Raw genomic sequence first — 115343 nt, 5'->3', positions numbered from 1 at the left:
CTTCGGCATCTGCCAAACGCCCGGCCATGTTTGATGTATAGGCCAGTTGGCCCAATGCTTTTGTACTGTTTACTGGTTCGGTGTACGTTTTCTTCAGGTAGTCTGCAGCCTCGGCAAAGCGTTGGTTTTGATAATAATCTAATAGCAAGGCATCATCAGGCTTAGTTGTTTGCTGCGCAAAACACGCTGTGGAAACGGCAAAAGTGAGTATAAGGGAGAAGATAGATTTCATATAACTAAGTTATTAGTTATAATCGATAAATCCAAAATAAATATACTTTGGCACTGTTATGGCTATGTACAGTTTATATAAATAAAGATACCTATGGATAAGATCAGAAAATTTGAATTGATGGAAAAAATCGTCCATGAATTAGAAGACTTAAAAAACAGTAACCAGGCGTTGATACAAAAGATTGCCAAAATAGAGGTAGACAATATTGACCTTGGCAACAAACGCATAGAAAAAGACCTGCCCGATATGCACCAGCGTATTGCGGATAACCTTGACACTATTGCAAGCATCCTTGAAGATTTTGCAAACCAAACCGACGAGTATAGCGATAAAAACAACATAACTGCCCTAAAAGAGCAGGAAGAGATAGACAACCTGTAATAGGTTTGTTTAAATAAAAAAAAGCCTCGAAATCGGGGCTTTTTTTATGCTTTTTTCTTCGTTAGCCAAATGGAGTCTAAAAGTATTAGCTATCTAGTTCAAACTGTTCTTAAAAAACTTAGCAGCTATCCCTCCAACCTGCTCATGTATAGCATGGCGGTCAACATCCGAGCCATCGTTAAATATCATCCCGCCGTTTTTTTTTAGGTCGCCAAGGGCTTCGTTCAGGAATACGTAGTGCGCCGCCCTGCCAGGTACTATATATAATTTTGATCTTGGCATCAGTTTATGATAATGCATGGCATTGGTTTTAACAGGCGCTATGCTGTCGCTTTGCGCGCCAACAATATATAGGGGAATGCCTACATCCCTAAACTGACTTGCTTTTGTAAACCCCTGCCCAACGGCCGGGCACATAGCAAATACCGCCTTTATGCGTTTGTCTTTTAATGGCGGGCTGTTATCAAACGATCTTTGAATAGCGGCATCGTCCAATGTATTGATCAGATTAGGGAATTCGGGGATGGTGATCTCTTTAGCACCATCCGTGGTTTGGGTAAAATCTTCCATTGCCTTTAAGTCTATTTTTGCACCGGCCAAAGCAATAACCGTATAGCCGCCGATAGAAAAGCCCGCCGCGCCTATACGTTGCTTGTCTATCACTTTATTCAGCACGGGGTTTGCTAATAGTTGGGTTAGCACAAAAGATATATCCTGCGCACGTTGCCAGGGCGTAACAAACTCAATGGCAATTTTGTTATCGTGGGTATTGCCCCAGTGGTCTACAGCCGCTACAACAAAGCCTTGCTTCACCAATATATCTGCCAGCCATTCCATAGTGAGGCGGCCACCACCTGTGCCATGCGAGATCATGATGAGCGGGTGTTTGGCAACAGGCAATTTTGCATCCCTAACGGTAGGATCGTGGACAAATGGAAAACCCTCTTTTAATTTGGCTGCTTTACTTTTATCGGTGGTAGGGTACCAAATTTCGGTGGTTAGCGGCCGCTTGCGTGCAGTATCGTTATATTTAAAGGTTTGCTCGCCTATTATAATTTGGCCGAAGGCTGTTATAGGTAACAGGACTATGAGGAATAAGATGTGCTTTAGCTTCATGTGTTTGGTTTGATATACAAAGCAACCTATTTAAAACCTGACGCTTATTGACAAATGTCAATAATTCACTTTTTTGATTTTAAGCGGCTCAGCGTTTCCTGCGAAACGCCGAGGTAGTCTGCAATAATTTTTGATGGCAGCCTTTGAATAAGCGTAGGGTTGGTTTGCAATAATAACTTGTATCGTTGTGTGGCATCCATAGTTATCAGGCTCTCTATCCGTTTGATGGAGGCGATATAATCCTTTTCGAGGCCTAAACGGTATACATGCTCCCAGCCGGGAAAGTTATCCAGCAGATCGTTAAAATCACGATGGCTGATATATAGCACCTCGCCTGGTTCGGTGCTTTGTATGGCTGCCAGCGAAGGTTCCTGCAAATTAAAACTCGGAAACGCGGTACCAAACCTGCCTTCGGTAACCAGGAATCGGGTAGATTCTTTGCCGTTCACATCCAGCATAAAAACCCGCAGGCAACCCGAATTTACGAAGTACAAGTAAGGGTTAACATCACCAGCATGCAGTAAAATCTCGTTCCTTTTTGTTCTCTTCTGCCTAAACTTGCTGCAAAACGTAGCCAGTTGCTCATTGCTTACCTGCATGTTGCCGGTAACATATTGTTTAAGCAGCTGGTATGGCGATAAAGCAGGTGGCATAAGCCAAATATAAAAAATCTATTGGTACTGGATATAAATAGGAGCGGGCTTTAAGCTAAGCACCTCTTTAGGCGTCATCATTCGTTTTGGGGCGTTCTTAATATCGTTCTTGTAAAATAATTTAAATCCGGTAAACTGCACAGGTTCGCCTGCTACGAAATATTTGTAGGTGCCTTTTTTTAGGTCGGGGCCTCCCCAGCCATCCATATCCATCACAAACTGTACGTTTTGGTTCAGCTTGATGTCCTGATAATTGGTTACCATGCGCTTTGTAAAGCGGTGTACCACAAACATCTTTGGCGGCAGGTTATATTTTTTACAAAGACCGCTCAGGTAATTGGTAACGTAGTTAATGTCTTTAGCATCAAACGTGCCGATGCGTTTGCCGGGTACGCTACCTTCCTTCATAGAAAATTCAGGGTCGATGCCGAAGTGTACGTTAGGCATCTTCAGGTATTTCTCTAACTTAGGCAACTCGGTTTCTACCGTGCTAAAGCCAACCTGGATATCCAGAAAAACAAGCGCGTTGATAGGTTTTGCCATTTCGATAGCCTTATCTATCTGACTAAAGGGCATTCGCAGGTTATGTAAACCATCGCGTCCTGCATCCGCCTGTGCCGTAACACATATATAATGCAGTGCGGGTTTTACAGGTGTTTTTGGGTCGGCGGCTTCCCAGGCTTTCACTTCGGCCAATAATTTGCTGCGCATCACCGATGGCTCATACTCGCCAAGTACACCCATCTTTTTCGAGTACATGTTGCCATAGTAAGCCACCACACGGTAGAAAGGCAATATTGCCCCTGCCTTAGGATATGGCGATTTTTTGACAGGCCATTTACCTGTTTTATCGCCATTGGCTAAACGGGCGACCAACGAATCGTAACGGGCACTATCCAGTGTGGCCGGTTTTAAAGTACTATCCTGTTGGGTGGTTTGTGCTGATGCGGAGAAAGTTGATGCTGCCATTGTAAGGCAAACCGCTATGCGTAGAATATTTTTCAAGTGCTGATTATTAGATTGCACAAATAACGCATTTTATGGCAATGAGTTTGGAATAATCTGAGGAATAAAAATACGTGTCATTGCCAAGCTATCGCAGCAATGACACGTATATGATCTACTCTATACTTTTTCCCTTCATCGCGGTGGCGATGGCAACATCCATTACGCGTTCGGCAAAGGGGCGGGTAAAGTTGTTTAAAGTGTCAATTTTGGTGTGTATATGGTCTTTATCGCCCGTGCTTAAGGCGGCTTTAACGGCTTCTAACTGGATGTGTGTTTCAGTTACTTCCTCAGTATTTAAAAGTTGCCCGTTCTTTTTAAGGAAATTCTCTACCACGTACACTATTTGTTCCGCTTCGGTTTTGGCTTCTATCAGCATACGGGCGCTTACGTCGTCTTTGGCATGGGTGATGCTGTCCATCAGCATTTGCTCAACCAGGTCATCGGTAACGCCGTAGGCCGGTTTTACTTCTACTTCTTGTTTTACACCACTGCGCAATTCAATAGCCTGGATCTTGAGGATGCCGTCTGCATTTAGTATAAAGTTGATATCAACCTTAGGGAAACCAGCCGGCATCGATGGGATGCCCTTCAGTTCAAACTCGGCCAGTTTGCGGTTCTCGCTGATCAGGTCGCGCTCGCCCTGATAAACAGCGATCTTCATATTCACCTGGCCATCTTTGGATGTAGTGTATTGCCGGCCTGCTTTGGTCGGGATCTTAGAGTTGCGGGGGATAATGGTATCCATCAAGCCACCCATAGTTTCGATACCAAGCGATAGCGGGGTAACATCCAGCAGTAAAATATCGCTGCGGTTACCGGCTAAAACATCGGCCTGTATGGCGGCACCAAGGGCAACCACCTCATCGGGGTTAATGCCATCGTGCACCGGACGACCAAAAAAATCAGCTACCATCTTTTTAACTAAGGCGGTGCGGGTGCTGCCGCCAACCATCACCACTTCATCAATATCAGCCGTGGTTAGTTTAGCGTCTTTCAACGCGTTTTGGCAGGCGGTAATGGTCTGCTGTACTTTAGGTAATATCAGTTCCTCAAAGGTATTACGGTCAATAGTGCACCAGATGTCACCTATCTTTTCATTGAAAATGCTTTGGTGGGCAAATGCCTTTTTAGCTTCCTCGGCTTTAAGGCGAAGCTCTTGCGTAAGTTCGCGGTTATTGGCCAGTTCGTTTTTATCTATGTTATTTTTTTCTATCCAGTAATCGGCAATGGCGCGGTCAAAATCATCACCACCCAAAAAGGTATCTCCATTGGTAGCCAGCACCTCAAAGATGCCGTTTTGAATTTGCAGGATAGATACGTCAAATGTTCCGCCGCCCAAATCATACACTGCAATGGTTTTGGTTTCTTCAGGATCAAGCCCAATGCCGTAAGCCAGGCTCGCGGCGGTGGGCTCGTTCACAATACGTAACACGTCCAGCCCGGCAAGTTTACCTGCATCCCGGGTTGCCTGGCGCTGCGAATCGTTAAAATAGGCAGGCACCGTTATCACCGCGCGGGTTACCGGGGTTTTAAGCGCATGCTCAGCACGTTCTTTAAGTTCTTTCAATATCAGGCCCGATAGCTCGATAGGGTTGTAAAATTTTTCGCCAACCTTAATTTTTACCAGGTTCTCGCTATCATCGTCGATGATCTTGTAGGAGAAAAAGTCCTGGTAGTTTTTTACATCAGCATAAGAGCGGCCCAGCAAACGCTTAACCGAAAAGACGGTGTTCTGCGGGTCGGTTATCAAATATTCTTTGGCTTCGTTACCAACGGTGATATCGCCCGCGGTACCAAAATGGACAACAGAAGGCACTAAAACACCCTTGCCGGTATCATTAATAACCTTTGGGTTTTTGTCGGGATCTATAAAGGCCACCAAGGAATTGGTTGTACCCAGGTCGATACCTACAATAATATCTTCTTTTTGTATGGAACCCGTTGCCAGGTTGATAGAAACTTTAGCCATGGTAATATATCACAAAGCGCAAATGTACTCAGTTTTAGGGGATGGAGTGTCATTTGGATTTCGGATTTACAATTGTCTTATCCCGAATTATAATAATTAACGAATTTGCCGAACTAAAGGGCTTCAAATTCTGTTAATTCACCAAATTCGTTTAATTCGAGTTTCAGACAAAATCGCTATTTTCATGCCCAATGTTTAAACACCTGCTTCTTCCCCTGTTATTATTCACCGCCACACTTGCAAAAGCTCAGCAATTTGGTGGTAACCCGCCGTCAACCAACTGGAAACAGGTGGAATCCCCGGTGGCGCGGGTAATTTATTCGCAGGGAATGGATTCGGTAGCGCAGCGTGTGGCACAAACCATTGCACAAATGAACCGCAGTATACAACCAACCATTGGCTTTAAGCAAAGGCAGGTAAGCATTGTTCTGCAAAACCAAACTACTATATCAAATGCTTATGTGGGTTTAGCGCCGTTCCGCAGCGAGTTTTACCTAACGCCCGGGCAAAACAGTTTTGATGTAGGCAGCCTGCCATGGCCCGAGCAATTGGCTATTCACGAGTTTAGGCACGTGCAGCAATACAATAATTTTAATGTAGGCCTGTCAAAAGGCCTGAGCATCCTGTTTGGTGAAGGCGGGCAGGCGTTAGGCAACGCTTTATCAGTTCCCGATTGGTTTTTTGAAGGCGACGCCGTTTATAACGAAACGCTGGTGAGCCGACAGGGCAGGGGGCGGTTGCCTTACTTTTTTAACGGCTTCCGCGCCTTATGGGCTGCCGGTAAAGATTATAGCTGGATGAAACTCCGGAACGGTTCTTACCTGGATTATACCCCCAACCATTACCCGCTTGGTTATATGATTGTTGCCTATGGCCGCGAGAAATACGGAAACGATTTTTGGCGCGGTGTAACGCACGATGCGGCTGCATTTAATACGGGTTTTTACCCATTGCAAGGCGCGATTAAAAAGCATGCGGGTGTCGATTATAAAACTTTCAGGAATGCGGCCTTTAACCATTTTAAACAGGTTTATAAAAACGATGTAAAGGATAACGATCCCAAAGCAAAACGCCAACATTTTATAGCCGACGAGGAATTTCCGGCGTATGTGAACGATAGTACCATTATTTATCTGCGGACCACCTATAACCACATCCCTAAGTTTGTTATCCGCACGGGTAACCGGGAAAAGGTGATTGCCACGCAAAGCATCAACACCGATAATTTTTTTAGTTACCACGATGGCAAGGTTATCTACGCCGCATACCGCCCGGATCTGCGCTGGGGCTATCGCAATTATAACGAGTTAATGGTGCTTGATGTGCAAACCGGAAGGGAGCACCGCATTACCCGTAAAACAAAATACTTTTCGCCCGCATACAGTGCAGATGGTAAAATGATTGTAGCTGTTGATGTGGCGTCGACGGGAAGGAGTACGTTGCATTTGTTAAAAGAGAATGGTAAATTAATTTCCGAATTGCCAAACACGGCTGGCCTATTTTACACCTATCCCAAATTTTATGGTGATGACAAACTGATCTCGGCTGTGCGCAATTTCAAGGGCGAAATGTCGCTTGCGCTGATTGATATAAAGTCGGATTCTACGACATATTTACTACCCTTTAGTTTCGAGCCGATAGCTTTTCCGCAAGTGCAGGGCGATGTGGTGTACTTCACCAAAACATCGGGCGTTAATGATAAACTGTTCGCGCTCAACATCAAGACTAATCAATTGGCCGAAGTAAATGCCCCTGTTCAAGGCGGTTCTATAGGTTATTACCAATCTGCCGTCAGCCAAAATAAAATAGCTTGGACTGGCTTTACCGCTTCGGGTTATCATTTGCAGCAAGCTAACCGTGCCGATGTAGGGCTATCACCTGTAAATAATGCCCAGGCGTTTTCGGCCTTGCCGGATATGAATATCAGCGCACTAAAAAACGATAGCGCGGCTAATTTTGTAGCTTCTATTAAGCCCGATTTGCTACCCGTGAGTAATTACAGCAAATTGCACGGGCTGTTCAATTTCCATAGCATCTTCCCAAGTTTTGATGACCCTAATTACTCCATCCAATTGGTGGGTAATAATGTGCTTAACACGTTTGATTCGCAGTTGACCTTTAGTTATAACCGCGATGAGGGCTACAAACGGATAGGCTATGATGCAGCGTATGGCGCATTTTTCCCTTACCTGCTTGCCGGTGCCGACTACACCTTTGATCGCCGCGGGTTTTACAAAGGCAACAGCATTTACTACAACGAAACGGACATTCACGGTGGCCTACAGGTACCGCTGAATTTCTCGGCAGGTAAAAACTCAACTTCGCTATCGGTTAGCAGCAGTTTTTATTATAGCCGCAACACTTTCCAGGAGGCCTTCCGTAGTTTGTTTAAGGATAGTTACTACACCTACCTGAGCAATACGCTGCGCTTCAGCAACCAAACCCAAAGGGCGAAGCAAAATATCAACCCACGTTTTGCGCAAAACATCAACATCAGCTATAAAAAATCACTTACCGGCAGGGAATCAAACCAGATATTGACAACGGGTGCACTTTATTTTCCGGGGTTGGCCCCTAACCACAGTTTGGTTCTAACCGGGGCGTACCAGCACCGCGGGCAAAATAACGGTATTGGTTTTTCTAATGATTTCCCTTTCGCGTACGGTTACAGTACCGAGAACCTCGATAACATGAACAAGTTTGGTGCAAGCTACCATTTCCCAATAGCTTACCCGGATGGTGGCGTTGCTAACCTGCTTTATATTCTGCGCCTGCGCGGCAATATATTTTACGATCATATGCACGCAACGGATTCTAATTTTTTATTAGAAGGCAAGCCTTTCAATACAAACTTCAGATCGGCAGGTGGGGCAATTTTCTTCGATACCAAGTGGTTTAACCAGGCGGACATAACGTTTGGCATACGATACAGTTACTTATTAGACCCCGACCTATTTGGCGGCAGCGGCCATAATAGAATAGAATTGGTGTTGCCGGTGGCGGTCTTTTAATTTGTTTGATTACACCGATTTGCCAATTAATACTGAATTTAATGAGGTATATATTAGCTGATAAGCATGATGTAAATTAGATCCTTCGCTATCGCTCGGGATGACAAATAGTGATTCACTAAATCACTAAATTATTTACCCATTCGCCGCTTCCAATATCGCTTTAACCTTATCGGCACTCGTAACATCTAAACTATATTCATCGGTGATGCCGCCGGTGAGGAGGATATGGTCGTTTTTGTATTGCATGCCACCTTCATAATTGATACGGGCAGATGAATGCACCTCAGTTGCACCAGTAAAATGTACCAGGTCGGCAACATTGTTTTCGGTAATGCCGCTGCCGGGCATAATGGTGATACGGCCTGTAGCTTTTTCTATCAGGTGCAATATTATATTAGAGCCTTCCATAGCAGTACTTTTGCCGCCCGAAGTAAGGATACGTTCGCAACCCATCTCGATGATCTGCTCAAGGGCCACATACTGGTCTGCGCACATATCAAAAGCACGGTGAAAAGTAACCCCCAGGCCCCATTGGCGGGCAAGGCGCACCAGTTCGGTACAGCGTTCTACATCAATGCTTCCATCGGCCCTAAGCATGCCAATCACCACGCCATCGCAACCAGCTTCTATGCAGTTGCGGATATCGGCCTGCATCACTTCAAATTCCAGATCAGTGTAGAGGAAGTCGCCCCGGCGCGGCCGGATGAGTACGTAAAGTTTTATATGCAGGTGTTTACGGGCAAGTAGCATTTGGCCGTATGACGGCGTGGTACCGCCTTCGCCAAGGTTCTCGCAAAGCTCAACCCTTATGGCGCCACCTTGCTGCGCGGCAATAGCCGAGGTTACCGAATTGGCGCAAACTTCAAGTGTTACAGGTGAAGGCTTATGGCTCATATAGCGGAGTAGGTTGTATTTACAGAAACCACGTATTATTTAAATATGTTTTATATATATTATAGTTTATTTTTTATCGTCTTTATAAAAGCTTTTGCCGGGTATCAGCAAGTCTTGTTTGTTGGCATCACACACTGCAAAGCTAAAGCCCTCTTGTATTGCGTAAGCACCGTATTCGCCTTTTTTGTTGATAGCCAGGAAGCCCACCTGAATCTCTTTAGCGGTCTCCGGTTTCTTTTTGATGATGCGGTGCACAGCCTCTTTACAGGCATCCTCGGGCGAGTACCCTTGGCGCATCAGTTCGACCACCAAAAAGCTGCCCACGTTACGGATCACCTCTTCGCCAACCCCCGTAGATGTAGCGCCGCCAACTTCATTATCAACAAATAAACCGGCACCAATTATCGGGCTATCACCTACACGTCCGTGTAGTTTAAACGCCATACCGCTTGTGGTACAAGCACCGCTGATGTTGCCTTTAGCATCAATAGCCAGCATACCAATGGTATCGTGGTTGTATTTGCCACCGGGGCGGTGCTGCTCATTCTCTATAGTCATCTTAGGCGAGTATTTAGCCGTTACCAGCCATTTTTTCCAAGCCTTTTCAGATTCGGGGGTTAAGAGTTTTTCTTTTTTGATGCCCTGCTCAACCGCAAATTGGGTAGCGCCATCGCCAACCAGCATTACATGCGGGGTTTTTTCCATCACCAAACGGGCAACGGCAATAGGGTGGGCGATGTGTTCCATAGCTGCAACCGAGCCGCAGTTGCCAAACTCATCCATAATGCAGGCATCCAGCGTAACCCGTCCGTCGCGATCCGGATAACCTGCACGGCCTACGGTATGGTTTTTCATATCCGCTTCGGGGATCTTTACACCGGCCTCGACAGCATCAAGCGCACGGCCACCTTTCTCAAGTGTTTTCCATGCTTCTTTATTGGCTGCAATACCAAAATCCCAGGTAGATATCACAATTGGCAACCTGTCGCCGGGCACTGCAACTACAGCGTTTGCCCTGGTGTATTTTGATAAGGTTGCTAACGAAGCCGTTACAGCGGTTAACTTGATAAAGTTGCGACGATTGTACATGACGATAAATATAATGATAGGGTAATAATAAGTACAATTGTATCAGCTTTGATACAATTGTACTTACATAATTGTATTCCCGAATGCTCTATTCAAAATCCCTTTGGCAATTGAAGCAATGCCATGCCCTGCGGGAACAAAATGGCAGCACCGCCAATAGGGCCGATACCAAAGCCACCAGCCAGTGTGCCTTACGCTCGGTAGCCGGGCCGAAGCGCACGTTGTTCGATCCGCAATAGGGGCAAATAACGGGGGAGTGTGTTTCATCGTCTATCTCAAAATGGTCTTGGTCGTGCAGGTCGCTACCTTGAGCTAAAATTTCCCGGCTGCGTTCCAGGTCGCGTTCAAATATTTTTAGTTTGATGCCACCCACGGCGTTGTTAAAAACCGGGTTGGCCGATATGATATTGTCATCGGCAATAAAACACTGGATGCCGTTATCTTCCAGTTTGGTACGCATAATGTGCGCCAGCATAGGGTCGTAATACTGCTCCAGGGTGATGATCTTATCTTCGGATTCTGCTGCCATATTTAACTAACATTTATGCTAAGGTACTTTGTTTTTGCTTATTTTGTGGTTATGAACCGCATCGACCGTATCTCTGCCATATTAATACAACTGCAAACCCGCCGTATTGTTAAAGCCAGCGATATCGCGGCGCGGTTTGATATCAGTCTACGCACGGTTTACCGCGATGTGCGGTCATTGGAAGAAGCCGGCGTACCTATCATTGGCGAGGCTGGTGTGGGATACTCGTTGGTAGATGGTTACCGCCTGCCACCCATTATGTTTACCAAGGAAGAAGCCACCGCTTTTTTAACTGCCGAAAAGTTTGTAGAGAAAATGACTGATGCATCAACCACTGCCCAGCACCGTTCTGCAATGGATAAGATACGGGCCATACTTAAAACAACCGAAAAGGACCTGTTGGAAAGTATGGATGGCAGCATAGAGGTGCTTAAAAGCCAAACCCAGCGCAGGGTAAATAATAATAACCATATCCAAACCATTTTAAATGGTATCGCCGCTAAAAAGGTGCTTTGTATCGATTATACAGCAGGTTACACCCAAATAAAAACTAACCGGCATATCGAGCCCATCGGAATCTTTTACCTGGATAGCTACTGGCACCTGATAGCCTACTGCCGCATGCGTAACGATTACCGGGATTTCAGGCTCGACAGAATACAAGAGATCCAGGAAACCGACACTACCTTTAAAGGCAGCCACCCAAAACTCAAAGATTACCTTGCCCAAACCGCATCAGAACATCACCTGGAAACCATCGTAATTAAGGTTAACAGCAGCATTACCAATTTTATAAACGAGCAGCGTTTTTACCATGGCTTTGTTTCTGAAAAACATACCACTAACTACACCGAAATGACCTTCCTTACCACCTCGGTAGAAGGGTTTGTACGTTGGTTTATGATGTTTGGCGACCATGCCGAGATCATCAGTCCGCAGAAGATAAAGGATAAGGTTGTTGAAGTGGCCGAAGGAATTATGAAGCGGAATGCGGTGCCTATGTCGATGTAACCCTGTTAAGCTGTCTATTTACTCACCGGTCATTGCTTCGCTCGACCAACCTCTCTTTGCTACGCGGAAAGAGGGGTAAGCGCCATTTTTCTTTTCACCCTCTTTGCGCATCAGAGAGGGTCGACCAGCGAAGCGGTGTCGGGGTGAGTAAAATAATGAATTTTCTTCCCCTGCTGACATACTGTTGTCAATCTCCCGCGTTTCTTTGCGGCAAAATAATTGTAATTATAAGTAGATAGCCATCACGTTATGCCACAAAAATATTGGATAGCCGTTGCTTCAAAAGATCATGTAGCCAGCGGTGTCGAAGGCGGGTTTATGCAGGCCAATCACGGTAAAGAAGCTCCGCTCAAAAAAATAACCCCCGATGACTGGGTGATATTTTATTCGCCGAAGCAAACCTATAGCGGTAAAGAGCCGCTGCAGGCTTTTACAGCAATAGGGCAGGTGAAAAATGTCGAGATCTATCAGCATAAAATGAGTGAAGATTTTGTGCCCTACCGCCGCGATGTGCATTTTTATAAATGCACCGAAGCATCTATCAATCCGTTGATACCCGACTTACAATTTATAGAAAATAAGAAGGCATGGGGCTTTAAATTCAGATTCGGCTTTTTTGAGATACCGGGGCACGATTTTGAACTAATAAAATCGGCAATGATCCGCGGAGAATTAACACACACTACACACATCTAAATTTACATATCATGAGCAAACTAAAATTAACAACCAAAATTGAGTTTAAAGCCCCTGCTGCTGAGGTTTGGAAAGGCTTGACAGACCCCGAATTGGTAAAGCAATACTTTTTCGGCACAGTACAAAAATCCGACTGGCAGGAGGGCAGCCCGATAACCTGGAGTGGCGAGTGGGATGGCAAAAGTTACGAAGATAAGGGCGTTATTAAAGAGATAGTCGCCGGTAAATATGTAAGGTACAGCTACTGGAGCAGCATGGCCGGTACCGAAGACAAACCCGAAAATTATGCCGATGTTAGCTACGAACTGGATGAAAAAGGCGATATTACCATCCTCACCATCACCCAGGATAATATTAAAGACGAGGCATCAAAAGAGCACTCAGAAAACAACTGGCGAATGATGTTTGATGGTTTGAAGAAGTTGATAGAGAAATAAATTATAACACCTACCCATGAATTACGAAACTACAAACCTGGCCATGTTTTACGTTGCGGGCATCAGCATCCGTACTATTAATAAGGACGGCCAAGCCGGACAGGACATTGGCGCCCTTTGGCAACAATTTACCCAGGGTAACTTTGCCGATAAGCTGGAAGACAAAGAAGGCAGCGAATTGTACTGTGTTTACACCGATTACGAAAGCGACCATAATGATTACTATACTGCTATTTTAGGTTGTAAGGTTACGTCGATAGAATACCTTCCCGAAGGGTTTGTAGGTAAGGCGATCCCCGCGGCGAAATATGCTGTTTTTACCCCTGCAGGTAAGTTCCCGGCAAATATTGGTGAGACCTGGCAGTATATCTGGCAATCGGACCTGCAACGAACCTACACTGTGGATTTTGATGTATACCATACTGCTGATAAAGCTTTTGAAGATATTGAAGCTAAGGTTTATGTGGCGATAGATTAAACAGAACGGTTTAAATATTAGCGGGTAAAGGTCATTTTTTGCCCGCTTTTTTTTCACTACCATCATGGTTGGTGTCTTCCAGTGTCCAATCAATCATTACTTCTTGCACCCATTCCATAAAGTTATCATTTGTGATTTCGGCTTCCTCTAACAAGGAGTAATTAAAGTCCCATTGCCAAAAAACAACCGGACAAAGACCTTCTGCTATTTTTGACAAATCTAAACAATAATGATTACCCCCTCCATCGGGAGAAAACGGAAAAAAATGGGAAGGCATTTTATTATCCACTTCAAAGTGTTCGAAATGGTATATCTTATTTAGCGAAGTTTCTTTGAAACTCCCATCAAGCCCGTAAACTTCAGTTCCAATTAATGAAATTCCATTATGAATGGATAATATATATTTAAAATCTAATGGTAATAAAAAGCCAATATTTTTTTCTACCAATCTAATTCTGTCATCATTTATTGAATTGCCCAAATCAACAAGGCTACTATCGAATCTTAATAATTCAGCAAGTATTTCCTCGCATTGCTTATATATAAGTGAGTTTTCCATTAGCGGGTAAAGGTCATTCTTTGCCCGCTTTTCTCGTTTACAAGGTTGCCGTTCTCGTAAACTAAATTACCGGATACTATTGTGCTCACCACTTTGGCCTTAAACGTACTCCCCTCAAACGGCGACCAGCCACATTTGTACAAGATGTTGCTTTTATTCACCTGCCATGGGCTGTTCAGGTTTACCAGTGCCAGATCGGCCCAGTAGCCTTCGCGGATAAAACCACGTTTCTCTATCTGGAAGATGGTTGCCACGTTATGCGCCATTTTCTCGGCTATTTGCGCTAAAGATATTTTACCGTGGTGATAAAGCTCCAGCATGGCGGGTAGGGCATGCTGTACCAAAGGGCCGCCACTTGGCGCTTGCAGGTAAACTTGCGATTTTTCTTCGATGGTATGCGGGGCGTGGTCAGTTGCGATAACATCTATGCGGCCATCTAAAACAGCTTTCAAAATTTCGTCGCGGTCTGCCTCTGTTTTAACAGCCGGATTCCATTTAATTAGCTTGCCTTTTGTTTCGTAATCCGCATCGGTAAACCATAAATGGTGGATGCACGCTTCAGCGGTTATGCGCTTATCAACCAGTGGGATATCGTTACTAAACAGATGTGTCTCTTTAGCGGTAGAGATATGCAGTATATGCAGGCGGGTATTGTGTTTTTTAGCGAGTTCCACCGCCATAGATGAGGACAGGTAACAAGCCTCGGCACTGCGGATCTTGGGGTGCAGCCTCACCGGGATATTCTCGCCAAGCAATTGTTTGTAATGCTCCAGGTTGCTTTTGATGGTGGCTTCGTCCTCGCAGTGGGTAGCTATCAGCATGGGCGACTGCGCGAAAAGGTGCTCCAGCGTGGTGGGGTTATCTACCAGCATGTTCCCGGTTGATGATCCCATAAAAACCTTTACACCACAAACGTTTTTGGCATCGGTACGCAAAACTTCGTCGAGGTTGTCGTTTGATGCGCCCATAAAAAATGAGTAATTGGCCGGTGACGATTTGGCCGCCATATCGTACTTGTCTTGCAGTAATTGTTGGTTAAGCGTATTGGGCACGGTGTTGGGCATCTCCATAAAAGAAGTTATGCCACCCGCTACCGCCGCGCGAGATTCTGACGCGATATTGCCTTTTTGCGTTAGCCCCGGCTCGCGGAAGTGTACCTGGTCGTCAATACAACCCGGGAAAAGGTGGAGGCCTTCGGCGTTGATCTCTTTATCCGCTGGCGAATTGATCTGCCCGTCTATCTTTTCAATAAAACCGTCTTTAATGAGAAGGTCGGCCTGGGTTTGCTTTCCTTCGTTTACTATCGTCGCGTTTTTAATGAGGATTGTAGCCATAAAGGCAAATATAGTTTTTTTAAAGAAACAGGAGTTAGGATGTTAGAATCAAGAGGCAAGAAACAAGACAAGATCAGGTTGTAGAAATCAAGAGTCAAGCCCTATGAGTCAAGACAAGATTAATCAAAAAGTCAGAATCAAGATGAAATTATGTCTTGATTCTTGACTCTTATTTCTTGATTCTCCCTAATGTCCGAAGTAATAATTTACCCCAAAGTTGAAGTTGTTGTTTAAGCTGGCGTTTAAGAAACTGCCATGGCTTAAATAATTGTACTGGTAGCTGATGTTACCGAAACCCATGTTTAAACCAACTTTTGGTGACGGGAAAAAAACCACGTTAGGGCCGGCGTATGCGGCAAAGTGCCCGTTATTAAAATCGTTTGCCACGTGTGATGTGCTCACGCCCATTTGCGGATAGAAGCCAACTTTTTCGCTAATCATGCAGTAGTAACGCAGGTTAACGGCCAAGCCAACAATATCAGTATGGTACTTACTGGTGTAGCTGTAATTGCTGGCAGGTGTGGTAGCCGAGTAAAAATTTGAAGTTTCGGTGCCTGATACCCTTGAGTAGCCTGGCTGGATGCCGATAGCCCATTTATCACCGATAAAAAAGCCGAACTCGGGGCTGATGTTAAAGTTGGTGATCTTGTAGTTGTAGTACTGGGTAACACCACTGTCGAAGTTGTAATTCTGCGAGGTGCCATCTTCGTCATAACTAAAGTTAAAGCTGCCACCAATAAATTTGTGGCCTTTGCCAATTTGCGCGTTTACAGTGCCGAAAAAAAGAACTGAAATAATAGCAGTAAGTAAGAGTTTTTTCATGTTGTACAGTTAATAGTGTGCGAAGATATACCTCCGGCACTTTATACGCAGGAATGGGTGCGGATGATACAGGTAAATGTATCGATGAATGCTTTTGTGGATAAAGCAGGCTTTCTTCCTGACTTTCGGACTTCCGACCCCCGACTAATTTGAAAACCTTATCTTTGCGGCTATGGCTGTAACTTTTGAAGATTTTAAATTTAACCGGCAGATACTGAATGCTGTTGCCGATGCCGGTTATACCGAAGCTACGCCTATCCAACAAAAGGCCATCCCGCCAATAATGAACGGGCAGGATGTTATGGGTATCGCTCAAACGGGTACGGGTAAAACCGCGGCTTATGTGCTGCCTATTTTAATGAAGCTTAAATACGCCCAGGGCGAAAGCCCGCGCGCGTTAATTGTATCGCCAACCCGCGAGTTGGCTATGCAGATAGAAGAGAACATCCGTGCATTTGCAGCAAATACCGACCTCAGGGTTGTGGTGCTTTACGGAGGCATCGGCCCAAAAACACAGATTGAGAACCTTAAAAAAGGTGTTGATATTATTGTGGCAACTCCCGGCCGTTTTCTGGACACCTATATAGCGGGTCACATCGTTACCAAAACCATTAATACTTTGGTGTTGGACGAGGCCGATAAAATGATGGATATGGGCTTTATGCCGCAGATAAACCGTATTTTAGAGGTAGTACCCGTTAAACGCCAAAACCTGCTTTTCTCGGCCACCATGTCTGAGAAGATTCAGGAGCTTTCGCATAACTTCCTGGAGTTCCCTACCGTGATCGAGGTTACCCCGCAGGCTACCACAGCCGAAACGGTAGATCAGCAACTGTACCACGTACCAAATGTTAAAACTAAAATAAACCTGCTTAAAACCCTGTTAGATAAAGAGGGCGATATTAAAAAGCTGATGATATTTTGTAAAACCCGCGTAGCTGCCGAGGATGTTTTCAAATTCCTGCTCCGCAAGTTTGGCGAAAAGGAAGTAAAAGTGCTGCATGCCAACAAAGGGCAAAATACAAGGATCAACTCTATCAATTCGTTCAAGAATGATGAGGTGAAGATACTGGTTGCTACCGATGTGGCATCGCGCGGTATTGACGTGAGCGATGTAAGCCACGTTATAAACTTTGATGTACCCGTAGTGATTGAAGATTATGTACACCGCATTGGCCGTACAGGCAGGGCGTATAACTCGGGTGTGGCAATTACGTTTGCTGTACCGTCAGAGGAGTATTACGTTACTAAAATTCAGCAGCTAATCCGCCAAACTATCCCAGTGCATAAGATTCCTGAAGGTGTTTTTATAGAGGAAACCCCTTACGCGGAGCGCCAGGACCAGGCCCGCGAGATTGATATGCAAAAGCGTAAGGAAGACCCAGATTTTAAAGGTGCTTTCCACGAGAAAAAAACGCTGAACCAGCATAAGAAATTTGACGCTGAAAAAGCGAAACGACAACCTAACAGTGCTAACAAGAAACCAGCAAAAACATATGGCGGAGTTCAACGATCTGCAAAAAAGAAACGATACTAACCGGGCAAAATTCAGGATCAGTCCGCTAAATTTTGCTACTGCGGCCTTATTCATCTTGTCGGGATATATTTTTATTAATGGCGCTAAAATTACCGGCAGCCCTTACGGGCACTGGAGCGGCACCATCGGCCTTATATTTATCCTGTTTGGCATAGTTGTGTCATTGTTAGATATAATTTTCCGTAATTTCTTCTCAGAGACCAAAAAACTATGGATTGTAGAGCTAAGCTTTATAACTTTGGTGCTCATTATATTTTTCCTTGTTAAATAATACTTTTAAATGAAGACTGCCGAAATAAAGCTAACCATACAGCTCGACGATAATAATATCCCCGAAACCATATTGTGGGAATCTACCGATTCTAAAACCAAAGAGGCCCTGCCTGTACAAGCCATGATGCTTTCCCTATGGGACAAAAGCTACCAAAACACCTTGAAGATAGACCTTTGGACTAAGGATATGCCTGTAGATGAGATGAAAAGATACTTCTACGAAACCCTGCAAACCATGGGCGATACCTTTCTACGCGCCACCGGCGAAAAAAACATTGTAGAAGACCTGCGCGATTACTGCGCCCACTTTGCCGATAAAATGGAGATCAAAAAACAATAACGTACTATGCGCCCCGCGTCACTAATCACCTTATTAGGGTTTGTTATACTAATTGCGGCAACCTTTTGCCCTATGCTGCGCCCGTTTCACCTGTTTAATATGAATGTTTACAAGCTAAACCAACCCTACGGTATGGTGATTATGCTGGTAGGCGTTATCGGCATGTTGTGTACGGTGCTAATTCAAACTAAGGTTACCCGTATTGCCGCCTGGGCATCCTTAATATTAGTAGCATTATTATATGTTGCCGCTTTGCTTAAGGTTAAAGCAAGTTTTAACTTTATCCCGTTTAAAGGGATCGAGGGTTTCTTTAACAGGCAAATTGCTTTTAAATGGGGTTGGTACGTATTGTTTGCCGGCCCGGTGTTATCTGTTTTAGGGGTTTTTGCCTCTAAAAAACGTGTTTACAACCAAGGGAAATAAGCGCGTTACTACCTGCATGTTTATTAGTTTATAGTATTTTACCTGCAAATATTTTTAAACATATTTGTATCACAAAAAATCTTATCTCACGCTATGTTTAAGTTTTCATTTCGTAACCAGGTATTAGCAGGTTTTGCTTTTTCTATAATACTTGTTATAGTGGTTGGTGTACTTTCTTTCACCAGTATAAAGCAGTTGGAAGATGATACCGTTTGGGTTAATCATACCCAGAAAGTGATCAAAACTACCAATAACTTATTGCAATACTTAGTTGACGGCGAAACAGGGATGCGCGGTTACGGTGCAACCGCAAACAAAGCTTTCCTTGATCCTTACAACGATGCGATACCCAAAATAACCGAATCATTAAGTCAGCTATCAGCCCTCATTGTTGATAATCCTACGCAGGTTAGACGTATAGACTCCCTTAAAACGATTGTCAACCGCCAACTAATTATCCTTAAAACCAATGTGGCGACCCGAGAAGCAAAAGGGCTGGATTACATGGTTGCCAACCATATGTTTTTGAATGGTAAAGGCAACATGGATAGCATCAGGGATTTAAATAAAAAGGTTGTAGAAACAGAAACATCATTACTTGAACAGCGTAAGGCTGATTCAGACAGAGCATCAGAGCGAGCCATTATTGTTATTGTTATTGGCTGTATGGTATTCATACTCATCGTAGTGGTCATGTTTTACTACATCCAGTCTACCTTTGCCCGTCAGAAAAAGGTGGAGGAAGAAGTACGTGTAGCCAATATCGAACTGGGGAAAGTACTTACCGAAAACGAGATCAAAAATTGGCTGCTTACCGGTAGTGGTGCCATAAACGAGAAGATGCAGGGCCAGCAAAGCGAGAAAGAACTGTCAGAAAATATATTGACGGAACTTAGTAAATACGCTAAAGCCCTTACAGGTACCGTTTACCTGTTTGATGATAACCAAGAGAAACTTGAATTGTATGCCTCATACGCGTTCAGCGACCCATCAGCGTTAAAACAATCTATCCGCATTTCCGAAGGTTGGATAGGCCAGGCCGCTAAGGAGGGTAAATCGGCATTGGTGAAAGGTAAGCTAAATGATAAGTTGCAATTAGGCACATCTATTTTGCAGGACGAATTGATTGAAACGTTTATCGTTCCGTTCTTCTTCGATAAAAAATTAAAGGGCGTGCTCGAGCTTGGTTTCCGTGACCAGGTGCCGGAGCAGGTTAAGGATTATATTTTACTTGTTGCAAACGATATTGGTATTGCTGTTAACACCTCACAGGCGCGCACCATTATGCATGACTTGTTCGAGGAAACCCAGCAGCAAGCCGAAGAACTGGAAGCACAGCAAGAAGAAATGCGCGTTACTAATGAAGAACTGATGAATAAAACAGAAATGTTGCAGGCATCAGAAGAAGAACTTCGCGTACAGCAGGAAGAACTGCGCACCATTAACGCCGAATTGGAAGAAAAAGCCAGTTTGCTGGAAGAGAAGAACCAGGCTATTGAAGAGGCCCGCCAGTCTATAACCATTAAAGCCAGCGAGTTGGAAACTACCGGCAGGTACAAATCTGAGTTTTTGGCCAACATGAGCCACGAACTGCGCACCCCGCTAAACAGTATTTTGGTGTTGGCCAGAATTTTGAAAGATAACAAACCACTAACCCTGTCAGAAGATCAGATAAAATACGCCAGCGTAATTTTCAACGCCGGTAACGACTTGCTTACGCTAATCAATGATATCCTGGACCTTTCTAAAATAGAATCGGGCAAGCTGGATATGCAGAATGAGAATATTAAGATCTCTGATATCCTAAGCGATGTGCAATCGTTATTTGCAGAGGTGGCAAGCAATAAAAAGATAAACTTTACAACCAACTTAACAGGTGTACCACCAACTATCTATACGGATAAAGTAAGAGCAGAACAGGTGATAAAAAACCTGTTATCAAACGCGTTTAAATTTACGCCCGAGCATGGTACTATCAGCATAAACGCTGTTGCCGGCCCGCGCGAAAACACCATCGGTTTTGTAATTAAAGATTCGGGCATTGGTATCCCTGCCGATAAGCAGAAAATCATCTTCGAAGCGTTCCAACAGGCCGATGGCTCAACAAGTCGTAAATATGGTGGTACAGGTTTAGGCCTTTCTATCAGCCGCGAACTGGCAAGCTTGTTGGGTGGTAACATTACCCTGAGCAGCACGCCGGGTGAGGGTAGCGAGTTTACGCTGATCCTTCCGTTTGAGGCAAAGCATGTAGAAAATGCAGAGGCGGCGCTGCCAACAGTAGAAAGCTACAGCCCAACCAAAAACTTTTTTGATACCGTAGTTACAAAATCAGCCGACCCGAACCACGAGCCGTTTGTGGTGATAGTGGAGGATGATAAAAACTTCGCGATCATCCTGCAGGATTACGCCCGCGACCATGGCTTTAAATCGGTAATGGTAAGCGAGGGTACAAACGCCGTCGAGATCATTAAAGAACAACAGCCGGATGCGGTAATATTGGATATTATGCTGCCGGGTAAAGATGGCTGGCAGATCTTAAAAGAATTGAAACAGGACGAAGCAACGCTGCACATCCCGGTGCACCTGATGAGTGCCGGCGAAGCCGCTGCCAATCGCGTGCGTAAAGAAGGCGCCATCAGCTTCCTTAAAAAACCGGTAAATACAGAAACATTGGATAAACTGTTTGGCGATATTATGGCTAATAGCGGTACCAAGTTCACCCAGATATTATTGGTGGAAGATCACAAGGCGCAAAGCCAGGCGCTTAAAGATCTGATGCAAAGCCAGGGCATCACTGTAGACCAGGCCTTCGATGGCGAATCGGCCTTTAGAATGTTGCATGAAAACGAGTACCAGTGTGTGATACTCGACCTTAACCTGCCGGATATATCAGGGCTTGACCTTTTAGATAAGATCAAAGAGATAGACAAATTTGCCGCCCTGCCGGTAATCATTAACACCGCTATGGAGCTTGATAAAAACTCGGTAAACAGGTTGATGCAGTATGCTAACGCGATGGTGGTTAAAACCAGCAAATCTTCAGACAGGCTGATAGACGAGGTAAACCTGTTCCTGAACAAGATAAGCGAGAGCGGTAACGCCGCGCCAAATCTAAGCATGGGCAAGGCAAAAACCACCACCGCTAACGGTAAAGACAGTATAAAAGGCAAAAAGGTATTGGTTGTTGATGATGATATGCGAAATATTTTTGCTTTAAGCAGCGCCTTAGAAAGTTACGACCTTAATGTTGTAATAGCCAACGATGGGGAAGAAGCCATAGCTAAACTGGAAGAAGATGCCGGCATCGATATAGTATTGATGGACATCATGATGCCAAAAATGGATGGTTACGAAGCTACGAGGCATATACGCAAGCAAAACAAATGGGCAAAACTCCCTGTTATAGCCCTAACCGCAAAAGCGATGAAAGATGACCGCGAAAAATGTATAGCGGCCGGTGCTAATGATTACATTACAAAACCGGTTGACATTGACAGGTTAATTGCATTAATGCAGATGTGGCTTGACAACTAATTATGAAGGGACTGGTTACTAAAGACGCGATTACCGGAGAACAGCTAAACGAACTGATAGATATTGTAAAAAAGATCCACGGGTTTGATTTTAGCGATTATACCGAGGCGTCTTTTAAGCGCCGCCTGGGACGGATAATGATGCTTAAAAAGCTCGATTTTTACGACCTGAAGCATGTACTTATAAACGACCATAGCTTTTTCCAGCAATTTTTAGAAGAAATTACGGTTAACGTTACCGAGATGTTTCGCGACCCTGCTTTCTACAAGGCGCTTAAAACCCAGGTGATGCCATACCTGTCAACCTATCAGCATGTAAAGGTATGGTGCGCGGGTTGTTCATCCGGCGAAGAGGTTTATTCACTGGCCATTTTGTTGAACGAGGAAAAGCTGGCTAAAAAATCATTCATTTACGGTACAGATATTAATACCGAAGTTTTAAACGAAGCACGCAAAGGTATTTACAGCCTGCGTAAAATAAAAAGCTATTCAGAAAATTACCTGTTTACAGGCCTGCCGGGTTCTCTTACAGATCATTTTACGATTATGTATGATGCTGCCGCTATCCACAGCGAGTTAAAGCAGAATACGCTATTCTCCGTACACAACTTAATATCAGATACCGGTTTTAACGAGTTCCAGATGATATCGTGCCGTAACGTATTCATTTACTTCGAAACCGAGCTTCAGTATAAAATATTAGACCTGTTTTACAAAAGCCTTTGCCCTTTAGGTTACCTTTGTCTGGGCAATAAAGAAACTATCCGATCTGATGTTTTCCGAAAAAAATTCAAGGTGATCAACCAAAAAGAAAATATATACCAAAAAATTGGCTCTTGACTATAATATAAAACAACGTTGGGCGCAATCCAAAATACTGCTTTTGGGTGGCTCGGCGGGTTCGTTTAAGTTGCTGTTTAAATTGGTGAAATTACTGCCCGAAAATTTTGATAAAACGGTTATCATCATCATCCACAGGAAAAAGAATTTTTTTAGTGAAATAGAAAAACTATTCGCAGAAAATAGCCGTATGTTGTTGAGGGAAATTAGTGACAAGGAGCCAATACAGGGGAATACGATATATATCGCCCCGGCAAATTACCACTCCCTGGTAGAATATGGGGGCTTTTTTAGCCTTGATGTATCTGAAGCTGTATGGTACTCAAAGCCATCAATCGACGTAACTTTTGAGAGTGTTGCCGAGGTTTATAAAGAGCGCGTTACTGCTGTTTTATTTTCAGGAGCTAACCAGGATGGGGCAGAAGGACTTTTAAAATTGCGCCAGAACGGTGCGTTAACAATAGCCCAAAACCCGCAGGAAGCAGAAATGGCAGAAATGCCGCAGTCGGCAATTGATATAAACGCCGCGGAATATATTTTACGTACAGAAGAGATTTTTGAACTGCTCGAAAATATAAATTGACCTCACTTATTGATAATTAGATGACCCCTATTAATATCCTTATTGTTGATGACATAGAGGAAAATATCATTGCCCTTGAAGCGTTGCTGACACGTACCGATATCCGGTTATTTAGCACAACTTCACCCAATGAGGCCCTCAAAATTGCATGGGATAATAATATTTCCATAGCACTCGTTGACGTTCAAATGCCCGAAATGGATGGCTTTGAACTGGTAGAGATGCTAAAATCAAACCCTCGTACTAAAGATATCATGGTGATTTTTGTTACCGCCATATCTAAAGAGGCCAAATATGCTGTTAAAGGATTTGGCGCCGGTGCGGTAGATTACTTGTTTAAACCGCTTGACCCGTACATTACATCAGCTAAGGTTGATGCTTTTGTAACCCTTGCCCGCCAGCAGGAAGAGATCAAACAAAAAAATGACGAACTGCAGAATTTTGCCCTTGTGGTGAAAAACAGCGCCGACATCATTTGTTCTGTTGATGCCGATAGCTTACGAATTAAAACTATTAACCCCGCTGTCGAAGCTATATTAGGCTTCAAACAAACCGAGGTGTTTGGTACCAGCATTGTTGACCTTGCGGTGGAAGCCGACCGCGCCGACCTGCGAAAAAAACTGGGCGATATAATTAAGGATAACCTCAGTTTCTCTGTATTTGAGTTTCAATTTAACACGTTTGATAAAAGGGTGATCTGGGTGGAGTGCCGCGCATCTTTCCGTGGTAAAACTATTTTCATTAATATTAGCGATAGCTCACCTCAAAAGAGTTACCAGCAGCAGCTGATCAAATCTAAAGAACTTGCCGAGTACGGTAAAAAAGTGAAAGAAACATTTTTGGCTAATATGAGCCATGAATTGCGCACACCGGTTAATGGCATTATAGGCCTTAGCAACCTGATGCGTAAAACGACTATAAACGAACAACAGGGCAACCTGTTAGATATGCTGGATACATCATCGCGCTCATTATTGGGGGTGATAAACGATGTGTTGGATATTTCTAAAATAGAGGCCGGTAAGTTTAGTATTGTGCGCACACCAAATAACTTGCGTGGCATTGTAAACTCGGTATTTGGCTTGTTAAAATTTAATGCCGACGAAAAAGATATTGAGTTTTTACTGGAGATAGATAACGATGTGCCCGAGAGTTTACAGGTAGATTCGTTACGTATTAACCAGATCCTGATGAACTTACTGAGCAACGCTATTAAGTTTACCAATCATGGGCACGTAAAGCTAACGGTATCTGTAATGCAAAAACTGAATGATAAGGTTAAGCTGAAGTTTAGCGTGGAAGATACAGGTATAGGAATCGCTACAGACAGGCTATCAAAAATATTTGAATCGTTTGAGCAGGCAGAAGAGGATACCGCCGTTAAATATGGCGGAACAGGCCTTGGCTTAACCATCGTTAAAAAACTGGTAGAACTAAAAGGCGGCGACCTTACCGTAAGCAGCAAAGTTGGCGAGGGTACTATATTTAACTTTACCAATTGGTTTGGCGTATCAAAAACAAAAATCAAAACCGAAGAAAAAACGCCTAAGACCGATAAAAAACTTGCCCCCTTTGTAAACGTACGCGTTTTAGTTGCCGAGGATAACATGATTAACCAGTTTATGGTTACCAAAATGCTAAAGGACTGGAATGTGACGGTAGAAGTTGCCGAGAGCGGTAATAAAGCCGTAGAGATGCTAAAGAATAACGAATATAACCTGGTATTGATGGATACCCACATGCCGGGCTTAAATGGTTATCAGGCAGCCCGCATCATCCGTACCGAGTTTGAGGAACCCATGAGGAGTGTGCCTATCATATCCCTTTCTGCATCAGCGTTTGAGCATGAGCAGTTAGAAGCATTATCTGCAGGGATGAACGATGTATTGACGAAACCATTTGCGGCCTATGAGCTACATGCCAAAATGTTAAAGCTTTTAAAAGGTAAAAAAGAGGTTAAAAAGCCAGCTTAGTTTGGCCGGTGCCCATTACACGGGCTTCGTGCTCTAATAGCCATTGCTTGCGCCACAGGCCGCCTGCATAACCTGTCAAACTTCCATTACTGCCAATAACACGGTGGCAGGGCACAACAACCCATAAATTATTTTTTCCATTTGCTGCCGCTATCGCGCGGATAGCCAGCGGATTTTTCATTTTATGCGATTGCTGGTTATAGGTGATGGTAGCCCCGTACGGGATTCGCGATAGTTCCTGCCAAACCGTCTGCTGAAAATCTGACCCCGGCTGTTTAAGCGGCAGGTCAAAATGCTTGCGGTCGCCGGCAAAGTATTCGTCCAGTTGTTTGATGGTTTCCAGCAGGATAGGGGAGATGGTCGTGGTTTGCTCCACTTCTTCATCAAGGATAGATACTTTTATTAAATGCGTATTATCCGCAACCAATAAGGCCACGCCAACGGGTGTACGGTGATAAGCTTCATGCATTATGATCCCTGCTGCGCTTTATTAAGCGATCTTAAATAAACCTTGCTCATTTTGCCACCAATAAATTTGCTTGGCAAAAAGTTCATGACCACGTTGCCCAGGCGGTTAAGCAAGCCCGGTATATAATTATATTTGCGGGTTACAAGCGCGTGGATGGCTTCTTTAGCCGCTTGTTTAACGGGCATCAGCCATGCTTGCAATTCATTGAATTCTGCGCCGTGGGTCATTTCGGTAGCTATGCCGCCGGGCGCGAACACAGTTATCGAAAATTCGGGGTTGGTCAATTCGTTATGCAGGGCATTGCCAAACGCGGTAATAAATGCCTTTGTTGCCGAGTACGCCGCCTGGTAGGGCACCGGGAAAAAACCCGCCATGCTGGAAACCAGCATCACGCCACCCGGTTTGCCGGGTTTGTCAAAGTACTGCACCAAGCTGTTTGTCATGCGTACCACGCCAATAACGTTTGTTTTAAGGATGTTTTCAAAATTACCCCAAGCCAGGTCGGTGTGGCGTCCAAAATAGGTTACGCCCGCGTTTAGGATGGCCGCATGAAGGTTGCCATTGGCAATGCTCTCGGCTATTACGCGGTCGGCCTCTTCGGGAATGGACAGATCTGCAACAATAACTTTTACCTGTATGCCTGCTGCTTTTTCCAGTTCGGCCTTTAGTTCGTTCAGTTTATCGGCACGGCGGGCGGCTATAATCAGGTTGGCTTTATGCACGGTAGCCAGTTGGCGGGCCATCTCCTCCCCAAGGCCGCTGGATGCGCCGGTTACCAATACCCATTTATTATTTAGCTGCAGGTTTTTCATGCTGCTAAGGTAAGTTTTTAGACGGAAAAGTCGGAAAGTCTGAAGTAAAACGTCAGTCCGAGCTTCTCGTAGACTTGTGTGCCCGGCTAATGTTTCGACACGCTCACCAAGTCATGTTTTATACTTTTTCAGACGTACTGTCTTTTCCGACTTCCCAACTTTTTAGCTTACTTTGCAGTATGAAACTTGCGGGGCAAACTATTGAACTTTTAAAGAAGGAAATCATCCTGGAATGGCGCTCCAAATACGCCTTCAACGGGATCCTGCTTTACATTGTTTCTACCGTGTTTGTGTGCTATATTTCTTTTAACCTTAACCCGGGGTTTAAAGGGAGTGAGGGTTACCCCATCGTTTGGAACATCCTGTTTTGGATCATCATGCTGTTTGCATCGGTGAATGCCATTGCCAAAAGCTTTTTGCAGGAGAGTAAGGCAAGGCTGCTTTATTACTATTCCATCGCGCATCCGCAGGCAATCATCTTATCAAAAACTATTTATAATACATTGCTGATGTCGTTGCTAAGCGTATTGGCTTTGCTGGTTTACAAACTGTTTTTTCCCAACCCCGTTGGCGACGCGCTATTTTACTTTATAACCGTGCTGCTGGGTGCCATGAGTTTTTCGACGGTGTTTACCATGATCTCCGCCATCGCATCTAAGGCGGGCAATAACGGCACGTTAATGGCTATTCTGAGCTTCCCGGTCATTATTCCGGTAATATTATTATTGGTTAAAGTTAGCAAAGCAGCCATGGATGGCATAGACCGCAGCCTTAGCTTTGGTAACATTGGTGTGTTATTAGCAATAAATGTGATCGTTATTGCGTCATCATTAATACTTTTCCCATACTTGTGGCGCGATTAATGTCTTCACCGTCTAAATATAAATTTACTATGCGCCGCTGGTGCTTTTTATTCGTTTGCATAACCCTAAGTTTTACGGCAACCGCGCAAAGCGTTATTAGTGGTAAAGTGGTAGCATCGGGCAGTAACAGCCCGGTAGCCAAGGCCAGCGTGTTTTTAAATAATGCCACATTTGGTACCGCCACAAATGACGACGGTACGTTTAGCCTGCGCGGTGTAAAGCCCGGCCAGTACGACCTGATCGTTTCTGTACTTGGCTTTGAAGAATACACCCAAAAAGTAATGGTCGGCACCGCAGCAACAAACGTTAGTATAGCCCTTACGCCAAAAGTGCTGATGATGCGCGAGGTAATTATTACCAGCAACGCCGACTGGAAGAAGAACTTTGAACAGTTTAAGAAAGATTTTATAGGTGTTACCGAGAACGCCAAGTTTTGCAAGATCGATAACCCGCGCATTCTGAACCTATCATACAGCCGCAAAAAACTTGAATTGGAAGCATCCACCGATGAATTTTTGGTGATGGAGAACGATGCCCTTGGCTACAGGGTTAAGTTTTTGCTAAAGGAGTTTTTAAGCAGCAGCATGAACAATACCACCAGCTACAGCGGCCGCGCCCTTTTCGAGGAACTGCCCGGCACCGCCACGCAAAAAGCCAAATGGAAACAAAAGCGCGATGAGGCCTACTATGGTTCAGCGAGGCATTTTTACAGGTCGTTGTACAAAAACCGGTTAAAGCAGGAGGGGTTCGAGATCTACGATTTTAGCCGCACTATTGACCCTAACCGCGCGCCCGACCTGCTGATACAACGAAAGCTAAAGATGTTCCAGATGGTTAACCGCGATTCTACAAGGTATTGGTTAGGTCAGCAGGCAATGCCCCGCTGGTATAAGGAAAAGCTGACCAAGCCTGCATTAACCGCTTACCAGATCATCCGTAAACCACCGCAAGAAGGGCTTTTTGTGATGACTTTCCCTAATTACCTGTATGTAGTTTACAACAAACGTCGCGAAACCCAGGATTTTAAAGACCTGTACCGCCCGCTGGATATGGAAAATTTTGAAACCAGTGTAATAACCCTGCTTAGCCCTGCCGTATATTTCGACCTGAATGGTACGGTAGTAGCCGATAGTCCGTTGTATGAAGGTACATGGAGTAAAGCCAAATTAGCTAACCTGCTGCCGGTTGATTATGAGCCGTCAGAGCAAATGGTAAATTAAGGGTGGTTTATTGGTTCATTAATTCAAATGTTCATTGGTGCTTGTCCAACGCGCGTCATTGCGAGGTACGAAGCAATCTCTTTAGGATAATTATGCTCCTTACATGACCGATATGCTTAAAGAGATTGCCACGTCGCTATCGCTCCTTGCAATAACGCGAGGAAAAAAACCTATCAATCTTTCAATTCAACTTAGTTATGAAAATAACAATCATAATTGATATGCATGCATAATGAAACATTGCTAATAATAACGTGCGGTGCATAAATCAAATCATCTAATTAGTACATTTGCGGCATAATTTATATATGAAATTCATTTATCAAACCTGGTGGAAAGTATTAGCGGTTGTAATGGTATTTTACACGCTTGTTGCCGGTTTCCTGCTTGGCGTGCCAAGGTTAGAAATATTGCACGAAACCATTCGTAATACTTACTTCCACGTGCCTATGTGGATAGCCATGTTCACGGTGTTCACCATATCGGTAATTTATAGCATAAAATATTTACAAACGGGTAAAGAGGAGTATGATCTCATTGCTGTAGAGGCGGCTAATACGGGTATTTTCTTTTTTGTTTTAGGGCTGATAACCGGTATGCTTTGGGCGCGCTATACCTGGGGCGAATACTGGAGCAACGACCCTAAACAAAACAGCGCAGCCATTGCCTTTTTGCTTTATTGCGCCTACCTGGTGCTGCGCAATTCTATGGACGAGGAACAGAAACGCGCCAAGATCTCGGCCATCTACAACATCTTCGCCTTCCCGGTTATGGTGGTACTGATCATGGTGTTGCCACGCTTAACCGACTCTTTGCACCCCGGCAACGGTGGTAACCCCGCCTTTGGCAAACTGGATATGGATAACCGCATGCGCGCCGTATTATACCCCGCGTTTATTGCCTGGGCATTAATGGCGGTATGGATAGCAACTATCCGCTACCGTATCCGTTTAATTGAATATAAAAAGAACGCTATCAACTAAGATGAAGAAACTAAGTTCCCTGATATTAATGCTGTTTTGTTTCGTGGCTGTAAAAGCACAAGATGTAGAGATGGCCGACAAAATGCGCAGCGAAGGCAAAATTTATGTGGTGATAGGCACCATTGTAATAGTGTTTGCAGGCCTGGCTATTTACCTGTTCTCAATTGACAGGAGATTAAAAAAAATCGAGAAAGAAAATTAAATCAAAAGCTTGGCCGATACTGTTTAAACGCAGATTAGGGTGAGGTTTTATAATAGGTGTAACGGATACACTAACTTTTTAAAATTGCATTATTGATAAAAAATATACGAAATTTGTGCACTTTTTTAAGGAATTAATTATTTATCCAATTCTAAATTATGAATATCAATAATCCGACTGCAGATCAGGATACTCACTTTTTTGGTGATGTTTGTAAAAACTTCGATCATGCGGCGCAGTTCACCCAGCATGATGCCGGTTTGTTAGACCAGATCAAATCATGCAATAGTGTTTACCGTTTCCGTTTCCCGATACGCAAAGGCAATGGCTTTGAAGTTATAGATGCCTGGCGTGTAGAGCACTCGCACCACCAATCGCCAACAAAGGGCGGTATCCGCTACAGCGAAATGGTGAACGAGGATGAGGTTATGGCCCTTGCTGCCCTGATGACCTACAAATGTGCCATCGTTAACGTACCATTTGGTGGCGCTAAAGGTGGTATCAAGATCAACCCAAAAAACTATACCGTTAGCGAGCTGGAGAACATAACCCGCCGTTACACGGTAGAGCTTATCAAGAAAAACTTTATAGGCCCCAGCATTGACGTACCTGCCCCGGATTATGGATCAGGCGAGCGCGAAATGGGTTGGATAGCCGATACATATGCCACTATGAACCCGGGCCAGCTTGACGCTTTAGGCGCTGTTACAGGTAAGCCGATCTCTCTACATGGTATTGCAGGCCGCCGCGAGGCTACCGGCCGTGGTGTGGCTATTGCCGTGCGCGAGTGCGTTAGTTTTGGCGAGGATATGCAAAAAATTGGTTTAACCACCGGTTTATCGGGCAAAAAAATAATTGTACAGGGCTTGGGTAACGTGGGTTACTACTCTGCAAAATTCCTGGCCGAATTTGGTGCTATCATCGTTGGGCTTTGCGAGTTTGAGGGCGCTATTTATAACGAGGATGGCCTTGATGTAGAAGCTGTGTTTCAGCACCGTAAGTCAACCGGGTCTATCTTAGGATATGCTGGTGCTAAAAAGGAATTTAAAAATACCATGGACGGCCTGGAGCAGCCATGTGATATTTTAGTACCTGCCGCTTTAGAGAACCAGATAACAGCGCAAAACATTGGCAGCATTAAAGCAAAAATTATTGCTGAAGGCGCAAACGGCCCGACTTCGCCGGAGGCTGAGGAAGCATTTTACAAAGCAGGTGGTATGATCATCCCGGATATGTATGCTAACGCCGGTGGTGTTACCGTATCCTATTTTGAGTGGTTGAAAAACCTGAGCCACGTAGCATTTGGCCGTATTAACCGCAGGTTCGAAGAAAACTCGAACCTGAACCTGGTTAACATGGTAGAAGGTATTACCGGTGTGCCATTGACGCCGATTCAGCGTTCAACAATAGTAAAAGGTGCAACCGAGTTAGAATTAGTGAACTCCGGTTTGGAAGATACCATGATCCGCTCGTACCACGAGATCCGCGAGATCTATAAAAGCAACCCTGCCATTGGTACCCTGCGTAATGCAGCTATGATAGGCGCTATCAACAAAATAGCGGTATCATACCAAAACCTTGGTGTTTGGCCGTGATATATTGGGGATAGTATCTCCATTAATAATATTAAAAAGGGCGCCCGAAAGGCGCTCTTTTTTTGTTAAATTCTCTTGGGCTAAGGATTAATTGAGGTCGCATTATGTTATCTTAAAGCAAAATTATATCGCATGCCTAAAACCTTTTTTCTTCTTCTTTTAGTGGTGTTATTTTCTTGTAAGCAAAACTACAAGAAAGATAAAATTGTTGTAACAATCAAACAGTTTAAGCATAGCAAAGCAATTTCCAAAAAAGACCCTGAGCCAACGCCTGTCGATACTGTCCTTGAAACAACAAATAGCTTTGTAGACCATCAGAATTTTAGCGTCCAGAGAACCATACAGGGGAGATCGTTGGTTTTTAATGCAAAAAAGGACACGATTTTTAATGAATTGGGTTCAGAGTATGATTATGCGAGCAGTGTAAAATTCAAGGATTTTAATACCGACGGCTATAAAGATATCATCATAACTTATCCGCAAAATACACCGGGCATAATAGGATTATTGCTCTATAATAAAACTAACAAAACCTACAAAAAGGTTAGTGGTTTTGATGCCTTTCCAGCGCCTGAAATGATACCTAATACCAAATATTATTATTCCTACCACCACAGTGGTTGTGCCGACATGGACTGGACGAGCGATTTGTTTTGCATCGAAAATTATAAAGCTGTAAAATTGGGTACGATCAATGGAAACGAATGTGGCGATAGTGGAATAAAAGATGGCATATATATCTATAAGATTGTTGGGGGTAAAGAGATCAAAATAAAGCAGCTAAGTATAAAAACCATTTATAGTTACAAAGAGTACAAATGGGGTTTTATAAAAAGTTACTGGTATAAAAATTATAGGCTTTTCAAATAACAACAGAGCGCTTAAAGGGCGCCCTGTTGGCAATAGAATTACTTATCGGCAATAAAAGGTGCCTGATTTACAAACTCTTTACTCCTCATCTGCGCTATTATAAACAACCCCAAGTTAGTTGCACTAATGCCGTTGCCGGGGCAATCAACCAAACTGACGTTAATCTCGCTTATATCATCCGTGTGGCCGATGAGGGGGAGGCGCACCATGGTCCAGTCAATTCCGCTATCTGCTAACAGCTGGTATTCTACCTGACGGTCTTGGGTTGTAGTCGGGAAATTCTCGTACATCCATTTTGTACCGAACCGGGTAGGTTCGCTTTTTTGGTCGGCAGGGGTATCTACATTTAATCCCGCCGTGGTAATGTACCTGCTGATATGATGGGCTTTCATCGCTTGCAGGATATTGTGGGTGGCATCGCTGAAAATGGTGGGCTCGCCAACGGGCTGACTCAAGCAGCTTAACACTGCATCGCACCCTTGTAGCAGGGTATAGATGGCGTTATAATCGCGGGCGTCTCCTTTGATGATCTCGATAAGCGAATTATTTAAGTATAGTGTTTCGGGCTTGCGGTGCAGCAATTTGATTCGGAAGTTTTGAAGTAATAGTTGCTTTAGCAGGTATTTACCCGCCTTGCCGGTGCCGCCAATAAGGGCGACGGTATGAATGGGTTTCATGTGTTCTCTTTATAAATTGTAAATAGTAATTGATGGTTCGTGCCCGATATGGGTTGGCACAAAAGGTACATTGCTTTTAACAGCACTGTATGTGTGGGTATTTTATAAATAGATTTTAATAGGGCTAAGGTAGGATTATTTAGAGATTAAAGTATGAGAAATCTATAACCCCGTCATTGGTACGAAGCAATCTCTTTGCTGTACAGAGCCGTAAATCACTTCTTAGTTAGGTGCGGCAGTGAGTTATTGCTAAGCCTGTGGATCTTCATTTCTTTTTTGTCGCAAAAAAGAAACGAACCAAAGAAAAAACACGCGGCTGTACCGCGTCGCTGTTAAAGGGCGTGGTGAGGCAGTGCCTGTGCTATCCGCAACGCGCTAAGGCCGCATTTAGGAGAGTTAACGTTAGGCTCATCAGGCTCAAATAAATCGTAATAATCCTATAAATACCCGGTTCAGACAATTTTGCGTTAGGGATAAAAGCGGATACCGGCCTCAAGCGTAATGCCTGCAGGCGTATGAGCGGATAGCCCGGGCCATAGGCAACGCCATTATTAGTAATTAGTGAATAGTGAATAGAGACTGGTCAGATTAAATCAAAACAAACAATCATATTAAGCATTCCACTTTAACCTTTAACCTGATATTATCAATAATAATTCTAAATAACATATATCCCCTGTAATAAACTTATTTAGCTTTGCGTTTTGTATTTTTGTAATCTGTAATACAGGAAAATATCAGTTAATGAAGAAAAGCTCAATTATAGGTATCGTTGTTATTGCTATCGCTATCGCGGTTATTATCAGCACCTATTCAAATACAAGTACTTACGGGTCTTTTAACGATGCAAAAACCACTAAAAGTGAATTGCATGTGGTTGGACGTTTAAACAAAACTAAAGAATTGTTTTACGATGCAACCAAGGATGCCAACTACTTCTCTTTTTACATGAAAGATAACAAAGGCGAGGAATGCAAGGTAGTGTATAGCGGTACCAAGCCTGAAGATTTTGAGCGTTCGGAGCAGATTGTACTTACCGGTAAAATGACCGGCAGCGAGTTTCATGCTTCTAAAATTTTGATGAAGTGCCCGTCTAAATACAAAGACAATAAACTGAATGTTACCGAAGTGAGCGCCAAAAAGAGCGCCAATATATAATTAGAATTTTTTAATGGATATAGTTTTTAAAGGCGAGCACCTGTTACCCGGGCAGCTGGGCCAGTTTTTTGTCGTACTTGCATTCGGGGCAGCCCTTTTTTCTTTTATCTGTTATTTTTTCGCCACGCAAGAGAAAGTTGCTAATAGTGATAACTCCTGGTTGCGACTTGGCCGCATGGGCTACCTGTTAAATACCGTAGCCATTGTAGGGATGGGCATTTGCCTGTTCTATATCCTTTACCATCACTATTTTGAATATCACTACGCATGGTCATACACCTCTAAAGAGTTGCCTGTTTACTACCTTATTTCGGGTTTTTGGAACGGACAAGAGGGTGGCTTTTTACTATGGATGTTTTGGGAAGCCGTATTGGGTAATATCCTGATCTGGAAAGCAAAATCATGGGAGAAACCGGTGATGACTACACTTGCCTTATCGCAGGTGGTGTTGGGCACTATGATACTGGGCCTGCAAATTGGCAGCGCGCATATTGGCAGCTCGCCGTTTATGTTGCTGCGCAGCTCGGGCATCGAAGGGCCTATCTTTCAAAATCCGAATTACCTTAGCTTTATAAAAGACGGCAAGGGAATGAACCCTTCGCTGCAAAATTACTGGATGATCATCCACCCGCCAACGCTGTTCTTAGGTTCGGCATCATTGGTTGTTCCATTCGCTTACGCGGTGGCCGGGTTATGGACAAGGCGCTTTAAAGAGTGGGTGCAACCCGCTATTCCTTACGCTTTGTTTTCGTGTATGGTATTGGGCACCGGTGTTATTATGGGCTCGTTTTGGGCGTATGAATCATTAAACTTTGGTGGCTTTTGGGCATGGGACCCGGTAGAGAACGCTTCTATCTTCCCCTGGTTGATATTGGTTGCTGCGGTGCACGTCATGATCGTTTATAAAAATACAGGCCATTCGTACTTTACCGCCACGTTTTTAACGCTGGTAGCATTTGTAATGGTTTGGTATTCGTCGTTCCTGGCAAGGAGCGGGGTACTGGGCGAATCATCTGTACACGCCTTTACCGATCTTGGCCTGTTCTGGCAGTTGGTTATCGGTATATTTGTGTTTTTGGGTATCACCATTTACCTGCTGGTTAGCCGCTTTAAGGCAATGCCGATCACCAAGAAGGACGAAGAAACCTACTCGCGCGAATTTTGGATGTTCGTTGGTGCTATCTTCCTTGGCTTGTCGTGTTTCCACCTCGTGATCGTAACCTCCGTTCCGGTTTGGAACCTGATGTTCGGCACCAAGCTTGCCCCACCTACAGATCCTGTTAAACATTACAACGTTATCCAGGCATCGTTCGCGGTCATCATCGCTTTACTAAGCGGTTTCGCACAATTCCTGAAATATAAAAAGACCGATACTACCCGTTTCTTCATTACCACGTTGGTGTACTTCGGTTTTGCCGCGCTGATCACCGCTTTGATCGTATATGCAACCGGCTTTTACAAGTTGCATTTCGTATTCATTATTGTGATGTTTTGCTCGGTTTATACCATTGTAGGTAACGGTAAGATCCTGGCTGATGCTGTTAAAGGCAAATTTAAACTGGCCGGTTCGGCAGTTGCGCATATTGGTTTCGGCCTGTTATTGGTGGGCGCTTTGATATCCGCAGGTACTAAAAGTGTTGTATCAGAAAACCTTACCGGCGAGCAATACAGCGCGGATTTTGCTAAAGACGAAAACCCTAAAGAAAATATCCTGCTCTACAAGAACGAGCCCCTTAAAATGGGCGAATATATGGTAACTTTTACCAGCGATACCGTTGAAGGAGCAAGCCATTTCTTTAATATCGATTACAAGCGCCTTAAAGATGGCAAGCAAACCGAAGCTTTTACGCTTAGGCCTAACGTGATCCAGGCGCAGGGCGGCATGTCGTCAACGCCGGATACCAAGCATTACCTGTTTCATGACCTGTACACCCACATTACCATGACAAACGTGATCACCACCGGGCCAAAAGAGGAAGAAGGACAGCATGGCGATGAAAACGACGATAAGAAATATGACGCGCCTGTAGCCCACGAAATAGCCGTTGGCGACACCATGGCTTACCGCGACGGTATCATTGTGCTGAAAGGCTTAAACAAGAACGTTAAACTGCAAAATATCCCAATTACAGATAAAGACATAGCCGTAGGCGCGCAATTGGAAATTACTACACACGGTAAAAAATACCAAAGCGAACCCGTTTATATGATAAAAGGCCGCGCCGTGTTTGATTTTGGTAAAAAACTGGAAGATGCAGGCTTAAAACTGCGTTTCACCAAGATTATCCCGGGCAAAACCATGGCCGATGGTAAGGTAGAAATAACCGTTTACCAGCAACCCGAAAGCAAAAAGAAATTCATCGTATTGAAAGCCATCGAATTCCCATACATAAACTTACTGTGGTCAGGTACTATCATCATGGTTATCGGTTTCTTCATGTCGATATTACGCAGAAGCAAAGAGGTTAAGGTGGTGTAATTTTATAACGAAGGACAAAATATTTTCACAAAGGGCACGGAGCAAATACTTCGTGCCCTTTGTGCTTACTGCAAACTATCAACGGCTAACCGAACCTGGGCGTTGCCGCTGATAGAAGCGGCCAGGCTATCCGTTGCAACTCCTCATTCTGGCCTGCCGATAGGGGCAGTCCTCCATTCCGGGGTTTCCACTGCTATCCTTAACGCAAATTTCACTTTGCCCAAGTATCAATTCGGTCTGACCCCTTATGAATGTTAATGATATTGGCAATGCCACTGCCTTCCCCTTAAAAGGGGAAAACTACTGCTTGTGCAACTTTCGCTGCCTTTGATAACGTGTGAAAACTTTAACTGATATCCTTAAAGCGAGGTCTGAACCGGGATTAAGCGGAAAAACATGGCCCAAACGTCAAAGCGGGCGGGCATGGTGTATGGCGGAATAACAGTTTAGCCTTCGGACTCGCACATGCGGGATAAAGCGTTAAGAACTGACAGGTCGGGCGGAAGCTTCGCTTTGACGTGGCGTTTTCTTTGGTCGTTTTCTTTGCGCCAAACAGCCGGAGGGAATAAATTGGTCGGAGAGCGTGGGGCTTGTAACTGTCGCGTCAATTGCTTAAACTGCGTCAAATTACCGAACCTTATGAACTATAACCAAACGTCACAAAACAACTTAAAACCAAGTTTTAAAATAGCCAGGCTTGTTCATATGGCATTGCTTGCCGGCCAGGTGTTGTTTGCCGGGGTAACCCTTTTCATTAATAAAAATATTAAGGTAGATACATCCAGGGATAACCAGTTCCTTATCATCGCGCTGATATTGGCTATAATGGGTTTCTTTGTCGGCAACCTGATCTATAAACAGGTGGTAAACGTTGCTGCCAAAAAGGAAACCTTTGTCGAAAAAATGATGGCTTACCAATCGGCATTGATCATACGGTACGCGTTGTTAGAAGGTGCATCTCTCTTTTGCATCGTAAGCTATTTCTTGACGTCCAATTTTATATTCTTGTTGATATCGGGTGCAATCATCGTATATTTTATAATACTTAGGCCAAAGGTTGATACCATAGCCGAGGAACTAAACCTTACCTATGAAGAAAAGGCGGAACTGGAGAATAGCTAACGGAGAGTTAGATTTTAGGTATTTACGGAGCCCTTGTTGGTGTTGTCACCAACAAGCCGCCATGCATGTGTAAGGCTCGTCCTTAGTTTTTTGGTGAGAATACCTATGGGCGCAGAGACGAGTGGTCTTTGTATAAAATAAAAAAACTGTTAATTATGATTGAAGGTGTAACTTATATTAATGACTTTATATTTGCCGACCAAGAATTGTTTGTTTATTTAGAACAACACGAGGAGTGGGATATAAGAGTGAAAGCGAGGAAAACGGCAAGTTATGGCGTAGCTTACAATTATTCTCAAATGAATTATCCTTATCGGAAAATGTTACCTGAGTTAACGAAAATTTGCGACAGTGTGAATATGGTAATTGGCTTTGAGCCGAATAACTGCCTGATAAATTATTATCCGAACGGGGAATCGAAAATGGGGTTCCATGCTGACCAGACCGATATTTTGGAAGACGGAACAGGCGTTGTAATCGTATCGTTAGGCGCAACCCGGACGTTAAGGTTTAGAAACATACAAGATAACGAAACATTAATTGATTATAGCTTAGCTACAGGGTCGCTCCTATATATGAAACAAAGCGTACAAAGGGTATGGCAGCACGCAATTCCTAAATCAAATAACAATGAAGCGAGAATAAGCTTAACATTGCGGAGGATATTGGAGAGTAAATAATATGCAGTTATTCAATTTGATACTTAATAAATACTCAAATTTCACCCTTTTTATGCTGCATCATTTTAGATGCCTTTGTTGGTGTCGTTACTAAAAAGCCGCCATGCATGCATTAGGCTTATCCTAAATGGTCGTGGGTTAAGGCTGTAATTTGAGGGTGTCTCACGGTGTTCCACACTGTACCATTTTTTTGAAAACAAGACATGCTATACATTTCATTTAAATATTTGATTATAAATATTTTAACTATATTAATATAAACTTGTACTTTAACTAAGTGCTAAATTTGATATTTCGTAACGCATTGATTTTTAGCACAATAAACTACTGTCCCACTTGCCTGTCATAAAAAGTGGGACAGTACATAAAATGAAATAACGACTTGCAAATTTTACTTTCGACTTTTAACTTTTTACTTTCAACTTCTTCTCTCCACATCCCTTTAACTTTTCCACAATCCCGGTATTACGAGGGCAATGAATTAAATTAGCAGATTATTAAAAAGCACACACCCTTGGCCAAGAGCGAAACCAAAGAAACCCCCTTAATGCAGCAATACAACGCCATAAAGGCTAAGTACCCCGGTGCTCTGTTGCTGTTCCGCGTGGGCGATTTTTACGAAACCTTTGGTGCCGATGCCATAAAAGCTTCGGGTATTTTGGGCATTACGCTTACCCGCCGTGCCAATGGCGCAGCAACGCATATCGAACTGGCAGGGTTTCCGCACCATTCGCTGGATACCTATTTGTCAAAATTGGTACGTGCCGGCCAGCGTGTCGCCATTTGCGACCAGTTGGAAGATCCTAAAACGACCAAGACCATTGTAAAACGTGGCGTAACCGAACTGGTTACCCCCGGCGTTGCCACCAGCGATAACATCCTGCAACAAAAGAGCAACAATTACCTGGCTTCGCTGTACTTTGAGAAAAACAGCGTCGGCATCGCCCTGATAGATATTTCTACAGGCGAGTTCCTGGCGGCACAGGGTAGTACAAGTTATATTGATAAATTGCTGCAAAGCTACGTCCCCAGCGAGATCATCTTCCCAAAAAGCCGCCAGCACGACTTTAAGGATACTTACGGCGACCGTTTCTATACTTACACCCTGGACGAATGGCCTTACAGCGGCGATTACGCTCACGAGACGTTGCTAAAGCACTTCGGTGTAAAATCGCTGAAAGGTTTTGGTATCGATAAACTGAATTTAGGCATCGTGGCTGCCGGTGTTGCGCTGCATTACCTGAACGAGACCGAGCACCGCAACCTGCAACATATCTCGGCCATTGGCCGGATAGAGGAAGACCGCTACCTGTGGTTGGATAGGTTCAGCATCCGCAACCTGGAGTTGGTGGGCTCGAGCAATGAGAACGCGTTGACTTTGGTTGATGTGCTAGACCATACCTGTTCGCCGATGGGCGCAAGGATGCTCCGCCGCTGGATAGTGATGCCGCTCAAAGAAATTAAGCCCATACAAGACCGCCTTGGCGTAGTGGAATATCTGATAGCACAGGAAGAACTGCGCGAAGACCTGCAAAACCAGATTCGCCAGATTGGTGACCTGGAAAGGCTGATCTCTAAAATAGGCCTGCAAAAAGCTAACCCTCGCGAAGTCTGCCAGCTAAAAAAAGCATTGATCGCTATCGAGAGCATTAAGAAACTCACGATGGAATCGGCAAGCGAGCCGATGCGGGCGATAGGCGAGCAGCTAAACCCGTGTGTTTCCATATCTGAAAAGATAGCCCGCGAACTGCACCCCGAGCCACCTGTAATGATGGTAAAAGGTTCGGTAATGAACGAGGGCATTAATGAGGAACTGGACCGCTTGCGCAAGATCGCCTTCGGTGGTAAAGGTTATTTGCTGGAGATCCAGAAACGCGAGGCAGAGGCTACAGGCATTCCTTCGCTTAAAGTTTCGTTCAATAATGTGTTTGGATATTATCTGGAGGTAACGCACATTCACCGCGAAAAGGTGCCTACAGAATGGATCCGAAAGCAAACCTTGGTAAATGCCGAACGTTATATTACCCCCGAACTGAAAGAATACGAGGAGCAGATTTTAGGTGCCGAAGAAAAGATCCTGGTGCTGGAAACCAAGCTTTACAACGACCTGCTGTATGCTCTTGCAGAATATATTAAACCCATTCAGCTGAACGCTATCCTGATAGCCCGTTTGGATGTACTGCTAAATTTTGCCACCATATCCATCAAAAACTATTACGTTAAACCGGATGTGAACGAGAGCCGCGTGCTGGATATAAAAGGTGGCCGCCACCCCGTGATTGAAAAAAACCTGCCGTTGGGCGAGGAATATATCACTAATGATGTTTTCCTGGATTCAGATTCGCAGCAGATCATCATTATTACCGGGCCCAACATGGCGGGTAAGTCGGCTTTGCTAAGGCAGACAGGCCTTATTGTACTCATGGCGCAGATGGGCTGTTTCGTGCCTGCCAAGGCCGCGTCGGTTGGTTTGGTAGATAAGATCTTTACAAGGGTAGGGGCATCGGACAATGTATCGTCGGGCGAATCTACCTTTATGGTGGAGATGAACGAGACCGCCAGCATCCTCAATAACCTTAGCGACCGCAGTTTGATACTGCTGGATGAGATAGGCCGCGGCACCTCAACATATGATGGGATCTCCATCGCATGGTCCATAGGTGAATACCTGCATAACCACCCGACAGCGAAGGCAAAAACACTGTTTGCAACCCACTATCACGAGTTGAATGAACTAAGCAACAGTTTCAACCGCATCAAAAACTTCAATGTATCGGTTAAAGAAGTTGGGCAGCAGATCATCTTCTTACGCAAACTGGTACCCGGAGGCAGCGAGCATAGCTTCGGGATCCATGTTGCTAAGCTGGCCGGGATGCCGCAAAAAGTATTGAGCCGCGCCAACGAGATCTTGAAAAAACTCGAAAATGAACGCACCGGCGGCGAGCATATCAAAGAAAGCATCCGCAAAGTGCAGAAACAAGCTGTGCAAATGCAAATGTTCTCGATAGATGACCCGGTATTGGTAAAGATCCGCGATACGCTGAACAACCTTGATGTAAATACCCTAACCCCGGTTGAAGCCCTGATGAAACTGGATGAGATACAAAGGGTGATAAAGGGATAGGTTAGATGTGCGGATTTTAGATGTGCAGATATGCAGATAAAGCTCATTTGCATATCTGCATATTTGCACATCCGCACATTCACCTGTTAATATGTTTATAACATCCGCTTGTAACGTGTAAGTGTTTACTAATATCTTTAGGCTATGCTGAAACCACGCCATTCGCGCTTCTTGCTATTTTTTGTCGCTGCTATCATTTTATCGGCCTGTCACTCCAAAAAATTAACGGTTAGGAATACCGCCGACCTTGCCCAAAACGGCCCCTATGTAATGGTGAAGCCTGATAAGGAAATAGCGGAGAAGTATTCGGAATTAATGGGGGTAAAGCGCAACGAGATCCAGAATGGCCGCCTATATAGCTTTATAGAAGAATGGTTTGGCGTCCCTTACCGTTTTGGCGGTATGGGTAAGGATGGTGTGGATTGCTCGGGCCTGGTATCGCTGCTTCAATTACAGGTTTACGACCAGCCCTTGCCACGTACATGCGCCATGCAGGTAAATGTTATCAAACGTAAATTTGAAGAAGAATTAAAAGAAGGCGACCTTGTTTTCTTTGATTTTGACGGCAAGCAGTTTAGCCACGTTGGGGTGTACTTGCAAAACGGTTATTTTGTGCACGCCAGTACCCGCAAGGGCGTTTTGGTAGCCCGCCTGCATGATAATGGCATCTATAAATTCTTTTCGCGGGGTGGGTCTATCAGCCATACAACTACGGCGCAGGTAGATGAATAGCCATTGCTTAAATTATAATTGATATTTTTGTGCCAATGGCAGAGCCTAAAAACGATTACTCTTTCTGGACTAAATATAAGCGTTACGCCGGTAACGAGATCCTATTATATGTGATTATGATAGTGGGTATAATCTTGGGTATCATTATATTCAGTTAATTGCTTTTCACCAGCACCATGTTGTAATTGTCGGTATCGGCAATCTCCTGGTAAAAAGTTACCAGGTCGGGATAGGTTTCTTTAGTATAGGTTCCATCAATCAGTTCCACACGGCGCTTAAAGGTTAGCTTGCCATCCGCAAATACAGTGCTCATCTTGAATTTACCGAATGCTTTACTCATGCTTACATTAAGCGGCTCCATGTCGGGTTTGTAACCTGCGGGCAGGGTGTAAACTATTTCATCCTCATCTACATAACCACGATTAATATAAACAGGATTGGTACGGTTGCGCACATCGCGGATACTGCCGCTGCGGTTTACCGGGTTAAGCGAAAAGTAAAGCTTCCCGTTATCTGCCGATGCAAAATCGCGGGCGCTTAGTTGAATTGTTTCCATAGCTACGGGCATTTCTTTTTTATCCTCCTTAATGTCCAGCTTTTCTACATTAAGGTTGCTGATATGCGGGTACATCTTTTGCAGTGCCTTTACTTGTTCTTTCGCCGTTTCGTCAACTAAACTTTCGGGATTATTGTATTGCGTGCCTTTATATATGGTAACCATGTTGCCGCTAAGTTCGCCATCTGCTGCAATTACAAGGTTGGCTTTGCGGGTTTGCAAGTTCTCAGCCGCGGTATATTTGGGTGTATGTATCAGTTTGCCGCCTTCGGGTGTGCAGGCCAACACAGTGCGGTCATCGGTAAAGTCGCCCAAAAAACCAAAGGGGATCTTTTGATTGGTGCACTCCAAAAATGTGGTGTCGTTTTTTAAAGGAATGCATAGTATCACATGGTTACCCTGGCCCATGCTTGCAAAATCATCAAGCATACTTATTTTGGCGTTATCGCCCTCTACAACGCAATACCAGGATGGAATATCCGCCGCTTTTAGTAGTGCCTGCGTATAATTCACCAGGGCTTTACAATCTCCATAGCTAAGCCTGTCTACATCGCCGGCTAAAAATGGTTGGTAGCCGCCGATGCCCACCTGTACACTTATGTAGCGGGTTTTACCCTGCATGTATTCGTAGATCTTTTTTGCCTTTTGCTTAACATCGGTAATGCCTTTGGTAAGTTCTTTTACCTGTGCAATGGTAGCGGGGGGAAGTGCCTGCCTGTTGGCTAATAGCTTCTCATAATTCCAGCGGCCAAGTTGCTCCCAGTTGATGAAACTGCCGCTGATGCCTGCGTAAACAAAGTTTTTTGGGGCTATCTTTACGGTGCTCAGGTAGGTGTCTTTGATAGGGCTATAGGGTTCGTTACGTCCAGCTTTAAGATTGTTTAGCTGCCAGGTGTAGGTTTTAATTCCATCTTTGGTATAGCCGGCTACCATTTTTGCAGGCATGTTAATTTCTTTATACCTGATTGTAAAATCGGGCTTGCAAGCAAATGTGTACGAGCTTTTTTCTACCGCCAAACCCGGGTATGGGTTAGGCTTCCAATCCCTGATGTTTAAAGTTTGTTTTGATTTAAGGTCATACTCATACTCAATGGTGTAAGGATATGAGCCAATAGACGGGATATAATGCTTTACCCGCGAGTCTTCAAATAACGAGAAATCGTTAGAGGCGTCCTGGTCTTCGAAGTTCTTTTCAGAGAATTTGCTGCTAAGCTTGCCAAACTCATCATAAACAGTGCCTTTAATGCCTTTTATCACGTTGCTTTTATCGTACCAAACTACAATATGTGCAAGGTCGTCGCCATTTTTGTTTAATACAGTAATGGCTTTTTTAATATGGTACAGTGTGTTGCCGCCATCAACCTGGGTATAAATATTTTCATCGCGGATAATGGCGCTTGCATAGGGCAGCAGCTCTTTCGGGATTTTGCTTACTTCATAACTTGACTGTGCACTCGACCCAATGGCACAACCTAATAAAAACAGTACGGTTAAAACCTTTTTCATCACTTTTTCCTGATCACTATCTCGGCCTTTTCAGACGATATTATTTTATTATATAATTCCTTCAGATAAGGGTATTCTTCGGGCGTATAAACAGATTTGGTGAACTGTATAACATTAGAATAAGTGAATACATTATCGGCGCCGCTAAACTCCGTTAAAAATTTACCGCCGTTATTAGGAAGTGCTACACCTGCAGGTTGCGGCGAACTTTCAATTGCATAGCCGGCGGGTAGTGCCATGGTTAGGGTGTACCTGTCGTTTGATGATACGCCCCAATCTACCGGGTATGTGCGCTCCTGCAATTTAAAAGGATTGGTGGTATGCCTGTCAAACAAAACCGGGTTAAACGCCAGGCGGTTATGGTTAAGGTTGTCAAATACGTCAATCTCTACCTCGTAGATCTCGCCAAGTGGTTTATCAAGGCTGTCTACATTGGTCAGGGTCGATTTCAGGATCTTCGTCCGCACCAGTTTTTCGTCGAGGTTTTCTACATATTCGTCGGTGGTGTTGAATTTTTTGATCTCTTTCCGTTTGTTGTAAGCAGCGTAACCCATAGAATAGGTGGTGATAGTACCTTTAAGTTTACCGTTGGCTTGCAAGGTAAGGTTTAAATTACTTGTGGTGTTTTGAACTTGTTTTGCAACCAGGTCTATCCAGTACGATGGCTTATCAAGGCTCATTACACGGCCCTTATCATTAAGGCATTTCACCGGCAGCATCCCAAACGGAAGCAGGGGGTCGGTAGCATCAAGCAGGTAAGTTTCGGTACCTATGGTGGTTTTGGCAATCACATAGTTAAACTCATTCTCTACCGGGTAAAGCGTGTTTAGCAAACCGTTGCCACGGGTGGACAGTAAAACCGCATCCGTTTTTATCCCCGCCGAATTTAGCGCGGCTACCAGCGCTAAGTTTATATCGGCTACATCGCCGGTGTGCTTATCAAGGGCTTTTTTCACACCATCGCTGCCGCGCGAATAAATGTCGTTCCACTTTATGTTTTTTTGGATGTATCGATAAATGGCTACGGCTTTATCCATCTCGGTGGTTTTGCCTGCTATTACCGGGCCTATGTAAGGATTTAGGAGATTCTTTTTTATCTGCGAGCCAAAGTAATCGCCGTGTTTGAAATTGTAATCGATGTCCTTCCATTCCTTGGTTTCTTTAATTTTTACCCCGCTGTAAGGGTTTGTCCATTCCTCCAGGTTAAAATATACGGCCGACAAAAAGTTTTTTGACGAGGTCATAAAATCTTCTTCGATAAATGCCGGGATATCGGCCATGCCATAAGTTAAATACGAACAATCGCATTTAGAACCGTGGCTGCTAAAGCATTCCTTTTCAATATCGGCCTTGCTTTTGGTGAGTTTTAGAGGGCCGCGGATCATGGCGTTAAAGGTCCAAAAAGCTGGGATATGCACTTCGTACTCAGAATATGCTTTTGGGATATCATCCTGGAAATCCCATGACGGCAGCCTTCCAAAACCTTGTATCAATTTTGTGTAAGTATATTCAACTATACAGCCGGGGCGTAGGTTTGGCATGGCAAACTTCATGGTTTTCCAATACTTATTATCGGTAGTGGTGTATATTTTAGAATGCTCCAGTTCGGCGATTTGCACTGCGCCGTTTTCATCTGTGTAAGTAGTTACGCCCTTAATGTCAATAACTTCATCGTGTGTATCATCACTATCATAAAACGAGATAGCTACGTTGCCCTTATTAAAACCCTTGGTATCCAGTATTTTGATTTTGGTGTGATACTTAAAAAAAATCTTAAGGTGATCATCGGCAGCAATATCAATGCGCGATGAGCCGAACTCGTTTAGTACAAAAGCATGGGCTGATGTATCATTTTTGTAATTTTTCAGGTGCATTTCCTCGATGGTGAATTTACCATAAGAGAAGTCTTGAGCGGATGCCAGTGTTGCAAATGAAATGAATACCAGCAGGTTAAGTAAAAATTTGTTCATGTAGTTCAGGTTGTATTCTCTTGACCTGAAAATAAGAAATTATCCCGACATATTACACCAAAAATAGTGTGCCGATAATTTTAAGAGTTTTACCACCTTTGTACTACTGATAAGCAAAAATGAAATTACAATTAAAACGGCCCCTGGCCTTTTTCGACCTGGAAACTACCGGTACCAATATTGGCGCCGACCGTATAGTAGAGATCTCTGTTATTAAACTTAACCCCGATGGCAGCGAGGATGTACTAACCTTGCGTGTACACCCGGGTATCCCCATCCCTTTAGAATCATCGTTAGTACATGGTATTTATGATGAGCACATTAAAGAGGAAAAACAGTTTCATGAACTTGGCCAGCAAATAGCCGATTTTATACAGGATAGCGACCTCGCTGGATACAATTCTAACAAGTTTGATATACCCATGCTGATGGAAGAATTTTTACGCGCAGGCGTACAGTTCGACCTTGATAACCGCCATTTTGTGGATGTGCAAAATATTTTCCACCAGATGGAGCAGCGTACCCTAAGGGCTGCTTATCAGTTTTATTGCGATAAGCAGATCATCAACGCGCACTCGGCCGAGGCTGATACCCGCGCAACAATGGAAGTTTTGCTTGCGCAGATAGAGCGTTACGAGAACCACGAGTGGGAAGATAAAAAGGGCAACAAAAGCACACCTGTAGTAGGTGATGTGGAGGCGTTACACAAATTTACAAACCTAAGCCGCCCGGTTGATTTTGCCGGCCGCATGGTTTATAACGAGCAAGGCGAAGAAACCATAAACTTTGGCAAGCACAAAGGTAAAAGGGTAGAGGATGTACTTACCGCAGAGCCAAGCTACTACTCCTGGATGATGCAGGGCGATTTTCCGTTGTACACCAAGCGTAAGCTGGAAGAGATCTACAAACGCTGGAATGCTAAAAGGGTAGCCGAGCGCCAGCAAGCCAAACCTGCGCAACCGGCAGCAGCACCCGCGCAGCAACAAGCACCAAAGCCTGCTTTCCAAAACAATAGCCCAAAAAGCAGTCCGCAGCTAAACGCGCAGCCATTTAAAAAGAAAGAAGAACCCGCCAAACCGGTGGATGAAGATATGCTGGCACAGCTGGCCATGAAGTTTGGGAAAGGGAAATAGAGATTAGCGGTAGGCAATATTGATTAGTTTCTCCGCTCGCCTCCATCATTCGCGTCGTTGGTACAAAGCAATCTCTTTAAGCAAGTCCGTTTTGCATGGCGTATAATCGTCCTAAAAAGATTGCTTCGTACCTCGCAATAACGGTTATTAATTATATTTCTTTTAAAAACTGAATATTCCTCGTTAGACCGTCAAATTTGGTGCGTTTTACGGCCGAATTTTTAAATACCTTTTGGAATACATCGGTGGTGATCTCCTCCCAGTCCTCTTTTTTTAATCCGTGAAGTTCTTGGTGTGGGGTAAAAGAAGGTTCGCTGTGGATTACGGAGAAGCGGTTCCAGGGGCAAACATCCTGGCAAATGTCGCAGCCGAACATCCAGTTATCCATTTTGCCTTTAAACTCCTGAGGGATCTCGTTCTTTAATTCGATGGTGAGGTATGAGATACATCTGCTGCCATCAACCACATAAGGGCCAACTATGGCATCGGTAGGGCAGGCATCTATGCAGCGAGTGCAGGTGCCGCAATGGTCGGCAGTAGGCTCAATATCGTACTCCAGTTCGATGTCTATGATCAGTTCTGCTAAAAAGAAGAATGAACCTGCCTGCTTGCTAATGAGGTTACTGTTTTTACCAACCCATCCCATGCCTGCTTTTTTAGCCCATGCCTTGTCCAAAACAGGTGCCGAATCTACAAACGCCCGGCCGCCAACCTCTCCAATTTTTTGGTTAATGATCTCCAATAACTGCTTTAGCTTATCCTTAATTACACTATGGTAATCAGCACCGTAAGCATATTTAGAGATCTTTGGTGCCGATGGGTCTAACTGTGTGGTATCGGTATAATAATTTAGCCCAAGGGAGATAACGGATTTAGCGCCATCTACCAGTAAACGCGGGTCCAGGCGTTTATCGAAGTAGTTTTCCATGTACTTCATTTCGCCGTGCATACCTTTGTTGAGCCAGTTTTCCAACCGTGGGGCCTCATCTTCTAAAAACGCTGCCCTCGCTATGCCGCAAAACAAAAAGCCCAGGTTTTTAGCCTCGGTTTTTATCATTTGCGAATATACCGACAGGTTTTGCTGCATGGCACAAAGATAATATAAACCATTGTTTTTGAAGATAGTACTGCTCTTGCGCGCTTTAAATAGGCATTAAATAAATTTCTTTTTAAACAATGGTATGGCTTTTGGTAGGATTACGTAAACGAAACTATCATGCTACAATTTATAAATGACCTGGAACCTCACGTAGTTGGCATACATGCAATAGGCGAGGTGACCAAACAAGATCTGGAAACCGTTTTATTACCCCGCATCGAAGAACTAGTGGCGCGCCAGGGTGAGATCAACTACTTGCTTGTACTGGAAACAGACGTGCAAAATTGGACCGCCGGTGCCTGGTGGGACGATATTAAAATGGGCCTGAAAAACTTTACCAAATGGAACAAAATAGCCGTAGTGAGCGACCAGAAAAGCGTACAATGGTTTACTAACGCATTTACCCACTTTGTGCCAGGCAAATCAAAAGGTTATAGCTCACATCAACTGGATGAGGCCATTGCCTTTGTAACCGCTAAAGAAGAAGAAACAGTAGAATCTAAATAACCACCTATATATTATGGAAAATAAACCAGAAGGATTTGACAGAGCCAATGGCCAGGGTCAGAATCATGATACAGCAGGAAATGTTGCTAATGTAGGTAACGATACCCTAAAGCAGGAAAAGGATAATAACGACCTTGCCAAAGAGATACCGACCGTTACACCCGACAATGACAACGAAGAGTTAGAGAACCCGTCAGACGAAAACCCTTCAAATAAAGGGCAGGGCCCCGCAGGCGAGAATTTATAAAAAAGAAAAGCCTTTCCATTTTGGAAAGGCTTTCTTGTTTTAAATCCCACGTAGCTGTTGCTTATCGGTATACCGTGTAAATATTATGGTTGCACTACCTGTTATGGTACAACTTTGAATTTGAATAAGTAGCCTCTCCAACAATTTTGTTATCTTTTATCTTAAAGATACCGGCGCTGTGGATATCGTAACGCACGGGGCTGCCGGATTTCTCTTTTAGGCCAACCACATCATACTCCACCACCACAGTCGAATCTGTATTGATGATGTTATCAACCAAATACCTCGCATCTGGCGACACATAAAATACCTGGTGGAAGATCTCATCGGCGCCTTTTGGGCCAATATTTTCACCATCCCAGTCAGTAGTAGTTATCTTGGCTTTATCGCCATATTGGGCAACGAGGCTCTTGAGGCATGGTCGTTCAGGTAACGGAAATGCTCATTAATAACCTGTTTAAATATCTCGGTTTGATTAACTGCATTTGTTTGGGGCTTATAGTTGCAGGCTGTAAAAGCGGTAGCCAACGTTATGTACAGGAGCGCAGGGTAATTGTCATCCTTTATAAATAAGAATTTATATGAACAAGAAAACCCTCTTTTCTGTTACGAAAAAGAGGGTTTAAAATATCGGTTTGTAAGTTTAGAAACTATTTCTTACGCTATTGCCAAACGTTTTGGTGCTCCAGTAACCGCTATCCAAGATCCGGCGAACTGTTAGCAACGGGTAATCAGGGTCGCGTTTATCAGCTAACTGGAAAGCTATTTTAAAGCCTTTTTTGTCAAGCTCCGGCAATACCGGTTTTTTCCAAACGCCGAACGGGTAGGCAAAGTACTGGATTTTTTTACCGGTAATTTCTTCCAGCTTTTTGGTAGGCTTATCTATCTGGGTAACCCAGTCGTCAACAGGGCGGTTAGTGATCTTACCATTAAGGCCTTTGATAACCAGGTTAGAGTTATGCGAGTATTTGTCTACGCGGTGATGGTCCCAGGTGTGGCTTGATATTACGTTACCATCATCAGATAATTTTTTGATCATCTCTGTGGTCATGTAATGCGGGCGCCCTATAGACACCGTCATCACAAAGAAAACACCTTTAAAACCGTATTTCTTCATCTCTGGCGCGGCAATAGTAAATTGATCAACATCGGTATCATCAAATGTTAACATGATGGGTTTTTTAGGGAGCGGCGCACCAGCCACCAGGTAATTGTACAATTGATCTGGCAGGATGGTGTGGTAACCGCTGTCTGCCAACATTTTCATGTGCTCTTTAAAAGCAGCTATTTGTACAATGTAATCTTTAGCGTTTTTAGAGTCGGTTGCCTTCCAGTCGCGGATCTGGTGGTAACAAACTATAGGCACCTGTTTGCGGGCTAAAATGGCAGCTTTATCAATTGGATTGGTTGATAGTTTTACCGGGGCCGATGCAGATTCTTCGGTTGTTGTTTTAGCGCTATCGGCAGTAGTTTTATCTGTCGATGTTGGTTTTGACTGGCACGATACCATGCCCAAAAGTACAAATGGCAATACTGCCGAAAATTGCTTTAACATATTAAGAATGATGATTTATAAGCCGCTAAAATAGTATAATTCTAAAGGGGATTTATTAACTGTTAATAAATTTTATTACAATACGTATTTTGGAAAAGCGAAGTCGTTTTTAGTGAAAAAACGTCGTCATTGTTAGCTCCAAAAGCAACAAAGCCCGCGATTAGCGGGCTTTGTTGCGACGAAGTACTAAAGTACTATCCGCTTATTTTCTGCTATTGAACGTTTTGCGGCATCCAGTATCTGCATCACTATCATATTATATTTAAGTGAAGACCTGTCGGCGATACCCCGCTGCCTGTTATTTACCACCTGTTGCAAATAGGAGATAGGGTGGTCATTTGGCGCTAACAATGGCGGAGCAACTGTAGTGGTTGTAGGATGTTTGTCTATCCGGGTAAATACATTGTCCTTGTCTAAAGCATGCATATATCCCTCATCCCCAAATACTTCCAGATCTTTAATAGAGAATGGCCAGTTCCAGGATGCCTCAATAATGCCTGTCGCGGTTGGGTATTCTACAATGATGGTTGCATCATCCTCTACCTTTGGGTAGGTTTGTAGTTTAAAATGGCGGGCCACAGCCGTAACCGCGATGGGTTTTTGCCCGTTCATTAACCAGGTCATCAGGTCGGCGCCGTAGCAGCCAAAATCGTTAAGGGCGCCTGCACCATTCATTTCGGGGTCGGTAAGCCAATTGGTAAAATCCTTACTGCAACCAATCTCTTTTGGCCCCTGGTGCCCATCGTGCACCACCATCTTGCGGATCTGCCCAAGGCTATCCATATTGGCTATATCGTACACGTGCTGGTAAGATGGGTACCACGTGGTTTCGTAATTGGTCATTAGCTTTATATAGTATTTTAAAGCTAAAAATTCCATACGGCTGGCCTGCGCAAGGGTAGCTGCCAAAGGTTTTTCTACCATAACCGAAATGCCCAGCGGTGCACAAACCTCAACAATGTCAATGTGTTTGGCAACCGGGTTATAGCCCAAAACCACATCCGGCTTTTTTGTGGCGACCAGTTTTTTCAGGTCGTCGAAAAAAATTGAATCGGGCAGGTTGTATTGTTTTTGGTAGCGTGCACGCAGTTGTTTATCAGCCTCGGCAATGCCTACAATAAGTACTTTGCCGTCGCGGTAATCGCCAAGGATGTTATGTACATGATCATGAGCCAACCCTGCTATACCTATCTTTTGGGTGCTAAGTAAAACAGGTGTAACAGTTGCTGTTGGCGTTAAAGGTTTAATGGTAGGAGTTACCTGCGCAACCGACTTGAATGTGCCCGATACAAGTATCAGGCACATTATAAGCTTCATGAATTTTATGATAGAATTACTTCTCATTTGACAGCGAATAAGGCACGTCTGCAGCTTTAGTACCTCTTGCCTTGTTAGGCACAGCCGACATGTCAAAGTTTAAAACCTGGCCCTGCTGTAGCGCTTTGTGGCTTAACCAGTTGTTTGTATATGGTTTACCGTTAACTGTAAGGCTGGTTACGAACCTGTTTGCAGGGCTGTTTTTTGGCGCGTTGATAGTAACAGTTTTGCCGTTCTCTAAAGTTAGGATCACTTTTTTGAAGAGCGGCGCGCCTAACACATATTGGTCTGTGGATGGGGTAACCGGGTAGAAGCCCATTGCCGAAAATACGTACCAGGCAGATGTTTGGCCGTTATCCTCGTCGCCACAGTAACCATCTGGTGCCGAGTGGTACATTTTGTTGATCACATCGCGTACGTGCAATTGGGTTTTCCATGGCTCGCCCGAGTAGTTGTACAGGTAGGTCATATGTTGAATGGGTTGATTACCATGCGCGTACTGGCCCATGCCTGCTATCTGCATCTCGCGGATCTCGTGGATAACCTCGCCGTAATAGCTATCGTCAAAAATAGGGGGAAGACTGAAAACCGAATCCAGTTTTGCACTGAATTTTTGTTTGCCACCCATCAGGTCAACCAGGCCTTGTATATCATGGAAAACGCTCCAGGTGTAGTGCCAGCTGTTGCCCTCGGTAAAGGCATCGCCCCATTTAAACGGATTAAACGGCGATTGGAATTTACCATCCTTATTTTTACCACGCATTAAACCGGTTTCCTTATCAAACAGGTTTTTGTAGTTCATACTGCGTTTGCGGTAGATCTCCGTTTCGGCTGTTGGGCGGTTTAATGCCTTACCCAATTTGTAGATAGTGAAGTCGTCAAAAGCATATTCTAATGTACGGGCAGCATTCTCGTTTATTTTAACATCGTAAGGTACGTAGCCCAGAGTGTTGTAGTAATCTACACCGTCTCTGCCGGTAGCTGCAGGGCCATCGTTATTGGCGCCATGTAACAGGGCTTGATATAATGTTTGGATATCGTAACCGCGGCCACCTTTTAGGTAAGCATCTGATACTACGGCGGCGGAGTTGTTGCCCACCATTACATCAGAGTAACCGGGGCTGCTCCACTCTGGTAGCCAGCCACCTTCTTTGTAATCATTAACCAATCCGGCTTGCATTTCTTTGTTGATAGATGGGTAAACAAGGTTCAGGAACGGGTATAGGGCCCTGAAGGTATCCCAAAAGCCTGTACCTGCAAATTTGTAGCCCGGTAATATCTGGCCGTTTTGCGCGCTCCAGTGTATTGGTTGGTTCTTGGCATCCAGCTCGTACATTTTATTTGGGAAGAACAGCATGCGGTAAAGGCAAGAGTAAAATGTTTTTACCTGCTCTACCGAACCACCTTCAACAGCAAGTTTGCTTAAAGTTTTGTTCCAAACATCTTTTGCTTTTTGCTTGGTTTGGTCGAAGTTATCATTACCTACTTCCCTGTTAAGGCTTATTTCAGCTTGCTCAATGCTGATGAATGATGAGGCTACCCTCATGTTTACTTTTTCGCCCTTTGCAGTTTTAAAACCAATAACAGCCATAGCGTGCTTGGCATCAAGTTCTAAACCATCTTTAAGCGTGGTATCGCTGTAAACCTGGGCCGTGGTAATTGGCTTATCTACATATATAACAAAGTAGTTCTTGAAGTTTTTAAGCGGGCCGCGCGCGTATTTGGTAGAGTAACCAACTATCTTTTTCTCGCCCGGGATAACTTTTATGTATGATCCCTTATCAAACGCATCAACAATAATGTACGAGTTGTTTGATTGGGGATAAGTAAACCTGAATTGCGCGCTACGTTCGGTAGGAGCAATCTCGGTAGTAATATCATGATCGGCAAGGTAAACGCTGTAATAGTATGGTTTAGCAATTTCCGCCTTGTGCGAGAACCAGCTTTCGCGGCCTTTTTGCGATACCTTAAGCTCACCTGTTACCGGCATAATAGCAAACTGCCCGTAATCGTTCATCCAGGGTGATGGCTGGTGAGTTTGTTTAAAGCCGTTTATTTTGTAGGCATCGTAGGTGTATTGCCACCCGTCGCCCATTTTACCTGTAGTAGGTGTCCAGAAGTTCATGCCCCATGGTAAGGCAATGGCAGGGTAGGTATTGCCGTTACTCAGGTCGTATTTTGATTGTGTACCCATCAACGGGTTGATCCATTCTACCGGATCAGTTACTTTGGCTACCTGCTGTGCAAATGAAGAGGCTGCAAACAAAAAGGTACTTAAAAGTAGAAATCTTTTTTTCATGTGTCAGTTAAAGTATAATAGATGTAAACCGGCCGTAAATATAAAAGACTGGCGGGTATTGCCAGTCTTTTATATTGTAAAATTATTGCCAACCTGGGTTTTGTGTCAACTTGGGGCTTGTATTTATCTCGCGTTGTGGTATTGGCCACAGGTAATATTGAGATTTCATGGTAATACCCTGCTCATTTGCCGTTGATGTAGCTTCAGCAAATGTACCGCCTGGTACAACGTAGATCTTATGCGTACGCTGGATATCAAAATAGGCTTTATCCTCATAACAAAGTTCAAGATAACGTTCTTTCCAAACTGCTTCGCGGAACGCTGTTTGAGACAAAGCGCCGTACGGAGCAAGTTGTGCGCGGCCGCGGATAGCTTCGAGCGCGGCAATAGCTGTCGCATTAGGGGCGCCGTCTGCTTCGTTTTGCGCTTCGGCGTAAATTAGCTGGGCTTCGGGTAAACGGAACAGCGTCCAATTCTCGTCACTTTTACCATTACCTAAAGCACTCTCTACATGGAAAAATTTGTAAAGCGCGGGTTTCTCAAACGTAATTATTGTTGAGGGGTCTTTATCTTTCGGATAGCTGCTGTAGAAAAACTCTCTTTCTTTAGCGCGTTTATCACCGGCAGGGTAGCTGGCAATAAATTGCGTGGTAGGGAGCATAGCGCCCAAGTGATCGCCATAAGCACCAACTTGTAAGTTAAAAGGAATAGTTAACTGCGGTATGGCGTTTTCTTTAACACCCACCAGGTAATTGATCTGGAAGATCAGCTCGCCTTGATTTTTGTGGGCGTTATCATGCAAAAATGCATAATCGTTAAATAAGCTGTATTGTGTTAAAACTGGCAACACTTCTGCAGCAGCTAACGCGTAGTTCTCTGGTTTTTGCAAAGGATAACCTGCCATAGTTAAATAAACACTGCCTAATAATGTACGCACTGCACCTAACGACACACGGCCGGTTTGCTCAGTAGCGGGTAAGCCTGAGTCTTTAGCGGCTTTAAGGTCGGCAACTATCAGGTCATAAACAGAAGCGATAGGCGAACGCTCAGGATAAAGGGTTTCGCTGGTGATGGTAACCGGTTCTGTTATCAAAGGCACATCGCCGTATAACCTTACTAAATGAAAGTAAAAGAAAGCCCTCATGAAGTAAACTTCGCCAAGCAGTTTTTTCTTATCAGCATCCGGCATTGTAATGGCGGGAATGCGTTTAAGCGCTACGTTAGCATTTGCTATGGCTGCGTAACTGTTTGACCACACTGTTTCAAAACCCGGGTTTGTGGGGCTTGTAGTTTGGTTTATTACCTGCTTATTATTCACACTTTGCCCAAGCGTTGTTGCATGGCCTGCAAAAAGCTCTAAAGTAATGAACGGGCTCTCGCCGTAAGCATCACCATTTTGAAACATGTATAAATTTGAATAAATACCGTTTACAAATGTTTGCGCCTGCGAAGCGGTGGTAAAGTAGTTTTGGTTATTAAAGTTATCTCGTCTTTCTTCGTCGAGGTATTTTTTGCAACTGCTTGCAGATGCCGTAAGGATAAGTAATAATATACCGGCCCTATATTTTTTTAAGTTAAACTTCATAATAGTATATATTAAATGGTTTAATTAGAAACTAACATTTACACCAAGCAGGAATGTCCTTGGTTTTGGATAATCGTAAAACTGGATGCCCTGGGTAAAGTTGCTGCTACCGTTGTAGGTAGAAACCTCTGGATCGTAACCTGTGTATTTTGTTATGATGAAAAGGTTTTGGGCTTGCGCGTAAACTCTTAATCTGCTTACCTTTAATCGTTTTAAGATATTATCAGAAAAATTGTAACCCAAAGTAACCGACCGGCCACGGATAAAGTTACCGTTTTCTACCTTGGTAGAGTAGATCTCAGTTTGGTAACCTACGTAAGCAGGGCGGGTTTCAGCTATTGATGTGTTTTGATGATCAGGTGTCCAGGCATCTAATACAGTGGCATAGCTGTTGGCCTGGCCTGTACGGTCCTGGCCAGAGTGTTTGGTTAAGTTCATGATCTGGTTACCGTAGTTGAACTGTAACTCGATACCAAGCTCAATACCTTTATAACGGAAGTTGTTGCTGAATGTACCAAAACCATCCGGGGTTGATTTACCCAGCACCTCGCGGTCATCTGCGGTGATTTTTCCGTCGCCGTTCAGGTCTTTTATCTTAAGGTCACCCGGTTTAAGGCCATTGTAAGAGGCTGCTTGCGCGGCTTCTGATGTGCTCCATGTGCCTAACACGGTGTAACCATAAAAGCTACCCGGTGATAAACCAACCCTCATCAGATTAAAGTTTGATAAGAAGCTCGGAGGTAGAAAAATATCATCATTGTTTTGACCAAGGGATAAGATCTTGGTGTTTAAGAATGTGATATTGAAATTGGATGTCCAACTAAAATCTTTTGATTTAATATTAGTGGTATTAATGGCAAGCTCGATACCTTTATTTTGCAATTTACCAATATTCCTGAACACATTTGGAAAACCGCTTGTCTCTGGTATTGGAGAGTTAAGCAATAGTGCCTGCGTTTTTTTTACGAACGCGTCAGCCTCGATGTTGATACGGTTATTGAAAAGTCCTAAAGATACCCCAAAGTCAATCTCGGAGTTTTTCTCCCATCCTAGTTGGTCGTTACCAATAGATGTTTGGTGGGTACCAATTGCTTGTGCGCCACCAAATACGTAAGGAGTTGTTTCAATGTTTGCTGGTGAACGGTATTCGCCAATCTCAGTGTTACCGGTTAAACCATAGCTTAATCTGAATTTAAGGTCAGATATGGTTTTGTTATCCTTAAGGAATGACTCTTGCGATGCTCTCCAGGCTAAGGCTGCTGAAGGGAAGAAACCGGTTTTGGTATTACTGCCCAAACGTGATGAACCATCCTGGCGGCCCGTTACGGTTAATAGATATTTCTCTTTTAAATTATAGTTTAAACGCGCAAAAAACGATTGCATTTGCCATCCATCATAGTTTGAAGTAGGGATGCCGGGGATTTGTCCGGCGGCAAGGTTGTAATAACTATAAAAATTATCAGACAGCGTGCTGGTTGATGCACCAAAACCTGTTTGTTTAAAGTTTTGACGCTCGAAACCTGCTACAAGGTTTATCTTGTGGATACCCGCAAAGGTTTTATCGTACGTGAAGTAGTTTGACCATTGCCAGAAAACGTTGTTGGCTTCGCGTATTGATGCCGAACTATAATCCTGGCTTGCAGATGCACCACCAATTAAACCTGTTTGCGAACTTGGGTAGTAGTTTGCTGATGTAGTAACACCCAGAACACTGCGGAACTGCAAACTTGGTAAAATGTTAAAGTTGGCGTAAGTGTTACCGCTAAATACACGGATTTTGGTTAATTGAATATTCTCATTTGCCTGCGCAACCGGGTTGTCGCCACCTTCAAGGTTAGGGTAGTCAGTACGTTTACCATAGCTGCCATCGGGGTAACGGATAGGGATGATAGAAGGCATCTCCACTAACATACGTGGTATGTTATTACCACCTGTGCCGTTATCCTGCGCGCGGCCTTCCTGGGCGTTATAGTTTAAAGTAGCTCCTACTTTTAACCATGATTTTATCTGGTTATCAAAAGTTAAACGTGCGTTGTAGCGTTTTAAGTAGCTGTTAAGGATGATACCCTGATCATCAGCATAATTTAAAAAGAAACCGTAGTTCATTTTTTCGCTGTTGCCGGTAAAACCCAGGTTATGGTTTTGGCTAACTGCTGTACGGGTAGTAGCATCTTGCCAGTCTACGTCATAAAGCGGTTGCAGGTTAGCGTCAAACAGCTTACCAATAAGCGCTGTGCGGATAACTTTTGGATCTTTAGATGCATAATTACCTGCTGCCCAACCCGTAGGATCGTACTTTTGGATATTGGCGTAGCCCAGATCTTCAATAGCTAAAAATTCTTTAGCATTAAGCACATCCAGCTTTTTAGCCATTTTGCTAACGCTTACATAGCTATCATAGCTAACAGTACCCGCGCCGCCTCTTGTCCCACGTTTAGTGGTAACTAAAATAACGCCGTTTGCACCACGTGTACCATAAATAGCGGTTGATGACGCATCTTTCAGTACGTCGATAGATTCAACGTCATTAGGGTTGATGGCATTACCGCCTTCTGTCCAAACCACGCCGTCTACCACATAAAGTGGGTCTGTATTCGCGTTAAGGGACGTATAACCACGGATGCGGACTTTTGTAGCGCCGCCCGGTGCACCCGAGTTGCTGGATACGTTTACGCCGGCAATTTTACCTGCAAGCTCCTGCTCAAGATTGGTTTGAGGCCTTTCCTGCAATGCCTTGCTGCCTACGCTACCTACCGATCCGGTAAGGTCTACACGTTTTGAAGTACCATAACCTACAACCACTACCTCGCTTAATGCTTTTGGTGCTTCAACCAAAGTAATATCAATAGTTGCGCGGTTGTTAATTGGCTGCTCCTGGCTGGTGTAACCAATAAAGCTGAAAACCAAAGTGCCCGTACCTTCAGGTACGGTTAACTTGTACTTACCGTTAACATCTGTACTCGTGCCTGTTGTGGTGCCTTTTAACTTAACGTTTACGCCCGGTAAGGGGCCTTTAGCATCGCTTACAGTACCGGTAACGTCAACAGCTTTAATTTCAACAGCGTTGTTATCAGCGTCCTTCTTTTTTACTACAATAGTTTCCTGGAAAATTTTGTAGGTGAGGGGCTGATCTTTAAACGCGATAACCAATGCCTGGTCAACGCTTACTTTGTCAACATCGATATTGATGCCGCCTGCTTTTGATACATCGTTTTTATCATACATGAAATGATAACCTGTTTGTTTCTCAATAAGGCGTAAAACTTTTTCTACAGAAGCGTTCTTTTGGCGCAAGGAAACAGTCTGGCTGAATGTCTTTGCGCTCACATTGGTAAGGGCTGCAATTATTAAAATGGCAGTGAGTTTCATAACCAATATTATTTTGGATAGTTTAGACCATGCCAAAGGCACAGCCTTAGAATTAAAATTCATAAGTTTGTTGTGTTTGGGTTAAACATTAACTTTCAATTCGTCGATTGCATGATTATGGGGCCCAGGCATTTTAGCCGGGAAAGTGGGTCGAAACACTTCCCGGTTTTTTTTATGCTTGAAATTTGCAGCTCGCTAATGCACCGCTGCTATCGGGGCCACCTCGTGCTTAGCTGTTGGGGTGTATTTTTTTCATCATAATGGAGTTTTTGTGAGGTGAATAATTGAGTATATTGATATTGTTTTTTGGCTTGTTTAATGGCTTTACAGCACTATAATTTCGTTTCCTTCAATTTTTAGGTTAATGCCGGTGTATTTCAAAATATCTAAGAGTACTGAAGCCTTTACATTACGCGATATCCGGCCGGTAAAAACCTTATCAGGCACTTTGCCTTTGTACGTAACATCTACTGCGTACCAGCGGGCGGCCTGGCGCAGTATGGCGTCAATACCAACTTCGCGAAACTGAAAAATGCCGTTCTTCCAGGCGGTTTCGTCGTCTACGTCCACACCGTCAACCACTTTGTTTTGGCCTGATCTTTTGATCTGGGCTTGCTGGCCGGGTTTAAGTAGCGCGCTGAAAGTGCCGCTGGTAATATTTACCGCACCTTCAAGCAGAGTGGTTTTCATGGTTGCCTCGTCATCATAGGCCATTACATTGAAGTGCGTGCCTAAAACTTCTATATCCGCGCGGTTTGTTTTAACCTTAAAAGGCACAGCAGCATTTTTGGTTACCTCAAAGTAAGCCTCGCCGGTAATTTCTACCTGCCTTGTTTTGCCGGTAAAACGGGTTGGGAACGTTAATGATGATGCTGAGTTTAACCAAACTTTGGTTCCGTCTGGCAAAACCACCTGGTATTGGCCGCCACGTGGGGTGGTAATCGTATTTATCGATGGTAAAGTTCCGGCATCGGCCAAAGCTGTTGTGTTGTAAATTACCTGTCCATCAGCAGTTTTCTTAATCAGGGTTGTGCCTTGTTTAGCGAGGGTGCCGTTCTCGGCATTATCCAAAATAATGGTTTTGCCGTTTGCGAGGGTCAGCAATGCTTTATTACCGCCGGGCAGGGCATCATTATGCGGGCGTTTTACTTTTGCTATTTGTGGTTGCTGCGCTGCTTTTTGTGGGTGCAGAAGGGTGTAAACGCCAAACGTTACAACGATCAATAATAAAGCTGCCGTGGATATTTTACCCCAAAGAAATATATTGTTGTGAGTTTTTACTTGTTTGTTCAATCCTTCAGCGCCTAAAATATTACTGAGCATCTGGCTTGTTTTATTGTTATTGAACAAAGGGGCATCGGGTCTAAGATCATCCCAGGCCTGGCGGATAAGCATTGAAAGCTCTTCATCGCTTGCGCCAGCATTTATTACAGCAAATAGTTCGTCGCGCTCCTTTGGAGTGGCCGTTTTGCTATAATAGTGATCAAAAAGGTATCTCAACCTTAACCTGGATGTTTTCATTAAATGTTGTTCAATAACTGGTAGTGTATAAAAGCCGGGGAACTTTTGTTATATGACACCAACGGAGTTAAAAAAGGGGGTATTGCTTCGTGGTTATTTTTTAAAAAACATCGCGGCCAGTATAATTATAGCCGAAATATCAATATTCGACTGTACAAAACTGGTGATAGAATGGGTGGCACCCTGTAAATACTTTTTTACAGTTTCGCGCGAGAGTCCCATTTGGTTGGCTATCTCATCGTACTTTAATCGGCTGTGGCGGCTAAGCAAATATACCTTTTGCTGCTGTGGGGGCAAGTGGTCGATAGCCTGATCCAATAAACTGTAATAACCCTCCAGCCCCGGGTTTTCTTCGGGTACCAGGTTAGCGGCGTTCTCTTCTATGGTTTTTTGGTGTACACGTTCCTTTGCCAATTTGCGCAGGCAGTTTAACGCATGGTTTTTGGAGATAACAAATAAATACGCTCGGAAATTGTGGATGGTTGTTAGCGTTTCGCGGCTTATCCAAATCTTTAAAAATACATCTTGCACCACCTCTTCGGCCAATTCAATAGAATCGGTAATGCGGTAAATGTGTGTACCTAAAAGTTGATGATGGGTGTTGAACAGTTCACTAAACGCATGTTCATCGCCGCTGGCAACTTTCAAAAGCAACTCTTTTTCACAAGGTAAAATCAAGTCAGACATAGGCCTTAATTGGTGCTGGCAAGTAATGGAAAATATCCTACAACTGCAACCCAATAATGCTTAAATGTTAAAAAATTATCACCCGGTGTAAAAATGACACATTTGTAATTGCTTGATTTTTAATTAATTAATCGTTACAAAAAAAGATTGAGAGAAGATTTAATTTGTTAAAATAGTGAGGGGTTTCCACCCATTTTTATTTTGCCCAAATGCCTGTAAGCGCTTTCGGTAGCCTCGCGGCCCCGGGCTGTGCGCATTAAAAAGCCTTCTTGGATCAAAAAAGGTTCGTAAACTTCTTCTATGGTGCCTTCTTCTTCGCCCACGGCGGTGGCAATGGTTTTTAACCCAACCGGGCCGCCTTTAAACTTATCGATAATGGTAGATAAGATCTTATTATCCATTTCATCCAAACCATGTTCATCTACATTCAATGCGTTCAAAGCATACTTGGCAATCGCGGTATCAATGTTACCATCGCCTTTTATTTGAGCAAAATCGCGCGTGCGGCGTAACAGGGCATTGGCAATACGTGGCGTACCACGGCTTCGGCGGGCAATTTCGTAAGCGCCCTCATCGCTGATAGGGGTACGCAAAATGGTGGCTGAACGTAATACAATTGTAGTAAGTAATTTGGCATCGTAATATTCCAGCCTGCTGTTAATACCGAAACGTGCACGTAAGGGGGCTGTCAATAAACCTGACCGTGTAGTTGCACCAACAAGTGTGAATGGGTTAAGAGAAATCTGTACCGAACGTGCGTTAGGGCCGCTCTCGAGCATAATATCTATCTTAAAATCCTCCATCGCCGAGTACAGGTATTCCTCAACCAACGGACTTAAACGATGGATCTCATCAATAAAAAGTATGTCGCCGGTTTCTAAACCTGTAAGTAAGCCTGCAAGATCGCCGGGTTTATCAAGCACCGGGCCGGATGTTATTTTAATACCCACGCCCATCTCGTTAGCGATGATGTTAGATAGGGTGGTTTTACCTAACCCTGGAGGGCCGTGCAATAGCACGTGATCCAACGCTTCGCCGCGCTGACGGGCAGCCTGTACAAAAATGCGCAGGTTTGCCATTATTTTATGCTGACCGGTAAAATCTTCAAACGCCTGAGGCCGTAATACTTTTTCTATATCACGTTCGGTTGGAGAAAGGCGTTCGCTATCCGGGTCGAGGTTCTCGTTCATGCTATTTATTTCGGATTTCAGATATTCGATTTCGGATTTGGTTAGCGTAAAGTTAAGTTAAATTAAGGTTTCGGAGAATAAATTCGAAGTCGAACATCCCGAAATCCGAATTTTATTACCCTTCCGGATACTTCCTGAAAATGCTGTTGATCTTCATTTGGATAACCCCAAAGAATGCCTCCTTGAAAATACCTTTAGACATTTTAGAGGTGCCAGCGGTACGGTCGGTAAATATGATGGGTACTTCGGTTACCTTAAAGCCATGCTTTATTGAAGTGTATTTCATCTCAATCTGGAAGGCATAGCCCACAAACTTTATTTTATTCAGGTTTAGGGTTTCCAGCACCTTGCGTTTGTAACACATAAATCCGGCGGTGGCATCCTGCACATCAATCCCCGTAATAAAACGCACATAAACCGATGCAAAAAAACTCATTAGCACGCGGCTCATGGGCCAGTTTACCACGTTAACACCTTTTATGTAGCGCGAGCCAATGGCAGCATCCGCTCCATCTATACAAGCCTGGCGCAGGCGTAAAAGATCATCAGGGTTGTGGGAGAAATCGGCATCCATTTCAAAAATAAAATCGTAATGGTGACTAATAGCCCATTTAAAACCATGGATATAAGCAGTGCCTAAACCTTGCTTGCCAGATCGTTCCTCAATAAATAATTTACCGTTGTATTCCTGTTGTAGCTGCCTTACGATATTTGCTGTACCATCTGGCGACCCATCATCAATGATAAGCACATGGAAATCATGAGGAAGTGTAAACACCTTGCGGATCATTCGCTCGATATTTTCTTTCTCGTTGTAAGTAGGAATAATGACAATACTATCAGGCACAGTAGCTGTAGATTTTGGGTTTTCTTAAGGACGCTGCTAAAATAATTTAATTTTAAACGGCTTTAAAATAAAAAAACAGGAAAGTGGGATACTTTCCTGTTTTTAAAAGTAATATTTTGCTTACAGTCGTTCGGTCTCCGATGCTACCTGATTTAATATAACAGGGTCGGTAATGTAGTTTCGTTCTTTTAGGCGCGGTGAAATAATTAAGAATGCGATTATAAACACGCATATAAATGCCACAAAAAACCATTCATAGTTGGCGCCTTTTAAAGCGGTTGCCCACCAGCCGCCATCTTCAATAAGCCCGTTAACAACGGCAGTAATTAGGTTGCCGAACGATACCACCAGGAACCAGATTCCTGTCATGGTGCTTTTCATTGATTTTGGTGAATGTGTATAGGCATATTCCAAACCTGTGATAGATACAAGCACTTCGGCTGCCGAAAGTACCATAAAGGCAAATACCTGCCACCAAATAGAAGGCGAGCCGCCATGATCAAGGCTGGTATGGATAACGCCGATTACCACAAACGCTAACGCCGTTAACACGAGGCCGGTACCAAGCCTGCGCAGTGGTGTTGTTTTTAGTCCGCGTTTATCAAGCCATGGATATATTACGTAGTTAAACAGCGGGATAAACAGCAGCAGGAATATAGTGTTAAAAGTTGACAGCTGACCAGGATATATGGTGAATGAAGTAAAACCAAGGTTAATTACGCGGTCCATTTTTTCGGCGTACAATGTCCACTCAGACAAACATTGATCCCAAACAGCCCAAAATGCCAGCGCGAAAAAGAATACCGTCATAACCCGATACACGGCTTTTACACCTTCAACGCGTTCCGGGTCGTAGCTTTCTTTGGCAATATCAAGCATTTGCTGCCCCGGTTTGCGTTGGCTTAAGTGCGTTAGTGCATACCAGGTAATAAATACCAGGTTATTACGGTTAACGCCTTGTGGCGGAACCTTTACATACTTTTTACGTCCGGAAAAGAATATGATGGTAGCCAACGCCATCAGGAGCCCAGGGATACCGAAAGCCCATTTAGGCCCAAAGTGCTCATAAGTCCAGGGAATAGCAACGGTAGAGATCATTGAACCGGCGTTGATACTGAAATAGAACCAGCCATAAACTTTTGAAAGCAGATCCTGGTTGGTAGCATCAAACTGATCGCCAACGTTAGCAGATACACATGATTTGATACCGCCGGCACCAATTGCAACAACAAGTAAACCTAATTCAAAACCACTAAGGCCACCATCAAACGTGGCAAGCATTAGATGCCCTATACAGTAAATTATTGATACATACAGGATAAGCTTGTATTTGCCTGTAAACCAATCAGCTATCATACCACCTACAAAAGGCAAAGCATAAGCCACCATTACAAAAAGGTGGTGTAACTTATTGGCGTGTGCATTTGCCTGATCCGTTAACGCGGCATTACCTTCAGGATTAAAAAATTGTTTTACTAAAAACAGTGTAAGTACGGACCGCATTCCGTAAAAACTAAACCGCTCTGCTGCTTCGTTACCGATGATAAATGGAACACTCCTTGGGAAACTCGACTTTGATTTTGCCGGGGTGGCTTCTTGTAAGCTTTCTGCCATACTTATAAAACTAATTTTTGTCTAAAATACTATTATTAAGTCATTCCGGTATTTTATACCGAAATTATTACACAGGGTATCCCCAATGTATTGATTTGTGCGCCGGAATAAAATTTTAATTCTTTTTACGGATCGGAATACTGCTTCTGTCTATAATTGCCTGTGCCTTAGGGTCAACGTAACCTAAGTCTTTATCCTCGGGGATGTTGCGCATATCCAGGTTTTCTACATACACCCAGCGGCCGTTCTTTAATTTGTATCCATCGTAACTCAGGTCGGGGCCAAAGGTTTCGGGGCTGTCTTTCAGTTTCTGATCAGGGGGGGAGAGGTGGTCAAATACGATCAGATTTTGATCGGGCACGTAACGCAACAGCATTGATGCTTGCCTGGTATATTCAAAAACAACGCGCTTGCGGGTTTTGCTATTGCCGTCAAATACAGGCATACCCATGGCAGGTTTATCCTCTTTATCAAATGATAAAACTTCTATCACTTTTTTGGTTGATTTTACATTATTACCTTTCCACCCCAATAAAACGTAATAGGGCTTTGCGGATGCTACACGGATGATCTTATAATACTGCGCGCCATACCATTTACTTGAGTTTGTTACAGAATCCTCGGGATTTTTCAGAAAAGGAGAGTAGTCTTCCAGCGGATGCATCAACAAACTGTTGCCGGTGTTCATTTGCACTGTACCGTAAAACCGGTAGCTGCCGTCCTGGTTCATTACATGCCAGCTTAGTATGCGGAAACGGTTATCGGGCGAGTTAACAATGCTTACTGCCTTTACCGAATCGAAAGGGTAGTTAAACGAATGCGGCACTTTAAGCGCTGCTACCAGCATTCGGATAAACCGATAGTTGGCGTTCTTGCGTTCCATGTCGTCAGGGTCATTGATGAATTTTTTGCCGAGCGATTTAAGGCTGTCCTGGTAAATTTTTAGCTCTTTAATGTCTTTGGCCTCGTCAGAGTGCTGTGCAAATAATGCGCTGAAAGTAAATAGCAGGAAAATGGCAATAAATATACCTTTCATCAAATATTTTTATAATAAATATTAACGTAAAACAAGCCGCTAAATTGTTAAAAAGAAATACGCATGTTATAACAAGTTTTCGATAACCATGGCGCTGGCGCCACCGCCTCCGTTACAAATGCCTGCCGCGCCTAATTTGCCACCGTTTTGCTGTAGCACATGTATCAACGTTACAATTATACGCGCACCGGATGCACCCAGCGGGTGGCCGATTGCCACAGCACCACCATTCACGTTCACTTTGGCAGGATCTAAGTGGAGGATCTTATTGTTAGCTAATGACACTACCGAAAACGCCTCGTTTATCTCGAAAAAATCTATCTGGTCGGCTTCAATACCTGCTTTATGCAACGCCAACGGAATAGCCTTTGCGGGGGCGGTTGTAAAGTATTCGGGCGCTTGTTGTGCATCGGCAAAAGAAATAACTTTAGCTAAAGGCTTAATGCCCATTGCGTCGGCTTTTTCTTTGCTCATTAATATCAATGCTGCCGCGCCATCATTTAAGGTTGATGCATTGGCCGCAGTGACGGTACCATCTTTTTTAAACACCGGTTTAAGGGTAGGGATCTTATCAAATTTTACCGCTGCGGGCTCTTCGTCATTACTGAACAAAGTTACTTCGCCTTTTTTATCTTTCAGTTCAACAGGCGTTATCTCTGTTTTAAATTTACCATCGGCCTGCGATGCCTGAGCGCGTTTGTATGATTCAATAGCGAAGGCATCCTGCTCCTCGCGGGTAACATTGCAGTCAACCGCGCAAAGTTCTGCCGCCGACCCCATATGGTAATCGTTATAAACATCCCAAAGGCCATCTTTGACAAGCCCGTCTATGATCTGCCCGTTACCCAAACGGTAACCGTTTCTGGCTTTATCAAGATAGTAAGGTACATTGCTCATGCTTTCCATACCGCCCGCAAGTATAATATCGTTATCGCCGTTGGCGATGCTTTGTGCTGCCAGCATAATTGCCTTCATGCCTGATGCGCACACTTTGTTCACCGTTGTAGCAGGCAAATAGGGCAAGCCGGCAAATATCGCTGCCTGTGTTGCAGGCGCCTGGCCTAAGTTAGCCGATAACACGTTGCCCATATATACTTCCTGCACATCGGTTGGTTGCAAACCTGCCTTTTCAATTGCCGATTTAATAACCACAGCGCCCAATTGCGTTGCTGATAATGATGCAAGGCTGCCGCCGAAACTACCAATAGGGGTACGGGTGGCCGATACGATATATACTTCTTTCATAAGAAAAGTGCGTTTTATTATAATGGTGAAGCAAATTTAGATTTTACTTTGAATAGTAACGATAGAAATAGAAAATATTATGCATGCATAGTATTTTCTATTCTGAATCTTTCTTTTTGCGGGAGGTTTTTTTGCGGGCTTTGAGGGCCTCCTGCAGCAAATACTCTATCTGCCCGTTGGTGCTGCGGAATTCATCGGCACCCCATGTTTCTATCTCCTTGAGTACATCCGGGTTTATCCTTAATATAAAAGCTTTTTTTTCTGCCATGTTATATTATTGGGTTGCAGCCTGCTGTTGCCGAAGCATAATAATTACCAGGCCCATAAATGCCAGCAATGGCAGGGGCGGGGTGTTGGGTTGTTGCGCAACCTGGTTAAGTGTAACGGTATATGGTTGTTTAAAACTAAAGGCCTTTTGGGTGATGTCTAAAATATTACCCTGCGTATCGTTGATAAGGCTTAATGATTTTGAAAACATCTTTTTATACAGGTATGTCGCCTCGAAGCCGTTGTCCATCTTTAGATTAAAATCGCGTTTCCAGGTTTCGGGCACCAAAGTGCCGATGGTTTCTTCCTCGCCTTTATTTATCAATATTGTGCGGTTAAACCAGCCTTTACGTTTAATAGTAAAAGTTTCTTGCGGGGTTTCTATAATAGCATCGCGTTTAAAGTTTGAGCGGAACCTCAGTTTGGCATATACAAATTGCCCGTCGGTAAGTTCAAACTCGGGTTTCCAGAAACCTATTTTGTTAACCGTTAGTTCAAAAGTGCGCAGTTGGTTTATATCTCTGTACTCGTCCATACTGTTAGTGATATAAAGTACCTGTATTTACAATAGGCGATACGCTTTTATCGCCACAAAGCACAACAAGCAGGTTGCTTACCATAGCGGCTTTGCGTTCTTCGTCAAGCTCGATGATATTCTTCTCTTCCATTTTGGTAAGGGCCATTTCAACCATACCAACGGCGCCTTCAACAATAAGGCGGCGGGCGGCGATAATGGCCGATGCTTGTTGTCGTTGTAGCATGGCATGTGCAATCTCCGGCGCGTAAGCCAGGTGAGAGATCCGTGCCTCCAGTACTTCGATACCTGCACGGTCAAGGCGCTCGTTAAGTTCCTGTACCAAAAGGATGCCTACCTGCTCAGACCCACCACGCAGGGTAATGCTGGCATTCTCATCCTCGATATGATCGTAAGGGAACGAGTTGGCCAAATGGCGCACTGCAGCCTCACTTTGGATATTTACATATTGCAGGTAGTTTTCTACCGCGAAAACCGCTTTAGCGGTATCTTTTATCTGCCATACAATAACAGCGGCGATTTCTATGGGGTTACCAACGCTATCGTTCACTTTTAGCTGCTGGCCGTTAAGGTTAAATGCCTTAAGTGAGATCTTCTTTTTTACAGTGAACGGGTTCACCCAAAAAAAGCCATCCTGTTTAACGGTGCCCTGATATTTACCGAAAAGGGTAAGCACTTTAGATTCGTTAGGGTTTACTATCGCCAGCCCCGGCAGTATAAATACAAAGTTTACTACACATAATATAGCGCCTACAACGGGCTCTTCCCAGTAGAATGAAAGGGCTGCTGCGGCAATAAGCACAAGTACTAAAACAAAGGCTAAATAACCTGATGGCGCTGTGGTGATTTTTTCGGTTTGCATGATATTGTTAGATTTTAAAATGATATCATAAAGATATCAACTTTGATTTGACAAAAACAAGAAAAATAACAGATAACCGAAACTTATATTATTTTTGATTGGATTAACACGCGCTATGGCAAAACTTTCATCGTCCCGGCAAAAGGCATTACTGCGTAAATACGCGTTAAATGTTAAGTTTTTTATGATGTTGGTTTGCGTTGCCATCATTGTATATGCTTTGCCTAAGCAAGCAAAATTTGGGTACGAGTACGAGAAGAGCAGGATCTGGAACCAAAAGGACCTGGTATCGCCCTACAATTTTGCCATACTGAAAACCAATACCGAGATAGAGACCGACCAAAAAGCCGCGCTTGCCACTGTAACGCCCATCTATCAAAAAGACGACGAGATGAGCCTGCAACAGCAGGAAGGTTTTAAAAGCGACTTTGAAGTGAAATGGCACAATGCCGGTTTAAACGAACGGTTAAAAAACACCTACCTGCAAACAGGCTATAATATACTAAAGGCATCCTATGATAAAGGGATACTTAAACTTAACCCAAAGTACCAAACCGCCGGCAAAAACTATCCGGTTACAGTTTTAAGTGCTAATGTTGCCATTGATAAAAACACATCGGACCTTTTTACCCGCGAACGTGCAATTGCCTATTGCGATTTTGAAATAAGCAAAGTGCCCACTCTTGATAAAGCGTTTTTGCTGAACCTCGTTCAGGATAGGCTACAAAATAATCTCACTTACGATGCCAAATTAACCGCCCGATTAGAGAAAGAGGTGATCGAGAACTTGTCTACCACCCGTGGCATGGTGCAAAAGGGAGATGTTATCATAGGCAAAGGATCCGTAATAAACGATGAAGCCTACCAAAAGCTGGCATCCTACAAAAAAGCATTTGAAGATAATGCGCGTACTAACGGAAACCGAAGCCTGGTGCTGTTAGGGCAATTCCTGTTGGTAGGCATTACCATAACTTTATTAATGGTGTTCCTGTACCTTTTTAGGCGGGATATATATGATGATAACCGTTTAGTGAGTTTAATATTGCTGGTTATTACCGCCATGCTGGCTACCCTTTCGCTGGCTATAAAGCTGGAGCTGCCGAATTTCTATTACATACCATATTGTATCGTACCTATCATCATCCGCATATTGTTTGATACGCGTTTGGCTTTGAATATCCACTTGCTGGTGGTAATGATAGCAGGTTTTTTTGTACCTAATAGTTTTGAATTTGCGTTTTATGAGATCACCGCGGGCATGGTATCTATTTATAGCATTAAAAACCTTATCCGTAGGGAACAATTCCTGATCTCTGCACTCATAATCACGTTCACCTATTTCGTTTCCTTCCTGGGGATCTCGCTGGTGCGCGAGGGCACTTTTACTACTATAGACTGGGTGGATTTTATACCATTTGCTGTAAGTGTGTTGCTTACTTTACTTGCCTACCCGTTAATTTACCTGTTCGAGAAGGTATTTGCCATCACGTCAGACATCACCCTTATCGAACTAACCAATACCAATGCGCCTCTACTTCGCGAGATGGCCTTTAGTGCGCCGGGAACCTTCCAGCACTCGTTGCAGGTAGCTAACCTTGCCGAGAACGCCATTTTTGCTATTGGTGGTAATGCTTTATTGGTTAGGGCGGGGGCATTGTACCATGATATCGGTAAGATTCAAAACCCGCTGTTTTTTATTGAAAATCAAAGTTCGGGCTTTAACCCGCACGATAAGCTGCCGTATGAAGAAAGTGCTCAGATCATCATTCGCCATGTGAGCAAGGGGATTGAGATGGCGCGTAAAGCTAACCTGCCCGAGATCGTGATCGATTTTATACGCACCCACCACGGCAATACCAGGGTTGATTATTTTTACCAGTCGTTTTTGAAGAATTTCCCCGAAAAATTCATTAACGAGAATATTTTCCGCTATCCCGGGCCTATCCCATTCTCGAAAGAGGCCGGTGTTTTGATGCTTGCCGACTCGGTGGAGGCTGCTTCACGCTCCTTAAAAGAACCTGACGAAGAATCTATCAGCATACTGGTAGACCGAATTGTAAAATACAAACTGGACCAAAACCAGTTGAATGACAGTAATATAACTTTGAAAGATCTGGAAACCATCAAACAAATTTTTAAGCGGATGCTGATGAGTATTTATCATGTAAGAATAGATTATTAAAAATCTGATTTATTTTTTTGTCAGCTTAAGCTAATTACTATATTTGCAATCCCTGAAAAAGGGAAGACAATTCGGAAAAATCTAAGGTGAGGTGCCTGAGAGGCCGAAAGGATCAGTTTGCTAAACTGACGTACGGGAAACTGTACCGAGGGTTCGAATCCCTCCTTCACCGCTTTAAAGTAAAAGAAGCCTGCAAATCGTAAGATATGCAGGCTTTTTGCTTTGTGCGATTTGTAGTTGCAGATCGCTATATATTGCTAATCCAACCATTTTTCTGATACATCTTTAAAGTAAAAAAGGGCATCCAAATATTGGATGCCCTTTTTAATAGATGCGGGTAATATTATTGTTTATCCCACCAAACACGTGAGGTTAACAAATCGCCACCTGCAACGCCGTTATGCGCAGTGTTGTAGTTGTCTGGGTTGGTTGCTGCCTCGCCAGATGGGTATGGAAACCGTCGCGGTATAGTACCACCTGTTGAGTTGTTAGGGAAGCTTACCGGTGTTAAAACAGGGTAGCCCGTTCTTCTCCAGTTTGACCATGTTTCATAAAAATCAAGCATACTGCAGGTTAATATCCAGTATTGGGTATTAATTTGCTGTAAACCTGTTGCCGCATTGTACGGGTGCGCATCAACATAAGCCTGTGCTGCTGCAGGGGTAATGGTAGCTGCCGCGTCGTACTCTTTCAAGTAGGTTATAGCTGCTTTAACACCTGCATCGTAATGCGTTTTGGCATCGCCGCCTACACTAAACCTTTGTGCCGCATCTGCCAATAATAGTTCCGACTCTGCATACGTTAATATGAAAGTTGGGCCATTCCTTTTTGTAATGTAAGGGCTTGGTGATGAGTAGTCAGGAAAGGTAGTATAGCTTGGATCAGAGGTTACAATATGGCCCGGGGTACCAAAATCTAAACCGTTCGGCATGCCCTTTTGTGCCGAAGCAGTAAATACAGGGTTTGCATTTGGTGTTTTGGTTGCATCATTAGCATATAGTTGTGTAGCTGCTAAAACTGATAAACGCGGGTCATTATTAGATTTAAGATTGTCTATAAACGTTTTTGACCATCTTACATAATAATTTTCCTGGCCGCCATCACCTAATAATACCTGGCTGTTACGGTTAATGGTAGTACGGCCACCTGTAGCATCTGCAACTAAATAAGCGTCATCAGCTTCGGTTAGGGTTTTGCCTGCAACCTGAGTAACAATAGCCTTTGCTTTATCGGGGTTGGTTTTTGTTAAACGCATGCCTAATCTTAGCAACAAAGTGTTACCAAACTTTTGCCATTTAGTTACATTGCCCTGGTAAATTACATCGCCAGATGCGATATCGCCGGCGGGGTCAAGCGCGGCTGTAGCCGCTGTTACTTCGGTAATAAGGCCATTGTAAATATCTTCCTGTTTATCGTATTTAGGATAAAATATTTTGCTGTAATAACCTAACCCTGCTTCAGAATATGGCACGTCGCCATATATATCTGTAAGCCTTTCAAATACTAAAGCACGCATAATACGGGCAATGGCATTTAGGTTTTTGTATTTCGCAACATCCTTGGTCGATTCCACGATATCAACAACAGGTTTTACTTGTTCAGAGTAAGCTTTTTGCCAGTAAGCATCGGTATAAACCTCGTTAAGTAGATATTTATCGCCAGCCCAGTAACCAATTACGGTGGAGAAACCCTGCATCATGGTTGAGCAATAGATAAGGTTTGCACGCCATGTTTCGTAGCTAAAATCGGTGCTGCCGGTATAAGCCAGCTCTGCCGAAGTAAGCATATAGTTAGGGTCGAAGTTGGTTTGATTGTATGACGCGGGGTTTGTGTTTCTTTCCACAAAATCCTTAGTACATCCCGTAGTAAGCAGCAGCCCTGCCGAGATAAGTGTTATATGTTTTAGTAATGTCTTTTTCATTTCTTTTCAGATTAATTTTTGTGAAGCCTGTTATTAAAATTTAACATTCAGGTTAACTCCGTAAGTTCTGGTTGTTGGTACACCACCAAGCTCCATACCAGGTGCAAAAGCCGAGTAGCTCGATTCCGGGTCGATATTATCCGTTTTCTTCATAATGTAGAACAAGTTGCGGCCAACTACACTAATGGTTGCGCTTTTAATTGCACCGTTAAATAACGAAGGGATGGTATAACCAAATGTTACCGAACGGAATTTAATAAAGCTTGCATCCTGCACAAATAATTTAGACACATTATTAGCAAGCGTGCTATAGTAAGAAGCAGCATTGATTGGTTGTGCTGTAGTACCAAAGTTTTTCAGACGGTCAACCATAGTTGCCTGGTGTAAACCGAATACATAACCATAGTAATCTGATGTTGCGAAGATGTGGCCACCCCATTTACCGTCAACTAATACCGACATGCTAAAGCGTTTGTAGGTGAATGTATTGTTGAAACCGGCTATCCATTTCGCGTAAGCAGAACCGTATGATTTAAGATCGCCTCTTTGTGGCAAACCCGTGTTTGGGTCAACAGCGATGTTGCCGCTTGCGTCGTATTTATAATCGTAAGCCATAACTTGTGCTGCAGGTAAACCAACAACGTGCTGTATAAACCCATTTCCACTGCGTGAAGTGGCTAAAAGATATGTATTTGAGCCAGGTGCCAACGCAATAATTTTGCTATTGTTGATAGAACCATTTAAGCTGGTTGTCCAAGTGAAATTTGCACCTTTAAAAGGCCTGCCTGTAATTAACGCCTCAAAGCCTTTGTTTTGCAGTTTTCCAATATTTAAAATTGCACCATCATAACCTGATGTAGCCGACGCGGGAGCAGGAACGATCTCGTTATGAGATTGCTTATTGTACCAAGCTGCATCAATGCTGATCCTGTTATTGAATAAACTTAACTCGGTACCAATCTCAAGTTCTGTTGCATCAGATGGTTTAAGCTGGCTATTAGGAACCGATGAATTTGCAATGCTACCTAATGGTAAGCCATTTAGAGTTGCTCCGAGTGTGTAACTTAATTGTGTTTGGAAAGGCCCTGTAGCATTACCCACTTTAGCATAACCGGCCCGTAATTTACCCATGCTTAACCAGGTGGGTTTAACTAATTCAGAAAACACGAACGAACCGCTTACTGATGGGTAGAAAATGCTTAGTTTATTATCTACACCCGGTGTAGCTAATGATGAGAACCAATCGCTACGGCCGGTACCGGTAAGGTATAAGTAGCTTTTGTAGGCAGCTTCTAAAGTACCGTACACTGAATGTACCTCAAAATCACTTGGGAAATAATTGACAGATCTGTTTTGTGTTGCATTACCTATATTATACACAAACGGGACAGCAAAGTGGTCGCCACCGTTAATAAAAGATTCAACTTTGGTTCTGCGGTAACTTGCACCTGCGTTTGGTGTTAAAGTGAAATCGCTGCTGATCTTAAATGGTTTGCCGATTAACACATCAGCATTCAAATCCTGAAAGTTTGTTACATCTTCAGATATTGAACCTGCCGGGCGGTAGGCGGTACCTGTTGGAACAACACTGGTTGCACGATCATTATAATAATCGCGGCCAACGCGGCCTTGTATAAATGCGCCGCCATCAAAATTATAGCGTAAGCTGGCATTTGTTAACATCCTTGTCCTTTTGGTATCGTTAACAAAATTTTGGGCAGCAAACCATGGGTTAGTTGCATAAGTATTTGCACTGTAACCATATTCGTTACCATTTGCAATAGCGCCATTGCTTACACCCTTTAAAGTGTTGATATCAACACTTGACGGCAGGAACCATGCATTAAAGTTGGGGTTACCTGCGCCATCACCAACGTATGGACGGTTTTTAGCCTGCTCTAAAATATAGTTGGTGCGTGCTGTTACAACTAAACGTTTGCTAATGCTGTAGTTGCCGCTAAAATCAAACGTTTGCCTGTTTAAGCCCGAATTTGGCACAACCGCATTGTTATGCAAATCGCTGGCCGATAAACGGATAGAACCGCCGTCGTATAATTTATTAAAAGCTACACTGTTGGTAAACGTTTGGCCTGTACGGTAAAATTTACCCAGGTTACCTTTTTGGGCAACATACGGCCGGGTAACACCATCAAACTGTACCGCGCTTGTTGCCGCGCTAAATGGGGCGCCGTAACTTGATTGCCCAGACTGAAATGCTTCACTTAATGTTTTAGGTGCGGTGTTTGTAGCGCCTTGTCCATATTCGTATTGCCAGTTTGTTGGGTCGATAATGGTTTCGGCAACGTAGTTTGAGTTAAATTCGACACTGTTGTTTTTAGCACTTTTAGTGGTGATCAAAATAACACCATTTTTTGCGCGGTAACCGTAAAGCGCGGAAGCTGCTGCACCTTTTAGGGTAGAGATGGTTTCAATATCATCAGGGTTGATGTTACTGATCGCATCACCAACATCCGATGAATTATCATACTGACCACCACCGTTATTACGTGGTTTTGTAGCATTTACATCATTACCCGGTGCACTCTCAACCGGTACACCGTTTATTACATATAAAGGTTGGTTGCTGCCCGATAAATTGGCCGCACCACGTATTAAGATATTTGTTGAAGCGCCAGGGCCGCCTGAAAGCGAGTTTACGTTTAAACCTGCTACTTTACCAACCATGGCGTTCATAAAACTGGGTTCACGTGCCTGGGTTAGTTCTTCACCTTTAGTTTCAGTTACTGAGTAACCTAACGAGCGACGTTCTTTTTTGATACCCAATGCTGTTACTACAACCTCGCCCAATTGCTTGGAGTCTTCAATCAACGTAACATTTAAGTCGGCAGTTGACAGCACCTTCACTTCCTGTGTTGTGTAACCCAGGTAGCTAAATACTAATACATCACCAGTTTGTGCATTAATTGTAAATAATCCGTTCGCATCTGTTGGGCCACCGTTAGTTGTGCCTTTAATTTTAACTGTTACGCCGGGTAATGGCTGGCCGGTATTGTCCCTTACAGTTACCTTAATAGGTGCTGCGGTTGATGCATTGCCGGTTGCACGTACTTGCAACCCAAAGTTTCCCTTAATGGAGCCAACATTGTGGTTTGCGGCATAAGCCCCACAAGTAACCCCGGGAAGAAAGAGGATTAGTAAAAATTTTTTTTTCATTTGTTGTTTTGTTAGTTGATAAGAGATTTGTTAGTTTTTGTATGTGATTATTTGTTTGTTGCAACGCTTTTAAAAAAAAATCAAAAAAAGTCCCTGTAGGCTCATTTAAGGCCACTATTAAGTTGGTGCTGGTAAGCATTGCTCAACTAGCGTAATAATTTGATCGGGTGGGCTTGGTTAATTGTTGTTAACTGCCTCGTTTAAAGCTGTGATGCCTTAGTAAACTGCTAAGATTAAACATATTGTGATAAGAATTTGTATTAATTTGGCATTTAATTTACGTTATTACCAAATATAATTAATAATTGATGTTAAATCCAAACTTTTTTAAAAAATTTAATAAGTTTATTAGAGTTAGTAAGATTTTAAGCTTGTGAACTTTTTTTTACTGCAAATTTATAGGTGATTGTCGGTAAATCAGAGAATTAACGGCATATAATTGTAATAGAGTAAACAACTATCACCGTTTCATTATAAATTATAATATAAAATCTATAGAACTTGTAGTTATTAAAAAGATATTTATATTTGCAGTGTAAAATCTACACTGATGAACAGTTTACATCCGCTTAAAGGATCAAATTTCATTCTTATCCCGATGCTAATGCCTGGTGAGGCAGGCGTCTGTTGTTGCTGTTAAAACGCAACCCTTTCCATTTAATTTTTTCCTGGTTCAGCATTCAATAGGGCGCAGCCCAACGGATTGATGCTACTTAAACAAGAACTCACCACACATGAAATAAGTTTTTATAAAAAAAAACCGGCAAGGAAGCCTTGCCGGTTGTGTAGATGAAAGATCAGCTCTGTAACGGCAATCACTCACTGATCTTCATCCAGGTTTACTAATGCATAACATCAAATAAACTTTTTAAAGATATGGAATATTATATCCATGGAAAAAATAGAGCCTTAAAGTTTCTCAAATTATTCGTACTGCTCTTATTACCAATAGCCTCTTTCGCACAAACCGAACCACAGCCAACTATTAATTCCCGGTTGGAGGGCACGGTGCTCGATTCTACCACAAAGCAACCCGTTCCGGGTGCAGTTATCCGCATCAAGGGGGCTACCAATGCCGCTGCTACAGATCTAAATGGCAAATTTCAGTTGATTACCGGTCAGCGCTTTCCTTATACCTTATCTATAAGCTATTTGGGTTACAAAACCCGCGAAGTTATAGCCAGTGGCAGCCCAGTTACCATTAGTCTTGTAGAAAATATTAACCAACTGAACGATGTGGTTGTAGTAGGGTACGGAACCCAAAAACGCAGCGACATCACCGGTTCGGTTGCATCTGTATCTAAAACACTGCTTAACCAACCTGCAGCATCGTTCGATAATCTTTTGCAAGGCTCGGTATCCGGCGTGGCAGTAACGCAAAACTCCGGGCAGCCGGGTAGCTCGGCAACTATCCGCATCAGGGGAGGTAACTCTATCTCATTTGGTAACTCTCCGCTGTATGTTATCGATGGCTTTATTATCTATAACAACAACGATAACGTTAACATCGGTTCTAACGGGCCAAGCGTTAACGCGCTATCTACCATCAACCCCAGTGATATTGAATCGATAGAGGTGTTAAAGGATGCCTCGGCTACAGCTATATATGGTTCGCGGGGGGCAAATGGTGTGGTAATTATTACCACCCGCCGTGGTAAAAAGGGCACTAACAATGTAAGCTTCAGCACCTACGCGGGTCAGCAACGCATAGCCAAAAAGCTCGATCTGTTAAATGGCTCACAATGGGCATCGTTAATAAACGATATAAACCTGAGTGATAATGTTGCTAAAACCTATACAGATGCCCAGGTTACTGCCTTTGGGAACGGATCTGATTGGCAAAGCGCGGCACTTCGCAATGCCCCGCAGTATAATGCTGAGCTTTCCGTTTCGGGTGGTGATGAGAAGTCGAGATACCTTATATCGGGCAATTATTTCAAATAGGATGGTACGCTTTTAAACACCGGATTTGAACGCTTTAGCGGGCGGGTAAATATCGAACGAAATGTTAGCGACAAATTCCTGGTATCGGCCAACATCTTCGCCAGCCGCTCTACACAAAATAAATTATATGGCAGCAGCTACAACAGTATAGGTTTTGGAGGCGCGTATGCCAATTTAGTTAATACCAGCCCTATCGCGCCCATCCGTAATACTGATGGCAGTTTTAATACAAGTAATCCTTTCAATGCTACACCAACCAATCCGCTTCAGGATATTAAATCAACAATAAATACGGCGTACTTAACCCGCACGTTGGGCAACATAGCAGGCGAATACAAACTATTAAGCGACCTGGTGTTGAAAGTAACCGTTGGCGCCGACCTGTTAAATACCACGCAAAACTATTATGCGCCGTCTTATGCTGGCTCGCCCGCCGGCAGTTCAAACGGGTATGCCGCGCAAGGTTATGCCTCCATAGGCTCAGGATATGCTAATAGCTGGCTTAATGAGAATACTTTAACATACAACCATACCTATGCAGAAAAGCATTACTTAAACGTACTGGCAGGGTACACCACCCAGTATGAGCAGGCAGCCTCATCGGTAGCTATCGCCCAAAAATTTCCTAACGATCTTACCTCGTTCAATAACCTGTCTTATGCCGGTGTTGCCAATTTGCCAACATCAAGCGGCCGCAGTTCGTCGTCAAATTCTTATTTGGGGCGGATAAACTACTCATTTGAACATAAGTATAATGTTACCATTTCCGAACGTATAGACGGTTCTTCGAAACTTGGCGCTAATAACAAATGGGGTTTCTTCCCTTCAATCGGTGTGTCGTGGAATGTAAATAAGGAGGCGTTTCTATCGCAAAGCAAAACCATAAGTAACCTTAAGCTTAGGTTAAGCGCGGGCCAAACCGGTAACTCCGAAGTGCCAGCCTATAGTTCGCTGGTTACACTGGCTCCAACCAACTATTATTTTAACAGCACGCTGGTTACAGGTATCGCCCCTTTACAATTGGCAAACCCTGACCTTAAATGGGAAACTACTACCCAATATGACGCCGGTTTCGACCTCGGTTTGTTTGATAACCGCATTAACATCGTATTAGATGCTTACTACAAAAAAACAACCGACCTGCTATTAAATGTTCCATTGCCTTTTTATACAGGTTATGCCAGTTTGTTACAAAATGTGGGTAGTGTAGAAAACAAGGGAATAGAATTTAGCTTAAATACTGATAACATTAAAACCAATTCTTTTTCGTGGAAAACCAATATTGTTATAGCAGCTAACCGTAACAAAGTATTAAACCTTGGGCCAAACGTTAGCAGTTATTTCCCGCTTGCACCAACGGGCAGGCAATCGCCGGTTATTGTTAAAATAGGCCAGCCGGTAGGCACTTTTTGGGGATATGGCACAAACGGTTTGCTTACCGCTACAGATATAATTAACCATGTACCGCTGCTTACCGGCGTACCACAACAGGTAGGCGATACCAAATTTGTTGATACCAATGGCGATGGCACCGTTACAACCGACGACCGCCACAGCCTCGGCAGTGCCCAACCAAAATTTACAGGTAGCATCACCAATACATTCACCTATGGGCATATAGATCTTTCGGTTTACTTGCAGGGATCATACGGAAATAAAATTTTTAACCTGTTGCAGCAAACGTTGGAGCGGCCTACACTTACGCTTAACTCATCGGCGACGTTACTTAATCGTTGGAGTCCAAGCAACCCTAACGGTACCGTACAACGAGCAACAAACGCCCCTGTACCACAGGTTACTGACAGATATATAGAGAATGGCTCTTACTTAAGGTTAAAGAACGTATCGTTTGGTTACAACTTTAGCAGCGGGTTGCTTTCAAAAATACATGCCAAGCAGCTTCGCGTTTATGTATCGGCACAAAACCTGGCCACCATCACCAAATACAGCGGCCTCGATCCTGAAGTGAATTTTTATGATAACGACAACACCAAGCAAGGTATCGATTACGGGAGCTACCCGTCAGTCAGGACGTTTCTTGCGGGTTTAAATGTCACCTTTTAATTAGCCCAACTATGAAAAATAGTATACAAAATATAGTAGTTACAATATCAGTTTTAGCGTTTGCATTAACATCATGCAAAAAACTGAATGAGGACCCTGACTCCATAATTGTTTCAGATCAGTTCTATAAAACACAATCAGATGCCGTATCGGCAGTTAACGCGGCTTATAGCACACTAAATAGCGACCCTGCCGGCGATTTTCCGCTTTATGGCCGCCAATTAAACTTATTGGTAGAGAACGGGAGCGATAACCAGGTTTACAGTCCAAGCAATACAAACCCCGATGTCCGTGCCTTGGGCACTGCAACCTTTATATCGGCTAATAGCCGGGTGCAAAAAGTATGGCAGCAATTATACTTCGGCATTAACCGGGCTAACATTGCCGTAGATAAGATCCCCGCTATACAGTTTGATACCACTACAAGGGCAAGATTGGTGCGCGAAGCTAAATTTTTGCGCGGGTTGCTTTATTTTAATTTGGTAAGGCTATATGGCGCTGTGCCGCTTGTGTTACACGATCCTACATCTATTAAGCTAAGCGATCTTAAGGTTCCGCGTACATCTGTAGACGGCGTTTACACGCAGATCATAGCCGACCTGAAAGATGCCACCAACTTACCCAAAACATACAGTGGGGCTGATAAGGGCAGGGCATCAAGCGGTGCAGCGCATACATTACTTGCAAAGGTTTATGTAACCCGAAAGGACTGGCCCGCAGCCCAAAAAGAGTTGGAAACGGTTATTAATGGTGGTTATAGTTATGCTTTGTTCACCAATTACCGGGATGTATTTCAAAAGCCGACTAAAAACGGGGTAGAGCATATCTTTTCGGTACAGTTTGAAAGCAATCTTGGCGCTGTTAACAGCACCCAAAACCTGAGTCAAAGCTTTTCGTCGTTCAACCCGGGCACACTGCCAATTGATATCCCGGCAGACCAAAACCTGGTGAAGTTATTTACTACAGCAGACAGCCGCCGTGACGTGACTTTCTACAGCGAAGTATTTAATGGCGCCACCGGCAAAACCGTGGTTTACAGCAATGCCTACACGCCATACTTTAACAAGTTTGTTGATTACAGCTTATCGCCATTAACCACCCAAACACAAAGCGGCATAAATTATCCTGTATTAAGATACGCAGATGTGCTACTGCTTTATGCCGAAGTACTTAATGAACTGAACGGCCCTACTACGGATGCTTACAAGGCAATCGATCAGGTTCGCAACCGCTCGCATGTGGATGCGCTTACTACTGGCTTAAGCCAATCTGCCTTTCGCGATTCGGTGTTTTTAGAGCGGCGTAAAGAGTTTATACAGGAAGGCCACCGTTGGTTTGACCTGGTTAGGAGAGGAGGGACTTACCTGGTTGATGCCCTGCATACGCTGCCTGCAAAATCTGCAGCAAGCGCGAAAAATAATTTGTACCCGATACCACTGGTAGAAATTCAGCAAAACCCTTTACTCACACAAAACCCCGGCTATTAATAAATTTTTCATTAAAACTAAATATTATGACACTATCAGATGTAAACATTTTAGCAAAGAAGATACTGGTGGGCATCATTGTCACCATAGTACCCTTCATCCTCATTTTTGGCGGGCTGTGGCTTACGCCGAGGTTACTTAGTAAAGTAGATAATAACAAACAACACACGCAAATTAAACCATAGCATTATGCAAATAGAAACCGCAACCCGGCAAAGGATAGTGAAGAACGTTTCCCTGAGCCTGTTCATTTTTATACTGCCTATCCTGGCAATGTTCGTCACTTTTTACTTTACCGGTGAGCGCCCTTGGGAACACCAAAAAAAAGGGCAATCAAAAGAAATTAACACATCAATAGACAAAAAAAGCAATACAGAAAATGGAAGCAACGATTGAGTTTTTTAAGAAAGTGATCGAAAACCTGAATGGGTTCGGGTTTCCGTTCCTCGTGTTTTTTATAGGCATAGCCGAATTTTCGTTCGGCCTGTACAAAGGCAAATGGCCAAAAAATGAAAGGTTTGTAGATATCGCCTGTTTTACCTTACCGCGGCTTATCATTCGCCCTGCGGTGGCCTACTTTGGATTAAAATTTTTACCGCAGGTATTACCTGCTTTTAAAAACGACTTTAGCTGGGTGCCATTTTGGTGGGGTTGCGCAATCATAGCAGTGGCAGACGATCTTACCCAATATTGGTATCACCGCCTGCATCATGAGATACCATGGTTATGGCGTTTTCACCGTACGCACCACTCGGCATCGTACATGGGCATGGCTATGGCCAGCAGGCAAAACGCCATTTATACGTTGTTTTTTTCGCAAACCTATTTAACTACCGCTTTGGTTTACCTGGGCCTGGGTATCCCGGCCATTGTAGTGCGAGGTATAAAAGGTACTATAACCACACTGGCACACTCCAGCATACCATGGGATAAACCCTTTTACCAATACAAAGTGCTGCACCCGCTTGCCTGGGTATTAGAACGATTGATATCTACCCCGGCAACACACCACGCGCACCACGCGGCAACTACAGATGATGGTGTGGGTTATTATAAAGGTAATTTTGGCAACATGTTCTTTTTGTGGGATATCATATTTGGTACGGCCTTAATAAGCAGGCAATATCCCAAAGTTTACGGGATTTCGCATTACGAAGGTGACCAGTGGTACGCCCAGTTGCTTTGGCCGATATTTAAATCGAAAGTACCGGGCAGCGAACTTTCTAAAGATGGGCCTGTTGTTAGGCTTGATGATCCGGCCCTCGCCAGCCTGGCTCCCGAAGTTATAAAACAGCCGGAAGTTTCAGGCAACCAAACAAAAACCTATGCACCTGCCTGATTTTTGATTTACAATGCGAAATGCCCGGATAATACCGGGTATTTTGCATTGTAAATATCCTTATCGATGTTGATGGAGGGCTGATATCTGGTTTACAGCCGCTAAAAATATCAATATTGATGTTTTTAGCGTAAGCATTGTTAAGTTTGGGACGGATTATAGCAGTATATGCTTAAATTTGTACGCAATGACTGAACTGAACGAATATGAATGCGAAATGCTGGATGCTGTGCTGGAAGCTTTTGGCATACCGGATAGTTTAACAAGAAACCAGTTGCTCGAACTTTTTGACCAGGACGAGGCCACGGCCTTTGCCCTTGTACAAATACTTACCCGTGAAGGCTTTATTGCTGAAACGGGCAAGCATGGCGATTATGACCTGCCCGAAAAGCTGGTATTGAAACCTAAAGGCGACAAGTTCTTGAAATCGGGTGGCTTTGTGCGTCGTTATACACAGGAGCAGGAAAAACCTGTAGAAGTAAGCGGTACGCTATCTAAATTGCAGCAGCAGAATATGAAGTTGCAAAATGAGAAGTTAAGCCACAAATCGGAAGTAAGTAACCTCAATAAAACCATAGCCACGCTTAAAACCCTTCAATACATATGGTGGGGGCTTATTGTGCTCGCACTCATCATAGGCTATTTTATTGGCCATGCCTACGGCGTAAAAGCCGTGAAGCATTAGTGTTAAACTTATAGATCATATATCTCACATAAAAAGGAAGGCTACATATGTAACCTTCCTTTTTATTAAACACATAACCGAATAGCTTTACTGATATTTGAATAATATAACGAGAATGAAAAAAGAATTATCAGAACTAATTATAGCCCTGAAAAGTAAAGCAGCTAATTTTAGTGATGTTATAGCATTTATTGAAACTTACTATACGCATCAACCAACCGCGTTTAAAAATGGTGATGCTTACAACGAGGCTACTCAAAACCAAGGTAGTGCCAAGGTGCTTGCCTTTGCCAAATTGCATAGTCTTAGTAAGGACGATACACTCCAATTATTTGCAGAGCATTATCAATCGGTTTTAGATACGCCAGACGCAGAAGACCACCAGAATATCAGGCAATTTATGGCTAACGGATGGCAGGGGATGGCCTTTGAAGGAAAAGCTTTATCAGCTAAATAAACGAAGGCCGCAGTTAATCACCGCGGCCTTTGTATTTCAGGAAGCACTTATAGCGCTTTTATTTCTGTTTTTAATTTCTTTTTAACTTTCTTTTTTAGGTAGTCTTTAGCGTGTTCTTTAAACTCATCGGCTGCCTGATTTATCTCTCTTTTTTTGCGGATATATAAATAAGTTATTGCCCCTGCAAACATAGCGCCTATGGCCAATCCTGCAATTAAAATGCCGCTGTTATCTTTTTCTTTGAATGGGTTTTTCATATCAAATTTTTTAAATGGACGTATTTAATTACGATCCGGTTATTGATATAACTATTACATCATCCGTTTTGTTTAGTTGATATATTCATTATTTCCAACTTGTAACAAACTGATATTTTCCAGATCCTGCCTCGATTAACTGGTATCCCGGTGTGTTCTCTTTATCTTGAAGCAACCGTAGACTTTTGCCATTTTCTGTTACCAAGCCGTTATTTTGGATGGGGATCTGAATGGTGGCGGTTGCGTTTGCCGGTATCTCAATATCCAGGTATAACTTACCAGCAGATATTTTCCAGTGCGATCTTACCATACCGTAGTTGGTTTCATAATCGGCGTTAGCATAACTTAATGCGCCGCCTAAAGTTGGTTTAATAATAATGTGCTTATAACCTGGGCCATCAGTTTTGGTATCTATACCGGCAATAACGCGGTACATCCAATCGCCAATGGCGCCATAAGCGTAGTGGTTGTACGAATTCATGGATGGGTCTTCAAATGTGCCATCGGTTTTAATGCCATCCCAACGCTCCCAAATGGTGGTTGCACCCGCTTTTATCGGGTAAAGCCAGGATGGATAGGTATCCTGTAGCAATAGTTTGTAAGCAACATCAGCATGGCCAAACCTGCTCAACACATGGCAAAGATACGGCGTGCCCAAAAAGCCAGTAGTTAAATGATAATTGTATTGTTTAATGTTTTTAACAAGCCTTTGCGCTGCTTGCGGCCTCAAACTTTCGGGCAGCAGATCAAACGCGAGCGCCAACACGTAGGCCGTCTGCGTATCTGATGAGATTAATCCGTTTGGCGTTACGTATTCTTTTAAAAACGCGTTTTTAATTTGGGTGAGTAGCTTTGTGTAATAAAGGTCGTCAGCTTTTTTATTAAGCACTTTGGCTGCGTTGATCAGGTTTTGTGTGGAGTAAGCGTAAAAGCACTGCGCTATCAGATACTTATTGGTAATTGCCGATGAACCATCACGATCATTATTTACGCTGTAGAAAAGCCAGTCCCCAAAATGGTCGCCGGTATTCCAAAGGCCGTTCTTGGTTTGTTTTTGGATAAACTTTACCCATGCCTGCATACTTGGATATTGATTTTCCAGGATCTGTTTATCGCCATAGGCAAGGTACATGGTCCACGGTACAATGGTTGCCACGTCGCCCCAGCCTGTGCTGCCGCCGACTTCATGATTGCCGGTTTTAAAAACATCAGGAATTATAAATGGGATACTGCCGCCGGGATATTGGTCTGCAGCTACATCTTTAAGCCATTTGGTGAAAAAGTTGTGCGCATCCATGTTGAAGGTGGCGGTGCGTGCAAATACCTGTGCATCGCCTGTCCAGCCCAGCCTTTCATCACGTTGCGGGCAATCTGTGGGTACATCCAAAAAGTTCCCTTTTTGCCCCCATTGGATGTTATGCTGAAGTTGGTTAAGCAAGGGGTTTGAGCATTCGAAACTACCCGTTGGCTTCATATCCGAATAAACAGCAACAGCTTTAAAATTGGCGGTATCAAGCTTGCCGCGTAACCCTTCCACCTTTACAAACCTGAACCCCTGCCAGGTAAACTGTGGCTCGAAGACCCGGGTCGACGTGTCTTTTAAAATGTATATATTTTGGGCCTTTGCGGCCCTGAGGTTTTCGGTATAGAAATTGCCGGCCTTGTCCAAAACCTCGGCATGCGAGATCTTGACAGAATCGCCCGCCTTGCCCTTTACCCTAATGCTAACCCAACCTACCAGGTTTTGCCCAAAATCAATCACCTGTTCGCCAAGCGGAGTTTTGATGACCTTTACAGGAGCAAAGTTTTCGTGCTTGCGTACAGGTTCGTTGTATGTGGCAATAAGGTTATCCATAGGGTACGATTGCAATTTTACACCTGCCCATTTCTTATCATCAAACATCGTTGTCGCCCATCCCGGTTGCTCCAGCCGGGTATCGATGGTGCATCCGTTATAAATTTCGGCAGAGCGCACGCTCCCGGTCGATGATTTCCAGTTCTCATCAGATAACACCCTTTGGTGCGAGCCGTCCGTATAGGTAATGTCAATTTGTAATAGCATTCCGGTTTGTTTTCCGTAAAAATCCGGCCTTGGGTTATATGGCCCCAGCGGACTGCGATACCAACCATTGCCAAGCGTTACACCTATGGCATTGCCGCCATGTTTTATCAGGTTTTTAACATCGTAAGCCTGGTACTGTAAACGTTTGTTGTAGCTGGTCCATCCGGGAGCAAGATAATCATTCCCAATTTTTTTGCCATTGATCTGCGCCTCGTAAAAACCATGGGCGGTTATATAGGCAGTTGCAGCCTTAATTGTTTTTTGCGAATTAAAGGTCGCCCTAAGCAAAGGGGCAGGGCCATTGATCTCGTTATTTACAGCCGGGCCTATCCATTTGGCATGCCAATCGTTTGTGGAAAGAAGGCCCATTTGCCAGTAAGCACGCCCAGTCCACGGCGATGCATTACCATAGTTATCCCAAACCCTCACGCGCCAAAAATACTTGCTGCCTGCCTTAAGCGCTTTGCCACGGTAAGCCACATAAATTGATTGATCTGAAACTACCTTACCACTGGCCCAATAATGTGTATTAGCTTTGGTTTCGATAGTATCAACCTCAATTTCGTAGGCCTTTTGGGTTACGTTACGCCTGGTGTCCTCCACAATTTTCCAGCTAAAGCGTGGTGTTTTGCTGTCTATACTGATGGGGTTTTCCAAGTTTTCGGTACGTAAGGTGGTAACAGAAACCTGGGCCTGTGTTAACTGGGCCAGCAGGAGGCAGGCAATGCCTGGAAATAGTTTCTTCATTAATTAATTTTCGGTTAGGTTCAGCTTTTTAAATGCTTTTACAACGTTTTTAGTAATCACTTCGTAACCTTTATCTGATGGGTGCAGGCCATCAAAGGTCATTTTTTGTGCTTCGATGGGGTAGGGGTAATCATCCACGCCCGGTTTAAAAGGAATATCAATTGAGTGTGGATATTTATAATTGGTGTAGTTCCCGAGCGCGTCTTTTAACCTCTTAAATTTCACGGTGTTTTTTATGCTGAGGACTTTATTCTGATACAGGTCAACCACGGGCAGGTTTTCATATTTGCCTATTGCAAATATGGCGTTTGCAATAGCTTCTAAAGTTTGGCCGTTCTTTTCTTTGTAATTGCCGTAAGCGTTGTTGTGTGGGTCGTTAATGTAAACAAAATCGTTACGTTGCATCGGGGTTATCAGCACAATCTTGGCGGCTGGGTTAAGGCTGCGGATCTTGTTAATGATCTTACGGAAAGCGCCGGATGATGTACCTATACCGGTGTCGTTTTTATAATCATCGAGCGTGCCGGCGGGCATACCACCCCACCAGTCATTTGTGCCCAGAAAAACGGTGTAAACATCCGCCTTAACAAGGCCAAGGGTCTCAATTTCTTTGGCGATGCCCGGCGTAGACCAACCGTTATGCCCCTGGTTAACGTATTTAATATACGGTAAGGCTTCGGTAACACCTGTTAAATATCCTTTCGTGACCCTGTTTTTTGTTTCGTCGAGATGGTCGTTCAGGTAGGTGATAGAGTCGCCGATGGCAACCCACTTAACCTCTTTTTGGGGAGTAAAAGATAGTATGAATAGTGCTGTAAGTATAAAAAGGGCATTTCTTTTTAAAAGAGTTATTTTGCCGTGAGCCATAGGTATGGGTAGTAATTGGTGATTGGCAAATTAATTAAATGTTAGCAGATAACTGTGTCACACTGTTGCGAATCATCACAAAAAATACAAGCACAAAAAAATCCGCTGTATTTACAGCGGGTTTTTGCATTTAATATATGATAGACTTATAGAAATAAGGCGTCCTATCCGGAGATGGCTAATAAATAATCCATACTCAGGGTGTTTGATGCTAACTGGTGGTTATTATCATATGGTTTACCAGCCAATCGGATCTGCTGGTTTCGGGTAATGCCTTGCAGGTGCACGGTTTGTTTATCAAGGCCAAGCCCGTTAACATCAAGCATATTGTAGGCATATTCCGAGATCAGCATATCGTTATTCAATTCTTTTGTTTTAGCCTGTAACCGCGATGCGATGTTAACAGGTAAGCCCATAACAGAAAGTTGCGCGGGTGCGTCTAATCCAAATTCGCCTACAAAAACACGGCCTGCATGTAAACCAACGCCTATCTGTAATGGGCCACCATGGAATGGCACCGCATAAGCATCGTTAAACAAGTTAACGGTTTGGAACATAGTTTTTGCAGCCTGGTAAGCGTTATTCACCGCATCGCGAAGCCCGGTTTCTAAACCAAATACCGCATATAAATTATCGCCGGCTATTTCTACCACTTTGCCCTGCAGGTTTTTAACGATCTGGTTAAAGGCAGTGAACAAACGGCGCACAACGGTAATAACGGCCTGCTCGGGCTGCGATTCCATTAAGCCGGTAAAATTGCGGATGTCAAGAAAAAGTATAGCTAACTCGCGTTCTTCATCGGGCGCAGAGTGGTTGAGAGCGGGGCAAGTATTTAGTGATAAGCAGGTGTTTTGCATGTTGTTTAGTAGTTGTTATACTGATGTAGACGCAAACCTCACCAAAACATTTTAAATAAAATGGAGATTTTATTTTCCTGAGATAGGGGTGACAGCATTTGTATTTTTAAATGACAGACGATTGCCGTAAACAACAAAAAAGGGCACTGTCCCACTTTTAGTTATATAAGCGAGACGCTTTTTATAAAAAATTGATATTCAGGTAATTGTATTTTTATAAACTTTACTTATACTTAAAGTTATTATTCATTAAATAAATTCAATTATCTGTATAACAAATACTTAAGAATATTTGAGAGGGTGTCCCATTTCATTTTGAATGGGACAGCATGGGACACCTCATTTTTTTGATTAGTAGCTTACTAATTATACTTTTTATTTACTATTCAGCGCTTTCTTTATAGCTTGTTTAGCCAAAGGTGCCATAATTTTATAACCGGCAAGGTTGGGGTGCACACCATCTTTAGAAAGGTTGGCGGGCAGGCCGCGCTTATCATCGGCCATGGCGGTAAAATAATCCAGGTAAACCATATTATTTTTCGCAGCGAACGTTTTTAGCATATCGTTTAAGATCTTTACTTTTTCGGTAGGGACAATCGCCGGTCTCCAGGGGAAAACATTTGCAGGCAATACTGATGACAGCACCACCTTTATGCCATGTGTTTTAGCCAACTCGGCCATGGAAAATATGTTACCAGCCACATCTTTTATTTTAGACGGACCATTGTTTTCGGCGATGTCATTTATACCCGCGAGTATCACTACCGCAGCAGGTTTCAGGTTGATCACATCCTCGCGAAAGCGAAGTAGCATTTGCCCTGTTGTTTGGCCGCTTATGCCACGGTCTACGTAATTGTTAGCTGCAAAAAAGGTTGAATCGTTTACGATCCAAAAATCGGTTATCGAATCGCCCATACACACTACACGCTTTTCTCCCTTAGCAGGTGCGGCCAACTTGCTGTTAGCTTCTTCGTAACGTTTAATATTTGGCCAGTCCTGTGCCGATGCAGTTAGGGTAATGGCCATAAATGATAATAGTAAAAGAGCGTTTTTCATAGTAGGTGCAATTTATAAAATATATGTATTAACCGTATATACGTGATTCCTTTTTATCTATTGCCTTGCACAAAAGATACTAATTACTAAATTAGCCATCCTTACAACAAACTTATGTTAAGACGCAATTTTGTAAAACTCTCTGCCGCCGGTTTTGCCGCGGTAATGTACAGCCGTTTAACTTTTGCCAATGCTATTGGCAATTCGCTTATTAATAACCCCGACGAGGCCTTTGCACAGGTTAACGACCAATGGATTAAACTCGCCGGTAAAGGCGGGTCGGTATTTACCTACCGGGATATAAAAGTTGAAATTAAAACAAGCGGTAACGCGCAATCTGTTCATGTGCAAGCGCCCCTTAGCGACTTGCAGGCAATACGGTTTAAATGGAAATATCAGACTGCTAAATACACCAAAGTTTTTGGCGACCATTGGGAACGCAGCTACGGCGACCTTGTATGGCGCGCGCCTGATGCTAACACTAAGAACCCATGGTATGCACTGTTATATGATGATAACCAAACCGCTTGCTTTGGTGTGAAAACCGGTGCCAATACCATGTGTTACTGGGAAGTTAAAGCCGATGCCATAGAATTAACCATGGATACCCATAGCGGCGGGGTTGGTGTAAAACTGGGTCAGCGTACACTGCATGCGGCAGATATTGTGACAGGCCTGAGCAAAACCAACGAAACGCCATATGCTACGCTAACCAATTTTTGTAAGGTAATGTGCACCAAACCACGCCTGCCAAAACAACCTGTTTATGGTATTAACGATTGGTATGTGGTGTACGGCAAAAACTCGTTCCAAACCATTAAAGACCAAACCACCGCCATGGCCGAACTGGTTGGCGATACCAATAACCGACCGTTCTCGGTAATTGACGACGGCTGGCAGCAGCCCGACGATTTTTCGATAGTGAACGATAAGTTTAAAGACATGCACAAAATGGCAGACGAGGTGAAAAGCCACGGCATGCGCCCCGGCTTGTGGACACGCCCCTTAATTGCCCGCAAGGATGACAGCAAAACCCTGCTTTCCCCCAAAATACCGGGGCGAGGGCAGGATGATGAACTGATCCTTGACCCAACCATTCCGGAAAACCTTGCACGCGTAAAACGCAATATAACCCTGTACAAAAAATGGGGTTACCACATGGTAAAGCACGATTACAGTACCTGGGATATTTTTGGTAGATGGGGCATGCAGATGAAAGATACCTTTACCGCGCCCGGCTGGAAGTTTTACGACCAAACCAAAACCAACGCCGAGATCATGAACCAATTATATGGTTGCATCCGCGAAGCGGCAGGGGATATGTATATTATTGGCTGCAATACCGCCAGCCACCTATCTGCAGGGGTGTTCGAACTTAATCGCATTGGCGACGACACCAGCGGAAAGGAGTGGGCACGTACCAAAAAAATGGGGGTGAACACGCTTGGGTTCCGCTTGCCGCAAAACAATACCTTTTATGCAGCCGATGGCGATTGTGTGGGCATCACCAAAGATGTACCATGGGATAAAACTAAAAAGTGGTTACAACTATTGGCAGAAAGCGGGTCGCCGCTGTTTATATCTGCCGAGATAGGGTTTATTGGTGCCGAACAAAAGGCAGCCATTAAACAAGCATTTGCTAACGCCGCCCGTGTACAACCAAACGGCGAGCCTTTGGATTGGCTGACCAACCAGTTCCCCGAGAAATGGAAACTGAACAACCGCGAAGTAACTTTTAATTGGGATTGATTTATCATCGCCGACGGCAAACTATAGCCTCTATATTAAGTTAATAAATGATGGAAAACGTAGACTTAAACGAAGTATTGATCCACGCGGCGCGTAAAGGAGAAATCCCTGTAATTGAAGAACTTTTAAAACAGGGAGTTAGTGTTGAAGCAAAAGATGCTAAAGGATATACACCCTTAATAATTGCATGCTACAATAACCAAATTGAGGCGGTGCGCTTTCTGCTGGATAACGGCGCTGATATAAATGGCGCTGATTTTGGCGGGAACACCGCGCTTACGGGCGTTTGCTTCAAAGGTTATGCCGATATTGCCCAATTGTTAATAGACAGGGGCGCAAATCTAAATCAAATGCACGGTAATGGTGGTACTGCTTTAATGTTTGCCGCTATGTTTGGCCGTAACGATATGCTTAAACAATTGCTTGATGCGGGGGCTGATAAAACCCTCACGGATGCACGTGGGCTTACTGTCTATGAAATAGCCGCCCAGCAAGGTAATGAAGGCGCGTTAGCTGTATTAAATCAATAAAAAAAGCGCCTTGGTTATCAAGGCGCTTTCTGCAAATATTTAAGTTAAGCCGGGATCTTTCTCGGCTTTTCGCGTTCCCAGAAGCGATGTTGCTTTATGGCCTCGATAAATTCTAAGGCCAAGGTAGCTGCACCATCACCTACAATAACACCTTCATCGTTTTCTATTTTTTTGCTGAAATAGGTTGCTTCTAAAACCTGCATAGCACCTGCATCTGCCGCAATTGCTTTACAATGTTTAAAAGCTTCGTTTAGGAAATGTATAGCATCAGGTTCTGCTTCTATCGAAGCAACGCTATTGCCGCCGCCGGGTACATATACAGCATCAAACAATACAGATGCGGCTGTTAAAAAACTTTCATCGGCCTGGATCTTTTCATCGTTAAGCGATGTGATAAACCCTAACCTTGGTGCAATAACGTTAACCGCGCCACCTTCGTTCTCAATGGCTTCTTTAACGGCGAATAAGGCCGTTTCGTCTACCCCATCAGCAGCCAGTATGGCTACCTTACGGGTTTTGATACTGTCTTTAATGGTGTTAGCCATGCTCAATGCTTCTGATTTGGTTAACGAGCCTTCTACCTGTACAGATTCGTAATCTTCTACCGCGGCATCCGCAGGGATACTTTTGTTAATAGGTTTTTCCGGAGATTGAGGTACATGCAGGCCTAATGCATAGGCAACTTCGGCAGCAATGCCTTTATCAATTAGCGATAATATACCCAACATACGTTCGCGAATGGCAACAGTTTTTACTTTACCCAATTCAAAACTCAAAGCATCAACGATGTGGTTTTTTTCCGGGTCTGACTGGCTGTTGAAAAATAACCTTGCCTGGCTAAAGTGGTCAAGGAAACTTTTACTTCTTGCACGGATCTTAGTGGCCTCTATCCGTTCAGGAAAAGTTACATAACCACCCTGCTCGGCCTTTACTTGCTCCGGCGAATTGTTATTAAGCGAATTTGGACTGTAACTGGTTTTGCCCGCATCAATATTTTGACGCGAAAAGCCGTCTCGCTGGTTGTTGTAAACCGGTACTATAGGCCTGTTGATAGGTAACTGCTGAAAGTTTGGCCCACCTAATCGCAATAATTGCGTATCAGTATAAGAGAATAAACGGCCTTGCAATAATGGATCGTTTGTAAAATCGATACCAGGTACAATGTGGCCCAGGTGGAAAGCAACCTGTTCTGTCTCGGCAAAGAAATTGTCGGGGTTTCGGTTCAGGGTCATTTTACCAATACGCTGAACAGGTACCAATTCCTCCGGGATTAGTTTAGTAGGATCGAGCAGGTCAAATTCAAACTTAAACTCATCTTCTTCGGGTACAATTTGTACGCCTAATTCCCATTCAGGAAAAGCGCCGCTATCAATGGCGTCCCAAAGGTCGCGACGGTGAAAATCCGGGTCTTTACCCGATATGTTTTGTGCCTCATCCCAGGCAACAGAGTGCACACCCAATAGGGGCTTCCAATGGAACTTTACAAAGCTCGCAACGCCTTCTGCATTAACAAAGCGGAAGGTGTGTACACCAAAACCTTCCATCATGCGTAAACTGCGGGGTAGGGCACGGTCACTCATGGCCCACATGATCATGTGCGCCGACTCGGGCATTAGTGAAATAAAGTCCCAAAATGTATCGTGAGCCGATGCTGCTTGTGGTATCTCGTTATCCGGCTCGGGTTTAACCGCGTGGATCAAATCAGGAAACTTAATGGCATCCTGGATGAAAAATACAGGCATGTTGTTACCAACAAGGTCAAAGTTGCCTTCCTGGGTGTAAAAGCGTACCGCAAAGCCGCGTACATCCCTTGCGAGGTCAGTTGAGCCCTTTGAGCCTGCTACGGTTGAGAAACGTACAAATACCGGCGTTTCTGTTTCTGTATCATTTAAGAATAAAGCCTTTGTTACGGCCGACTGGCTTTCATACAATTTGAACACCCCGTGCGCGCCGGAACCGCGTGCATGCACTACTCTTTCGGGGATGCGCTCGTGGTCAAAATGGGTTATTTTTTCACGCAAAATAAAATCCTCTAAAAGGGACGGGCCGCGGTCACCGGCTTTTAAAGAATTCTGATCGTCGTTTATTTTTAAACCCGTATTGGTCGTCATCTGCTGACCAGCGGCATCATCCCTAAACTGGCCTAATTGTTCGCTTTTTTGATTAGTTGGTTCGGTGTCCGGTTTTACGGTTTTTTCGTTTTTTGCCATAATTATGCTTGTGTAATGGTTGCGGTAACTTCGGTTAACTTTTCGTCGGCTGTTTTTTCTTCAGCAAGTGTTTGCTCTAAAATAGCAGCTACTTCTGCTAAACCTAATGTTGTTGCTAAAGATGCTAAGCCGCCATAGGTAGCAATTTCGTAATGTTCTACCTTTTGCGATGCCATAATAATACCTACATCACGCGCATCAGTACCGGCTTCGGTGCTTTCAACAATGCCTTCACCTTCTTTGGTAAGGCCTTCCATTGCATCGCATTTTTTTGCAATGATCTTTTCATCCAATAAACCAAATATTTCTTCAAGCCTGCTAACGTGGCCTTTAGTTTCTTCGAGGTGGTTTTCGATAGCTGCTTTTAAATCTGCCGAGGTTGCAGCAGCAATCATTTTGGGCAGGTTTTTAACGAGGTGGTTTTCGGCCCAGTAAATATCCATTATGCCGTCTTTAAAAAGTTCGAGTAAACCAGTGTCGGTTTTTTCAGGCGACGCTGTCGCGAATTTTGGCTCAGTGCCGGTTTCTTTTTTAGCCATGATGTTTTATGTTGTGGTTGTTTTTAACACAATAAATTGTACAAATACAAGCAGCAAAACAGCAAAATGTTTTAACCAGTTAGAAATAAATTAAGTTATAAAGATTTAATAAAATAATCAACAAAAAATCAATAAAGATGAAAGCATTATCATAATTCTCTTATAAACAAGTATCTATGAGAGTTTATCCAGTTTAAAATAACCCAAATGTATCACATCTTCCGGCAAACCGGGGGATGGGGCTATTTTTATTTGATACTTATCTTTAAGAGCTGGAGACAGCATCTCTTCAATGCGGTAAATGTCATCTACATCTATGCCGTATTTATCATCAATGTGTGCATTGGCACCTTTTACCTGTGCGATTGTATTGGTACGGAAGAACACCGTCTTTTTTGATTCGTGGATGGCAAGGCCGCGGTCATTTTGTACGGTAAGCACTACATAATGCTGTTCGGCTAATTGGTTAGCCTGGTAACCGCCAAGATTGATGAAAAACAGTTTGTTATCAGATTGAATAATTGTATCATCTTTCGGTACTACCTTTATAGCGTACCCATCAACGGCTTTTACTTCGCGCCAGCCATCAATATGCAAACTGGTACCTGTGTTACGCCAAAAGGCTTTTATATCGGGCACTAACTCTTTTAACGAGTTGGCGATGCCGAAAAAAAAATCGTGCTGTTCTACATGCCTGCCCGGCGCTTTCGATCCTAATAACAACATGTAAAGTTTTGGGGTATCGGCTAATATTTCGGTATTCATATCTTGTTTAATTATTCAGGATGCTTTTGATGATATGGCCTGATGCTTCCTGGCAAAAGTCAAGCCCGGAGTAGTCGGGGTTGTAACCGCCAATGTACGGGACAGCCATAATATAAATGCGCTCGTTAAATGCGCCGTAATCATCCACCGCCTGGAAGCTGTCATTTATGGCGATGCCCGGCACGGTTAAATAATATCCGCCTTTACCGTCACTTGCCACTTTCTTATTGTCGTTTTCAAGTGCTTTTAGGCCGTTTTTTGATAATTTAAACCACAGTTTTGCCGGGGTGACCGTGCGGTTTTCGCTTAATCCTTTGTACGGAAACTCATCGAACGTAAGGTGTGGCTGGCCTACGCAATCTACATAGGTCTTGTAGGTGTCGGCGTGTTGCTTTCCGTGTTCATCGGTATAATGGTAGATAGCCCCACCTGTTTCAATTGGCTCTACATAGCTCTCGTCACCAACGGTAACTATCTGCAAAGCACCTGCCTGGTGCAAAGCCATCATCTCTTCCACCGAACTTTGAGGTGCGTAAGCTATAACCACTGATATTAACGGCATTAAGGTTTTTTGCAACCTCATCATATCCTCTGCAGAAAAATATTTGGCCGGATAGTTCATCGCAAAGCTTAACACCCCAAGCATCTCTTTCCAATAAACAGACTTGCGTTGTTCGATGGAAATTTCGGCTTCTTTATATTCCATTTTAAACAGTTCGAAAGGTTCTATGCTTTCGCGTTGTTCCATAATGTCGCTTACAACGTCCTCCATGCGCATATCCTTTATCCGCTCGTAAAAATCTGGTTGTTTCTCTATAAAAGCAAGTTTGAAATCTTTTTCAAACACCAGGTCCAGCGATAGAAAACCATTGTTATCGTCGCGGTTTTGCTTGATGTCTTCCTTCGTAAGTTCTGCACCTGTAGCCAGGTGCGAATCTTCGAGATGGAACCTTACCGCAGGCAACAAACCGTTGCGCGAATGCATCACCATCTTGAAGCCTTTGCTGTCGGGTTGGACGGTGTATTTTACTTTACCATCTTCATCCTTATCAAATATTCCGTTATGGCGCGATAAAGTACGTATGGCGTCAATCGCGGTTAAGGATGATCCTCGTATAGCTATGGCCTCATTGGTTGCAAAAGCAAGTTTTACAGGGGGGTAGGGCGAGTCGAAATACCCGGGTATTTTACTCTCATTTTTTTTTGGCCAGTTGTGGCCGGTACAAATTATGATATGGTCAAATTCATGTTTGTGCCGATTATTTATTTCTACAATAACTGTTTGTTGTTCCGGGTTATCGGTTACGTTACTTACGGTACTGTTAAAGTTGATTTCAAACTCAAGGCCTTGCTCTTTTGCTTGTTTTTGCAGCATGCTAAACTGCGCCGTAAGGTATTGGCCAAACAGCAAACGGGACAACACCTTGTACTCGTTAAACTTGTCAGGGTCGATGTGGAATTTGTCGAGCGTGTCTTTAGAAACGGTTTTTATCCAGTCATTGATAGTGGTGACCATTTCAGGGATCTCGTTACCGGATACATTGGTAACATGCTCATCGTTAGCTCCCCTGTTACTGTAGGGCATGCCAGCGCCCAACACATTATTTTTTTCGAAAATGGTGATGGAGAAGTCGTCGCGTTTAGCGTCAACAAACTGCTTAAACATAAACAGGGCACTCGGCCCACCACCCAAGATTGATACGTTTTTCTTATTTCTCAACTTATTAAATGATAAAGTAAAGTATGCTATATGAATTGCAAACAGGATAAATTGTTTTCGATATCGGGGTAACTTTTAAATTTTTTTAATATCCTATTTTTTGTGCCAAATAAGTTAACATAGAAGAGTTAAAAATATTAAACTATCTTCATAAAGCTGATTTATCCTATTAATTTAAGATTTCTACCTTTTTCTTTTCGGTGAAATTCAGTTATCTTTCAGCACTAACTTTATTACATGAAAAGAAAATTTCTGTTGTTGCTTAGTGCAGCATTCTCTTTTGCAATTTTATTCACTGCTTTTACCGACGATGATTGGCTTAACAATCTGATAGCCAACGTGAATAAATGGCGGGATGCGCATCCGCAAGAAAAAGTGCACCTGCATTTAGATAAACCATTTTATAGCATTGGCGAGGATATTTGGTTTAAAGCCTATGTGGTAAATTCAGAAAACGATGAACTATCTACCCAAAGCAATATATTATATGTTGACTTGGTGGATGAGCGCGATTCTGTACACGAAACCAAGGTTGTGCCACTAAGTAACGGTTTAGGAAACGGCGATTTTGCCTTAAGCGATTCGCTGGTTACCGCAGGTAAGTATCACATAAAAGCCTACACCCGCTGGATGCAAAATTACAGCGACGATTTTATTTTCAATAAGGATATTGAGATCGGTGATGCCCGGGTGTCAACAGATGTTTTTGCTAATGCAAAATTCGAATTCGAAGCTGATTCTAAAGTGAAAACAACCATCACCTACTTAAACGTTAAAGATAAAAGCCTGATGGTTGCCAAGCAGGTAAATTATTCGCTGATATCTAAAGAACGTGAACTTTCAAAAGGTAAATTAACTACTGACGCCGAAGGTAAAATAGTGCTCGAAAAAAATATTAGGAAAGAATTTTTAAACGATGCCTATATAGAAACTGAGATCTTCATAAACAAAGCCCAATCGGTAAAAAGAAGATTTGCGATAATAAACAACTCCGGTAAAGTTGATGTGCAGTTTTTCCCTGAGGGTGGGAGATTTGTTAACGGCCTGCGCTCTAAAGTGGCGTTTAAAGCTACACTGCCGGGCGGTTATGGTGCCAATGTAACCGGTTACGTAGTAGATCAAGCCAATAAAACCGTTGCCGAATTTGAAACTGCGCATGCCGGTATGGGTGTATTTCCGTTACAGCCTGTTGTTGGTATCAAATATACTGCTGTAGTAAAAGATGCATCGGGCAAAGAAAGCCGCTACCCAATGCCCGTTGCTGATGACGAGGGGTATGTACTTGCCGTGAACAACAACCGCGCAGACAGTGTAGCCATTATTATATCAACCAGCAAATTGCTTATTGGGAAGGCAGCCGCGTTGGTTATGCAACAAAATAACGTGGTGAAATATGCCATTAAAGCTAAAATAGACCAACCCTATGTTAAGATAAATGTGGCTAAAAACCTGTTTAGTACCGGGATATTACAGGTAACGCTATTGTCGGCAGAGGCCAACCCACTGGCAGAGCGTTTGATTTTTATAGAACATAACGACCAGCTGAAGTTGAATATCAGCAATAACAAAGCCTCATATGGCAAGCGCGAAAAGGTGCAAATGCAACTGGCCTTAAATGATGCCGATGATGTGCCGGTACAAGGTAACTTATCGGTTGCAATAACCGATGCAGGTAAAGTAAAGATTAATGAGGATAAGCAAACTACCATTTACTCAAACCTGTTACTAACGTCAGATCTTAAAGGGTTTATAGAAAAGCCAAACTATTACTTTAACCCGGCAAATGAAGGCAGGGCCAAATATCTTGACTACCTGTTGCTTACACAAGGGTGGCGCCGTTTTAAATGGGCAGATGCGAAGCTTGGAAAATTGGATGGGATTACCTACCAACCGGAAAAAAGCATTGGTGTAAGCGGTAGGGTTACTACGTTAGGCAACAAAGTTATGCCAAATGGTAAACTGACCCTGTATGGAAGTACGCCGCAAGGCACGCTGTTGGTTGATACGGTAACAGATGATAAAGGTAATTTTGTAATAGATGGCCTAAACTTTACCAATAACGTAAAATTTGTTGTACGTGCCAAAAACGCAAAAGGTAAGGATAGGGTGAGGATAGTGCTTAACAAAGTGCCTGCACCAAAATACGAGTCGTATAATGTGGTGGATGATGCCGCGGCAGATAATTTTATTGACTACCTCATGAGCACCCAAAAGCGTTTCGACCAGTTCCCTGCCGGTATGCCGGGCAGGACAACCATGTTGAAAGAAGTTACCATCCGCGATAGAAAAACATCTGATAATAGCATTAAAGGCTCATCTGCACTTGGTTTAAGCGGTGCAGACCGAGTTATTAAGAAAGATAGGTTGGTGGCCTATTCAAGCCTGTTACAGGCGTTTTACGGCGTAGCAGGGATAGAAGTTAGGAACGAAATTGTTTATCGTATTGGCAGGGTTACATCAATTACCCGCCCAAGAGGCGAACCAATGACGGTAATGCTGGGCGGAATGACGATTGACCCAAGTACGCTAAAAGATATCTCGCCGCTTGATGTTGAAGGAATCGAATTGTTCACCTCTGGTGCAAGTACCGTAATTTATGGTGATGCAGGTGTTTGGGGCGTGATACAAATTACGATGAAAAAAGGAGGAGAGATGTACCGCCTACCGATAACCTACCTGGATAAGATATTGGTGAGGGGTTATTCGCCGCAGCGTGAATTTTATTCGCCCGCATACGATCATCCTAACGACAGGGATGCAGAAACTGATCTTAGATCTACCATTTACTGGCAGCCAAACGTAGTTACCGATGCCGATGGTAAAGCCACCGTAAGTTATTTTACTGCCGACGAGCCCGGCACTTACCACGTAGTTGTTGAGGGCCTTAATTTGGAAGGTAAGCTGGCACGCAAGGTGTTTGATTTTAAAGTAGGGAAGTAACGGCAAGCAATAACATATAAATTAAAGCCCCGCGTCACTTGCTGATGCGGGGCTTTTTATCAAAGATCATATTCCCCCTATTTTTTTAATAGTACGATCTTTTGATATTAATAAACCTTAAGGCCCGCCAGTTTTCGGGCGATAAGCTTTTGCAATTTTTACCCTTGTACCGGTAGTATTGCCTGCAATAAAGTAACAACCATTTTAAAACATGGGCAATACTACATATGTAGTATTTTACGCGCCCTAAAAGCTGTTTTAATGTTAATTAAAAATATTTTTAACGCTAAGTTTTTGCAAATGAATTGGTTAAATAAGCCGCTGCAAATTCTTTTAAAAAAAGTTTGCACAGCTATACAAAAAAGCTACCTTTGCAATCCCAATCGGGATGTAGCGTAGCCCGGTATCGCGCCACATTTGGGATGTGGAGGCCGCAGGTTCGAATCCTGCCATCCCGACAACAAGCGATACCAAACTGAGTCAAAACCCTGTAAATGTCTCATTTACAGGGTTTTTTGTTTATTTAAACCCAATTCATTCAAGTTAGATCAAGGAAAATGTGCCCTAATCGGTGCCCCAAATTTAGATTTTATATTTGGGCACAGATAGCCTGTTAAGTATTGATAGTCAATTCACTCCTTAATTTATTTCACCCACCGCAAAAGCAAATTGGCAAACACATTTCTCAAACGCCACTTTATCCGCCAAACGTCTTGGTTTATCAAGCGATTTTTAAGGAAGCTTTTTACTTAAATAATGGACTCTACCATGATCCGTATGTGCGGGTAAATAGCTTGAACTTTAGCCAGCTTTCATTATTAGTTAGACGTCGCCTCAGGTTATTGCCTGTAGAAAATAATGGAAGAAATTCGAATGAAATTGAGAAAAATTCGAAAGTATTTCCTGTACCCTTGAAGCTTATTTGTGAGAGTTTAATTCGGGTAACAAAATGCTGTTACCTGCATTGGCATTATCATTAAACAACATTAAAAACACCTATTATTATGAAAAAATTCATCAAACCCCTGGTTTATGTCCTTGGGGTATGCACATCCTTGTTATTAAGCAATTGCCAAAATAAAGATAATAACCCCAAGCCGATTCCGCCTGTTGACAGCGCCAAAGTCCAGGCCATGTACCCGGCTACCCAGACGAAGAGCAATGGAGGTGAGACATATACTTTCAAATACGAGTATGATAAGGATAATAACCTCATGAAATATTCACGGACCGACAATGTGGTTATCTATAATATAAGTTCAAACCAGTTGATGTACACGTTAATCAGTATGCATCGTCTAACCAGGCACTGATCCATACCAGTACCACCAGCTTATAAAATATTATCACCTACACATGAATTTGTGATGAAAGATTGCGAAGATGTTTTTGTTATAGCTGACCGTAACAAGATAGGGCAGGTCATGGAAAACCTGGTTAGTAATGCGGTTAAGTACTCTCCGGTTGGCAGTACCATCACTATTGGTTGTAAAACAATCAATAGACAAGCACAAATTTCTGTTTCCGATACAGGTATGGGGATTGATAAGAAAGATCAGGCGAAGCTATTCGACAGGTTTAACAGGGTTGAAAGTGATAAAATCAAAAACATTGCCGGCTTTGGGATCGGACTTTACCTTGTTGCAGAAATATTACGTTTTCATGAAAGCACGATATTGGTAGAAAGCATTGCTAATGTTGGATCGAAATTTTATTTTGAACTGCCAATTTCTGAAGATTGAAATAGGCATTTCACTTCTTAATTCAATTTGCTCACTAAGGTCATAATCATGTTCGTTCCCGTTATGGGCTACCAAAAATAATATCGAAACGTGCTAAACCCTGCAAATAAAAATCGCTACGCAACGAATTGAGTTACGGTCTGGCTTGGCAGGAGCTATAACGCACAGCTGGTATTTAGTTTAATTACTAAAATGTTCCTTTATAGTAAGCACAATTCGTCAGTAACCGTCATAAATATAGTGTGCGATAAAATCACTGAATATTTAATTTTTGTTCTTATAACGAAATGTTTTTTTTAATCATGGGTTTAAAACCTATAGGAGTGCTATAAAAATTAAATAGCAAGTCGATTTGCCTGTAACATCCAGCAGAACCATCTAAAAATTTTGGGGGCATCCGCTTTGCAATGGTACTGTGACATGAACCTATTTATAAAAAACATGGTCGGTAGTCGCTGCAAGGTGATTGTCGAATCAGAGTTCCGAAACGCCGGTCTGATATGCACAAGCATAGAACTTGGCCGAATACATATCGCTGGTGAAATTACCATTGAACAAGCCCAACAGATTGGCCTAGCTTTACAAAAGCATGGCTTGGAACTTTTAGATAATAAGAAAAGTATTTTGGTTGAACGGATTAGGGAGGTCATCATCCAAAGCATCCACTATTCGGATACTCAATCAAAAATAAACTTCTCATCATATTTGAGTTCAAAACTAAACCTCGATTATACCTATCTGGCCAATGTATTTTCAGAAGTGCAGGGTACTACAATAGAGCAATATATAATCCTCCAAAAAATTCAATTTGTTAAGCAACTCATCAATTTTAACGAATTAAGCTTAACGGAGATCTCATGGAAACTTCATTACAGCAGCGTAGCTCATTTATCTCTGCAGTTTAAGAAAGTCACCGGCATCACCCCCTCGCATTTTAAGCAGCTTGCCTTTCAGGGCACGGTTCTGGCTTAAAAGGTGTGAATTATATAACTTTTACAAAAAGTTATATAACAGTGCTGGTACATAGTACATATACTTTTGCAGAACCCATATATCCGATCCCATAAGGACTATAGGAACTTTCACACATTATTCCTTCAAATATTTATTTATGATCAAAAATTTTACGCTGATTCCCGATGGCACCATTACGCGAAAACGCAAAAGCCATTTTAACATTTCAAATACTATTCTTTGTATCTTTCTGCTTGTTACCGTTTTAGTGGCAGGTTGTAAAAAAGACGATTACAAGGGCGAAATTAAAGGTGAATGCCCGGTAGTTACCACTGACCCGGCAGATAAGGCCGTCGACGTTGTGCTTAATAAGGTAATATCGGCAACGTTTAACACGAACATGGCATCAGCCACTGTTAATTCCAAAACTTTTATTATTAAGCAAGGCAACACTGTTATTGCAGGCACCGTGGCACCAACCGCGGATGGCAAAGTGTTTACTTTTACGCCAAGCCAGCCGCTTTTGCCCTTTGTAGATTACACTGGTACTATCACCACCGGCGTAACGGATACCTTGCGTACAGCGATGGTTAGCGATTACGTATGGACCTTTAAAACAATACCACTGATAAAATTATCATCAAGCCCGGCAATTGGAGGCACAACTACGGCGGTGGCGCAATTGCGCACGACTCGCTGGCCACTGTAACTGCTGACCCGAATACTGGTTATGCATTTACTAACTGGACAGAAGGCGGCGTGGAAGTTTCAAAAAGCTCCAGCTACCAGTTTACTATGGCAGGAAACCGTGTGCTGGTTGCTAATTTAAAATTGATCCCTCCGGCACAGTTTGCCGTTGTATTGTCGTCTTTGCCGGTGGCAGGCGGAACAACCGATGGATCAGGCGCATTTAACGCTGGAAGCACGGTTACAGTATCAGCAGACCCTAATGCAAAATATATCTTTATCAACTGGACAGAAAACGGCGTTGAAGTTTCAAAGAGCTCCAGTTACCAGTTTGTTATCACTCAAAACCGCAAGTTGATTGCCAACTTTAAGCTTATACCTCCTTCGCAGTTTGCATTAACATTAAAATCTAATCCCACTATCGGTGGCTCTACTACAGGATCAGGTGCTTATGCGTCGGGTACTAATGTTACAGTAACGGCCAACGCGAACCCAGGCTACAACTTCACATCGTGGAGTGGTGACGCATCCGGTTCGGCCAACCCTTTAACTGTTACCATGACTGGCAATAAACACATTACCGCAAACTTTACGCTTATAGTTGTAATACCACCGCCAAGTTTGGGCAGTGTAGCCCAATTTGGTGCATTTGGTGGAAACGCCGGTATAACCAATCAGGGTTTAAATACAGTTATAAACAACGGCAGCATCGGTACAACCGCCGCATCTACTTTGATAACAGGTTTCCACGATGGCACAACTGCCGAGATCTACACCGAAACACCGCTGAACAAGGGTAACGTTACGGGCAGGATCTATACGGCTCCTCCGGCTCCCGGAACCGCTACTTCGTTTGCTGTTGCAACACAGGGGCTGGCTGATGCTATCGTGGCTTATAACAGCATATCGCCCGCTTCAAAACCAGGCGGTAGTGACCCGGGTGCAGGCGAATTGGGTGGTTTAACTTTGGCACCGGGCGTTTACAAATCTGCAGGCAGTACTTTTAAAATAACCAACGGCGACCTTACACTTGATGCTAAGGGAGACCCGAATGCTGTGTGGATATTCCAGACTGCAGCCGGCCTTACCGTGGGTGTTGCGGGGCCAAACGGTGCTAAAAGCGTTGTATTAATAAATGGCGCGAAGGCTAAAAATGTATTTTGGTATGTGGGCAGCGCAGCAGTAATTAATGCAGCTGGCGGCGGTACTATGACCGGAACCATTATTTCATCGGCAGGTATCACCTTTTCAACAGCAGGTAATGCGGTGCAAACAGTGTTAAATGGGAGGGCCATTTCATTAGTGGCTTCCGTTACCATGGTAAATACCACTATTAACGTACCTCAATAATATTGATGTTTATGATCCCCCACCAGGGGATCTTTTTAACGCTCCAACCAAATAATTTAAAGAAGCAATCATATGTTACCAATAAATAAAATATATAAAAGCATCATCCTTTTTATGATGATACTGATGGCCAATACGTCCGTTAAAGCACAAACCACACAGCCTACCTGGTGGTTTGGCTTATCGGGGGCGGCAAATTTCAATTTTTACGATGGAACAACCCAACGGCTTACCAATTCGCTTATTGCGCCTACGGCATTCCATAAAGGGAACGATGTGCGCCCGTATGGGTCGGTGCTTGTAGAATACCGCCCTGCTGGTATATGGGGTGTAATGCTTAACGTTGCCTATGACGGCCGCGGGGGCAAGTTTAAAGATGTTGTGGCTCCTTGTAATTGCCCCGCTACTTTAGGGACCAGCACCAGTTATATTGCCGTTGAACCAAGCATTCGTTTGGGCGTACCGGCAACGGGGCTTTACTTTTTTGCAGGGCCAAGGGTAGCTTTTAATATGAATAAAGATTTTGCTTACACCCAGCTTAAACAGCCAAATACTAATGGTGAATTAAGTTCGATGCGCAAAACGCTGGTTTCGGGCCAGGTGGGTATCGGTTATGATATCTTAACGTCATCGCCAAACAGCACAACTAAATTTAGCATTTCGCCATTTGTATCTTATCATCCCTATTTCGGGCAAGACCCCCGAAGTATCGAAAGCTGGTCGGTAACAACCATACGTGGTGGTATAGCTCTTAAATTTGGCAAGGCTTCAAAACTACCTGAAAAAGTAACAGCCACACCTGTACCATTGCATGACTTTGTTTTTAACGTGCGCGCGCCAATAGCTGTTCCGTTAAAACGTCAGGTAAGTGAAACGCTGCCATTACGTAACTCTGTTTTCTTTGATGAAGGTTCAACGCAACTTTCAGGCAGATATATCACATTAACAAAAGATCAGGCCACCCGTTTTAAGGAAGATCAATTACAAAATGAGCAATCGGACAACATGACCGGCCGCTCGGCAAGGCAGTTAGCCGTTTACCACAATATTCTTAATATTATGGGCGACCGTTTAAGATCAAATCCGGGCAGTTCTATTACCTTAAGTGGTGCATCAAGTAAAGGTCCGCCGGAAGGCAAATTGCTTGCAGAAGCGGTTAAACGATATTTAGTGGACAATTTTGGCCTTGATGAGTCAAGGATCATCACCCAGGGCCGCACTAAACCGGTTATCCCTTCTGAACAGCCGGGTGGTACAAAAGAACTTGCCGTTCTTCGCGAAGGCGACCGTCGCGTGGATATTGGAAGTGCCTCACCGGAATTATTACTGGAAGTTGGCGGCGACCAGATGAAACCTGTCCAGATCATCGCTACCCAGGCAGATCCCCTTGACAGCCACGTTGTGCTTAATATTGATAGTGCGGGGCTGTTACTTAAATCATGGTCGGTAGACATTACCGATCCGAAAGGCACTTCACAACATTACGGGCCTTATACCCGCGACCAGGAAAGTATATCGGGTGCTTCTATTTTAGGAAACAACCCACAGGGAGATTATAAATTGGTGATGACCGGCGAAACCCGCAAAGGCGTGCCTATCCGGAAGGAAAATACAGTGCATTTGATACGCCAGGATGAGCCGGTTAGCAAAGCTTTACGTTACAGTATCCTATACGACTTTGACAAGGAAATTCCATAGCATCTTATGATAAATTTTTAACCGATGTTGTAGCTACTTCAATTACCGACGGATCCACGGTAATGAAACATGGCCATACAGATAAAATTGGTGATGAAGAACATAACATGAAATTGTCAAAAGAACGGGCTAACGATGTACAAATCATATTACAGCGTGCGGTAACAAAAGCAGGGAAAAGCAATGTAAGGTTTGACGCAATGGGATTTGGTGAGGACGAGAACAACGCCCCATTTGAGAACAATGTTCCTGAAGAGCGTTTTTATAACCGGACAGTTATTATAGATATAATGCCAGCTAAATAATCCGGCACAAATACTAACAAAAAATGCCCAGTTATCGGGGCGTTTTTTGTTTAAAAGCTTTTGTGGCTGGCATTCATAGTGTTAGCATTGCCAACCTATCAGATTTTAATTGGCAGTCTCTTTCACAAAAATAACTGTATGCAATGCATAAAGATCAGTAAGCCGCCACAGGCATAAAGTGGAGTAAAGCAGGCTTTTCTATTTCTTACTTTATTGTTAATATATACCTTTGTAACCTCAAGGCTTGTCCAAGCGTTGCTTAGATAAATTCGCGTGCGCTTTCGCAGGTTATAGGACGGCTCCAATTTAACTTATTTAATGCTTAAGTATATTTTCATCGTGTTCTGCCTATGCCCGGTTCTGTTGTTTGCTCAGGATGCGACCACTATCATTCCGGGCAACAACAATATGGCAAATGATACGTCTCAGCAGAAGGACCTGATTGACATTGCAAAAAGCCTGTTTCATCTTAACCCTGAAAAGGTGAAAGAAGAAAAGGAGAAGAAAATATATTTCTCAATACTGCCGGTTCCCGGAACCGTGCCGGGCGGAAGTGGCAGGGCATTGATAACAAGCACCACTGCAGCCACTTATTTTGGACCAAGGAGTACCACCAATTTGTCCAGCGCGGTCTTTACGCCCTATTGGAATTTCAAAGGCCGTTTCGGTTTGCCATTACGGAACAGCATATGGTTAAAAGATAACACCTGGACCATTCAAGGCGACACCCGCTTCATGGTGTATCCGCAGTATACCTGGGGCCTTGGTGCAAGCCACAGTTACGGGCAGCAGGCATTGATCGACTATAAATATATCCGGTTCTATCAAAGTGCGCTTAAACAGATCAGGCCTTACCTGTTCGCCGGCATCGGATACAACTTAGATTATCACTTTAATATAAGGAGCGATGATCCCGGCATAGACTTAAAGCAATACACCGGTTATTCTAATGGGGTAAGCGGCAATTCTATTTCATCTGGTGTAAGTGTGAATTTCCTATATGATACCCGTAATAACTCAATTAATCCCCTTCCGGGTTCTTATGCTAACTTGGTTTACAGGGTCAATCCAACTTTTTTCGGTAGCGATAACAACTGGCAATCTTTGTATATTGACGTTAGAAAATATATTCCGTTAAATCCTGGTAGACCCAACCAGCAAAACACTCTTGCCTTTTGGTCCTATTTCTGGACTGTATTTAATAACAAAGCACCATACCTGGATCTGCCGAGTATAGGCTGGGACCCTTACAACCGGTCGGGCAGGGGCATTGATCAAAACCGTTACCGCGGCAAAAGTATGCTATATCTTGAAAGTGAATACCGCAGGGACTTCACCAGTAACGGTCTTTTAGGCTTTGTAGTTTTTGCCAACATCAATACGGTAAGCGGGTCTGACTCGATGTTAAAGGCGTGGCATCCGGCCGCCGGTAGCGGGTTAAGGATTAAGTTTAACAAAGGCTCAAATACCAATATTGGAATTGACTACGGGTTCAGTAAAGGATACAGTTCTGTCATTTTAAACCTGGGTGAAGCGTTTTAAGCGATCTCTGTCTAACAACAGATGTGACGGCTCGCTTCAAAACGGTATCCTTAAATGAACAGAATTACTTGATATTAAACTAATATGATTATGAGAAAAGTATATTTTTTATTGATAGCGGTAGCCTTAATGAGCGCAACTTGCAAAAAAGAGAAAATTAACACCGGTAAACTTCCGCCAATTACACAAACGGGCGAAAATACGTTTGGTGCAACAGTGAATGGCAAGGTTTTTTTGCCGAAAGTGAACTTTGGGAATTATACCGTTAAACTGGCTGTATCTTTTTCGCTAAACCCTCAACAGCTACAGCTGACAACGAATAACACGGATTCCAACGATGGATTTAATTTTATATTTAATGATGTTTCGTTTAATACGGGCGATATTATCCAATTATCGCAATTAGTTGTTGGGAAAAGAAATGCTGCCATGGCGGGTTATAGCATCACAAGGGAAACTGGAGGCGACTATGATATAGTTGCTCCACTTACGGGTACGCTCACGGTATTGAAATTTGACGCAACGCAAAAAATATTTGCCGGCATTTTTTCTTTCGAAGCTGTCAACAGCTTAGGTGAAAAAGTCACGGTGAAAGATGGACGTTTCGACATAAAATTACGCTAATTAGCTTTAAACGTAATGCCAACACCACCTAAATAAACCTTATCACATCATGAGAATTAATACAGTCATTATATTTGTTTAACGAGTTTATGGACTATTTTATCCGGACAAATAGGCTAGGAAATCTACCAAATTAAAGCACATTAAATGTGCCTTATTCAGTTCCCGTTCATGTTAATTTTAAATATAATTTATTGAATATTATCGGTTTAAGTGGATGGATAATTGTCCAGCCAACCCGACAATAGCGATACCAAGTATCAGAACCCTCTAAATCGAAAGTTTAGAGGGTTTTTTGTTTTAGTACGGTTGTGAATAATAAGCTTAATATTGTTTAGCATTAATTTCTGTATCTTCAACAACGCCATTTCTCAAACAGCGTCTCAACATTAAATTCATGACCCCAGTTAAAACGGAAGATACTTTAGATACAAACGGTCGGAAAAGAATAATGTGGATAGACTATGCAAAATTCATAGGTATTTTCCTTGTAGTGTTAGGTCACCAGAGCATTTCTAAGCCTTTGTCTACCTTCATATTTGCTTTTCACATGCCTTTGTTTTTTTTTATTTCCGGGTATCTGTTTAAGGTGGATAAAGGAGTTACATACCAAGCGTTTTTTGTAAAAAAACTGAGGCAGTTAATGCTGCCTTACCTAATATTTAACGTTATAACTTATCTCTTTTGGTTTTTTATTGGCCGTAAGTTTGGGAATGATGCTTCCTCTGAAGTATCGTGGCTAAAACCAATAATAGGGATGTTTTACGGCAACGGGATCGACGGTTATTTGATCCACTGCATCGTGTTATGGTTTTTGCCTTGCCTCTTCATCACAGAAAATCTATTTTTTCTTTTAGTCAACAACAAGAACATTAAAATACAACAATTGACATTAGTAATATTGGTCATTGCCGGATACATCGATTACAGATTCAACCTTCCAAGGCTACCGTGGGGATTCAATCTGGCAATTGTAGCTTTAGTGTTTTACGCCTCTGCTTTTTTATGTAAGGACTTTATTAATAAGGTGATGAAGCAAAATGCTTTAATTCAATTATTGATTTTTATTGTCTCTCTTACAATTTGTATTTACATTGCTATGGTGAACCAAAATGTTGATATGAATAGCCGGAGCTATAATAACTATTCGTTATTCTTTCTATCATCCTTTTCGGGCACAATATCAACGCTAATTTTTGCTATGCTTTTAGAAAAGGCGTTTAAAAAGATTTCTTTTCTTGGTTATATGGGTAGAAATACAATATTAATAATGGCCTTCCATTTAATTGCGTTGAGCATTATTAAAGCCGTTGTTGTATTTATTATGAAAATGCCTTTGTCGATTTTCGAGCAGAACGATTTGCTTTGCGTTGTGGCAACCTTGACAGTTTTTATTATTCTCTTTCCTGTCATCTTTGTTGTAAAAAGATATCTGCCTGTAATGATAGGCCGCTAATTAGAAAAGTAATATTAGCGCGCCAATTGTTCAATACAGCACTTTTGTATTCGCGATAAGTTGGAGCCTATACAATATCACTTAATAATTAGCCAATAAAGCAAAAGCATTGTTGGCTGCCATGCTTTTGCTTTGTAAGCCTATTAAAACCAAGCCCATTTGTTAATCTTTATGAGCATAATACCCGGGTGATGATATCAGCACAGTGTTATGTTATTTGGAACAACTGTAAACGGTTATGGGTTAATAGGTTTTAAGGATACGATTGGCTACCTTGGCTTACCGCTAAATTGTCCCACCCTTTTTAAGATTAGTCCATTGTAAACGGCGTGGGTATATTTATTTTTACGTTAAATTATAACCAATTTCAGGTGCGCTGTATGCAGCTGCCCGATATACAGCGGAGCCCGCATCCGAACTATAAATTATTATGGTAGAAGAAGTTAAACGTACTTTCTTACATATCCACCAAGGCGATAACGTGCTTGTTGCACTTACCGACCTGTCCAAAGGTACCTACATTGAGCACGACGGCCTTGGCTTTACCCTTGCCGGCGATGTAGCGGGTAAGCACAAATTTACTATTGAGGCTTTAGAGCCCGGCGGCGAAGTGTACATGTACGGCGTGCTTGTTGGTAAAGCCACCGAATACATCCCGCAGGGAGGGGTTATCAACACCCAAAATTTAAAACATGCTGCCGACAATTTTACCCTTGGTGACCGTAAAATAAGTTGGACACAGCCCGATGTAAGCACTTTTGTTAACCAAACGTTTAATGGCTATCACCGTTCAGATGGCTCCGTAGGTACGGCTAATTATTGGTTGGTTATCCCATTGGTTTTTTGCGAGAACAGGAACATCAATGTATTAAAAGATGCTTTGCTGGATAAACTCGGTTTCTCTAAACCCCGTGGATACGAGAACGAGGTAGACCAATTGGTAAATATGCTGCAGACTGGTAAATCGATAGAAGAAATTTTAAAGGCCGACCTGCAATTGACGCCTGAAGCGGGTGCTACAAATAAATTGTTCCCCAATATAGATGGTATTAAATTCCTGAACCACGATATGGGTTGCGGTGGAACACGTACAGATTCTGACGCGCTTTGCGGATTATTAGCGGGTTATATTACCCACCCCAATGTGGCGGGCGCAACCATACTTAGCCTTGGCTGCCAGCACGCACAAGCCAGTATTCTGCAGGACCAGATAAAAAAGCGCGACCCAAATTTTTCAAAACCCTTAATGATATTAGAGCAGCAAAAGTTGGGCACCGAAAGCCACCTTTTGCACGAAGCGCTTAAACAAACCTTCGCCGGCCTGATACAGGTAAATAAACAACAGCGCCAACCCGCGCCTCTCAATAAATTATGTATTGGGTTAGAATGCGGCGGGTCTGATGGCTTCTCAGGTATTTCAGCAAACCCGGTTTTAGGTTATCTGTCGGATATGATGGTAACCATGGGTGGCAGTGTTATACTGGCCGAGTTTCCCGAACTTTGCGGCGTAGAGCAGGAATTGAGCGACCGTTGTATTGATGATACCACTGCTATGAAATTTATGGACCTGATGCGTACTTATAACGCCAAAGCCGAGGCAGATGGCTCGGGTTTTTACGCCAACCCATCACCCGGTAACATCCGCGATGGTTTAATAACGGATGCCATAAAATCTGCAGGTGCGGCAAAAAAAGGAGGCACATCACCTGTTACAGCTGTTTTGGATTACCCGGAGAAAGTAACCAAACCGGGTTTAAATTTGCTTTGCACCCCCGGCAGCGATGTAGAAAGCACCACGGCTGAGGTTGCATCAGGCGCAAACCTGGTTCTATTTACCACAGGCTTGGGTACCCCAACGGGCAACCCGGTTGCTCCTGTAGTAAAACTATCAACCAACACCGCCTTGTTTAATAAAATGCCCGATATTATTGATTTTAATTGCGGTACGGTTATAGAAGGCGCGGAAACCATTGAGCAATCGGCACACCGTTTGTTAAATTATGTGATAGATGTTGCCAATGGCGATATCAAACCAAAGGCGGTACAATTGGGTCAGGACGATTTTATTCCATGGAAACGTGGCGTTTCATTATAAACCATATAAATGTTCAGCTTAAAAAATAAAATAGCCGTAGTAACAGGTGGTGGCAGCGGTATAGGTAAAGCAATAGCCCTGCTGTTTGCCAAACAAGGTGCTACCGTTCATATTATCGAGTTAAATACCGATGCTGCTAACGATGTCATCGCAAAGATAAAAAGCAAAGGCGGCGATGGGCAGGCGCATGCCGCTAACGTTGCCGACCAACAAGCGGTGGTAAATGTATTTAATACCATTGGCAAGGTTGATATCCTGGTGAACAACGCCGGCATCGCCCACGTGGGTAACCTCGAAAAAACATCAGAGGCCGATCTTGACCGCATTTTTAACGTGAACGTAAAAGGTGCTTATAACTGCCTTTTCGCGGCTGTGCCATTAATGAAAATAGGCCGTAAAGGTGTTATCCTGAATATGGCTTCGATAGCCGCGCATGTGGGCATTGCGGATAGGTTTGCTTACTCGATGAGTAAAGGCGCTATATACGCCATGAGCATGTCTGTAGCGCGCGATTATTTGTCTGATAATATACGCAGTAACAGCATCTCGCCTGCACGGGTGCATACGCCGTTTGTGGATGGCTTTATCGCCAAAAACTACCCTGATAACCAGGCAAAAATATTTGATAAGCTTTCTAAAAGCCAACCGATAGGCCGCATGGGGCAGCCGGATGAAATTGCCGCGCTGGCACTTTACCTATGCTCTGACGAGGCAAGCTTTATTACAGGGGTAGATTACCCCATTGATGGCGGATTTATAACATTGAACAACTAATACAACATGAAATTTATAAGATACGGCAACGCCGGCGAAGAACGTACAGGTGTACAGATTGACGGCGTTAATTACGATACCTCGTTTTATGGCAAAGATTACGGTGAAAAGTTTTTTGAAACTGGCGGCCCGGTACAACTTGCCGTTTATGTAAAAGAACACAAAAGCGAACTGCAGGTTATCCCTGATGGCGCGCGTTTGGGCAGCCCGATTGCAAGACCGTCGAAAATCGTATGTATTGGTCTTAACTACGCCGATCACGCTAAAGAAACTAACGCACAGTTGCCTTCAGAGCCTATTATCTTCATGAAGAGCACCACCTCATTGGTTGGGCCTAATGATGATATCATGATGCCAAAAAATTCCGTAAAAACAGACTGGGAGGTAGAGTTGGCGGTGGTTATCGGCAAAAAAGCATCTTATGTGGAAGAAGCTGACGCTGCGGATTATATAGCCGGATACGTGTTGCACAATGATGTATCTGAACGCGAATTCCAGTTGGAGCGCAATGGTACCTGGGACAAAGGCAAGGGTTGCGATACCTTCGCGCCAATGGGCCCGTACCTGGTAACACCAGATGAGGTTTGCGATGTAGATAATCTGCGCCTTTGGTTAACCGTTAATGGCGAAAAGATGCAGGAAGGCACAACCGCTAATTTTATATTTAAAGTGCCTTACATCATATCATACGTAAGCCAGTTTATGACCCTACTGCCGGGTGATGTGATCTCGACAGGTACGCCTGCAGGTGTTGGGCTTGGTTTTAAACCACCAATTTATTTAAAAGCAGGCGATGTAGTCGAATTAGGCATCGATGGCTTAGGCACATCCAAACAAAATGTGGTTGCTTACGCCAAAGCTTAGTTACAACCATACAGTTAAGTACAGTTAAATGCTGCGGACT

The 115343-nt window shown here is 43.4% G+C and carries 95 protein-coding genes, 2 tRNA genes and 2 pseudogenes (1 of these 99 only partly in view); 55 read left to right on the top strand and 44 right to left on the bottom strand.

Features of this window, described 5'->3' with window-relative positions:
- Positions 1–232, bottom strand: partial view of a tetratricopeptide repeat protein gene (locus ACVW0P_RS08155; RefSeq protein WP_457131633.1) — the 5' portion only. The gene continues 917 nt to the left of window position 1, outside the view; only the first 232 of its 1149 coding nucleotides appear in the window; its start codon is at positions 230–232; the stop codon falls past the left edge of the window.
- 93 nt (positions 233–325) lie between these two features.
- Between ACVW0P_RS08155 and ACVW0P_RS08150 the strand changes: the two genes are divergently transcribed.
- Positions 326–616 carry a hypothetical protein gene (locus ACVW0P_RS08150; protein WP_354431086.1) on the top strand — a complete coding sequence of 97 codons (291 nt, stop codon included), beginning with the start codon at positions 326–328 and terminating at the stop codon, positions 614–616.
- A 93-nt stretch (positions 617–709) separates the two neighbouring features.
- Here the strand turns inward: ACVW0P_RS08150 and ACVW0P_RS08145 are convergent, their stop codons facing one another.
- From ACVW0P_RS08145 to hscA, 4 genes are all read right to left on the bottom strand, one after another.
- The gene (locus tag ACVW0P_RS08145) at positions 710–1732 is read right to left on the bottom strand and encodes an alpha/beta hydrolase family protein (RefSeq protein WP_457131632.1); all 1023 of its coding nucleotides are present in this window, start codon (positions 1730–1732) and stop codon (positions 710–712) included.
- Positions 1733–1797: 65 nt separating this feature from the next.
- Positions 1798–2385 (bottom strand): Crp/Fnr family transcriptional regulator, encoded by a 588-nt coding sequence (locus ACVW0P_RS08140; protein WP_457131631.1) that lies wholly within the window; start codon positions 2383–2385, stop codon positions 1798–1800.
- An 18-nt stretch (positions 2386–2403) separates the two neighbouring features.
- Complete coding sequence (locus ACVW0P_RS08135; protein WP_457131630.1) at positions 2404–3390, bottom strand: hypothetical protein; 987 nt, start codon at positions 3388–3390, stop codon at positions 2404–2406.
- Between the two features lie 115 nt (positions 3391–3505).
- The gene (gene hscA, locus ACVW0P_RS08130; protein ID WP_457131629.1) at positions 3506–5362 is read right to left on the bottom strand and encodes a Fe-S protein assembly chaperone HscA; all 1857 of its coding nucleotides are present in this window, start codon (positions 5360–5362) and stop codon (positions 3506–3508) included.
- A gap of 191 nt (positions 5363–5553) precedes the next feature.
- On the opposite strand from hscA, the gene ACVW0P_RS08125 reads away from it, so the two are divergent.
- The gene (locus ACVW0P_RS08125) at positions 5554–8373 is read left to right on the top strand and encodes a TolB family protein (protein WP_457131628.1); all 2820 of its coding nucleotides are present in this window, start codon (positions 5554–5556) and stop codon (positions 8371–8373) included.
- A gap of 135 nt (positions 8374–8508) precedes the next feature.
- On the opposite strand, the gene ACVW0P_RS08120 is transcribed toward ACVW0P_RS08125, so the two are convergent.
- From ACVW0P_RS08120 to ACVW0P_RS08110, 3 genes are all read right to left on the bottom strand, one after another.
- Positions 8509–9270, bottom strand: a complete 762-nt coding sequence (locus ACVW0P_RS08120; RefSeq protein ID WP_457131627.1) for a copper homeostasis protein CutC — start codon at positions 9268–9270, stop codon at positions 8509–8511.
- Positions 9271–9336: 66 nt separating this feature from the next.
- Entirely contained in the window at positions 9337–10359 is a 1023-nt protein-coding gene (locus tag ACVW0P_RS08115; RefSeq protein ID WP_457131626.1) for a N(4)-(beta-N-acetylglucosaminyl)-L-asparaginase, read from the bottom strand.
- Between the two features lie 88 nt (positions 10360–10447).
- The gene (locus ACVW0P_RS08110) at positions 10448–10888 is read right to left on the bottom strand and encodes a putative signal transducing protein (RefSeq protein ID WP_457131625.1); all 441 of its coding nucleotides are present in this window, start codon (positions 10886–10888) and stop codon (positions 10448–10450) included.
- Positions 10889–10903: 15 nt separating this feature from the next.
- Here ACVW0P_RS08110 and ACVW0P_RS08105 point away from each other — a divergent pair, with 15 nt between their 5' ends.
- The 4 genes from ACVW0P_RS08105 (at position 10904) to ACVW0P_RS08090 (ending at position 13510) form a co-directional block, all read left to right on the top strand.
- Positions 10904–11899: a helix-turn-helix transcriptional regulator gene (locus tag ACVW0P_RS08105; RefSeq protein WP_457131624.1), complete on the top strand. Its 996-nt coding sequence runs from the start codon at positions 10904–10906 to the stop codon at positions 11897–11899.
- Between the two features lie 249 nt (positions 11900–12148).
- Positions 12149–12595 (top strand): EVE domain-containing protein, encoded by a 447-nt coding sequence (locus ACVW0P_RS08100; protein ID WP_457131623.1) that lies wholly within the window; start codon positions 12149–12151, stop codon positions 12593–12595.
- Positions 12596–12606: 11 nt separating this feature from the next.
- The gene (locus ACVW0P_RS08095) at positions 12607–13032 is read left to right on the top strand and encodes an SRPBCC family protein (protein ID WP_457131622.1); all 426 of its coding nucleotides are present in this window, start codon (positions 12607–12609) and stop codon (positions 13030–13032) included.
- Between the two features lie 16 nt (positions 13033–13048).
- Positions 13049–13510 (top strand): GyrI-like domain-containing protein, encoded by a 462-nt coding sequence (locus ACVW0P_RS08090; RefSeq protein ID WP_457131621.1) that lies wholly within the window; start codon positions 13049–13051, stop codon positions 13508–13510.
- 31 nt (positions 13511–13541) lie between these two features.
- Here the strand turns inward: ACVW0P_RS08090 and ACVW0P_RS08085 are convergent, their stop codons facing one another.
- The 3 genes from ACVW0P_RS08085 to ACVW0P_RS08075 form a co-directional block, all read right to left on the bottom strand.
- Positions 13542–14069 carry an SMI1/KNR4 family protein gene (locus tag ACVW0P_RS08085; RefSeq protein WP_457131620.1) on the bottom strand — a complete coding sequence of 176 codons (528 nt, stop codon included), beginning with the start codon at positions 14067–14069 and terminating at the stop codon, positions 13542–13544.
- On the bottom strand, positions 14069–15403 hold the full coding sequence (locus ACVW0P_RS08080) for a dihydroorotase (protein WP_457131619.1): 1335 nt from the start codon (positions 15401–15403) through the stop codon (positions 14069–14071). The genes ACVW0P_RS08085 and ACVW0P_RS08080 overlap by 1 nt, the downstream gene beginning before the upstream one ends.
- Positions 15404–15589: 186 nt before the next feature.
- Positions 15590–16225 carry a hypothetical protein gene (locus ACVW0P_RS08075; RefSeq protein WP_457131618.1) on the bottom strand — a complete coding sequence of 212 codons (636 nt, stop codon included), beginning with the start codon at positions 16223–16225 and terminating at the stop codon, positions 15590–15592.
- 172 nt (positions 16226–16397) lie between these two features.
- Between ACVW0P_RS08075 and ACVW0P_RS08070 the strand changes: the two genes are divergently transcribed.
- From ACVW0P_RS08070 to ACVW0P_RS08035, 8 genes are all read left to right on the top strand, one after another.
- Positions 16398–17762: a DEAD/DEAH box helicase gene (locus ACVW0P_RS08070; protein ID WP_354431071.1), complete on the top strand. Its 1365-nt coding sequence runs from the start codon at positions 16398–16400 to the stop codon at positions 17760–17762.
- Entirely contained in the window at positions 17722–18033 is a 312-nt protein-coding gene (locus ACVW0P_RS08065) for a hypothetical protein (RefSeq protein WP_457131617.1), read from the top strand. The genes ACVW0P_RS08070 and ACVW0P_RS08065 overlap by 41 nt, the downstream gene beginning before the upstream one ends.
- A gap of 9 nt (positions 18034–18042) precedes the next feature.
- A complete protein-coding gene (gene gldC, locus ACVW0P_RS08060; RefSeq protein ID WP_457131616.1) occupies positions 18043–18375 on the top strand; it encodes a gliding motility protein GldC in 333 nt (110 codons plus the stop codon).
- 6 nt (positions 18376–18381) lie between these two features.
- Positions 18382–18798, top strand: coding sequence for a hypothetical protein (locus tag ACVW0P_RS08055; protein WP_457131615.1), 417 nt, complete (start codon positions 18382–18384; stop codon positions 18796–18798).
- Positions 18799–18891: 93 nt separating this feature from the next.
- Positions 18892–22332, top strand: coding sequence for a response regulator (locus tag ACVW0P_RS08050; protein ID WP_457131614.1), 3441 nt, complete (start codon positions 18892–18894; stop codon positions 22330–22332).
- Between the two features lie 2 nt (positions 22333–22334).
- Positions 22335–23171, top strand: coding sequence for a CheR family methyltransferase (locus ACVW0P_RS08045; protein WP_354431066.1), 837 nt, complete (start codon positions 22335–22337; stop codon positions 23169–23171).
- A complete protein-coding gene (locus tag ACVW0P_RS08040) occupies positions 23161–23754 on the top strand; it encodes a chemotaxis protein CheB (RefSeq protein WP_354431065.1) in 594 nt (197 codons plus the stop codon). The genes ACVW0P_RS08045 and ACVW0P_RS08040 overlap by 11 nt, the downstream gene beginning before the upstream one ends.
- A gap of 20 nt (positions 23755–23774) precedes the next feature.
- The gene (locus ACVW0P_RS08035; RefSeq protein ID WP_457131613.1) at positions 23775–25727 is read left to right on the top strand and encodes a response regulator; all 1953 of its coding nucleotides are present in this window, start codon (positions 23775–23777) and stop codon (positions 25725–25727) included.
- Here ACVW0P_RS08035 and ACVW0P_RS08030 read toward each other — a convergent pair.
- A complete protein-coding gene (locus tag ACVW0P_RS08030; RefSeq protein ID WP_457131612.1) occupies positions 25711–26196 on the bottom strand; it encodes a methylated-DNA--[protein]-cysteine S-methyltransferase in 486 nt (161 codons plus the stop codon). The two genes, ACVW0P_RS08035 and ACVW0P_RS08030, sit on opposite strands and share 17 nt — an antisense overlap.
- Complete coding sequence (locus ACVW0P_RS08025; RefSeq protein ID WP_457131611.1) at positions 26196–27008, bottom strand: SDR family NAD(P)-dependent oxidoreductase; 813 nt, start codon at positions 27006–27008, stop codon at positions 26196–26198. Before ACVW0P_RS08025 ends, ACVW0P_RS08030 begins: the two co-directional genes overlap by 1 nt.
- A 179-nt stretch (positions 27009–27187) precedes the next feature.
- Between ACVW0P_RS08025 and ACVW0P_RS08020 the strand changes: the two genes are divergently transcribed.
- The 6 genes from ACVW0P_RS08020 to ACVW0P_RS07995 all read left to right on the top strand — a co-directional run bounded on the left by ACVW0P_RS08020 (position 27188) and on the right by ACVW0P_RS07995 (position 32741).
- A complete protein-coding gene (locus tag ACVW0P_RS08020) occupies positions 27188–27871 on the top strand; it encodes a heme exporter protein CcmB (RefSeq protein ID WP_457131610.1) in 684 nt (227 codons plus the stop codon).
- Complete coding sequence (locus ACVW0P_RS08015; protein WP_457131609.1) at positions 27871–29091, top strand: carboxypeptidase-like regulatory domain-containing protein; 1221 nt, start codon at positions 27871–27873, stop codon at positions 29089–29091. Before ACVW0P_RS08020 ends, ACVW0P_RS08015 begins: the two co-directional genes overlap by 1 nt.
- A 317-nt stretch (positions 29092–29408) precedes the next feature.
- On the top strand, positions 29409–30074 hold the full coding sequence (ccsA, locus tag ACVW0P_RS08010) for a cytochrome c biogenesis protein CcsA (RefSeq protein ID WP_457131756.1): 666 nt from the start codon (positions 29409–29411) through the stop codon (positions 30072–30074).
- 1 nt (position 30075) lies between these two features.
- Complete coding sequence (locus tag ACVW0P_RS08005; RefSeq protein ID WP_354431059.1) at positions 30076–30276, top strand: CcmD family protein; 201 nt, start codon at positions 30076–30078, stop codon at positions 30274–30276.
- Between the two features lie 158 nt (positions 30277–30434).
- Positions 30435–31871 carry a Glu/Leu/Phe/Val family dehydrogenase gene (locus tag ACVW0P_RS08000; protein WP_354431058.1) on the top strand — a complete coding sequence of 479 codons (1437 nt, stop codon included), beginning with the start codon at positions 30435–30437 and terminating at the stop codon, positions 31869–31871.
- Between the two features lie 132 nt (positions 31872–32003).
- The gene (locus ACVW0P_RS07995) at positions 32004–32741 is read left to right on the top strand and encodes an XAC2610-related protein (RefSeq protein WP_457131608.1); all 738 of its coding nucleotides are present in this window, start codon (positions 32004–32006) and stop codon (positions 32739–32741) included.
- Positions 32742–32779: 38 nt separating this feature from the next.
- On the opposite strand, the gene ACVW0P_RS07990 is transcribed toward ACVW0P_RS07995, so the two are convergent.
- Positions 32780–33418, bottom strand: coding sequence for an NAD(P)-dependent oxidoreductase (locus tag ACVW0P_RS07990; RefSeq protein WP_457131607.1), 639 nt, complete (start codon positions 33416–33418; stop codon positions 32780–32782).
- A 744-nt stretch (positions 33419–34162) separates the two neighbouring features.
- Between ACVW0P_RS07990 and ACVW0P_RS07985 the strand changes: the two genes are divergently transcribed.
- The 6 genes from ACVW0P_RS07985 to ACVW0P_RS07960 all read left to right on the top strand — a co-directional run bounded on the left by ACVW0P_RS07985 (position 34163) and on the right by ACVW0P_RS07960 (position 42713).
- Positions 34163–34576 carry a cytochrome c maturation protein CcmE domain-containing protein gene (locus ACVW0P_RS07985; RefSeq protein ID WP_457131606.1) on the top strand — a complete coding sequence of 138 codons (414 nt, stop codon included), beginning with the start codon at positions 34163–34165 and terminating at the stop codon, positions 34574–34576.
- A gap of 13 nt (positions 34577–34589) precedes the next feature.
- Positions 34590–37055, top strand: a complete 2466-nt coding sequence (gene ccsA, locus ACVW0P_RS07980; protein WP_457131605.1) for a cytochrome c biogenesis protein CcsA — start codon at positions 34590–34592, stop codon at positions 37053–37055.
- A 639-nt stretch (positions 37056–37694) separates the two neighbouring features.
- On the top strand, positions 37695–38177 hold the full coding sequence (locus tag ACVW0P_RS07975) for a hypothetical protein (RefSeq protein ID WP_457131604.1): 483 nt from the start codon (positions 37695–37697) through the stop codon (positions 38175–38177).
- A 155-nt stretch (positions 38178–38332) separates the two neighbouring features.
- Positions 38333–38857: an alpha-ketoglutarate-dependent dioxygenase AlkB gene (locus ACVW0P_RS07970; RefSeq protein ID WP_457131603.1), complete on the top strand. Its 525-nt coding sequence runs from the start codon at positions 38333–38335 to the stop codon at positions 38855–38857.
- Between the two features lie 514 nt (positions 38858–39371).
- Entirely contained in the window at positions 39372–41981 is a 2610-nt protein-coding gene (gene mutS, locus ACVW0P_RS07965; protein WP_457131602.1) for a DNA mismatch repair protein MutS, read from the top strand.
- A gap of 144 nt (positions 41982–42125) precedes the next feature.
- Entirely contained in the window at positions 42126–42713 is a 588-nt protein-coding gene (locus ACVW0P_RS07960; RefSeq protein WP_457131601.1) for a C40 family peptidase, read from the top strand.
- 154 nt (positions 42714–42867) lie between these two features.
- On the opposite strand, the gene ACVW0P_RS07955 is transcribed toward ACVW0P_RS07960, so the two are convergent.
- Together ACVW0P_RS07955 and ACVW0P_RS07950 are read right to left on the bottom strand one after the other, a co-directional pair.
- Positions 42868–44775, bottom strand: a complete 1908-nt coding sequence (locus ACVW0P_RS07955; RefSeq protein ID WP_457131600.1) for a DUF3857 domain-containing protein — start codon at positions 44773–44775, stop codon at positions 42868–42870.
- Positions 44775–46745: a DUF3857 domain-containing protein gene (locus ACVW0P_RS07950; protein WP_457131599.1), complete on the bottom strand. Its 1971-nt coding sequence runs from the start codon at positions 46743–46745 to the stop codon at positions 44775–44777. Before ACVW0P_RS07950 ends, ACVW0P_RS07955 begins: the two co-directional genes overlap by 1 nt.
- A 119-nt stretch (positions 46746–46864) precedes the next feature.
- On the opposite strand from ACVW0P_RS07950, the gene ACVW0P_RS07945 reads away from it, so the two are divergent.
- The gene (locus tag ACVW0P_RS07945) at positions 46865–47878 is read left to right on the top strand and encodes an exonuclease domain-containing protein (protein ID WP_354431046.1); all 1014 of its coding nucleotides are present in this window, start codon (positions 46865–46867) and stop codon (positions 47876–47878) included.
- Between the two features lie 151 nt (positions 47879–48029).
- Here ACVW0P_RS07945 and queG read toward each other — a convergent pair whose 3' ends face one another.
- Positions 48030–48965: a tRNA epoxyqueuosine(34) reductase QueG gene (gene queG / locus ACVW0P_RS07940; RefSeq protein ID WP_457131598.1), complete on the bottom strand. Its 936-nt coding sequence runs from the start codon at positions 48963–48965 to the stop codon at positions 48030–48032.
- Between the two features lie 129 nt (positions 48966–49094).
- Between queG and ACVW0P_RS07935 the strand changes: the two genes are divergently transcribed.
- Both ACVW0P_RS07935 and ACVW0P_RS07930 read left to right on the top strand, forming a co-directional pair.
- Positions 49095–49484, top strand: coding sequence for an STAS/SEC14 domain-containing protein (locus tag ACVW0P_RS07935; RefSeq protein WP_457131597.1), 390 nt, complete (start codon positions 49095–49097; stop codon positions 49482–49484).
- A gap of 13 nt (positions 49485–49497) precedes the next feature.
- Entirely contained in the window at positions 49498–49731 is a 234-nt protein-coding gene (locus ACVW0P_RS07930) for a hypothetical protein (protein ID WP_457131596.1), read from the top strand.
- A gap of 94 nt (positions 49732–49825) precedes the next feature.
- Here the strand turns inward: ACVW0P_RS07930 and ACVW0P_RS07925 are convergent.
- From ACVW0P_RS07925 to ACVW0P_RS07850, 16 genes and pseudogenes are all read right to left on the bottom strand, one after another.
- A pseudogene (locus tag ACVW0P_RS07925) lies at positions 49826–50128 on the bottom strand (nuclear transport factor 2 family protein); the annotation flags it as partial.
- A gap of 246 nt (positions 50129–50374) precedes the next feature.
- Positions 50375–51286: a polysaccharide deacetylase family protein gene (locus ACVW0P_RS07920; RefSeq protein ID WP_457131595.1), complete on the bottom strand. Its 912-nt coding sequence runs from the start codon at positions 51284–51286 to the stop codon at positions 50375–50377.
- A gap of 186 nt (positions 51287–51472) precedes the next feature.
- Entirely contained in the window at positions 51473–52603 is a 1131-nt protein-coding gene (locus ACVW0P_RS07915) for a Gfo/Idh/MocA family protein (RefSeq protein ID WP_457131594.1), read from the bottom strand.
- Positions 52604–52619: 16 nt separating this feature from the next.
- On the bottom strand, positions 52620–54902 hold the full coding sequence (locus ACVW0P_RS07910) for a GH92 family glycosyl hydrolase (RefSeq protein ID WP_457131593.1): 2283 nt from the start codon (positions 54900–54902) through the stop codon (positions 52620–52622).
- Positions 54903–54984: 82 nt separating this feature from the next.
- The gene (locus tag ACVW0P_RS07905) at positions 54985–56487 is read right to left on the bottom strand and encodes a RagB/SusD family nutrient uptake outer membrane protein (RefSeq protein WP_457131592.1); all 1503 of its coding nucleotides are present in this window, start codon (positions 56485–56487) and stop codon (positions 54985–54987) included.
- A gap of 24 nt (positions 56488–56511) precedes the next feature.
- Positions 56512–59919 carry a SusC/RagA family TonB-linked outer membrane protein gene (locus ACVW0P_RS07900; protein ID WP_457131591.1) on the bottom strand — a complete coding sequence of 1136 codons (3408 nt, stop codon included), beginning with the start codon at positions 59917–59919 and terminating at the stop codon, positions 56512–56514.
- Positions 59920–60180: 261 nt separating this feature from the next.
- Positions 60181–61377, bottom strand: coding sequence for a FecR family protein (locus tag ACVW0P_RS07895; protein ID WP_354431036.1), 1197 nt, complete (start codon positions 61375–61377; stop codon positions 60181–60183).
- Positions 61378–61470: 93 nt separating this feature from the next.
- Positions 61471–62064 carry an RNA polymerase sigma factor gene (locus tag ACVW0P_RS07890; RefSeq protein WP_457131590.1) on the bottom strand — a complete coding sequence of 198 codons (594 nt, stop codon included), beginning with the start codon at positions 62062–62064 and terminating at the stop codon, positions 61471–61473.
- A gap of 167 nt (positions 62065–62231) precedes the next feature.
- Positions 62232–63254, bottom strand: a complete 1023-nt coding sequence (gene ruvB, locus ACVW0P_RS07885; protein WP_354431034.1) for a Holliday junction branch migration DNA helicase RuvB — start codon at positions 63252–63254, stop codon at positions 62232–62234.
- Positions 63255–63369: 115 nt separating this feature from the next.
- Positions 63370–64101 carry a polyprenol monophosphomannose synthase gene (locus ACVW0P_RS07880; protein ID WP_354431033.1) on the bottom strand — a complete coding sequence of 244 codons (732 nt, stop codon included), beginning with the start codon at positions 64099–64101 and terminating at the stop codon, positions 63370–63372.
- Between the two features lie 120 nt (positions 64102–64221).
- Positions 64222–65715: a POT-type proton-dependent oligopeptide transporter gene (locus ACVW0P_RS07875; protein WP_457131589.1), complete on the bottom strand. Its 1494-nt coding sequence runs from the start codon at positions 65713–65715 to the stop codon at positions 64222–64224.
- Positions 65716–65830: 115 nt separating this feature from the next.
- The gene (locus ACVW0P_RS07870; RefSeq protein ID WP_457131588.1) at positions 65831–66751 is read right to left on the bottom strand and encodes a hypothetical protein; all 921 of its coding nucleotides are present in this window, start codon (positions 66749–66751) and stop codon (positions 65831–65833) included.
- A 66-nt stretch (positions 66752–66817) separates the two neighbouring features.
- Positions 66818–67996 (bottom strand): acetyl-CoA C-acyltransferase, encoded by a 1179-nt coding sequence (locus tag ACVW0P_RS07865; protein ID WP_457131587.1) that lies wholly within the window; start codon positions 67994–67996, stop codon positions 66818–66820.
- 97 nt (positions 67997–68093) lie between these two features.
- Positions 68094–68264 carry an Arc family DNA binding domain-containing protein gene (locus ACVW0P_RS07860; protein WP_354431029.1) on the bottom strand — a complete coding sequence of 57 codons (171 nt, stop codon included), beginning with the start codon at positions 68262–68264 and terminating at the stop codon, positions 68094–68096.
- Positions 68265–68270: 6 nt separating this feature from the next.
- Positions 68271–68798 carry a hypothetical protein gene (locus ACVW0P_RS07855; protein ID WP_457131586.1) on the bottom strand — a complete coding sequence of 176 codons (528 nt, stop codon included), beginning with the start codon at positions 68796–68798 and terminating at the stop codon, positions 68271–68273.
- Positions 68799–68802: 4 nt separating this feature from the next.
- Positions 68803–69660, bottom strand: a complete 858-nt coding sequence (locus tag ACVW0P_RS07850) for an SPFH domain-containing protein (protein ID WP_457131585.1) — start codon at positions 69658–69660, stop codon at positions 68803–68805.
- 115 nt (positions 69661–69775) lie between these two features.
- On the opposite strand from ACVW0P_RS07850, the gene ACVW0P_RS07845 reads away from it, so the two are divergent.
- A complete protein-coding gene (locus ACVW0P_RS07845) occupies positions 69776–71842 on the top strand; it encodes an HD family phosphohydrolase (RefSeq protein ID WP_457131584.1) in 2067 nt (688 codons plus the stop codon).
- Between the two features lie 85 nt (positions 71843–71927).
- A tRNA-Ser gene (locus tag ACVW0P_RS07840) sits at positions 71928–72014 on the top strand.
- Between the two features lie 171 nt (positions 72015–72185).
- Here ACVW0P_RS07840 and ACVW0P_RS07835 read toward each other — a convergent pair.
- Positions 72186–73763 (bottom strand): SusD/RagB family nutrient-binding outer membrane lipoprotein, encoded by a 1578-nt coding sequence (locus ACVW0P_RS07835; protein ID WP_457131583.1) that lies wholly within the window; start codon positions 73761–73763, stop codon positions 72186–72188.
- A gap of 33 nt (positions 73764–73796) precedes the next feature.
- Complete coding sequence (locus tag ACVW0P_RS07830) at positions 73797–76937, bottom strand: SusC/RagA family TonB-linked outer membrane protein (RefSeq protein ID WP_457131582.1); 3141 nt, start codon at positions 76935–76937, stop codon at positions 73797–73799.
- An 876-nt stretch (positions 76938–77813) separates the two neighbouring features.
- Here ACVW0P_RS07830 and ACVW0P_RS07825 point away from each other — a divergent pair.
- The 8 genes and pseudogenes from ACVW0P_RS07825 (at position 77814) to ACVW0P_RS07790 (ending at position 84913) form a co-directional block, all read left to right on the top strand.
- Positions 77814–78881, top strand: coding sequence for a TonB-dependent receptor plug domain-containing protein (locus tag ACVW0P_RS07825; RefSeq protein WP_457131581.1), 1068 nt, complete (start codon positions 77814–77816; stop codon positions 78879–78881).
- A gap of 12 nt (positions 78882–78893) precedes the next feature.
- Positions 78894–80945: pseudogene (locus tag ACVW0P_RS07820) on the top strand (SusC/RagA family TonB-linked outer membrane protein); the annotation flags it as partial.
- A gap of 11 nt (positions 80946–80956) precedes the next feature.
- A complete protein-coding gene (locus ACVW0P_RS07815) occupies positions 80957–82432 on the top strand; it encodes a RagB/SusD family nutrient uptake outer membrane protein (RefSeq protein WP_457131580.1) in 1476 nt (491 codons plus the stop codon).
- A gap of 26 nt (positions 82433–82458) precedes the next feature.
- Positions 82459–82617 carry a hypothetical protein gene (locus ACVW0P_RS07810; RefSeq protein ID WP_354431021.1) on the top strand — a complete coding sequence of 53 codons (159 nt, stop codon included), beginning with the start codon at positions 82459–82461 and terminating at the stop codon, positions 82615–82617.
- Positions 82618–82621: 4 nt separating this feature from the next.
- The gene (locus ACVW0P_RS07805; RefSeq protein WP_354431020.1) at positions 82622–82828 is read left to right on the top strand and encodes a hypothetical protein; all 207 of its coding nucleotides are present in this window, start codon (positions 82622–82624) and stop codon (positions 82826–82828) included.
- On the top strand, positions 82812–83771 hold the full coding sequence (locus tag ACVW0P_RS07800; protein WP_457131579.1) for a sterol desaturase family protein: 960 nt from the start codon (positions 82812–82814) through the stop codon (positions 83769–83771). Before ACVW0P_RS07805 ends, ACVW0P_RS07800 begins: the two co-directional genes overlap by 17 nt.
- 187 nt (positions 83772–83958) lie before the next feature.
- Entirely contained in the window at positions 83959–84456 is a 498-nt protein-coding gene (locus tag ACVW0P_RS07795; RefSeq protein WP_457131578.1) for a hypothetical protein, read from the top strand.
- 115 nt (positions 84457–84571) lie between these two features.
- Positions 84572–84913 (top strand): HopJ type III effector protein, encoded by a 342-nt coding sequence (locus ACVW0P_RS07790; protein WP_457131577.1) that lies wholly within the window; start codon positions 84572–84574, stop codon positions 84911–84913.
- A gap of 47 nt (positions 84914–84960) precedes the next feature.
- Here ACVW0P_RS07790 and ACVW0P_RS07785 read toward each other — a convergent pair whose 3' ends face one another.
- The 5 genes from ACVW0P_RS07785 to ACVW0P_RS07765 all read right to left on the bottom strand — a co-directional run bounded on the left by ACVW0P_RS07785 (position 84961) and on the right by ACVW0P_RS07765 (position 90759).
- Entirely contained in the window at positions 84961–85170 is a 210-nt protein-coding gene (locus ACVW0P_RS07785; RefSeq protein WP_457131576.1) for an LPXTG cell wall anchor domain-containing protein, read from the bottom strand.
- Positions 85171–85258: 88 nt separating this feature from the next.
- Positions 85259–87979 carry a family 78 glycoside hydrolase catalytic domain gene (locus ACVW0P_RS07780; protein WP_457131575.1) on the bottom strand — a complete coding sequence of 907 codons (2721 nt, stop codon included), beginning with the start codon at positions 87977–87979 and terminating at the stop codon, positions 85259–85261.
- A 3-nt stretch (positions 87980–87982) separates the two neighbouring features.
- Positions 87983–88846, bottom strand: a complete 864-nt coding sequence (locus ACVW0P_RS07775; protein WP_457131574.1) for an SGNH/GDSL hydrolase family protein — start codon at positions 88844–88846, stop codon at positions 87983–87985.
- 164 nt (positions 88847–89010) lie between these two features.
- Complete coding sequence (locus ACVW0P_RS07770; protein ID WP_457131573.1) at positions 89011–89703, bottom strand: adenylate/guanylate cyclase domain-containing protein; 693 nt, start codon at positions 89701–89703, stop codon at positions 89011–89013.
- A 375-nt stretch (positions 89704–90078) separates the two neighbouring features.
- Positions 90079–90759 (bottom strand): SGNH/GDSL hydrolase family protein, encoded by a 681-nt coding sequence (locus ACVW0P_RS07765; protein ID WP_457131572.1) that lies wholly within the window; start codon positions 90757–90759, stop codon positions 90079–90081.
- A 114-nt stretch (positions 90760–90873) separates the two neighbouring features.
- Here ACVW0P_RS07765 and ACVW0P_RS07760 point away from each other — a divergent pair, with 114 nt between their 5' ends.
- Positions 90874–92508 (top strand): hypothetical protein, encoded by a 1635-nt coding sequence (locus tag ACVW0P_RS07760; protein ID WP_457131571.1) that lies wholly within the window; start codon positions 90874–90876, stop codon positions 92506–92508.
- 47 nt (positions 92509–92555) lie between these two features.
- Positions 92556–93038, top strand: coding sequence for an ankyrin repeat domain-containing protein (locus ACVW0P_RS07755; protein ID WP_457131570.1), 483 nt, complete (start codon positions 92556–92558; stop codon positions 93036–93038).
- 44 nt (positions 93039–93082) lie between these two features.
- Here ACVW0P_RS07755 and ACVW0P_RS07750 read toward each other — a convergent pair whose 3' ends face one another.
- The 4 genes from ACVW0P_RS07750 to ACVW0P_RS07735 all read right to left on the bottom strand — a co-directional run bounded on the left by ACVW0P_RS07750 (position 93083) and on the right by ACVW0P_RS07735 (position 98272).
- Positions 93083–95248 carry a catalase gene (locus tag ACVW0P_RS07750; protein ID WP_457131569.1) on the bottom strand — a complete coding sequence of 722 codons (2166 nt, stop codon included), beginning with the start codon at positions 95246–95248 and terminating at the stop codon, positions 93083–93085.
- Positions 95249–95250: 2 nt separating this feature from the next.
- A complete protein-coding gene (locus tag ACVW0P_RS07745; protein WP_457131568.1) occupies positions 95251–95787 on the bottom strand; it encodes a YciE/YciF ferroxidase family protein in 537 nt (178 codons plus the stop codon).
- A gap of 174 nt (positions 95788–95961) precedes the next feature.
- Positions 95962–96552 carry a DUF1543 domain-containing protein gene (locus tag ACVW0P_RS07740; RefSeq protein WP_457131567.1) on the bottom strand — a complete coding sequence of 197 codons (591 nt, stop codon included), beginning with the start codon at positions 96550–96552 and terminating at the stop codon, positions 95962–95964.
- 7 nt (positions 96553–96559) lie between these two features.
- Complete coding sequence (locus tag ACVW0P_RS07735; RefSeq protein ID WP_457131566.1) at positions 96560–98272, bottom strand: FAD/NAD(P)-binding protein; 1713 nt, start codon at positions 98270–98272, stop codon at positions 96560–96562.
- Between the two features lie 237 nt (positions 98273–98509).
- On the opposite strand from ACVW0P_RS07735, the gene ACVW0P_RS07730 reads away from it, so the two are divergent.
- The 14 genes from ACVW0P_RS07730 to ACVW0P_RS07665 all read left to right on the top strand — a co-directional run bounded on the left by ACVW0P_RS07730 (position 98510) and on the right by ACVW0P_RS07665 (position 115303).
- Entirely contained in the window at positions 98510–101212 is a 2703-nt protein-coding gene (locus ACVW0P_RS07730) for a hypothetical protein (protein ID WP_457131565.1), read from the top strand.
- A gap of 384 nt (positions 101213–101596) precedes the next feature.
- A tRNA-Pro gene (locus tag ACVW0P_RS07725) sits at positions 101597–101670 on the top strand.
- Positions 101671–102579: 909 nt separating this feature from the next.
- Positions 102580–102954: a sensor histidine kinase gene (locus ACVW0P_RS07720; RefSeq protein WP_457131564.1), complete on the top strand. Its 375-nt coding sequence runs from the start codon at positions 102580–102582 to the stop codon at positions 102952–102954.
- Between the two features lie 420 nt (positions 102955–103374).
- The gene (locus ACVW0P_RS07715; protein WP_457131563.1) at positions 103375–103926 is read left to right on the top strand and encodes a helix-turn-helix domain-containing protein; all 552 of its coding nucleotides are present in this window, start codon (positions 103375–103377) and stop codon (positions 103924–103926) included.
- Positions 103927–104065: 139 nt separating this feature from the next.
- Positions 104066–104617, top strand: a complete 552-nt coding sequence (locus ACVW0P_RS07710) for an Ig-like domain-containing protein (RefSeq protein ID WP_457131562.1) — start codon at positions 104066–104068, stop codon at positions 104615–104617.
- Positions 104542–105945: an ice-binding family protein gene (locus tag ACVW0P_RS07705; protein ID WP_457131755.1), complete on the top strand. Its 1404-nt coding sequence runs from the start codon at positions 104542–104544 to the stop codon at positions 105943–105945. Before ACVW0P_RS07710 ends, ACVW0P_RS07705 begins: the two co-directional genes overlap by 76 nt.
- A 72-nt stretch (positions 105946–106017) precedes the next feature.
- Positions 106018–107643 (top strand): outer membrane beta-barrel protein, encoded by a 1626-nt coding sequence (locus tag ACVW0P_RS07700; protein ID WP_457131561.1) that lies wholly within the window; start codon positions 106018–106020, stop codon positions 107641–107643.
- A 62-nt stretch (positions 107644–107705) separates the two neighbouring features.
- Positions 107706–107948: an OmpA family protein gene (locus ACVW0P_RS07695; protein WP_457131560.1), complete on the top strand. Its 243-nt coding sequence runs from the start codon at positions 107706–107708 to the stop codon at positions 107946–107948.
- A gap of 318 nt (positions 107949–108266) precedes the next feature.
- Positions 108267–109490 carry a BamA/TamA family outer membrane protein gene (locus ACVW0P_RS07690; RefSeq protein WP_457131559.1) on the top strand — a complete coding sequence of 408 codons (1224 nt, stop codon included), beginning with the start codon at positions 108267–108269 and terminating at the stop codon, positions 109488–109490.
- 84 nt (positions 109491–109574) lie between these two features.
- Positions 109575–110114, top strand: coding sequence for a hypothetical protein (locus ACVW0P_RS07685; protein WP_457131558.1), 540 nt, complete (start codon positions 109575–109577; stop codon positions 110112–110114).
- Positions 110115–110511: 397 nt separating this feature from the next.
- Complete coding sequence (locus tag ACVW0P_RS07680; RefSeq protein ID WP_457131557.1) at positions 110512–111570, top strand: acyltransferase family protein; 1059 nt, start codon at positions 110512–110514, stop codon at positions 111568–111570.
- A gap of 430 nt (positions 111571–112000) precedes the next feature.
- A complete protein-coding gene (locus tag ACVW0P_RS07675; protein WP_457131556.1) occupies positions 112001–113665 on the top strand; it encodes a UxaA family hydrolase in 1665 nt (554 codons plus the stop codon).
- Positions 113666–113674: 9 nt separating this feature from the next.
- Positions 113675–114439: an SDR family NAD(P)-dependent oxidoreductase gene (locus ACVW0P_RS07670; protein WP_457131555.1), complete on the top strand. Its 765-nt coding sequence runs from the start codon at positions 113675–113677 to the stop codon at positions 114437–114439.
- Positions 114440–114445: 6 nt separating this feature from the next.
- On the top strand, positions 114446–115303 hold the full coding sequence (locus ACVW0P_RS07665) for a fumarylacetoacetate hydrolase family protein (protein ID WP_457131554.1): 858 nt from the start codon (positions 114446–114448) through the stop codon (positions 115301–115303).
- The last annotated feature ends 40 nt before the right edge of the window (positions 115304–115343 follow it).

The organism is Mucilaginibacter sp. UYNi724, assembly GCF_054057495.1.
The sequence above is the reverse complement of the archived record's forward strand: the minus strand, read 5'-3'. Positions and strand labels throughout refer to the sequence as shown.

Coding starts and splice junctions, on each gene's coding strand:
- ACVW0P_RS08150 (WP_354431086.1), top strand. CDS start 326: ATGGATAAGATCAGAAAATTTGAATTGATGGAAAAAATCGTCCATGAA.
- ACVW0P_RS08145 (WP_457131632.1), bottom strand. CDS start 1,732: ATGAAGCTAAAGCACATCTTATTCCTCATAGTCCTGTTACCTATAACA.
- ACVW0P_RS08140 (WP_457131631.1), bottom strand. CDS start 2,385: ATGCCACCTGCTTTATCGCCATACCAGCTGCTTAAACAATATGTTACC.
- hscA (WP_457131629.1), bottom strand. CDS start 5,362: ATGGCTAAAGTTTCTATCAACCTGGCAACGGGTTCCATACAAAAAGAA.
- ACVW0P_RS08125 (WP_457131628.1), top strand. CDS start 5,554: ATGTTTAAACACCTGCTTCTTCCCCTGTTATTATTCACCGCCACACTT.
- ACVW0P_RS08120 (WP_457131627.1), bottom strand. CDS start 9,270: ATGAGCCATAAGCCTTCACCTGTAACACTTGAAGTTTGCGCCAATTCG.
- ACVW0P_RS08115 (WP_457131626.1), bottom strand. CDS start 10,359: ATGTACAATCGTCGCAACTTTATCAAGTTAACCGCTGTAACGGCTTCG.
- ACVW0P_RS08110 (WP_457131625.1), bottom strand. CDS start 10,888: ATGGCAGCAGAATCCGAAGATAAGATCATCACCCTGGAGCAGTATTAC.
- ACVW0P_RS08105 (WP_457131624.1), top strand. CDS start 10,904: ATGCTAAGGTACTTTGTTTTTGCTTATTTTGTGGTTATGAACCGCATC.
- ACVW0P_RS08100 (WP_457131623.1), top strand. CDS start 12,149: ATGCCACAAAAATATTGGATAGCCGTTGCTTCAAAAGATCATGTAGCC.
- ACVW0P_RS08095 (WP_457131622.1), top strand. CDS start 12,607: ATGAGCAAACTAAAATTAACAACCAAAATTGAGTTTAAAGCCCCTGCT.
- ACVW0P_RS08090 (WP_457131621.1), top strand. CDS start 13,049: ATGAATTACGAAACTACAAACCTGGCCATGTTTTACGTTGCGGGCATC.
- ACVW0P_RS08085 (WP_457131620.1), bottom strand. CDS start 14,069: ATGGAAAACTCACTTATATATAAGCAATGCGAGGAAATACTTGCTGAA.
- ACVW0P_RS08080 (WP_457131619.1), bottom strand. CDS start 15,403: ATGGCTACAATCCTCATTAAAAACGCGACGATAGTAAACGAAGGAAAG.
- ACVW0P_RS08075 (WP_457131618.1), bottom strand. CDS start 16,225: ATGAAAAAACTCTTACTTACTGCTATTATTTCAGTTCTTTTTTTCGGC.
- ACVW0P_RS08070 (WP_354431071.1), top strand. CDS start 16,398: ATGGCTGTAACTTTTGAAGATTTTAAATTTAACCGGCAGATACTGAAT.
- ACVW0P_RS08065 (WP_457131617.1), top strand. CDS start 17,722: ATGGCGGAGTTCAACGATCTGCAAAAAAGAAACGATACTAACCGGGCA.
- gldC (WP_457131616.1), top strand. CDS start 18,043: ATGAAGACTGCCGAAATAAAGCTAACCATACAGCTCGACGATAATAAT.
- ACVW0P_RS08055 (WP_457131615.1), top strand. CDS start 18,382: ATGCGCCCCGCGTCACTAATCACCTTATTAGGGTTTGTTATACTAATT.
- ACVW0P_RS08050 (WP_457131614.1), top strand. CDS start 18,892: ATGTTTAAGTTTTCATTTCGTAACCAGGTATTAGCAGGTTTTGCTTTT.
- ACVW0P_RS08045 (WP_354431066.1), top strand. CDS start 22,335: ATGAAGGGACTGGTTACTAAAGACGCGATTACCGGAGAACAGCTAAAC.
- ACVW0P_RS08035 (WP_457131613.1), top strand. CDS start 23,775: ATGACCCCTATTAATATCCTTATTGTTGATGACATAGAGGAAAATATC.
- ACVW0P_RS08030 (WP_457131612.1), bottom strand. CDS start 26,196: ATGCATGAAGCTTATCACCGTACACCCGTTGGCGTGGCCTTATTGGTT.
- ACVW0P_RS08025 (WP_457131611.1), bottom strand. CDS start 27,008: ATGAAAAACCTGCAGCTAAATAATAAATGGGTATTGGTAACCGGCGCA.
- ACVW0P_RS08020 (WP_457131610.1), top strand. CDS start 27,188: ATGAAACTTGCGGGGCAAACTATTGAACTTTTAAAGAAGGAAATCATC.
- ACVW0P_RS08015 (WP_457131609.1), top strand. CDS start 27,871: ATGTCTTCACCGTCTAAATATAAATTTACTATGCGCCGCTGGTGCTTT.
- ACVW0P_RS08005 (WP_354431059.1), top strand. CDS start 30,076: ATGAAGAAACTAAGTTCCCTGATATTAATGCTGTTTTGTTTCGTGGCT.
- ACVW0P_RS08000 (WP_354431058.1), top strand. CDS start 30,435: ATGAATATCAATAATCCGACTGCAGATCAGGATACTCACTTTTTTGGT.
- ACVW0P_RS07995 (WP_457131608.1), top strand. CDS start 32,004: ATGCCTAAAACCTTTTTTCTTCTTCTTTTAGTGGTGTTATTTTCTTGT.
- ACVW0P_RS07990 (WP_457131607.1), bottom strand. CDS start 33,418: ATGAAACCCATTCATACCGTCGCCCTTATTGGCGGCACCGGCAAGGCG.
- ACVW0P_RS07985 (WP_457131606.1), top strand. CDS start 34,163: ATGAAGAAAAGCTCAATTATAGGTATCGTTGTTATTGCTATCGCTATC.
- ccsA (WP_457131605.1), top strand. CDS start 34,590: ATGGATATAGTTTTTAAAGGCGAGCACCTGTTACCCGGGCAGCTGGGC.
- ACVW0P_RS07975 (WP_457131604.1), top strand. CDS start 37,695: ATGAACTATAACCAAACGTCACAAAACAACTTAAAACCAAGTTTTAAA.
- ACVW0P_RS07970 (WP_457131603.1), top strand. CDS start 38,333: ATGATTGAAGGTGTAACTTATATTAATGACTTTATATTTGCCGACCAA.
- ACVW0P_RS07960 (WP_457131601.1), top strand. CDS start 42,126: ATGCTGAAACCACGCCATTCGCGCTTCTTGCTATTTTTTGTCGCTGCT.
- ACVW0P_RS07955 (WP_457131600.1), bottom strand. CDS start 44,775: ATGAAAAAGGTTTTAACCGTACTGTTTTTATTAGGTTGTGCCATTGGG.
- ACVW0P_RS07950 (WP_457131599.1), bottom strand. CDS start 46,745: ATGAACAAATTTTTACTTAACCTGCTGGTATTCATTTCATTTGCAACA.
- ACVW0P_RS07945 (WP_354431046.1), top strand. CDS start 46,865: ATGAAATTACAATTAAAACGGCCCCTGGCCTTTTTCGACCTGGAAACT.
- queG (WP_457131598.1), bottom strand. CDS start 48,965: ATGCAGCAAAACCTGTCGGTATATTCGCAAATGATAAAAACCGAGGCT.
- ACVW0P_RS07935 (WP_457131597.1), top strand. CDS start 49,095: ATGCTACAATTTATAAATGACCTGGAACCTCACGTAGTTGGCATACAT.
- ACVW0P_RS07930 (WP_457131596.1), top strand. CDS start 49,498: ATGGAAAATAAACCAGAAGGATTTGACAGAGCCAATGGCCAGGGTCAG.
- ACVW0P_RS07920 (WP_457131595.1), bottom strand. CDS start 51,286: ATGTTAAAGCAATTTTCGGCAGTATTGCCATTTGTACTTTTGGGCATG.
- ACVW0P_RS07915 (WP_457131594.1), bottom strand. CDS start 52,603: ATGAAGCTTATAATGTGCCTGATACTTGTATCGGGCACATTCAAGTCG.
- ACVW0P_RS07910 (WP_457131593.1), bottom strand. CDS start 54,902: ATGAAAAAAAGATTTCTACTTTTAAGTACCTTTTTGTTTGCAGCCTCT.
- ACVW0P_RS07905 (WP_457131592.1), bottom strand. CDS start 56,487: ATGAAGTTTAACTTAAAAAAATATAGGGCCGGTATATTATTACTTATC.
- ACVW0P_RS07900 (WP_457131591.1), bottom strand. CDS start 59,919: ATGAATTTTAATTCTAAGGCTGTGCCTTTGGCATGGTCTAAACTATCC.
- ACVW0P_RS07895 (WP_354431036.1), bottom strand. CDS start 61,377: ATGAAAACATCCAGGTTAAGGTTGAGATACCTTTTTGATCACTATTAT.
- ACVW0P_RS07890 (WP_457131590.1), bottom strand. CDS start 62,064: ATGTCTGACTTGATTTTACCTTGTGAAAAAGAGTTGCTTTTGAAAGTT.
- ruvB (WP_354431034.1), bottom strand. CDS start 63,254: ATGAACGAGAACCTCGACCCGGATAGCGAACGCCTTTCTCCAACCGAA.
- ACVW0P_RS07875 (WP_457131589.1), bottom strand. CDS start 65,715: ATGGCAGAAAGCTTACAAGAAGCCACCCCGGCAAAATCAAAGTCGAGT.
- ACVW0P_RS07870 (WP_457131588.1), bottom strand. CDS start 66,751: ATGAAAGGTATATTTATTGCCATTTTCCTGCTATTTACTTTCAGCGCA.
- ACVW0P_RS07865 (WP_457131587.1), bottom strand. CDS start 67,996: ATGAAAGAAGTATATATCGTATCGGCCACCCGTACCCCTATTGGTAGT.
- ACVW0P_RS07860 (WP_354431029.1), bottom strand. CDS start 68,264: ATGGCAGAAAAAAAAGCTTTTATATTAAGGATAAACCCGGATGTACTC.
- ACVW0P_RS07855 (WP_457131586.1), bottom strand. CDS start 68,798: ATGGACGAGTACAGAGATATAAACCAACTGCGCACTTTTGAACTAACG.
- ACVW0P_RS07850 (WP_457131585.1), bottom strand. CDS start 69,660: ATGCAAACCGAAAAAATCACCACAGCGCCATCAGGTTATTTAGCCTTT.
- ACVW0P_RS07845 (WP_457131584.1), top strand. CDS start 69,776: ATGGCAAAACTTTCATCGTCCCGGCAAAAGGCATTACTGCGTAAATAC.
- ACVW0P_RS07835 (WP_457131583.1), bottom strand. CDS start 73,763: ATGAAAAAGACATTACTAAAACATATAACACTTATCTCGGCAGGGCTG.
- ACVW0P_RS07830 (WP_457131582.1), bottom strand. CDS start 76,937: ATGAAAAAAAAATTTTTACTAATCCTCTTTCTTCCCGGGGTTACTTGT.
- ACVW0P_RS07825 (WP_457131581.1), top strand. CDS start 77,814: ATGGAATATTATATCCATGGAAAAAATAGAGCCTTAAAGTTTCTCAAA.
- ACVW0P_RS07815 (WP_457131580.1), top strand. CDS start 80,957: ATGAAAAATAGTATACAAAATATAGTAGTTACAATATCAGTTTTAGCG.
- ACVW0P_RS07810 (WP_354431021.1), top strand. CDS start 82,459: ATGACACTATCAGATGTAAACATTTTAGCAAAGAAGATACTGGTGGGC.
- ACVW0P_RS07805 (WP_354431020.1), top strand. CDS start 82,622: ATGCAAATAGAAACCGCAACCCGGCAAAGGATAGTGAAGAACGTTTCC.
- ACVW0P_RS07800 (WP_457131579.1), top strand. CDS start 82,812: ATGGAAGCAACGATTGAGTTTTTTAAGAAAGTGATCGAAAACCTGAAT.
- ACVW0P_RS07795 (WP_457131578.1), top strand. CDS start 83,959: ATGACTGAACTGAACGAATATGAATGCGAAATGCTGGATGCTGTGCTG.
- ACVW0P_RS07790 (WP_457131577.1), top strand. CDS start 84,572: ATGAAAAAAGAATTATCAGAACTAATTATAGCCCTGAAAAGTAAAGCA.
- ACVW0P_RS07785 (WP_457131576.1), bottom strand. CDS start 85,170: ATGAAAAACCCATTCAAAGAAAAAGATAACAGCGGCATTTTAATTGCA.
- ACVW0P_RS07780 (WP_457131575.1), bottom strand. CDS start 87,979: ATGAAGAAACTATTTCCAGGCATTGCCTGCCTCCTGCTGGCCCAGTTA.
- ACVW0P_RS07775 (WP_457131574.1), bottom strand. CDS start 88,846: ATGGCTCACGGCAAAATAACTCTTTTAAAAAGAAATGCCCTTTTTATA.
- ACVW0P_RS07770 (WP_457131573.1), bottom strand. CDS start 89,703: ATGCAAAACACCTGCTTATCACTAAATACTTGCCCCGCTCTCAACCAC.
- ACVW0P_RS07765 (WP_457131572.1), bottom strand. CDS start 90,759: ATGAAAAACGCTCTTTTACTATTATCATTTATGGCCATTACCCTAACT.
- ACVW0P_RS07760 (WP_457131571.1), top strand. CDS start 90,874: ATGTTAAGACGCAATTTTGTAAAACTCTCTGCCGCCGGTTTTGCCGCG.
- ACVW0P_RS07755 (WP_457131570.1), top strand. CDS start 92,556: ATGATGGAAAACGTAGACTTAAACGAAGTATTGATCCACGCGGCGCGT.
- ACVW0P_RS07750 (WP_457131569.1), bottom strand. CDS start 95,248: ATGGCAAAAAACGAAAAAACCGTAAAACCGGACACCGAACCAACTAAT.
- ACVW0P_RS07745 (WP_457131568.1), bottom strand. CDS start 95,787: ATGGCTAAAAAAGAAACCGGCACTGAGCCAAAATTCGCGACAGCGTCG.
- ACVW0P_RS07740 (WP_457131567.1), bottom strand. CDS start 96,552: ATGAATACCGAAATATTAGCCGATACCCCAAAACTTTACATGTTGTTA.
- ACVW0P_RS07730 (WP_457131565.1), top strand. CDS start 98,510: ATGAAAAGAAAATTTCTGTTGTTGCTTAGTGCAGCATTCTCTTTTGCA.
- ACVW0P_RS07720 (WP_457131564.1), top strand. CDS start 102,580: ATGAAAGATTGCGAAGATGTTTTTGTTATAGCTGACCGTAACAAGATA.
- ACVW0P_RS07715 (WP_457131563.1), top strand. CDS start 103,375: ATGAACCTATTTATAAAAAACATGGTCGGTAGTCGCTGCAAGGTGATT.
- ACVW0P_RS07710 (WP_457131562.1), top strand. CDS start 104,066: ATGATCAAAAATTTTACGCTGATTCCCGATGGCACCATTACGCGAAAA.
- ACVW0P_RS07700 (WP_457131561.1), top strand. CDS start 106,018: ATGTTACCAATAAATAAAATATATAAAAGCATCATCCTTTTTATGATG.
- ACVW0P_RS07695 (WP_457131560.1), top strand. CDS start 107,706: ATGAAACATGGCCATACAGATAAAATTGGTGATGAAGAACATAACATG.
- ACVW0P_RS07690 (WP_457131559.1), top strand. CDS start 108,267: ATGCTTAAGTATATTTTCATCGTGTTCTGCCTATGCCCGGTTCTGTTG.
- ACVW0P_RS07685 (WP_457131558.1), top strand. CDS start 109,575: ATGATTATGAGAAAAGTATATTTTTTATTGATAGCGGTAGCCTTAATG.
- ACVW0P_RS07680 (WP_457131557.1), top strand. CDS start 110,512: ATGACCCCAGTTAAAACGGAAGATACTTTAGATACAAACGGTCGGAAA.
- ACVW0P_RS07675 (WP_457131556.1), top strand. CDS start 112,001: ATGGTAGAAGAAGTTAAACGTACTTTCTTACATATCCACCAAGGCGAT.
- ACVW0P_RS07670 (WP_457131555.1), top strand. CDS start 113,675: ATGTTCAGCTTAAAAAATAAAATAGCCGTAGTAACAGGTGGTGGCAGC.
- ACVW0P_RS07665 (WP_457131554.1), top strand. CDS start 114,446: ATGAAATTTATAAGATACGGCAACGCCGGCGAAGAACGTACAGGTGTA.